Origin of the sequence: Phaeobacter piscinae (genome assembly GCF_002407245.1) — a bacterium.
Taxonomy (GTDB): domain Bacteria; phylum Pseudomonadota; class Alphaproteobacteria; order Rhodobacterales; family Rhodobacteraceae; genus Phaeobacter; species Phaeobacter piscinae.
Genome location: NZ_CP010681.1, coordinates 514,882 through 629,289, shown reverse-complemented (window position 1 = coordinate 629,289; position 114,408 = coordinate 514,882). Strand labels below are relative to the sequence as shown.

General features: G+C 62.5%; 108 protein-coding genes and 2 riboswitches (2 of these 110 cut by a window edge). Of the genes, 47 read left to right on the top strand and 61 right to left on the bottom strand.

Features of this window, described 5'->3' with window-relative positions; genetic code table 11:
* On the bottom strand, positions 1-225 hold the 5' portion of the coding sequence (locus tag phaeop14_RS02860; RefSeq protein WP_040172174.1) for a DUF6446 family protein. Its footprint begins 309 nt before the window's first position; 225 of the gene's 534 nt are visible here — the first part of the coding sequence; it begins with the start codon at positions 223-225; its stop codon lies off the left edge, out of view.
* A 33-nt stretch (positions 226-258) separates the two neighbouring features.
* Positions 259-1,188 (bottom strand): glycine--tRNA ligase subunit alpha, encoded by a 930-nt coding sequence (locus phaeop14_RS02855; RefSeq protein WP_096788702.1) that lies wholly within the window; start codon positions 1,186-1,188, stop codon positions 259-261.
* 291 nt (positions 1,189-1,479) lie between these two features.
* Between phaeop14_RS02855 and phaeop14_RS02850 the strand changes: the two genes are divergently transcribed.
* Positions 1,480-3,279: a serine protease gene (locus tag phaeop14_RS02850; RefSeq protein WP_096788701.1), complete on the top strand. Its 1,800-nt coding sequence runs from the start codon at positions 1,480-1,482 to the stop codon at positions 3,277-3,279.
* A 109-nt stretch (positions 3,280-3,388) separates the two neighbouring features.
* On the opposite strand, the gene phaeop14_RS02845 is transcribed toward phaeop14_RS02850, so the two are convergent.
* From phaeop14_RS02845 to phaeop14_RS02830, 4 genes are all read right to left on the bottom strand, one after another.
* The gene (locus phaeop14_RS02845) at positions 3,389-4,030 is read right to left on the bottom strand and encodes an SDR family oxidoreductase (protein ID WP_024098218.1); all 642 of its coding nucleotides are present in this window, start codon (positions 4,028-4,030) and stop codon (positions 3,389-3,391) included.
* 13 nt (positions 4,031-4,043) lie between these two features.
* On the bottom strand, positions 4,044-4,577 hold the full coding sequence (locus phaeop14_RS02840) for a DUF1178 family protein (RefSeq protein ID WP_096790209.1): 534 nt from the start codon (positions 4,575-4,577) through the stop codon (positions 4,044-4,046).
* Positions 4,578-4,699: 122 nt separating this feature from the next.
* Entirely contained in the window at positions 4,700-5,491 is a 792-nt protein-coding gene (locus phaeop14_RS02835) for an EcsC family protein (RefSeq protein WP_096788700.1), read from the bottom strand.
* Between the two features lie 83 nt (positions 5,492-5,574).
* Positions 5,575-6,084: a GNAT family N-acetyltransferase gene (locus tag phaeop14_RS02830; RefSeq protein ID WP_096788699.1), complete on the bottom strand. Its 510-nt coding sequence runs from the start codon at positions 6,082-6,084 to the stop codon at positions 5,575-5,577.
* Between the two features lie 210 nt (positions 6,085-6,294).
* Between phaeop14_RS02830 and phaeop14_RS02825 the strand changes: the two genes are divergently transcribed.
* Together phaeop14_RS02825 and phaeop14_RS02820 are read left to right on the top strand one after the other, a co-directional pair.
* Positions 6,295-6,900, top strand: coding sequence for a flavin reductase family protein (locus tag phaeop14_RS02825; RefSeq protein WP_096788698.1), 606 nt, complete (start codon positions 6,295-6,297; stop codon positions 6,898-6,900).
* Positions 6,901-6,909: 9 nt separating this feature from the next.
* Positions 6,910-7,551 (top strand): CatB-related O-acetyltransferase, encoded by a 642-nt coding sequence (locus phaeop14_RS02820; protein WP_096788697.1) that lies wholly within the window; start codon positions 6,910-6,912, stop codon positions 7,549-7,551.
* 108 nt (positions 7,552-7,659) lie between these two features.
* Here phaeop14_RS02820 and phaeop14_RS02815 read toward each other — a convergent pair whose 3' ends face one another.
* Positions 7,660-9,300, bottom strand: a complete 1,641-nt coding sequence (locus tag phaeop14_RS02815; RefSeq protein WP_040181941.1) for a SulP family inorganic anion transporter — start codon at positions 9,298-9,300, stop codon at positions 7,660-7,662.
* 271 nt (positions 9,301-9,571) lie between these two features.
* On the opposite strand from phaeop14_RS02815, the gene phaeop14_RS02810 reads away from it, so the two are divergent.
* The 5 genes from phaeop14_RS02810 (at position 9,572) to phaeop14_RS02790 (ending at position 15,235) form a co-directional block, all read left to right on the top strand.
* The gene (locus phaeop14_RS02810) at positions 9,572-11,236 is read left to right on the top strand and encodes a hypothetical protein (protein ID WP_096788696.1); all 1,665 of its coding nucleotides are present in this window, start codon (positions 9,572-9,574) and stop codon (positions 11,234-11,236) included.
* Between the two features lie 199 nt (positions 11,237-11,435).
* Entirely contained in the window at positions 11,436-12,296 is an 861-nt protein-coding gene (locus tag phaeop14_RS02805) for an S-methyl-5'-thioadenosine phosphorylase (RefSeq protein ID WP_416011540.1), read from the top strand.
* A gap of 198 nt (positions 12,297-12,494) precedes the next feature.
* Complete coding sequence (locus phaeop14_RS02800; protein WP_040172078.1) at positions 12,495-13,034, top strand: adenine phosphoribosyltransferase; 540 nt, start codon at positions 12,495-12,497, stop codon at positions 13,032-13,034.
* A gap of 262 nt (positions 13,035-13,296) precedes the next feature.
* Positions 13,297-13,773, top strand: a complete 477-nt coding sequence (locus phaeop14_RS02795) for a fasciclin domain-containing protein (protein ID WP_096788694.1) — start codon at positions 13,297-13,299, stop codon at positions 13,771-13,773.
* Between the two features lie 241 nt (positions 13,774-14,014).
* Entirely contained in the window at positions 14,015-15,235 is a 1,221-nt protein-coding gene (locus phaeop14_RS02790) for an MFS transporter (protein WP_040181933.1), read from the top strand.
* Positions 15,236-15,260: 25 nt separating this feature from the next.
* Here the strand turns inward: phaeop14_RS02790 and phaeop14_RS02785 are convergent, their stop codons facing one another.
* The 10 genes from phaeop14_RS02785 to coxB all read right to left on the bottom strand — a co-directional run bounded on the left by phaeop14_RS02785 (position 15,261) and on the right by coxB (position 24,284).
* Positions 15,261-16,685, bottom strand: coding sequence for an FAD-binding oxidoreductase (locus phaeop14_RS02785; protein ID WP_096788693.1), 1,425 nt, complete (start codon positions 16,683-16,685; stop codon positions 15,261-15,263).
* A gap of 49 nt (positions 16,686-16,734) precedes the next feature.
* On the bottom strand, positions 16,735-17,325 hold the full coding sequence (locus tag phaeop14_RS02780) for a GNAT family N-acetyltransferase (RefSeq protein WP_040172069.1): 591 nt from the start codon (positions 17,323-17,325) through the stop codon (positions 16,735-16,737).
* Positions 17,325-18,587 carry a M16 family metallopeptidase gene (locus phaeop14_RS02775; protein ID WP_096788692.1) on the bottom strand — a complete coding sequence of 421 codons (1,263 nt, stop codon included), beginning with the start codon at positions 18,585-18,587 and terminating at the stop codon, positions 17,325-17,327. The genes phaeop14_RS02780 and phaeop14_RS02775 overlap by 1 nt, the downstream gene beginning before the upstream one ends.
* Positions 18,584-19,972, bottom strand: coding sequence for a threonine synthase (gene thrC / locus phaeop14_RS02770; protein ID WP_096788691.1), 1,389 nt, complete (start codon positions 19,970-19,972; stop codon positions 18,584-18,586). The genes phaeop14_RS02775 and thrC overlap by 4 nt, the downstream gene beginning before the upstream one ends.
* Before the next feature lie 4 nt (positions 19,973-19,976).
* The gene (locus tag phaeop14_RS02765) at positions 19,977-20,651 is read right to left on the bottom strand and encodes an SURF1 family protein (RefSeq protein WP_096790208.1); all 675 of its coding nucleotides are present in this window, start codon (positions 20,649-20,651) and stop codon (positions 19,977-19,979) included.
* Between the two features lie 118 nt (positions 20,652-20,769).
* Positions 20,770-21,585, bottom strand: a complete 816-nt coding sequence (locus tag phaeop14_RS02760) for a cytochrome c oxidase subunit 3 (RefSeq protein ID WP_040172059.1) — start codon at positions 21,583-21,585, stop codon at positions 20,770-20,772.
* A gap of 24 nt (positions 21,586-21,609) precedes the next feature.
* Positions 21,610-22,197: a cytochrome c oxidase assembly protein gene (locus phaeop14_RS02755; RefSeq protein ID WP_040172055.1), complete on the bottom strand. Its 588-nt coding sequence runs from the start codon at positions 22,195-22,197 to the stop codon at positions 21,610-21,612.
* Positions 22,197-22,379: a hypothetical protein gene (locus phaeop14_RS02750; protein WP_024098237.1), complete on the bottom strand. Its 183-nt coding sequence runs from the start codon at positions 22,377-22,379 to the stop codon at positions 22,197-22,199. Before phaeop14_RS02750 ends, phaeop14_RS02755 begins: the two co-directional genes overlap by 1 nt.
* Before the next feature lies 1 nt (position 22,380).
* On the bottom strand, positions 22,381-23,322 hold the full coding sequence (gene cyoE / locus phaeop14_RS02745) for a heme o synthase (RefSeq protein WP_040172052.1): 942 nt from the start codon (positions 23,320-23,322) through the stop codon (positions 22,381-22,383).
* A 122-nt stretch (positions 23,323-23,444) separates the two neighbouring features.
* Positions 23,445-24,284 carry a cytochrome c oxidase subunit II gene (coxB, locus tag phaeop14_RS02740; RefSeq protein WP_040172049.1) on the bottom strand — a complete coding sequence of 280 codons (840 nt, stop codon included), beginning with the start codon at positions 24,282-24,284 and terminating at the stop codon, positions 23,445-23,447.
* A 199-nt stretch (positions 24,285-24,483) separates the two neighbouring features.
* Between coxB and tldD the strand changes: the two genes are divergently transcribed.
* From tldD to phaeop14_RS02715, 5 genes are all read left to right on the top strand, one after another.
* Positions 24,484-25,905 carry a metalloprotease TldD gene (tldD, locus tag phaeop14_RS02735; protein ID WP_040172045.1) on the top strand — a complete coding sequence of 474 codons (1,422 nt, stop codon included), beginning with the start codon at positions 24,484-24,486 and terminating at the stop codon, positions 25,903-25,905.
* Between the two features lie 295 nt (positions 25,906-26,200).
* Entirely contained in the window at positions 26,201-27,439 is a 1,239-nt protein-coding gene (gene dprA / locus phaeop14_RS02730) for a DNA-processing protein DprA (RefSeq protein ID WP_096788690.1), read from the top strand.
* A gap of 113 nt (positions 27,440-27,552) precedes the next feature.
* Positions 27,553-30,255 (top strand): type I DNA topoisomerase, encoded by a 2,703-nt coding sequence (topA, locus tag phaeop14_RS02725; protein ID WP_096788689.1) that lies wholly within the window; start codon positions 27,553-27,555, stop codon positions 30,253-30,255.
* A 259-nt stretch (positions 30,256-30,514) separates the two neighbouring features.
* Positions 30,515-31,234, top strand: coding sequence for a CoA transferase subunit A (locus tag phaeop14_RS02720; RefSeq protein WP_040172528.1), 720 nt, complete (start codon positions 30,515-30,517; stop codon positions 31,232-31,234).
* A 12-nt stretch (positions 31,235-31,246) separates the two neighbouring features.
* Complete coding sequence (locus phaeop14_RS02715) at positions 31,247-31,876, top strand: 3-oxoacid CoA-transferase subunit B (RefSeq protein ID WP_096788688.1); 630 nt, start codon at positions 31,247-31,249, stop codon at positions 31,874-31,876.
* A 62-nt stretch (positions 31,877-31,938) separates the two neighbouring features.
* On the opposite strand, the gene phaeop14_RS02710 is transcribed toward phaeop14_RS02715, so the two are convergent.
* Both phaeop14_RS02710 and phaeop14_RS02705 read right to left on the bottom strand, forming a co-directional pair.
* Positions 31,939-32,442 carry a hypothetical protein gene (locus tag phaeop14_RS02710; protein WP_096788687.1) on the bottom strand — a complete coding sequence of 168 codons (504 nt, stop codon included), beginning with the start codon at positions 32,440-32,442 and terminating at the stop codon, positions 31,939-31,941.
* 138 nt (positions 32,443-32,580) lie between these two features.
* Complete coding sequence (locus phaeop14_RS02705; protein ID WP_096788686.1) at positions 32,581-33,510, bottom strand: lytic transglycosylase domain-containing protein; 930 nt, start codon at positions 33,508-33,510, stop codon at positions 32,581-32,583.
* Between the two features lie 353 nt (positions 33,511-33,863).
* On the opposite strand from phaeop14_RS02705, the gene phaeop14_RS02700 reads away from it, so the two are divergent.
* From phaeop14_RS02700 to phaeop14_RS02630, 16 genes are all read left to right on the top strand, one after another.
* On the top strand, positions 33,864-34,049 hold the full coding sequence (locus tag phaeop14_RS02700) for a hypothetical protein (RefSeq protein WP_014873714.1): 186 nt from the start codon (positions 33,864-33,866) through the stop codon (positions 34,047-34,049).
* Positions 34,050-34,139: 90 nt separating this feature from the next.
* A complete protein-coding gene (locus phaeop14_RS19715) occupies positions 34,140-34,316 on the top strand; it encodes a hypothetical protein (RefSeq protein ID WP_014873713.1) in 177 nt (58 codons plus the stop codon).
* Positions 34,317-34,466: 150 nt separating this feature from the next.
* Positions 34,467-35,327: a Flp pilus assembly protein CpaB gene (cpaB, locus tag phaeop14_RS02695; RefSeq protein ID WP_096788685.1), complete on the top strand. Its 861-nt coding sequence runs from the start codon at positions 34,467-34,469 to the stop codon at positions 35,325-35,327.
* 227 nt (positions 35,328-35,554) lie between these two features.
* Positions 35,555-36,961: a type II and III secretion system protein family protein gene (locus phaeop14_RS02690; RefSeq protein WP_040172526.1), complete on the top strand. Its 1,407-nt coding sequence runs from the start codon at positions 35,555-35,557 to the stop codon at positions 36,959-36,961.
* Between the two features lie 19 nt (positions 36,962-36,980).
* Entirely contained in the window at positions 36,981-37,607 is a 627-nt protein-coding gene (locus phaeop14_RS02685) for an OmpA family protein (RefSeq protein WP_096790207.1), read from the top strand.
* 204 nt (positions 37,608-37,811) lie between these two features.
* On the top strand, positions 37,812-39,044 hold the full coding sequence (locus phaeop14_RS02680) for a CpaE/TadZ family protein (protein ID WP_040181912.1): 1,233 nt from the start codon (positions 37,812-37,814) through the stop codon (positions 39,042-39,044).
* Positions 39,045-39,073: 29 nt separating this feature from the next.
* Positions 39,074-40,519, top strand: a complete 1,446-nt coding sequence (locus tag phaeop14_RS02675; RefSeq protein WP_040181909.1) for a TadA family conjugal transfer-associated ATPase — start codon at positions 39,074-39,076, stop codon at positions 40,517-40,519.
* Positions 40,519-41,487: a type II secretion system F family protein gene (locus phaeop14_RS02670; RefSeq protein ID WP_014873707.1), complete on the top strand. Its 969-nt coding sequence runs from the start codon at positions 40,519-40,521 to the stop codon at positions 41,485-41,487. The genes phaeop14_RS02675 and phaeop14_RS02670 overlap by 1 nt, the downstream gene beginning before the upstream one ends.
* 10 nt (positions 41,488-41,497) lie before the next feature.
* Positions 41,498-42,478: a type II secretion system F family protein gene (locus phaeop14_RS02665; protein WP_072505509.1), complete on the top strand. Its 981-nt coding sequence runs from the start codon at positions 41,498-41,500 to the stop codon at positions 42,476-42,478.
* 3 nt (positions 42,479-42,481) lie between these two features.
* Positions 42,482-43,084 (top strand): tetratricopeptide repeat protein, encoded by a 603-nt coding sequence (locus tag phaeop14_RS02660; protein WP_040172024.1) that lies wholly within the window; start codon positions 42,482-42,484, stop codon positions 43,082-43,084.
* Between the two features lie 40 nt (positions 43,085-43,124).
* Entirely contained in the window at positions 43,125-43,973 is an 849-nt protein-coding gene (locus tag phaeop14_RS02655) for a tetratricopeptide repeat protein (RefSeq protein ID WP_040181906.1), read from the top strand.
* Between the two features lie 19 nt (positions 43,974-43,992).
* The gene (locus phaeop14_RS02650; RefSeq protein WP_096788684.1) at positions 43,993-44,499 is read left to right on the top strand and encodes an A24 family peptidase; all 507 of its coding nucleotides are present in this window, start codon (positions 43,993-43,995) and stop codon (positions 44,497-44,499) included.
* 173 nt (positions 44,500-44,672) lie between these two features.
* Positions 44,673-45,980 (top strand): ATPase, encoded by a 1,308-nt coding sequence (locus phaeop14_RS02645; RefSeq protein ID WP_040181904.1) that lies wholly within the window; start codon positions 44,673-44,675, stop codon positions 45,978-45,980.
* A gap of 75 nt (positions 45,981-46,055) precedes the next feature.
* Entirely contained in the window at positions 46,056-48,491 is a 2,436-nt protein-coding gene (locus tag phaeop14_RS02640; RefSeq protein WP_096788683.1) for a ligase-associated DNA damage response DEXH box helicase, read from the top strand.
* A 52-nt stretch (positions 48,492-48,543) separates the two neighbouring features.
* Positions 48,544-49,218, top strand: coding sequence for a ligase-associated DNA damage response endonuclease PdeM (gene pdeM / locus phaeop14_RS02635; protein ID WP_096788682.1), 675 nt, complete (start codon positions 48,544-48,546; stop codon positions 49,216-49,218).
* An 85-nt stretch (positions 49,219-49,303) separates the two neighbouring features.
* Positions 49,304-49,717, top strand: a complete 414-nt coding sequence (locus phaeop14_RS02630; RefSeq protein ID WP_096790206.1) for a PaaI family thioesterase — start codon at positions 49,304-49,306, stop codon at positions 49,715-49,717.
* Between the two features lie 131 nt (positions 49,718-49,848).
* On the opposite strand, the gene folD is transcribed toward phaeop14_RS02630, so the two are convergent.
* The 17 genes from folD to ruvC all read right to left on the bottom strand — a co-directional run bounded on the left by folD (position 49,849) and on the right by ruvC (position 66,136).
* A complete protein-coding gene (gene folD, locus phaeop14_RS02625; protein WP_040172009.1) occupies positions 49,849-50,751 on the bottom strand; it encodes a bifunctional methylenetetrahydrofolate dehydrogenase/methenyltetrahydrofolate cyclohydrolase FolD in 903 nt (300 codons plus the stop codon).
* A gap of 40 nt (positions 50,752-50,791) precedes the next feature.
* Positions 50,792-51,097: a chorismate mutase gene (locus phaeop14_RS02620; protein ID WP_040172007.1), complete on the bottom strand. Its 306-nt coding sequence runs from the start codon at positions 51,095-51,097 to the stop codon at positions 50,792-50,794.
* 60 nt (positions 51,098-51,157) lie between these two features.
* Positions 51,158-52,834: a formate--tetrahydrofolate ligase gene (locus tag phaeop14_RS02615; RefSeq protein WP_096788681.1), complete on the bottom strand. Its 1,677-nt coding sequence runs from the start codon at positions 52,832-52,834 to the stop codon at positions 51,158-51,160.
* Positions 52,835-53,101: 267 nt separating this feature from the next.
* Positions 53,102-53,680, bottom strand: a complete 579-nt coding sequence (locus phaeop14_RS02610; protein WP_096788680.1) for an MOSC domain-containing protein — start codon at positions 53,678-53,680, stop codon at positions 53,102-53,104.
* A 183-nt stretch (positions 53,681-53,863) separates the two neighbouring features.
* Positions 53,864-55,777, bottom strand: a complete 1,914-nt coding sequence (gene ftsH / locus phaeop14_RS02605) for an ATP-dependent zinc metalloprotease FtsH (protein ID WP_096788679.1) — start codon at positions 55,775-55,777, stop codon at positions 53,864-53,866.
* 77 nt (positions 55,778-55,854) lie between these two features.
* A complete protein-coding gene (gene tilS, locus phaeop14_RS02600) occupies positions 55,855-57,015 on the bottom strand; it encodes a tRNA lysidine(34) synthetase TilS (RefSeq protein ID WP_244905800.1) in 1,161 nt (386 codons plus the stop codon).
* A 98-nt stretch (positions 57,016-57,113) separates the two neighbouring features.
* Entirely contained in the window at positions 57,114-57,956 is an 843-nt protein-coding gene (gene ybgF, locus phaeop14_RS02595) for a tol-pal system protein YbgF (RefSeq protein ID WP_096788677.1), read from the bottom strand.
* Between the two features lie 6 nt (positions 57,957-57,962).
* Positions 57,963-58,472 (bottom strand): peptidoglycan-associated lipoprotein Pal, encoded by a 510-nt coding sequence (gene pal / locus phaeop14_RS02590; RefSeq protein WP_096788676.1) that lies wholly within the window; start codon positions 58,470-58,472, stop codon positions 57,963-57,965.
* A 121-nt stretch (positions 58,473-58,593) separates the two neighbouring features.
* Entirely contained in the window at positions 58,594-59,934 is a 1,341-nt protein-coding gene (tolB, locus tag phaeop14_RS02585) for a Tol-Pal system beta propeller repeat protein TolB (RefSeq protein ID WP_040171993.1), read from the bottom strand.
* Complete coding sequence (locus phaeop14_RS02580; protein ID WP_096788675.1) at positions 59,931-61,100, bottom strand: energy transducer TonB; 1,170 nt, start codon at positions 61,098-61,100, stop codon at positions 59,931-59,933. The genes tolB and phaeop14_RS02580 overlap by 4 nt, the downstream gene beginning before the upstream one ends.
* A 13-nt stretch (positions 61,101-61,113) precedes the next feature.
* Positions 61,114-61,602: a protein TolR gene (tolR, locus tag phaeop14_RS02575; RefSeq protein WP_040171989.1), complete on the bottom strand. Its 489-nt coding sequence runs from the start codon at positions 61,600-61,602 to the stop codon at positions 61,114-61,116.
* Between the two features lie 3 nt (positions 61,603-61,605).
* Complete coding sequence (gene tolQ, locus phaeop14_RS02570; protein ID WP_040171986.1) at positions 61,606-62,301, bottom strand: protein TolQ; 696 nt, start codon at positions 62,299-62,301, stop codon at positions 61,606-61,608.
* Between the two features lie 114 nt (positions 62,302-62,415).
* Positions 62,416-62,802, bottom strand: coding sequence for a tol-pal system-associated acyl-CoA thioesterase (gene ybgC / locus phaeop14_RS02565; RefSeq protein WP_040171983.1), 387 nt, complete (start codon positions 62,800-62,802; stop codon positions 62,416-62,418).
* A 25-nt stretch (positions 62,803-62,827) separates the two neighbouring features.
* Complete coding sequence (locus tag phaeop14_RS02560; protein WP_193438258.1) at positions 62,828-63,493, bottom strand: type 2 periplasmic-binding domain-containing protein; 666 nt, start codon at positions 63,491-63,493, stop codon at positions 62,828-62,830.
* Positions 63,494-63,803: 310 nt separating this feature from the next.
* Positions 63,804-64,835, bottom strand: a complete 1,032-nt coding sequence (gene ruvB, locus phaeop14_RS02555) for a Holliday junction branch migration DNA helicase RuvB (protein ID WP_040181958.1) — start codon at positions 64,833-64,835, stop codon at positions 63,804-63,806.
* A 117-nt stretch (positions 64,836-64,952) separates the two neighbouring features.
* Positions 64,953-65,642: a Holliday junction branch migration protein RuvA gene (ruvA, locus tag phaeop14_RS02550; RefSeq protein ID WP_096788674.1), complete on the bottom strand. Its 690-nt coding sequence runs from the start codon at positions 65,640-65,642 to the stop codon at positions 64,953-64,955.
* The gene (ruvC, locus tag phaeop14_RS02545; RefSeq protein WP_040172722.1) at positions 65,639-66,136 is read right to left on the bottom strand and encodes a crossover junction endodeoxyribonuclease RuvC; all 498 of its coding nucleotides are present in this window, start codon (positions 66,134-66,136) and stop codon (positions 65,639-65,641) included. The genes ruvA and ruvC overlap by 4 nt, the downstream gene beginning before the upstream one ends.
* A 383-nt stretch (positions 66,137-66,519) precedes the next feature.
* On the opposite strand from ruvC, the gene phaeop14_RS02540 reads away from it, so the two are divergent.
* On the top strand, positions 66,520-66,738 hold the full coding sequence (locus tag phaeop14_RS02540; RefSeq protein ID WP_024098276.1) for a DUF1127 domain-containing protein: 219 nt from the start codon (positions 66,520-66,522) through the stop codon (positions 66,736-66,738).
* 204 nt (positions 66,739-66,942) lie between these two features.
* Here the strand turns inward: phaeop14_RS02540 and phaeop14_RS02535 are convergent, their stop codons facing one another.
* The 3 genes from phaeop14_RS02535 to phaeop14_RS02525 all read right to left on the bottom strand — a co-directional run bounded on the left by phaeop14_RS02535 (position 66,943) and on the right by phaeop14_RS02525 (position 69,637).
* Positions 66,943-67,287, bottom strand: a complete 345-nt coding sequence (locus tag phaeop14_RS02535; protein WP_040181879.1) for a hypothetical protein — start codon at positions 67,285-67,287, stop codon at positions 66,943-66,945.
* A 105-nt stretch (positions 67,288-67,392) separates the two neighbouring features.
* The gene (locus phaeop14_RS02530) at positions 67,393-68,265 is read right to left on the bottom strand and encodes a 50S ribosomal protein L11 methyltransferase (protein ID WP_096788673.1); all 873 of its coding nucleotides are present in this window, start codon (positions 68,263-68,265) and stop codon (positions 67,393-67,395) included.
* 136 nt (positions 68,266-68,401) lie between these two features.
* Positions 68,402-69,637, bottom strand: a complete 1,236-nt coding sequence (locus phaeop14_RS02525) for an MFS transporter (protein WP_040172717.1) — start codon at positions 69,635-69,637, stop codon at positions 68,402-68,404.
* Between the two features lie 130 nt (positions 69,638-69,767).
* Here phaeop14_RS02525 and phaeop14_RS02520 point away from each other — a divergent pair, with 130 nt between their 5' ends.
* Positions 69,768-70,832 carry a YeeE/YedE family protein gene (locus tag phaeop14_RS02520; protein ID WP_096788672.1) on the top strand — a complete coding sequence of 355 codons (1,065 nt, stop codon included), beginning with the start codon at positions 69,768-69,770 and terminating at the stop codon, positions 70,830-70,832.
* Between the two features lie 52 nt (positions 70,833-70,884).
* Here the strand turns inward: phaeop14_RS02520 and phaeop14_RS02515 are convergent, their stop codons facing one another.
* Positions 70,885-73,080, bottom strand: a complete 2,196-nt coding sequence (locus tag phaeop14_RS02515; protein ID WP_096788671.1) for a primosomal protein N' — start codon at positions 73,078-73,080, stop codon at positions 70,885-70,887.
* Positions 73,081-73,227: 147 nt separating this feature from the next.
* On the opposite strand from phaeop14_RS02515, the gene fsa reads away from it, so the two are divergent.
* From fsa to phaeop14_RS02490, 5 genes are all read left to right on the top strand, one after another.
* Complete coding sequence (gene fsa / locus phaeop14_RS02510) at positions 73,228-73,881, top strand: fructose-6-phosphate aldolase (protein ID WP_024098282.1); 654 nt, start codon at positions 73,228-73,230, stop codon at positions 73,879-73,881.
* A gap of 182 nt (positions 73,882-74,063) precedes the next feature.
* Positions 74,064-74,771 (top strand): DUF484 family protein, encoded by a 708-nt coding sequence (locus tag phaeop14_RS02505; RefSeq protein ID WP_096788670.1) that lies wholly within the window; start codon positions 74,064-74,066, stop codon positions 74,769-74,771.
* Positions 74,768-75,703, top strand: a complete 936-nt coding sequence (locus phaeop14_RS02500; protein WP_096788669.1) for a tyrosine recombinase XerC — start codon at positions 74,768-74,770, stop codon at positions 75,701-75,703. Before phaeop14_RS02505 ends, phaeop14_RS02500 begins: the two co-directional genes overlap by 4 nt.
* Before the next feature lie 97 nt (positions 75,704-75,800).
* Positions 75,801-76,142, top strand: coding sequence for a hypothetical protein (locus phaeop14_RS02495; protein WP_096788668.1), 342 nt, complete (start codon positions 75,801-75,803; stop codon positions 76,140-76,142).
* Between the two features lie 160 nt (positions 76,143-76,302).
* Positions 76,303-76,998, top strand: coding sequence for a CDP-alcohol phosphatidyltransferase family protein (locus tag phaeop14_RS02490; RefSeq protein WP_014879222.1), 696 nt, complete (start codon positions 76,303-76,305; stop codon positions 76,996-76,998).
* 290 nt (positions 76,999-77,288) lie between these two features.
* Here the strand turns inward: phaeop14_RS02490 and phaeop14_RS02485 are convergent, their stop codons facing one another.
* Positions 77,289-77,747 (bottom strand): methylated-DNA--[protein]-cysteine S-methyltransferase, encoded by a 459-nt coding sequence (locus phaeop14_RS02485; RefSeq protein WP_040172701.1) that lies wholly within the window; start codon positions 77,745-77,747, stop codon positions 77,289-77,291.
* A gap of 245 nt (positions 77,748-77,992) precedes the next feature.
* On the opposite strand from phaeop14_RS02485, the gene phaeop14_RS02480 reads away from it, so the two are divergent.
* The gene (locus phaeop14_RS02480) at positions 77,993-78,340 is read left to right on the top strand and encodes a hypothetical protein (RefSeq protein WP_040181863.1); all 348 of its coding nucleotides are present in this window, start codon (positions 77,993-77,995) and stop codon (positions 78,338-78,340) included.
* Positions 78,341-78,534: 194 nt separating this feature from the next.
* Here the strand turns inward: phaeop14_RS02480 and ileS are convergent, their stop codons facing one another.
* The 3 genes from ileS to phaeop14_RS02465 all read right to left on the bottom strand — a co-directional run bounded on the left by ileS (position 78,535) and on the right by phaeop14_RS02465 (position 83,334).
* Positions 78,535-81,579 (bottom strand): isoleucine--tRNA ligase, encoded by a 3,045-nt coding sequence (gene ileS / locus phaeop14_RS02475; RefSeq protein WP_096788667.1) that lies wholly within the window; start codon positions 81,577-81,579, stop codon positions 78,535-78,537.
* Between the two features lie 242 nt (positions 81,580-81,821).
* A complete protein-coding gene (locus phaeop14_RS02470; protein WP_096788666.1) occupies positions 81,822-82,310 on the bottom strand; it encodes a DUF2269 family protein in 489 nt (162 codons plus the stop codon).
* 1 nt (position 82,311) lies between these two features.
* Positions 82,312-83,334 carry an SDR family oxidoreductase gene (locus tag phaeop14_RS02465; RefSeq protein WP_096788665.1) on the bottom strand — a complete coding sequence of 341 codons (1,023 nt, stop codon included), beginning with the start codon at positions 83,332-83,334 and terminating at the stop codon, positions 82,312-82,314.
* A 156-nt stretch (positions 83,335-83,490) separates the two neighbouring features.
* Between phaeop14_RS02465 and phaeop14_RS02460 the strand changes: the two genes are divergently transcribed.
* The gene (locus phaeop14_RS02460) at positions 83,491-83,901 is read left to right on the top strand and encodes a group III truncated hemoglobin (protein WP_096788664.1); all 411 of its coding nucleotides are present in this window, start codon (positions 83,491-83,493) and stop codon (positions 83,899-83,901) included.
* Positions 83,902-83,997: 96 nt separating this feature from the next.
* On the opposite strand, the gene phaeop14_RS02455 is transcribed toward phaeop14_RS02460, so the two are convergent.
* Genes phaeop14_RS02455 through phaeop14_RS02445 form a run of 3 tightly spaced genes read right to left on the bottom strand, consistent with a single transcriptional unit; the run spans position 83,998 to position 87,001 of the window.
* On the bottom strand, positions 83,998-85,053 hold the full coding sequence (locus phaeop14_RS02455; protein ID WP_096788663.1) for a YcjF family protein: 1,056 nt from the start codon (positions 85,051-85,053) through the stop codon (positions 83,998-84,000).
* Positions 85,050-85,589, bottom strand: a complete 540-nt coding sequence (locus phaeop14_RS02450; RefSeq protein WP_096788662.1) for a GNAT family N-acetyltransferase — start codon at positions 85,587-85,589, stop codon at positions 85,050-85,052. Before phaeop14_RS02450 ends, phaeop14_RS02455 begins: the two co-directional genes overlap by 4 nt.
* Positions 85,586-87,001: a YcjX family GTP-binding protein gene (locus phaeop14_RS02445; RefSeq protein WP_096788661.1), complete on the bottom strand. Its 1,416-nt coding sequence runs from the start codon at positions 86,999-87,001 to the stop codon at positions 85,586-85,588. The genes phaeop14_RS02450 and phaeop14_RS02445 overlap by 4 nt, the downstream gene beginning before the upstream one ends.
* Positions 87,002-87,146: 145 nt before the next feature.
* Between phaeop14_RS02445 and truA the strand changes: the two genes are divergently transcribed.
* Positions 87,147-87,923, top strand: coding sequence for a tRNA pseudouridine(38-40) synthase TruA (gene truA, locus phaeop14_RS02440; protein ID WP_096788660.1), 777 nt, complete (start codon positions 87,147-87,149; stop codon positions 87,921-87,923).
* Positions 87,924-88,392: 469 nt separating this feature from the next.
* Here truA and queF read toward each other — a convergent pair whose 3' ends face one another.
* The 9 genes from queF to phaeop14_RS02395 all read right to left on the bottom strand — a co-directional run bounded on the left by queF (position 88,393) and on the right by phaeop14_RS02395 (position 97,819).
* Positions 88,393-88,857: a preQ(1) synthase gene (gene queF / locus phaeop14_RS02435; protein ID WP_096788659.1), complete on the bottom strand. Its 465-nt coding sequence runs from the start codon at positions 88,855-88,857 to the stop codon at positions 88,393-88,395.
* Between the two features lie 25 nt (positions 88,858-88,882).
* Complete coding sequence (gene queE, locus phaeop14_RS02430) at positions 88,883-89,680, bottom strand: 7-carboxy-7-deazaguanine synthase QueE (RefSeq protein ID WP_244905799.1); 798 nt, start codon at positions 89,678-89,680, stop codon at positions 88,883-88,885.
* Complete coding sequence (queD, locus tag phaeop14_RS02425) at positions 89,677-90,030, bottom strand: 6-carboxytetrahydropterin synthase QueD (protein WP_040172681.1); 354 nt, start codon at positions 90,028-90,030, stop codon at positions 89,677-89,679. The genes queE and queD overlap by 4 nt, the downstream gene beginning before the upstream one ends.
* Positions 90,030-90,728, bottom strand: a complete 699-nt coding sequence (gene queC, locus phaeop14_RS02420; RefSeq protein WP_040180362.1) for a 7-cyano-7-deazaguanine synthase QueC — start codon at positions 90,726-90,728, stop codon at positions 90,030-90,032. The genes queD and queC overlap by 1 nt, the downstream gene beginning before the upstream one ends.
* A gap of 263 nt (positions 90,729-90,991) precedes the next feature.
* On the bottom strand, positions 90,992-92,230 hold the full coding sequence (locus phaeop14_RS02415; protein WP_096788658.1) for an acyl-CoA dehydrogenase family protein: 1,239 nt from the start codon (positions 92,228-92,230) through the stop codon (positions 90,992-90,994).
* Between the two features lie 145 nt (positions 92,231-92,375).
* On the bottom strand, positions 92,376-95,225 hold the full coding sequence (gcvP, locus tag phaeop14_RS02410) for an aminomethyl-transferring glycine dehydrogenase (protein ID WP_096788657.1): 2,850 nt from the start codon (positions 95,223-95,225) through the stop codon (positions 92,376-92,378).
* 141 nt (positions 95,226-95,366) lie between these two features.
* Positions 95,367-95,729, bottom strand: coding sequence for a glycine cleavage system protein GcvH (gene gcvH / locus phaeop14_RS02405; protein ID WP_024098303.1), 363 nt, complete (start codon positions 95,727-95,729; stop codon positions 95,367-95,369).
* Positions 95,730-95,759: 30 nt separating this feature from the next.
* A complete protein-coding gene (locus phaeop14_RS02400; RefSeq protein WP_145957389.1) occupies positions 95,760-95,966 on the bottom strand; it encodes a hypothetical protein in 207 nt (68 codons plus the stop codon).
* A 102-nt stretch (positions 95,967-96,068) separates the two neighbouring features.
* Positions 96,069-96,137: riboswitch (glycine riboswitch) on the bottom strand.
* A gap of 1 nt (position 96,138) precedes the next feature.
* Positions 96,139-96,244, bottom strand: a riboswitch (glycine riboswitch).
* Between the two features lie 123 nt (positions 96,245-96,367).
* The gene (locus phaeop14_RS02395; protein ID WP_096788655.1) at positions 96,368-97,819 is read right to left on the bottom strand and encodes a glutamine synthetase family protein; all 1,452 of its coding nucleotides are present in this window, start codon (positions 97,817-97,819) and stop codon (positions 96,368-96,370) included.
* A gap of 399 nt (positions 97,820-98,218) precedes the next feature.
* Between phaeop14_RS02395 and phaeop14_RS02390 the strand changes: the two genes are divergently transcribed.
* From phaeop14_RS02390 to phaeop14_RS02375, 4 genes are all read left to right on the top strand, one after another.
* Positions 98,219-98,989, top strand: coding sequence for an IclR family transcriptional regulator domain-containing protein (locus phaeop14_RS02390; RefSeq protein ID WP_096788654.1), 771 nt, complete (start codon positions 98,219-98,221; stop codon positions 98,987-98,989).
* Positions 98,990-99,169: 180 nt separating this feature from the next.
* Positions 99,170-100,000 (top strand): bifunctional allantoicase/(S)-ureidoglycine aminohydrolase, encoded by an 831-nt coding sequence (locus tag phaeop14_RS02385; RefSeq protein ID WP_193438257.1) that lies wholly within the window; start codon positions 99,170-99,172, stop codon positions 99,998-100,000.
* A gap of 115 nt (positions 100,001-100,115) precedes the next feature.
* Positions 100,116-100,628, top strand: a complete 513-nt coding sequence (locus tag phaeop14_RS02380) for a hypothetical protein (RefSeq protein WP_096788653.1) — start codon at positions 100,116-100,118, stop codon at positions 100,626-100,628.
* Between the two features lie 120 nt (positions 100,629-100,748).
* Positions 100,749-101,738 (top strand): type I glyceraldehyde-3-phosphate dehydrogenase, encoded by a 990-nt coding sequence (locus phaeop14_RS02375; protein ID WP_193438256.1) that lies wholly within the window; start codon positions 100,749-100,751, stop codon positions 101,736-101,738.
* A 105-nt stretch (positions 101,739-101,843) separates the two neighbouring features.
* Here phaeop14_RS02375 and phaeop14_RS02370 read toward each other — a convergent pair whose 3' ends face one another.
* The 3 genes from phaeop14_RS02370 to puuE all read right to left on the bottom strand — a co-directional run bounded on the left by phaeop14_RS02370 (position 101,844) and on the right by puuE (position 105,356).
* A complete protein-coding gene (locus phaeop14_RS02370; protein ID WP_040180380.1) occupies positions 101,844-103,271 on the bottom strand; it encodes a uracil-xanthine permease family protein in 1,428 nt (475 codons plus the stop codon).
* Between the two features lie 140 nt (positions 103,272-103,411).
* The gene (locus phaeop14_RS02365) at positions 103,412-103,897 is read right to left on the bottom strand and encodes an ureidoglycolate lyase (protein WP_096788651.1); all 486 of its coding nucleotides are present in this window, start codon (positions 103,895-103,897) and stop codon (positions 103,412-103,414) included.
* A 43-nt stretch (positions 103,898-103,940) separates the two neighbouring features.
* Entirely contained in the window at positions 103,941-105,356 is a 1,416-nt protein-coding gene (gene puuE / locus phaeop14_RS02360; protein ID WP_096788650.1) for an allantoinase PuuE, read from the bottom strand.
* A gap of 154 nt (positions 105,357-105,510) precedes the next feature.
* Between puuE and uraH the strand changes: the two genes are divergently transcribed.
* Entirely contained in the window at positions 105,511-105,882 is a 372-nt protein-coding gene (gene uraH / locus phaeop14_RS02355; protein ID WP_096788649.1) for a hydroxyisourate hydrolase, read from the top strand.
* An 84-nt stretch (positions 105,883-105,966) separates the two neighbouring features.
* On the opposite strand, the gene phaeop14_RS02350 is transcribed toward uraH, so the two are convergent.
* Positions 105,967-106,941 carry a LysR family transcriptional regulator gene (locus phaeop14_RS02350; RefSeq protein ID WP_040172652.1) on the bottom strand — a complete coding sequence of 325 codons (975 nt, stop codon included), beginning with the start codon at positions 106,939-106,941 and terminating at the stop codon, positions 105,967-105,969.
* Positions 106,942-107,122: 181 nt separating this feature from the next.
* Here phaeop14_RS02350 and phaeop14_RS02345 point away from each other — a divergent pair, with 181 nt between their 5' ends.
* The 3 genes from phaeop14_RS02345 (at position 107,123) to phaeop14_RS02335 (ending at position 114,120) form a co-directional block, all read left to right on the top strand.
* Positions 107,123-108,355 carry a urate hydroxylase PuuD gene (locus tag phaeop14_RS02345; RefSeq protein ID WP_096788648.1) on the top strand — a complete coding sequence of 411 codons (1,233 nt, stop codon included), beginning with the start codon at positions 107,123-107,125 and terminating at the stop codon, positions 108,353-108,355.
* A gap of 159 nt (positions 108,356-108,514) precedes the next feature.
* Positions 108,515-110,458: an autotransporter assembly complex protein TamA gene (locus phaeop14_RS02340; protein WP_096788647.1), complete on the top strand. Its 1,944-nt coding sequence runs from the start codon at positions 108,515-108,517 to the stop codon at positions 110,456-110,458.
* Positions 110,455-114,120, top strand: coding sequence for a translocation/assembly module TamB domain-containing protein (locus phaeop14_RS02335; protein WP_096788646.1), 3,666 nt, complete (start codon positions 110,455-110,457; stop codon positions 114,118-114,120). Before phaeop14_RS02340 ends, phaeop14_RS02335 begins: the two co-directional genes overlap by 4 nt.
* Before the next feature lie 26 nt (positions 114,121-114,146).
* On the opposite strand, the gene phaeop14_RS02330 is transcribed toward phaeop14_RS02335, so the two are convergent.
* Positions 114,147-114,408 carry the 3' end of a glucokinase gene (locus tag phaeop14_RS02330; RefSeq protein ID WP_096788645.1) on the bottom strand. 689 nt of this gene lie beyond the right edge of the window, so the window shows 262 of its 951 coding nt (coding positions 690-951); its start codon lies off the right edge, out of view — the gene reads right to left on this strand; the stop codon is at positions 114,147-114,149.

Genomic DNA, 114,408 nt, shown 5'->3' with positions numbered 1-114,408 from the left:
GGCAAAACAGGCGCGGTAACGAATGGGAGAGCTTTCGGCGTCAATCGCCTCAAACCCGCTGTAACGGATCGGCAACGGCTCTCCATCGCCAAGCGGCATCAACATCACATCGCGGCCCGGCTGCAGCGCGACGTCCTCGTAGAACCCATAGACCTGAAGGTAATACATCGCCGCCCCGGCCACGAGACCAGAGAGGATCAGGATCAGCGAAAGGAACTTGCCCATATCCGTGGACTCCTCGTGAAAGCGCGGCGCGGCTTACGCCGCGTGGCCGCCGGCTTCGGTCTGCACAAAGGCGTCGGCGCATTGTTTGGCCAGCGCCCGCACCCGACCGATATAGGCCTGACGTTCGGTCACCGAAATCACCCCGCGCGCATCCAGCAGGTTGAAGACATGGCTGGCCTTGATGCATTGGTCATACGCGGGATGCGCCATGACGATGCGTTTGCCGGTCTTGGGGTCGATATGCTCCTGCGCCAGTATGGCGGCGCATTCGGCTTCGGCCTCCTCAAAATGGCGCAGCAGGACTTCGGTGTTGGCCACGTCAAAGTTCCAGCGCGCATATTCTTCCTCGGTCTGCTTGAACACATCGCCATAGGACAGCGGGATCATCGCATCCGGGTCGTTGAACGGCATGTCCATCACGTGATCAACGCCGAGGATATACATCGCCAGACGTTCCAGACCATAGGTCAGCTCACCCGATACAGGATGGCAGTCGTGGCCGCCAACCTGCTGGAAATACGTGAACTGCGAAACTTCCATACCGTCGCACCAGACTTCCCAGCCCAGACCCCAGGCGCCCAGCGTCGGGCTTTCCCAGTCGTCCTCGACAAAACGGATGTCGTGCATGTCCATATCGACACCGATCGCTTCCAGCGAGCCGAGATACAGCTCCTGCAGGTTCGGCGGCGACGGTTTGATCAGCACCTGATACTGGTAATAGTGCTGCAACCGGTTGGGGTTTTCACCATAGCGCCCGTCCGTCGGGCGGCGCGAGGGCTGCACATAGGCCGCGGCCCAGGCCTTGGTGCCAAGCGCGCGCAGCGTTGTCGCCGGGTGAAAGGTACCGGCACCCACCTCCATGTCGTAGGGCTGCAGAATGGCGCAGCCTTTGGAAGCCCAGTAGGTCTGAAGCCTCAGGATGATCTCTTGGAATGAGCGCGGCGCGCCTTTGGTGTCGGTCATGTTTCTTCCCTATGGGGGCAGCAAATCCGGGGTTCTTCCTATGCAAGCCCCGGCCTAGGGTCAACGGCGCATCGCGGCACAGGCCCGTGCAACCGCCCCGAAGCGCCCCCACTGGCCCGCTTACTCCCGTCAGCGGCCAGTCAGACCATCGGCAAACGCCCGTCAGGCCAACGTCAAAGCCCGAATTTGGCATCAGCGCCCCGGTTTTCCCCCTGCGAAGAGGAGTTCCCTTCGCGCCGCGAAAGTGGTTATGTGCGCGCCAACGACCGATCACCCGATAGAGGCCTTTTGATGAAGACTTTGATTGCTACGCTGGCACTGTCCCTGATGGCGCTGGCATCCGCCTTTTCAGGCGTTGCCACCGCCCAGACCAGCCCCCAACAATCCGCACAGGACACCGTCTGGATCCAAATCGCCGCCCGCGCCTCGCTGCGCGAAGCCCAGGCCGAGGCGCAGGAGTTTGCCGCCCGCCTGCCCGATGTCTCCGGTTTCGCACTCGGCGGTGGCTGGTACGGTATCGTGCTTGGCCCTTATGCGCGCAACGATGCGGATCGGGTGTTGCAGGTCTACCGCGCCGAACGTCAGATCCCGCGCGACAGTTTCATCGCTTTTGGCCGCAACCTTGGCAATCAGTTCTACCCGACAGCCGCCAGCGCAAACACCGAAACGCAGCCCACCGTCGAAAGCCCGGTTCTGGAACCCATCGACCCCGCAGTGGTGACCGAGGCGCCGGCAGACCCGGCAGCCTCCGCCCAGACACTGCTGCCTGATGAAACCCCCGCCGAGGCCCGCCGCAGCGAATCCCGCCTCACCCGCGAAGAACGCAAAGATCTGCAGATCGCGCTGAAGGCGGCCGGGTTCTACACCTCCACCATCGACGGGGCCTTTGGTCGTGGCACCCGTGGGTCCATGTCGGACTGGCAGTCGGCGCGTGGCTATGCGCCCACCGGTGTGCTGACCACCGCCCAGCGTCAGGCCCTGATGGATGAATACAACGCGCCGCTGATCTCCGTCGGTATGGCCCCGCTTACGGATACAAAGGCCGGGATCGCGCTAAACATCCCCGCTGGTGAGGTCACCTTTGACCGTTATGAATCACCCTTCGCCCTGTTCAAGAGCAGCGGTGATCTCGGCGCGCAGGTCCTCCTGATCAGCCAGCCCGGCGACAAACGCACGCTCTATGGTCTTTATGACATCATGCAGACGCTGAAGATCGTGCCGCTGGACGGCCCGCGCCAGCGCAGCGGCAACAGCTTCACCCTTGAAGGGCGTGGCAATGGTATCGTCTCCTACACCGAGGCCCGGCTCGCCAACGGCGAGATCAAAGGCTTCACGCTGGTCTGGCCGATGGGCGATGATGATCGCCGCGCCCGTGTCCTGGCCGAGATGCAAAACAGCTTCGAACGTATTGATGGCGTACTTGACCCCGCCGCCGGGGCCGATGCACCGCAGAATGTCGATCTGGTCTCCGGTCTCGACGTGCGCAAACCGCGCCTGTCGCGCTCGGGCTTCTATGTCGATGCCAAGGGCAGCGTTGTGACCACCTCTGATGTGGTTGCGGGCTGCGCCCGGGTTACGCTGGATCACGAATATCAGGCCGAGGTTGTCTTCAACGACAGTGCCGCGGGGATTGCCGTGTTGCGCCCGGTTGAGCCGCTCGCTCCGATGGCCGTTGCCGCTCTCGCCAGCGCCTCCGCGCGCCTCCAGTCCGATATCGCCGTGTCCGGTTTCTCCTATGAGGGCGTTCTGGGCGCTCCCAGCCTCAGCTGGGGCAGCCTGCAGGATGTGAAAGACCTCAGCGGCAACACAGGTGTCGCGCGTCTGCAACTAACCAGCCAGCCAGGCGATGCAGGCGGTCCGGTGCTGACCACTGATGGCGCCGTCCAAGGCATGTTGCTGAGCCAGAGCAAAGGCGCCACGCAGCTGCCCGACGGCGTCAGCTTCGCCGCCAACGCCGATAGTCTGCGCAGCGCGCTGAGCAGCGCCGGGGTGACCGTCACAGACGCCAGCGCCGGGGCCGCGGCCCTGCCCGTTGGCGCCCTCACCCGTCAGGCCAGCGGTATGACCGTATTGGTCAGCTGCTGGGAGTGATCAGCCGCTGCTATGGCACTCCAAAAAATCAACAAAGGCCGGAGCACATCTGCTCCGGCCTTTTTTCATATATCCAGATAGGCCTGCGCAACGGCGTGTGCGGCGCGGATCAATAGGCGTGGATACGCCCGTCCCAGGTGTGAAAACAGCCGGTGGTTTCCGTGCTCAGCACATCAAATTCATGCATCAGCCCAGCCACGGATTCCTGCACCGAGATATCGCCCTCATCGCCGCCCATATCGGTGCGCACCCAGCCGGGATGATAAATCCCGACGGCAATTCCTTCGGGCAGCAGATCAGTGGCCAGATTGCGCCCGATGTTCAGCGCCGCCGCCTTTGAGGCGCGATAGGCATAGCTGCCGCCGGGCGCGCGGGCGTGGCTCGCCATCTGCGAGGAAATGATCGCGATCTTCGGATCCGCCGCCAACCGCAGGTTCGGTAACAGCGCCTGCACCGTCAGGAAGACACCGGTGACATTGGCCGCCAGCGTCTTGCCCCAAACCTCAGCCGAGTAATCCTCCAGCGCCATCGATTTATCGAGGTAGACCCCGGCATTGCAGACCAGAAGATCCACCGGACGCCCCTTCAGCTGCGCGGCAAACCGCGCCTGCTGACCGGGATCAGTCACATCCAGTCGCACACCAGAGGAATGATCGCGCGAGGTGCCGGTCACCTCGTGCCCCTCCTCCCGCAGCTTGGCCACCAATTCACGGCCAATGCCCCGGCTGGTTCCTGTCACGACGACATGCATAAACGGTCTTCCTTCAATTGGTTTTTCTATTGGGCAGGAAAGGCAGCGGCAGCACCGGCACGCCCTCCTCGATCAGCGCCTTTGCCTCTTCCGGCTTGGCCTCACCGTGGATCGCCCGCTCTGGTGTGTCGCCCAAATGCATGGCGCGCGCCTCACTGGCAAAATCCTTACCGACGTAATCTGAATTTGTCTCGACCTTGCGCCGCAGCTCGGCCACCGCCGCCTCCAACTCTCCCGACGGGGTGCTCAGCGCGCCTGCTCCAGGTGCCACCGCCGCCGGTGGGCGTGACGGCGCCGCGGTGGCTGGCGCAGCTGGCGACGTCTTGGCGGGCGTAGCCGCATTGCTCGGCTCGGCCTCCCCGACCGGGGACACGGCCTTGCGGCCGGGGCGCACCCGCGGCGCCATGATCGCCTTTTCAACCTGACTGGAGCCGCAATGCGCGCAGGACACCATCCCTGCCGCTGCCAACTTGTCAAAAGCGGCAGCCGACTGGAACCAGCTGTCAAAACGATGCCCTTCGGCGCATTTCAGAGCGTATTGTATCATCACCATCACTCTTATCAGGAGGGGATGATTAAATCTTCAATCCCCCGAAGTGCAAGGGCAGAAGCGCCCGCGCCACAGTTCACGTCACATCGGTGCCGCAGGTTCGGGCCGCGATGGACGATCTAACGCGGCGCCAACAGCCGGTCCTGCAACCGCGCAACCAGAACCTCATGCGGCTGATCCGCCGCAACAGCAAGCCGGCGCAACCCGAAATGCACCCGCGCCATTTCCTGATAGTAGCCCGCGTAGACAAAATTGGTCGTGGCCCCGGCAACAGCCCCCAACACCGGCACGGTCTGTGCCGCCAGCTTCTGGCCCAGCACCACACTGAGCCGGGGCGCCACCTGGGCAATCAGCTTTTGCACCGCGCCGCCGGTCAGCCCCAGCCGCAGCGACAGAAACCCCAGATCAGCGCCGTCATCCGCCGCCAGCGGCCCCGCTGAGGCAAACACCCGGATACAGTCAAAGCGCACGCCATCTGCCTCGGGATCAAAACCTTCTTCGGCGGCCACCCCCTGTATGCTGCGCAACAGGAACGCCGTTGTCGCAGGCAGCTCCACCAGCGCGCCCGGCAGACCGCCCATCCCCCCCGCAGCGCCCATCGCAGCACTCACCGCGCGATTGACACCGGAGGGCTGGTCCGGCAGCACCCGCCGAGACCCGCTGGCCCCCTGCATCGCCAATTGCAGCGCTTGCTCGGTGGCGCCATCCAACCGGCTCCGCACCGGGGCGGGCAGTTTGTCCAAAAGCCCGTCAACAGAGCCGCCCAGAAGGTTCAGGATCTGGATCCCAAGCCCACCGGCCGCGCGATAACGCTCCGCCAACGCCGTCAGCTCCGCCTCCACGGCGGCAGCGTCCAGCGGCTTGGTCAGGTCTGTATTTAGGGCCGTATCAGGGGTCAGGATCTCACTCATAGCGCACCTCTTGTTGCAGAAAATGTTTGTATTCCCGCCCCGTATTTCAAGATAGCAGCCGTTCGCCGCCGCCACCAAACACCTCAGCCCGGCGTCTGCGGCCCGCTCCAGCGCAGCACCTGACCGTGCACATTCGCCCAGCTTTCAGGCACCAGTTCCAGCCCCAGCACCCGGTCCGGGTTTGTCGGCGGCGGCATGTCGACCCCGCACAATGGGGTGAAGCCGAAGCGGACATAATACGGCGCGTCCCCGACCAGCAAGACCCGGCTCCAGCCACGCTCTGCCGCCTTGGCAAGGCTGTCGCGGATCAACGCACCGCCCAGCCCCTCCCCCTGATGGGTCGGGTGAACGGCCACCGGCCCCAGCAGCAGCGCAGGCCATGCCGCATCGCCGATCCGCACTGGCCAGAACCGGATCGCCCCGGCCAGAATGCCGCCCTCGTCCCGCGCCACCTGGCTCAACCCGTTGACCGGCGGCACGGCTTCGCGCAGGCGATAAGACGACAGCGCCTCGCGCCCCGGCGCAAAGCACAGATCATAAAGCGCCTCGACCTCCCACCGGTCCTCGGGCTGCTCTGCCTTCAATTCAATCACGCCGCCCTGCCTCCACGCCCGTCGCCGTCCCTGCCGACACGGATCGTGACTGTCGCACCTGCGGGCTTTGTCCCACAGCGCGCGGCAATCTCTCCCGGCAGGCTGGTCATCGGCCTAACACGGGCGTAAGCCTTGGGCAAACCCCGGCGACCGGATCCGCGAGCAAAACCAGCGCGCTACCGCCTTCGCCCAGTCATTGGAGACCCGCAGATGTTCTACCGCCCAGAAGATGGCCACGGCCTGCCGCACAACCCTTTCAACGCCATTGTAACCCCACGCCCCATCGGCTGGATCTCGTCACGCGGAGCGGACGGCGGCAACAATCTCGCGCCCTATTCCTTTTTCAACGCGGTCGCCTATGAACCGCCGCAGGTGATGTTCGCCTCCACCTCCGCCAAGGCAGATCGCGACGGCACCAAGGACAGCGTCGCCAATATCGAGGAGACCGGCGTGTTCTGCGTCAATGTGGTGTCTTATGCGCTGCGGGATGCGATGAACGCCAGTTCCGCACCGCTGCCAAAGGACATCAATGAGTTCGAACATGCAGGGCTTAAGATGGCCGATTGCGAGACCATCAGCTGTGGCCGCGTCGCCGCCGCCCCCGCCGCGCTGGAATGCAAACTGACGCAGATCGTGACCCTGCCCGGCGCTGCCAACAAGGTGGTCTTCGGCGAGGTGGTCGGCGTCCATCTGGATGACAGCTGTCTGAACGACGGCACCTTTGATGTCACCCGGTTCCAGCCGCTGGCACGCCTTGGCTATCGCGACTACTCTGTTGTCCGAGATCTCTTTTCCCTCACCCGCCCCGACCAATGAGGCCCTGCAATGCCCCTTCCCGACCCAAGGCGCCGCAATCCCATCACTCTGCCCGACGGTACCGCGCACGCAGGCACCGTGATGCTGGCCGAGGCGATTGACCACCCGAATTTCACCATCGGTGCCTATAGCTATGCCTCCGCCTTTGAGCCGCCATCGGACTGGGCCAGCCGCTTGGCTCCCTATCTTTTTGCCGGATCCCGCGAACGGGTGGTGATTGGCAAGTTCTGCCAGATCGCAGACAGCGTGCGCTTCATCACCGCCTCCGCCAATCACGCGCAGGATGGCCTCAGCTGCTATCCCTTTCCGGTGTTTGACCAGACCCAGATGGCGGGGTTTCAACCCGATACCCGCGACACTATCGTGGGCAATGACGTCTGGATCGGCTATGGCGCGATGATCCTGCCCGGTGCAAAAATCGGCGATGGGGCGATCATTGGCGCAGGCGCGGTGGTGCGCGGCTCCATCCCGCCCTATGCCATCGCCACCGGAAATCCCGCCGCCACCGTGAGGCACCGGTTTTCCAAGCCGCAGATTGCTCGGCTTCTGGCTTTGAAGTGGTGGGATTGGCCAGCCGATCTGATCAGCCGCGCAGAACCGGCCCTGCTGGCCGGGGATCTCGACATGCTGGAGGCTCTGGCCCCGGATTGAACCGGGGCCGATCGCGGATCAGCCACCCAGCCGGAACACCCCCCGAAAACGACAAAACCCGCGCCCCCCTTGGGGCCGCGGGTTTTGTTTTTGCCAATCCGGCGCGCGTCAGTGGCCGCCTAGGATCCCGGTCTTGACCGAGTAATCGACCGCAACCTGATAGTCCGGGTCGTCATCGCTATCGACCATCAGATGGCCCGCCCTGGTCAACAACTGATGACAGTCGCGGCTCAGGTGGCGCAGCACCACAGCCTTGCCCTCGGCCTCATACTTACCCGCCAGCGTCTCGATCGCCTGCAAGGCGGATTGGTCCACCACACGGCTGCGGGCAAAATCCACGATCACGTGATCCGGGTCATTCGCCACGTCAAACAGCTCAATGAACCCATCGGTGGAGCCAAAGAACAGCGGCCCTTCGATCTCGTAAACCTTGGCGCCCTTGTCGCTTTCGGACTCGCGGGTATAGGCGTGGATGCGGCGCGCATTGTTCCAGGCATAGGCCAGCGCCGAGACGATCACACCGACAACCACCGCAATCGCAAGGTCGGTCATCACCGTCACCACGGTCACCAGCACGATGACAAAGGCATCCATCAAGGGCACTTTGGTCATCACTTTGAAGCTGTTCCAGGCAAAGGTGCCGATCACCACCATGAACATCACGCCCACCAGTGCGGCCAGCGGGATCTGTTCAATCAGCGGTGAGGCCACAACGATGAACGCCAGCAGGAACAGCGCCGCGGCAATGCCCGCAATCCGCGTCCGGCCACCGGATTTCACATTGATCATCGACTGGCCGATCATCGCACAGCCGCCCATGCCGCCAAAGAAGCCTGTGACCACATTGGACGCGCCCTGCGCAATGCACTCTTGACTTGCCCCGCCGCGCTTGCCGGTGATCTCGCCCACCAGGTTCAGCGTCAGCAGGCTTTCGATCAGACCAATCGCCGCCAGAATGACCGCATAGGGCAGGATGATCCACAGCGTCTCCAGCGTGAAGGGCGCAAGGGCGGTGCCATAAAGCCCCTCACCCGTGCCAAACGGATTGTGGAAAGACGGGAAACCACCTTTGATGGACGCCATGTCGCCAACGGTCGGCACATTGATCCCAAAAGCAATCACCAGCGCCGCCACAATGCCAATCCCCGCCAGCGGTGCCGGGATGATTGCGGTGATCTTGGGCGTGCCCCAGATGATCAGCATGGTCAGCCCCACCAGCCCCAGCATCATCATCAGCTGCGGACCCGCCAGCCAGGCCTCAGTGTTGCTCGGATCCTTGAACTGCGTCAGCTGCGCCAGGAAGATCACAATCGCCAGACCGTTCACAAAGCCCAGCATCACCGGATGCGGCACCAGCCGGATGAACTTGCCCCAATGCATTACACCGGCGATGATCTGCAGGATCCCCATCAGCACCACGGTGGCAAAGAGGTATTCAACCCCGTGCTGCGCGACCAGCGCCACCATCACCACCGCCAAGGCGCCCGTCGCGCCGGAGATCATGCCCGGTCGGCCGCCGAACACAGCCGTGATCAACCCCACCATAAAGGCCGCATAGAGCCCCACCAGCGGATGCACCCCGGCGACAAAGGCAAAGGCCACCGCCTCGGGCACCAGCGCCAGCGCCACGGTCAGGCCGGACAGCAGCTCCGTGCGCACGCGGGAGACGGTAAAGCCCTCATCCTGCATGATGGAAAGATTGGGCGGTGAAATCTGCTTGGCGAGTGTCGCCATAATGCCGCGTGTCATGGGGTCACCTGTGATCGGGAAAGGGTCATGTTAGCGCCGCCCCTAGCGGAATTCCGCCATTGGGGCAAGGGCACGGCCCTTTGCGCCGCTTTCCATGAGGCCCAACCGCTGATTGGGTCACCCCTCCTGCCCAATTGTTTCGCACGCGAAACATTGCGGCAGCGCTGCTGACATTAAACTTAAGCGGTTGGTAACACTTAGCCACTCGCCCCGCCTTGATTTGCCGGTGTTTTCACGAAACTGTCGCGTCATTGCACCCAAAGGATTTGACATGCAGCGATTTCAGAGCTGGGAAGAGATTGAAAAGACCATCGAAGGTGGACCGACAGAGGCGGAGAGGAGGCTGAAGGCAGCAGTGGAGACCGGTAAACCCTGTCAATGTGGTCCGGAGGGTCAAACCCCGCCTGAACCGGAAGATTGGTCATCGCTGCCCACTGATCGCCACATCCGCGCCGATGTGCTGCGTTTTTTTCTGCTCGGCGGGGGTCAAGACAGCCCGGCTACGGAATCTGGTGTTGGACTGGCAGGCGCGCTTATCAATGGAGATTTAAACCTGACGGACTGCGAAATCACCGGCAACATGTTGCTGCACAATTGCCGGTTCAAGAATGGCATCTATGCCGCCCGCTGCACCGCATTGAAAAACGTCTCGCTGGACTCCTGCAAACTGCCGTTTCTTGCAGCCCACGGCCTCAAAACCGGCGGCCAGCTCGACTTCGAGGGTGCCGAGTTCCAGAACAAGGACGAGATCGCACTAAACCTCCAAAACGCTGATATTGGCCAGAGCCTGTTTCTCTCGTCTGCGAAAATCTTCGGCGCAGCGGATCTGAAAAGCCTCAAAACCAGCGGCCAGCTGTCCTGCATCGGCACAGAGTTCCAGAACGAGGGCGGAAAAGCACTAAACCTCCAAAACGCGGATATTGGCCAGAGCCTGTTTCTCTCCTCTGCAAAAATCTTCGGCGAAGCGGATCTGAATGGCCTCAATACCGGTGGCCAGCTGTCCTGCATCGGCGCCGAGTTCCAGAACAAGGACGGAAGGGCGCTGAACCTCCAAAACGCCAATATTGCAAAAGACTTTTTCTTTCGTGACCAGATCGCTGTCCAAGGCGTCGTAGATCTCAACGCAGCAAGATGCGGCGACCTTGTTGATGATCCCGACTGCTGGCCAGACGATGCGCAAAACGGTGAAAACCTCATCCTAGACGGCTTCACCTATCACCGCATCTTCGGCCCCACCGATGCCCGTACCCGGCTCAACTGGCTCGCGCAAGGGGACCGCTGGAACGGTGAATTCTTCCCCCAACCCTACAAACAGCTCGCCAAGGTTCTGCACGATATGGGGCATGAGGCGGATGCAACCAAGGTCCGCGTCGCACTCGGAAAAAAGCTGCGACACCACGCCTGCGAAGAGCGCATTGCAAACGCCAAACACCCCATTCAACGCCTGTGGGCCAAAGCAACAACGCCCGCCCTTTGGATCTGGCACAGCCTCTCCCTGCTCCTGACGGGCCATGGTTTTCGCCCAGAACGCAGCCTGATCGCCTTGGTGCTCCTGTGGGGCCTCGCCACCATACCCGCCCACCTCGCCTGGGAGGAAGGCAGCTTTGCCCCCAATTCGGCAGTTGCGCTACAATCAGAGAGCTGGGCGACATACAGCGCAGATCATAGCTATCCGCCTCATCCCAACCCAGCCAAAGACTGGAGCCTGACCTCCACCATTGGCCGCGACTGGGAAAGCTTCAATCGCTATGCCTATGCGGCAGATCTTGTCGTCCCCATCATCGACCTAGGCCAGACCGACGCCTGGGCACCTTCGACCGAACGGGGCTGGTGGGGCTGGCATCTCTGGTGGGCGCGCTGGGTGTTCACGCTCGCAGGCTGGATCGTCACCGCTCTTGGCGCGGCGGCTTTGACGGGGGTCATCCGGCGCGAATAATCGCCCGCCCGTCATCTTTCCCCAAATACTCTCGCCGAAGGTCTTGATGCCGCCCAATGGGCGGTATCAATCACATCATCGCGGTGCCGCCCAAGGGGCGGGATCAATCAATTTCCCCCCGGACGCTTGTCAAACCAGCCCCGCCTCAGGCACAACCAAGTGAGCAGCACAAGGGACAGATCACGTGACACAGGATACAATGATTGCGGTTATCGGCGGCTCGGGCCTCTATGACATCGACGGTCTCAATAGCGCCGAGTGGGTCACGGTGGAAACCCCCTGGGGGGCGCCCTCGGATCAGATCCTGACCGGGACCTTGGACGGCGTAAAAATGGCGTTTCTGCCCCGTCACGGGCGCGGCCATGTGCATTCCCCGACCGAAGTCCCCTATCGCGCCAATATCGACGCGCTGAAGCGGCTTGGGGTGACGGATGTGTTCTCTATCTCCGCCTGCGGCTCCTTCCGCGAGGAGATGGCGCCGGGGGATTTCGTCATCGTTGATCAGTTCATCGACCGGACCTTCGCGCGCGAGAAGAGCTTCTTTGGCACCGGCTGTGTCGCCCATGTCAGCGTGGCACATCCAACGTGCGAACGGCTCTCGGACGCGGCGGAGGCAGCGGGCAACGATGCTGGCATCAAGATCCATCGCGGCGGCACCTATCTCTGTATGGAGGGGCCGCAGTTCTCCTCCATGGCGGAAAGCATGATGTATCGCAGCTGGGGCTGTGACGTGATCGGTATGACCAACATGCCCGAGGCAAAACTCGCCCGCGAGGCGGAACTCTGCTATGCCTCCATCGCCATGGTAACGGATTTCGACAGCTGGCACCCTGAACATGGTGCGGTGGAAATCACCGACATTATCGCCACCCTCACCGGCAACTCCGCCAAGGGCCGCGCGCTGGTGCAGCGCCTGCCTGCGCTCTTGGGCCAGACCCGCGCCGCCTGCCCGCATGGCTGCGATACCGCGCTGGAATACGCCATCATGACCGCGCCGGAGAAACGCGACCCCGCCCTGCTTGCAAAGCTGGATGCCGTTGCAGGCCGCGTTCTGGGCTAAAACCCGGTCCCTGCCCTGACCCTGATTGGTTCTGAAAGGTCACAGCCGCAAAAGACAACGGACACGGGCGGAGCCTGCCCTTGTCTGCACCGCGCCCATCAGCGAAATATCTTTGGCCGCGCCGCTGCCTATGGGCTGCCGTGGCAAAGACACCGCCCAAAAGGCGATCCATAGAGACGACCAAAAAGGGGACACCCCATGGCCCGCAAAACCGCAGTCAAAGACTACATCCGTACCATCGTCGATTTCCCTCACGAGGGCATCATGTTCCGCGATGTCACCACGCTCTTTGCCGACCCGCGCGGGTTTCGCATGGCCATTGACCAGATGCTGCACCCCTATGCGGGCGAGCAGATCGACAAGGTTGTGGGGCTAGAGGCGCGCGGCTTCATCCTCGGCGGCGCCATTGCGCATCAGCTGAGCGTTGGCTTCGTGCCGATCCGCAAGAAGGGCAAACTGCCCGGCACCACCATCAGCCAGGAATACAAACTGGAGTATGGCGAGGCGATCATGGAAGTGCATGACGACGCCATCCAGCCCGGCGAGAAGATCCTGGTCGTGGACGACCTACTCGCCACCGGCGGCACGGCGGCGGCAGGCATCAAATTGATTGAGCGTCTGGGCGGCGAAATCGTCTCCTGCGCCTTTGTCATTGATCTGCCGGAACTCGGCGGGCGCAAGGTGCTTGAAGATCTTGGCATGGATGTCACCGTGCTCTGCGAATTCGAGGGCGCCTGATACCGCGCCCGCCCGCAGCAAACTGGCTATGATCCGTCCCTGACCACATTGGAAACAGGGGTGGATCACCTGAAAATTGCAGGCAAACCTATCTTCTCAATCACATAAATGTGAGTGGAAATCATAAGGGCGCGTGGCTTAGGCGGCGCGCCTTTTTTGTCAACTTGCGCCCGGCGAAAACCCGCCAGATCCAAACCGCAATCCTCCCCGTAACACCGTCAATGCCAGCTTGGGCATGCAACCAAAACAGAGGAATGTACTCATGATCCGCAAGACACTTCTGACCGCCGCCGCAACCATGGCGCTCGCCACCTCCGCTTTCGCCGGTGGCCATGCCAAGGACATTGTCGACACTGCCGCGGGTGCTGGGGATTTCTCAACACTGGTTGCTGCGGTGCAGGCCGCTGGTCTGGTTGACACGCTGAAGGGCGACGGGCCTTTCACCGTCTTTGCCCCGACCGATGCCGCCTTTGCCGCCCTGCCCGCAGGCACTGTAGAGGAGCTGCTGAAGCCGGAAAACAAGGACAAGCTGGTCGAGATCCTGACCTATCACGTGGTCCCCGGCAAGGTGATGTCCGGTGATCTGGTTGATGACATGAAGGCCGCAACCGTCCAGGGCAGCGAAGTCACCATTGATCTGGACAGCGGCGTGATGGTGGATGAGGCAACGGTCACAACAGCAGATATCGAGGCTGAAAACGGCGTGATCCACGTCATCGACACCGTGATCATGCCCTAAAATTCAGGCGGGATGGCCAGCGAAGCGGTTCGCGCGGCCCCCATCCCTGAGTGGCGCGCCTGCTCCTGCGGTCTTTTTCCTTTCGGACCACGGGATAGGGGCGCGGCCACAGTCGGCGGCGACGGCCCGAGATACCGCCGCCGACATAATCTGCGGTGATTGACACCCCTGCTGTCCCTCTCCCCTCTTGGAAGGGGTGATAATCATTGCAGCATGTCGGCGCGTCTCATAGCGTGCCGACATGTCCACCTCTGCTATCCTCGACAGTCGCTATTCCTGGGCCAGACTTCTGGTCACGCTGGCCATTGCCACGGTCGCGAACGTCGGCATGTGGGCGGTGATCGTGGTCATGCCCGCGGTCGAGGTCGAATTCGGCGCCGATCGCGCTGCGGCCTCGCTGCCTTATACATTGACGATGATCGGCTTTGCCGTGGGCAATCTGGTGATTGGCCGACTGGTTGACCGGTTCGGCATTACGCTGGCCCTTTGCGCGGCGGCGCTGCTCAGTGCTGTCAGCTACGGGTTGGCGATGCTGGCGCCGGATATGATCTGGCTGTCGGCAGCGCATCTGTTTCTGGGGCTGGGCACGGCGGCGGGTTTTGGACCGCTGATTGCCGATATCTCCCATTGGTTTCAACGACGGCGCGGCATTGCGGTGGCACTGGTCGCCAGCGGCAATTACCTCTCCGGTGCGATCTGGCCCACTGCTCTGGCCGGAATGCTGGCCGAAAGCGGGTGGCGCAGCGTCTATGCCACCCTTGCCGGGGTCACGCTGCTGGTGGTGATCCCGCTGTCGGTGGTCTTGCGACGCCGCATCGCACTCAGCGCGCAGGGCGACAGTGCCGCGACTTCTGCCAGCAATGCCGCACGGGTGGGGCTCTCCCCGCGTCAGCTGCAATGGATATTGGGGCTGGCAGGCATCGGCTGCTGCGTCGCCATGTCGATGCCGCAGGTTCATATCGTCGCCTATTGCGTTGGTCTTGGCTATGGCCCGACGGTGGGGGCTGAGATGCTGTCGCTGATGTTGCTGGGCGGCGTGGTCAGCCGGGTGATTTCCGGTCTGGTGGCGGATCGGTTCGGCGGCGTGCGGACACTGCTGGTGGGGTCCATCCTGCAATGTATCGCGCTGTTTCTGTACCTGCCGTACGACGGTATGGTCTCGCTCTATCTGGTCAGCGCCATCTTCGGACTGGCACAGGGCGGTATCGTGCCGAGCTATGCGTTGGTGGTGCGGGAGTACATGCCCCCGCAGGAGGCAGGCACCCGCGTGGGGTTCGTGATGATGATGACCATCCTTGGCATGGCGCTGGGGGGCTGGATGTCGGGCTGGATCTACGACGTCAGCGGATCCTATCAGCTGGCCTTTGTGAACGGGATCTTTTGGAACGGGCTCAATATCGCGATCATGGTGCTACTGCTGATGCGCAGCCGACCCGCCCGCCCCCGGATGCAGCCAGCCTGAGCCACCTTACCTGGCCTACCTGTGCTTAGTCGGCGGGTGGCACCACGGCACCGGGGTTCATGATACCGTGCGGATCCAGCGCCTGTTTGATCGCCCGCATCGCCGCCAGTTTCACCGGATCACCATAGCGCTGCAGATCCGCCACCTTCAGCCGTCCGATGCCATGTTCAGCACTGACCGAGCCGCCGTACTCATGGGTCAGATCATGCACGCAGCGCTTCACATCGCTGCGCAGATGCTCATAGGCGCTGCGATCCTGCCCCTGCGCAGGAAAGACGTTGTAGTGCAGGTTGCCATCGCCCAGATGACCAAAGCAATTGATCCGCATATCCCCCAGCGCTGCCAGACGCTTGCCGCCCTCGGCAATGAAATCGGGAATACTCGAAATCGGGACCGAGATGTCGTGGCTGGAGACCGACCCGATGCGGCGATTGCCCTCGGGGATATGCTCGCGCACCGACCACAGCGCCTGCCGCTGCGCCTCTGACTGGGCAATAACGCCATCGGCGCAAAGACCGGCCTCAAATGCGCTCTCGAACACTGCCGCCAGCGCCTCCGCCGGGCTGCGCCCGCTGGGCAGACCAAGATCAATCAGCACACACCATTCTGGCAAATCGTCAAACGGCAGGCGCAGATCCGGCAGCGTTTGGCGCAGGAACTCAAGCCCCTGCCGGTGGATCAGTTCAAAGGCGCTGATCGTCTCGCCCAGTTGATCACGCGCCAGCGCCAGCAAGTCAATTGCTGCGGCGGGCGAAGCAACCGTCAGGATCGCGGTGCCCTCTTCCGCCGGGATCGGCGAAAGCTTCAGCGAGGCGGCGGTAATAATGCCCAGCGTGCCCTCGGCCCCGATCAGAAGGTTGCGCAGGTCATAACCGGTGTTGTCCTTGCGCAGGCGGCTGAGGCCCTGCCAGATCTCACCATTGGGCAGCACCGCCTCCAGCCCCAGGCAGAGATCGCGCGCATTGCCATAACGCAGAACATTGACCCCGCCGGCATTGGTCGCAAGCGTGCCGCCAATTCGCGCCGTACCCTCTGCCGCCAGTGACAGCGGGAACAACCGACCCGCCGCCTGCGCGGCGGCCTGCACATCGGCCAGCACCATGCCCGCCTCAACCGCGATCACGTTCTCCTGCGGATAAACCCCGCGCAGGGCGGTCATGCGCTCCAGCGAGATCACCAGCGGTGCCGGCCCCTCCGCGCCCATGATCTGCCCGCCGACAAGCCCGGTGCCGCCGCCATAGGGCACCACAGGCACACGGGCGGCATGGGCGGCCCGCAGAAGTGTCGCGACCTCCTCAGTCCTGCGCGGCAAGGCCACAACACCCGCCTGCCCGTGATAGCGGCCACGCGGCTCTTCCAGATACCGGGGGTCCGCCGCGCGCAGGGTGTCCTCGGGCAGCAAAGCGCGCAGATGGTCGATAAAACCGGTGTCCGCAGGGTTCAGGGTCATGCGCGTCTCTCCTATTGCCGTGCTATGGTCGACCGCGCCCATCAGGGCGTCAGGCTTGTCCGACCTGCGTGCGTCCGCGCCGATCATGGCGCAACGAAGCATATAGGACATGTGTCCGCCAGCGCCCGTTGATTTGCAGATAAGATTGCGCCACGCCTTCATATTTGAAGCCGGCACTCTCCAACAGCCCGCGGGAGGCGGCGTTTTCCGGCAAACACGCCGCCTCGATCCGGCTCAGATCCAGCTTGGTAAAGGCGTGATGCACCACCGCCCCGATCGCCTCGCGCATATAGCCGTGGCGGGCGAAGGGCTGGCCGGTCCAATACCCCAGCGTGCCCGCCTGTGCAGGCCCGCGCCGGATATTGTCCAGCGTGATCGCCCCGACCAGAAGCTGATCACTGCGTCGGATCAGAAACAGCGGCAGTGCCGAGCCAGAGCTGACCGCGCGGCGCGCCCAGTAAACCCGGTTGGTGAAGCTTTTACGGCTCAGATGATCTGTCGCCCAGCTGGGCTCCCACGGGGTGAGATAGCCCTGGCTGTGCTGGCGCAGCGCGGCCCAGTCGCGAAAATCCGCATGGATCGGCGGCCTGAGTGTTAGGCGTTCGGTCTCAATGCGCACCTTGCGTCCGGTCAGCAGCATCAGGCGGCGCGCCTCTCCTGCAGGGCGGTCAGCGGGGCGGCATCGCCCACCGGACCATAGAGCGCCAGCGCCATGGACGCGCGGTGGGCCATATCCTCGGCCATGGCGCGCACATCGGCGGTGGTCACCGCATCAATCCGCGCCACGGTGTCCTCCAGTGGCGGCACCTCGTCCCAGATCTGCACCAGACGGGCCAGCCGTTCGGCACGGTTGGTCGGGCTTTCCAGCCCCATCAGCATCCCCGCCTTCATCTGCGCCCGCGCACGATCCACCTCGGCGTCGCTCATGTCGCTGGCAGCGCGCTTCATCTCGTCGATGGTGATGCCAGCCAATTCATCCAGCTGATCCCCGGATGTGCCCGCATAAAGCGTCAGCGTGCCGGTGTCGGCATAGGCACCGGTCTGGGCAAAAATCGTGTAGCACAGCCCGCGTTTTTCGCGCACCTCCTGGAACAGGCGGCTCGACATGCCGCCGCCCAGGGCGCTGGAGTAGATCTGCGCGGTGTAGATCGCATCGTCGCGATACCCCGGCCCCTCAAAGGCCAGCGCGATATGGGCCTGCTCCAGCGCCTTCTCCTGCCGCGCCTCACCGCCGGTGAAGGTTGCCGCCGCAGGCATAACCAGCGTCTTGGCGGCCATGCTGCCGAACAGCTCTTCGGCCAGTTTCACGATTGTGTCATGGTCCACCGCACCAGAGGCGGCGAGGATCATCTGACCCGGTCCGTAGTGTTCACCGACAAACCGCTCCAGATCCTCACGGTCAAAGGCACGCACCCGCTCAGCCGGACCAAGGATGGTCCGCCCGATGGGTTGGTCATGATAGCTTTCTTCCTGAAGCCAGTCGAAAATCACATCATCGGGCGTGTCCAACGCCTGACCAATTTCCTGCAGGATCACGCCGCGCTCAATCTCAATCTCGCGCGGGTCGAACACCGGGTTCAGCACGATATCGGCCACGACATCCAAGGCCAACGGCACATCTTCCTGCAAGACACGGGCATAATAGGCCGTCACCTCGCGGCTGGTGTAGGCGTTGATATAGCCGCCCACATCCTCAATCGCCTCAGCAATTTCCAGCGCGCTGCGCCGCTTGGTGCCTTTGAACGCCATATGCTCAAGAAAATGAGCAATCCCGTTCTGCTCAATCCGCTCGTTCCGCCCGCCTGCGGTCACCCAGACGCCGATGGCAGCAGATTGCAGCCCCGGCATGGTTTCGGTGACGATTCTGAACCCGTTGGCGAGTTGGTGTTGTTGAACTGTCAATGCGCGATGTGCTTTCTGATATGTGTCTCAAGAGTGGTCAGATCATTGGCGATCCGTGTCACCCGTTCCGATCTGTCATACAGATCTGCCATGCGCGGGGGAAGAGGCGGATGAATGCCGCTGGCCTCTTCTACAGCCGCCGGGAATTTCGCCGGATGCGCAGTGGCCAGCGTCACCATCGGGACCGCAGGGTTGCGCTGTTCATTGGCAACCTTCACGCCGATGGCGCTATGCGGACACAGCAGCTCGCCGGAGGCCGCGCGTTCCGATGTGATGGTGGCGGAGGTTTCCGCTTCCGAGCAGCGCCCGGAGACATAATGCTCCTGCAAGGCCTGCATGGCGCCCTGGCTGACTTCGAAACCACCCGACTTCAGCTCGTCCATCAGCTGGGCCACGGCGGCGCCGTCCTGCCCGTAGGCATAGAACAGCGCGCGTTCAAAGTTCGACGACACCTGAATATCCATCGACGGCGAGATTGACGGGATGGTCTCGCCCTTATGATAGCCCTGCCCGCTCAGACAGCGGTGCAGAATGTCGTTCTGATTGGTCGCCACCACCAGCTGGTCAATCGGCAGCCCCATCTGCTTGGCGATGAAGCCGGCGAAAATGTCACCGAAGTTGCCAGTCGGCACGGTAAAGCTCACCTTGCGCTCTGGCGCGCCCAGCGACACGGCAGAGGTGAAGTAATAGACCACCTGCGCCAGCACCCGGGCAAAGTTGATGGAGTTCACACCGGCCAGGCGGACCTCATCTCGGAACTCAAAGTCGTTGAACATATCCTTCAGCGCGGCCTGGCAGTCGTCAAAATCGCCATCCACGGCCAGCGCATGCACATTGGCATCGGCGGGCGTGGTCATCTGACGGCGCTGCACCTCCGACACCCGGCCATGGGGGTAGAGGATGAAGACATTGACCGCATCCAAACCACCAAAGGCCTGAATCGCCGCAGAGCCAGTATCGCCGGAGGTGGCCCCCACGATGGTCACGCTTTCGCCGCGCCGCTTCAGCGCGGTTTCAAACAGCTGACCGATCAGCTGCATGGCAAAATCCTTGAACGCCAGCGTCGGGCCGTGGAACAGCTCCAGCAGGAAATGGTTCGGCGCCAACTGCACCAGCGGCGCGCGCGCGGCATGGCCAAAGCCGTCATAGGCCCGGGCGATGAGGCCGCGAAATTCCTCATCGGTGAAGCAGTCGCCAAGGAACGGGCGCATCACACGAAACGCGACCTCCTCATAGGAGAGACCGGCGAGGGCCGCGATCTCCGCCTTGGACATGGTCGGGATTTCGGCCGGAACATAAAGCCCGCCGTCACGGGCAAGCCCAGTCAGCATGGCATCTTCAAAGGTCAGCTCGGGCGCCTGGCCCCGGGTCGAGATATATTTCATCGCTTCAGCCTTCGGATTTTGGGCGCGAGCGCCACAGGAAATAGGTGGTCATGGCGGCCCAGATCAAGGCCAGCGAAAACCAGGTGATCGCGTATTGCAAGTGATTGTTCTGGATGCCTGCTGTGGTCACCGGCTGCGGTGTTACATCCGCGTCGGCAGAGGCACTGCGGGCGACGATCAGCACCGGTTCGGTGCCCAGCCGTTCGGCCATATAAGCCACATCGCGCGCATAGAGGATATTGGTATCGACCTCGGGAGCCGGAGTGGTCCAGTCGCCCTCATCCGGCCACAGGAGGTTGCCGGTGATCGCGGCGGCGCCGGTGGCACGCGCGCGCTCCTTCGCGGCGGCGGGAACAAAACCCCGGTCCAACAGCACCCGCCGGCCATCTTCGGTCAGAAAGGGGGCGATGATGCGGTAGCCGGTCTCAGCCGTCTTGGTGACCCAGAACACATGCAGTTCCGCCGCTTCAACCTCGCCAGTGACCGACACCGCGCGGTAGCGATCCTGCGCCTGCGTCGGGGTCTCTGGCAGGGCAACCGGGGCCGCCGCGATCCGGGCGTCGATGGTGCGCAGCAGGTCTTCTTTCCAGGCCAGTCGCTGGATCTGCCAGATCCCCAGTGCCATCAGCGCCGCAAGGCCCAGACCGCCAACAAGGGATAGAAAGATCAACCGTCGCATCACGCTGTCCTTGCGAATGAGAAAGCGCGCGGAGCATGGCTCCGCGCGCTGCATGTCTTACGGGGTCAGGTCGGGATTCGAAACCACAAACCTGTACCCGTTACAATTCGGGATGCCCTTAGTGGGCCAGACCTGCGGTGCCCCAGACGTAAACCGCCACGAAGAGGAACAGCCAGACCACGTCAACGAAGTGCCAGTACCAGGCAGCGGCCTCAAAACCGACGTGCTGCTCGGGGGTGAAATCGCCTTTCATCGCGCGGATCAGGCAGACGGTCAGGAAGATGGTCCCGATGATCACGTGAAAACCGTGGAAACCCGTGGCCATGAAGAAGTTCGAGTAGAACTCATCGCCGCCAAATTCCCAGCCTTCGTGCAGCAGGTGAACATATTCATAGCCCTGCAGGAAGGTGAAGAAGACACCCAGCAAGATACCGATGGACAGGCCCTGGATCAGCGCCTTGCGGTCATTGTTGTGGACCAGCGCGTGGTGCGCCCAGGTGACAGCACAGCCAGACAGCAGCAACACCAGCGTGTTGATCAGCGGCAGGTGGAAGGCATCAACCGGATAGATGCTCGGCGCCACATATTCGGTGCCGACATAGGTCTCCATCGGGTAGATCGCGTGTTTGAAGAACGACCAGAACCAAGCGAAGAAGAACATCACTTCGGACATCACAAAGAGGATGAACCCATAGCGCAGACCGATGCGAACAACCGGGGTGTGATCGCCCTGACGCGCCTCGGCAACAACCTCTGCCCACCAGGCATAGGCGCTGTAGACCACCATGATGAGGCCGCCCCAGAACGCATAGGCTGTAACGCCATGCATCCACAGAACCGCGCCAAACAACATGATGAAGGTCCCGAGCGAGCTGAGCAGCGGCCAGATCGACGGCGGAAGAATATGATAGTCGTGATTTTTAGCGTGCGCCATTTAAGTGTCCCTCACCAAAGCGGCCTAGTTCGTGTTTGTGCCTGCCCCGGCTGTATCACCGGTTTCAAGGGCGGCATACCCTTCTGGCAGATCGATTTCATAGAATGTGTACGACAGCGTGATCGTATGCACGTATTTTCCGTCCCGATCCTCGACAATTTCAGGATCGACAAAGAAGGTCACAGGCATTTCCACCCGTTCCCCCGGTTGCAGCACCTGCTCTTCAAAGCAGAAACAGGCGATTTTCTCAAAGAAAGCGCCGGCCGAATAGGGCGTCACATTGTAAGACGCCTGCCCGGCAACGGGGCGGTCGGTCGGGTTGTAGGCCTCATAGAAGGCCAGCCCGGTTTCCCCGATCTTGATCTCCATCTCACGCTCAACCGGGGTGAATTGCCACGGCATATCGCGTTCCTTGGAGGCGTCAAAACGCACGGTGATGGTCTGATCCAGCACCGTATCAGAAGCCTGATCCGCAACGCCAGTGACGCCGCCAAAGCCGGTGACCCGGCAGAACCAATCATAAAACGGCACCGATGCCCAGGCGAGCCCACCCATCAGGACAACAACACCAACCAGCTGTACGACGGTTTTCTGTGGTCCCTGCAATGCCATCAGTTCTGCTCCTCGGTCTGTTCCACAGCGGCGGCAGTATTGGGGAATTTGAACCCTGCCGATGTGACCTTGACGATGGTCAGGGCCAAAACCAGCACCACGAAGGATCCCAGCAGAACCCCAACGCCAATGTTGCGGCCTTTCCGTCTCTGGTGCAGCTCATGCTCTTTGCGCAGGCTCATCTTACCAGCCTCCCAATCCGTAGGGTTTCAGCACAGCCTCAGCGAGGATCGCGCCGAAGTGCAGGAAGAGGTACAGCAGCGACAGTTTGAAGAAGCTGCGCTCGACTTTGAAGTTGTCCGCCTCGCTGTCGTCTTCGTCACGACGCGAGATCTTCCAGGCGCCTTGCAGGAACAGCGCGTTCAGCACCAGCGCCACCCCCAGATAGATTGGGCCACCCACGCCGGAGAAGGCCGTGCCAACCGCCAGCAGGGCCAGCAGGGCCGTGTAGATCAGAATATGTTTGCGGGTGGAGCGGCGGCCATGGGTCACAGTCAGCATCGGCACGCCCGCATCGTCGTAATCCGAGCGCATGAACAGCGCCAGCGCCCAGAAATGCGGCGGCGTCCACATAAAGGTCAGGGCGAACATCAGCCAGGGCTCAACTGCCATGGAGCCTGTGGCCGCAATCCAGCCAATGACCGGCGGGAAGGCGCCCGCAGCGCCACCAATGACGATGTTCTGCGGCGTCGCGCGCTTCAGCCACATGGTGTAAATCACCACGTAAAAGAAGATGGTGAAGGCCAGAAACGCCCCGGCAAACACATTGGTTGCCAGTGCCAGCATGATCACCGACAGACCGGACAGCGCCAGCCCCAGCGACAGCGCCTCACCCGGCTCTACCTTGCCTGCGGGGATCGGGCGGCTCTTGGTGCGTTTCATCACCTGATCAATATCGGCGTCCCACCACATGTTCAGCGCCCCGGAGGCGCCACCGCCGATGGCAATGAACAGGATAGCGCTGAAGCCGATGACAGGGTGCACGCCAACGGGCGCAGCCAGAAGCCCTACCAGCGCCGTGAACACCACAAGGGACATCACGCGCGGTTTGAGCAGGGCAAAATAATCCCCGAACTCCGCGTCCCCTTGCTGGACGGTGCTGGCGTTGATGCTTGCGTCAGTCATGGTGCTCTCTTCTGTCGTGATCTGTCTTAGCGAAAGCGGGCGCGCAGCGACTGCGCGGCCCGATCCGTTTTCACGTGATAGCTAGGTGGCACCCGCCCGGAGGCAAGCGCCAATCGTATCGCTCAGTTGGAGGCGACCTGATAGGACTGGGGCAGACCGGCGTATTCTTCGATCGCGCCTTCCAGCCAGGCGTCATAGGCCTCTTGGCTCACCACTTTTACAGTGATCGGCATATAGGCGTGGTCCTTGCCGCAAAGCTCGGAACACTGACCGAAGTAGATGCCTTCCTTGTCAGCCTTGAACCACAGCTCCGCCAGACGACCGGGAACCGCATCCTGCTTCACGCCAAACGCCGGGATGGTCCAGGAATGGATCACGTCTGCACCGGTCACCTGCATCACGACGGTTTTACCGACAGGCACGACAACGGCAGTGTCGGTGGCCAGCAGATACTCATCTTCGGCGTAGCCGTTGTCAGCCAGTTCTTCTTTGGCCAGCATGAAGCTTTCGAAACCGAACTCGTGGTCAACATACTCATAGCCCCAGTACCACTGGTAGCCGGTCACCTTGATGGTGATGTCGCCCTCGGGGATTTCCTGCTGACGGAACAGCTCCGGCAGCGAGAAGGAGCCGATAAACACCAGGATCAGGATCGGCACAACGGTCCATGCGATTTCAACCGGCGTATTGTGGGTGAACTGGGCCGCATTCGGGTTGGCGCGACGGTTAAACCGCACGATTGCATAGAGCAGCAGCCCCCCGACAAACACACAAACAGCGGTGATGATCACCAAAATCATGTAGTCCAGAGAATGGATGCCTTCGGCAAGCTCGGTCGCTGCCGGCTGAAAGCCAAGGCCGCCGTCAACCGGCTTGCCAATGGTTTCCAGACCTTCTTGCGCCATAGCTGGAAGGCTCGAGAGGCCCGAGAAAAGGCCTGAAAGCATCAAAGCGTTCTTCATGTCATGTCCTGATCAGTTGATCGGTTGATCGAGTTGTTCCTGCGCCGACGTCCTATGTCGGAACTTTGATTCCACAAAACGCGCCGGACCCGTTGTCTTTGACGCTGCTAAAAATCATATTCCATCGTGCAGTTAAAGAGGAATGCTCGCGTCAAAGCGTCGCTTTCTTGATTTAGATCAAAAAAACCGAGGTCAAACCATGGATACCGCAGCCTTCCGCCCGTTTGAAACAACCCTGCCCGAAGACGAGGCCCTGGGGGTCCTGCGTTCGGCCCTTGCGGGGGCTGATGATGGGGAGATCTTTGTCGAGCGGCGCAAGTCGGAGGCGCTGGTTTTTGATGATGGCCGGTTGCGCAATGCCAGCTATGATGCCGCCGAAGGGTTCGGCCTGCGGGCGGTCAATGGCGAGGTCGCTGGCTATGCCCATTCCACCGATGTCTCCATTGCCGGGCTGAAGCGCGCCGCCGAAACCGCGCGTCTTGCCGTGGGCGATGGCGGCGGCACCATGGCCCCGCCACCGCCGCGCACCAACACCCGTCTTTATACTGAGAATGATCCGATTGGCGCGATGCCCTTTGCCGTGAAGGTGGAGACCCTGCGCGAGATCGACGCCTTTGCCCGCGCACAGGACTCGCGGGTGGTGCAGGTCTCAGCAATGCTGGCGGCCTCCCTGCAGGAGGTTGAGATCCTGCGCGCAGATGGCACCCGCGTGCGTGATGTGCGCCCGATGACCCGGCTCAATGTCTCGGTGATTGTCGAACAGGACGGCCGCCGCGAAAGCGGCTCTGCCGGCGGCGGTGGGCGCGTGGGGCTGGACGGTCTGGTGGATCCCGCCGATTGGCAGAGCAAAGTCCGCGAGGCGCTGCGCATCGCCTGCGTCAACCTTGAGGCCGTTCCCGCCCCCGCCGGTGAGATGGACGTGGTGCTTGGCCCGGGCTGGCCCGGCATCCTGCTGCACGAGGCGATCGGCCATGGGCTGGAAGGGGATTTTAACCGCAAGGGGTCGTCCGCCTTTGCAGGCCTTATGGGTCAGCAGATCGCCGCCAAGGGGGTGACGGTGCTGGATGATGGCACTATCGCCGACCGGCGCGGCTCCATCACCGTCGATGACGAAGGCACGCCCAGCCAGAAAACCACCCTGATCGAGGATGGCAAGCTGGTGGGCTTCATGCAGGACCGCCAGAACGCGCGCCTGATGGGCGTGGAGAGCACCGGCAATGGCCGCCGCCAAAGCTACGCCCACGCGCCAATGCCACGGATGACCAATACCTATATGCTGGGCGGCGATGCCAACCCCGACGATCTGGTCGCCTCCATCAAGGATGGCATCTGGGCCGTCGGTTTTGGCGGTGGTCAGGTCGACATCACCAACGGCAAATTTGTGTTCTCCTGCACCGAGGCCTACCGGGTGAAGGATGGCAAGGTCGGCGCCCCGGTCAAAGGCGCAACCCTGATCGGTGATGGCGCCACCGCTCTGAACAAGATCCGCGCGCTTGGCAATGACATGGCGCTCGACCCCGGCATGGGCAATTGCGGCAAACAGGGCCAATGGGTGCCGGTGGGGGTTGGCCAGCCCACGGTGCTGATGGGCGGTCTTACAGTTGGCGGCTCCGCCACCTAAGCCTCTGTCAACGACGGCGGCGGTATCGCCGCCCGACTCGCCACAAGAATCGCCGCCATGTCGCTAAACGGCCGACTCGGTGGCGGTTTTCGATGATTTAACGGCTCTGGCAGCATCATTGACGGACGCCTAACCGGTCGTTGTTTCGCCTGTACTTTTAGCGATGGCAGTTTTTTGCTTTTATCAGAATGAGTTAGAATTCAGTTTGTTAAAATATTTCCCTTAATTCTTCATGTTCACCACCTGTTAACCACTCAAGAGCTAATCATAGTCTTGCAACAAGGCGGAGCGCAGGATGACCGAAGAAGCACATTCTTCCACTCACCCCCCACTCCCACCCACCACGGAAGATACTCGGATTTCCTGGCTCCGTCTTTTGCGCTCAAGACGTGTTGGCGCGGTGACGTTTCACCGTCTCCTCGCGAAATATGGATCAGCGCAGAACGCGCTGTCCGCGTTGCCTGAAATGGCACGCGCCGCTGGCGTTAAAGGGTATAAAATATGCTCTGCTGAGGCGGCACTGGCCGAAATCACGGCCGCAGAAGCCGCCAATGCGCGGCTTTTGTGCTTTGGGGAGGCCGATTACCCATCCCATCTGGCCGCGCTGCGCGATGCCCCGCCCCTGCTGTGGGCCATGGGGGACCCGGCGCATCTGAACCAGCCCACCATCGCCATTGTCGGCGCGCGCAATGCCTCCTCACTTGGCGTTCGCATGGCCCGCGCCCTAGCCCGGGAGTTGGGCGAGGCCGGGTATTGCGTCATCTCAGGACTGGCGCGCGGCATTGATACCGCCGCCCATATGGCCGCCCTGCGCACCGGAACCTGCGCCGTGATGGCGGGCGGTGTCGATGTGATCTACCCAACTGAAAACACCCGGTTGGCCGGGGATATCGCCGAACAAGGCGTGATGATTTCCGAACACCCAATGGGCATGTCCCCCCGCGCGCGGCATTTTCCGGCCCGCAACCGCATCATTGCCGGCGCTGCTCAGGCTGTGGTGGTGGTGGAAGGTGCCGCCAAATCCGGTTCGCTGATCACCGCACGCGACGCGCTGGACCTGGGCCGCGACGTGCTGGCAGTGCCCGGCCACCCGTTTGATGCGCGGGCTGCGGGCTGCAATATTCTGATCCGCGACGGCGCCCAGCTGGTGCGCAACGCGCAGGACGTGATCGAGGCGCTGCCGCCGATGGATCTGTCGCACCGCGTGGTGGCCGAACTCTCCGACCGGCCGGTGCCCCCGCCGGAGGCCGCGGCCAGCGCCCGCCTCACGGATTTGCCCCCTCCCCCGCCGCCGCAGCGCGATCTGCGCGAGACCGCAGCGCTGCACCAGCGGATCCTCGACCGTCTTGGCCCTGTTCCCACGGCAGAAGATCAGCTGGTCCGCGACCTGGCAGTCACGTCACGCGATCTGGCCCCGGCGCTCACCGAACTGGAACTCTCCGGCGACGTCGCCCGTGCGGCTGGCGGCCTCCTGATCCGGGGGGATTTCGACCGGGAGCCACAGGGCGCACCGGCCCCCAAATCCCAGCGCTGATTGACGCAACAGCCCATTGTCATTCGAAGCCGGATTGACAATCTCCCCTTGCACCCCACATGTTGCCCCGCCATAGAGCGCCCGCAGCCCGTCCCATAGAGGTTTACGAATTTATGCCCGTTGTCGTTGTAGAATCCCCAGCTAAAGCCAAGACAATCAACAAATATCTTGGCTCCGACTACACGGTTCTGGCCTCTTACGGACATGTGCGCGACCTGCCTGCCAAAAACGGGTCCGTCGAACCCGACGATGATTTTGCAATGACCTGGGAGGTCGGCGCCGACAGCCGCAAACATGTCAAGGCCATCGCCGATGCGCTGAAAGACGACAACGCCCTGATCCTCGCAACTGACCCTGACCGCGAAGGCGAGGCGATCAGCTGGCACCTGCAGGAAGCGCTGACCAAACGCCGTTCGATCAAGAAAGATACCCCGGTGAGCCGGGTGACCTTCAACGCCATCACCAAGGAAGCGGTGACCGAGGCGATGAAGAACCCGCGACAGGTCGATATGCCGCTGGTGGAGGCCTATCTGGCTCGCCGAGCGCTGGACTATCTGGTCGGCTTCAACCTCTCGCCGGTGCTCTGGCGCAAGCTGCCCGGCGCCCGATCTGCCGGGCGGGTGCAGTCGGTCTGCCTGCGCCTGATTGTTGAGCGTGAGATGGAGATCGAGGCGTTCAACCCACAGGAATATTGGTCCGTGAAGGCAAGCCTCGCGACACCGCGCGGACAGGAGTTCGAGGCCCGTTTGACGGTTCTCGGCGGTGACAAGTTGGACAAATATGCGCTGGCCAATTCCACCGCGGCCGAGTTGGCGGTGCAAGCCGTTGCCAGCCGGTCCCTGACCGTGCAATCGGTCGAGGCGAAACCCGCCTCCCGCAATCCATCAGCGCCCTTCATGACCTCCACCCTGCAGCAGGAAGCCAGCCGCAAATTCGGCATGGGCGCGAAACAGTGCATGAACGCCGCGCAGCGCCTCTATGAGGCAGGCTACATCACCTATATGCGGACCGATGGCATCGACATGGCGCCAGAGGCAGTGCAAGAGGCGCGCGCCGAAATCGCCAAGCGCTACGGCGCCGAATATGTGCCGGGATCACCCCGGATCTACAAGAACAAGGCCAAGAATGCGCAAGAGGCGCATGAATGTATCCGCCCCACCGACATGAGCCGCGACGCCAAGAGCTTGAAAGTCTCCGAGGATGACCAGCGCAAGCTTTATGATCTGATCTGGAAACGGACCCTCGCCTGCCAGATGGAAGGCGCCCGTTTGGAGCGAACGACGGTTGATATCGGCTCTGACGACCGTCAGGTGGTGCTGCGCGCCACCGGTCAGGTGATGTTGTTCGACGGCTTCCTGCGTGTCTACGAAGAAGGCCGCGATGATGTTGTTGACGATGACGACAAGCGCCTGCCGCAGATCATGCAGGGCGAGTCGCTGAAATTCGCGGCATCCCTGGCCGCGCAGGCGGAGAAAGCCGACGCAGGTGGCGCCATCCTGTCAGACGACAAGGCGGTTCTGGGCCTGCAGCACCACACCCAGCCGCCGCCCCGCTTTACCGAGGCGACATTGGTCAAACGCATGGAAGAGCTGGGCATCGGTCGCCCCTCCACCTATGCCTCTGTGATCACCACGATTCAGGACCGCGAATATGTCCGCAAGGACAAGAACCGCCTGTTCCCCGAGGATAAGGGCCGGATCGTCACCATCTTCCTGCTGAACTTCTTTCGCACCTACGTGGGGTATGAATTCACCGCCAATCTGGAAGGTGAGCTGGACGACGTCAGCGCCGGGGACCGCGACTACAAGGATCTGTTGAGCCGGTTCTGGCGCGATTTCTCCGCCGCAATCTCTGAGACCTCCGACCTGCGCATCACCGAAGTGCTGGATGTGCTGGATGACGCGCTGGCGCCGCAGCTGTATCCGCCGCGCGAAGATGGCGTGGATCCTCGCATCTGCCCCAAATGCGGCGCCGGTCAGCTGCATCTGAAAACCTCGCGCACCGGCGGGTTTGTCGGCTGTGGCAACTACCCGGAATGCAACTACACCCGCCCCATTTCCGGGGAGGGCGCGGAAGGCTACGAGCGTGTTCTGGGCGAGGACGATGGGGATGAGATCCACCTGAAATCCGGTCGCTTCGGGCCTTACGTGCAGCGCGGTGAAGCCACGCCCGAGAACAAGAAACCGCCACGCTCCTCTCTGCCCAAACAAGGCAAGGATTTCCTGCCGGGCTGGGGTCCGAATGAGGTCACGCTGGAACAGGCGGTCACCCTGCTGACCCTGCCCCGCGAGATTGGCCAGCACCCTGAGGGCGGCGCGATTCAGGCCAATCTGGGGCGCTTTGGTCCCTATATTGCGCATCAGAAACCCGACGAGGAAAAGCCGGTTTACGTGAACCTCAAGGAAACGCTCGACGTCTTTGAGATCGGCATGAACCGCGCGGTGGAAATGCTGGCGGAGAAACGCGCCAACCCCGGTCGCGGACGCCGCGCCGCGGCCAAGGCGCTGAAAGAGCTGGGCGATCACCCCGAAAGCGGCGGTGCCATCAGCATCATGGACGGGCGTTACGGGCCTTATGTCAAATGGGAGAAGGTGAACGCCACCCTGCCCAAGGACGTCGAGCCGAAGGATGTCACAGTCGAGATGGCCGTGCAGCTGATCACCGAGAAAGCTGGCAAATCCGGCGCCAAGAAGAAGGCTCAGGCAAAGAAGGCAGCCCCGAAAAAGGCCACCGCCAAAAAGACAGCGGCGAAGAAACCCGCCGCGAAAAAGCCCGCAGCGAAAAAGAAGGCCGAGACCAGCAGCGACGAGGGGTAACCCGCCCGCCGCTGGCCGACTCTCCCAAACTGCGCCGGCCCAACCGCTCCTGCCTAGTAAACTCCCGCTTGGTCAGCCCCGTCTTGCGACGGGTCTCGACCCGTTGGGCATGGCGCCGCTGACGCGTCGCGCTGTGCCGCCCCATCCGATGCTCTGCACCGCTGTCCGTAGAAATACGTGTCTTTCTCCGTATCGTTGACTCTGTCCCCGGCGGGCGTCAGAACTTTGCCAACCTGGCTGATGATCATGGGAGATGGATATGAAAAAGGTTTATTCCAACGCTGCCGAGGCGCTGGACGGTGTGCTGCACGATGGCATGTTCATCGCCGCAGGCGGGTTCGGGCTCTGCGGTATTCCGGAACTGCTGCTTGATGCGATCAAGGACGCAGGCACCAAGGATCTGACCTTCGCCTCCAACAACGCGGGCGTTGATGATTTCGGCATCGGTATCCTGCTGCAGACCAAGCAGGTGAAGAAGATGATCTCCTCCTACGTCGGCGAAAACGCGGAATTCATGCGCCAGTATCTCTCCGGTGAGTTGGAGCTGGAGTTCAACCCGCAAGGCACATTGGCGGAACGTATGCGCGCTGGTGGCGCAGGCATTCCCGGCTTCTTCACCAAGACTGGCGTGGGCACCGTCATTGCCGAGGGCAAGATGGAGAAACAGTTCCCCACCGGCGAAAATGGCGCCATGGAAGACTACATCATGGAAGAAGGCATCTTTGCCGACCTCGCCATCGTCAAGGCCTGGAAGGCCGATGAGACCGGCAATCTGGTGTTCCGCAAGACCGCCCGCAATTTCAACGTGCCTGCCGCCACCTGCGGCAAGATCTGCGTTGCGGAAGTTGAGGAAATCGTCCCCGTCGGCAGTCTTGACCCCGATGCGATCCACCTGCCCGGCATCTATGTGCATCGCATCATCCAAGGCGATCACGAGAAACGCATCGAACAGCGCACCACGCGCCCCGCAGCACAGTAAGGAGACCGCGATATGGCATGGGACCGCAATCAAATGGCCGCCCGCGCGGCACAGGAACTGCAGGACGGCTGGTATGTGAACCTCGGCATCGGCATTCCGACGCTGGTCAGCAACCACATCCCCGACGGCGTCAACGTGACCTTGCAGTCCGAAAACGGCATGCTGGGCATGGGCCCTTTCCCGATTGAGGGCGAAGAGGATGCCGACCTGATCAACGCCGGCAAGCAGACCATCACCGAACTGCCCCAGACCGCCTATTTCGACAGCGCGCAATCCTTCGCGATGATCCGCGGCGGCAAGATCGCCATGGCGATCCTCGGCGCGATGGAAGTCGCCGAAAACGGTGATCTGGCGAACTGGATGATCCCCGGCAAGCTGGTGAAGGGCATGGGCGGCGCGATGGATCTGGTCGCAGGCGTCGGCCGCGTGGTGGTGGTCATGGACCACACCAACAAACACGGCGACAGCAAGGTGCTGAAAGACTGCACCCTGCCCCTGACCGGCAAAGGCGTGGTGGATCGCATCATCACCAACCTTGGCGTGCTGGATGTGGTCGAGGGCGGTTTGAAGATCGTTGAGACCGCCGAGGGCGTCAGCGAGGATGAGCTGCGCGCCGCAACTCAGGCGACCATCGTCAACTGATCGCCGCAAGGCACCCTCAAAACGACGCGGCCCGCCAGATCATCTGACGGGCCGTTTTTCTGTCACGCACCTGCAAACTTGGCCGGTGGCGTCGCAGTCGGCCGCCCCCGTGGCCGCCCCTGTGGCCGCAAGGAGGACCACAACGGCAACTCCGCCGCATTCAGCAACTCATACATATGGACGCGTTTGTCGTACCAGTTGACGCTCATCTCCCGGTCCTGCTCGAACACGATAACACAGTAGTCATCACCATTCTGATCGCAGCTGTCGCGTCCCAACACGGTGACCAGTACCGGATCAACCAGATGGCGGTTGAACAGCACCTGCGCCTTCACCGTCTTGCCCGACAGATGCAGCGCACCGGCAAACAGCGCCACCGCCACCAGAATATGCCCATAGCCGGAAAAATTGCTGAGCGGGTTGGCACTCGCCAGCCCCGGCCCGAAGGCCACAAACAGCAAGCGCCCGAAAAAGCCAACAAATGCGATGGTGCCGAACATGATAATATTGTCAGTCGCCGCATGCGAACCTGCGGCCAAAGCCGACGGATCAATCCCTAAATCCAATGCCTGTCTCCACAATCACTTCAGGTAGAATATGTTCGCGATAAATCAGCCAAATCGGGCAGAAACATGATCCCGGCGGTGAAACCTTAACAATTTTTCGAAAAACAGCGGCGCCATGGGATTTGGCACCCTTCTGGTCTACTTCACCCGGCGAAACACACAACCATCGGTGATCAGCTCCGGCGGAGTCATACACAGGCTGCGCGCCACCTGAAACGCCGCCAGCACCTTGGGCACGTAATCACGCGTCTCGGCAAAGGGCGGCACGCCTGCATGGCTGCGCACAGAGCCCTCGCCAGCATTGTATCCCGCGAGCACCAGAACCGGATCACGGTTGAACTCTCCCATCAGCCAGTTGAGGTATTTCACCCCGCCCGCGATGTTCTCGCCACTGTCCAGGGCGTTACTGACCCCAAACCGCGCCGCAGTGTCCGGCATCAGCTGCATCAATCCTTGCGCGCCTGCACTGCTGACCGCCTCGGCCTTGCCTGCCGATTCCACGGCAATCACCGCCAGCACCAATGCCGGAGAGACATCAGTCCCCACACTGGCCGTCAGGATCTGCACGCCGCGTGCAGTGGCAATCTCCTGCATCAGTTGCAGCCGGGGCGCCGCCACCGGCGTGTCCCCATCCAGCGCCCGCAGCGCCTTGGCCAGGCGACCGGGACCGCCGTCTGCCAGACTGTCGGAGATCTCTGCCCAGAACCCGGTATAGCGCCCCTTATGCGGTGCGGCAGGCGCGACCGCCTCCGTGGCGGCGGGCGGCGCGGGGATATTGGCGGGCGTCTCGATCTGTATCTTGATCCGCTGTTTGGTGCCGGGCTTGGGCGGGCGTACGCGCTTCGCCTCAAACTTAGGGAAAGGCGCTGGTGCGGCTTTCTCAACCGTCTGCGCGCCGCTCTCGTCAGCGCTGGTGGTCGAGATCACAGCCGAGGCCGCAAGCGCTGCGGCAACCCTGCGCGACCAACAGTCCACATGCCCACCCGCGCAACCAACACTGGGAGGCTTGCGCCGACTCGCCGACGTAAAGGCCGCCAAACGGCCAGAAATGGATCGCCAAAGACTCATGGGGCTGCTCTGCCTCTGTTTTCGCCACCGAGACTCGCCGAAGCACCGGTAAAAATCCAGATTTGCGGCCCAGATTCTGGCGGATTTGCCATATTTACCAAGATCTGCCGCCCCAGAGCCACGGGTGTTGATAAGAAGTAAAAATAATAACGGTTCAAATTCAATGACTTAACTAGATCATTGGCAAAAAGTTAAAGTAGGGCAAATGAGTCCGCGTTTCAGCCCAAATCCTGCCACGCTCCGCTGGCTATATAGCTTCACACCAAGTCGAACAGAGCCGAGCAGGAGAGAGCAGGCTCACAAACGTACGGCAAGGTTGAAACACACTTTTAGATCCTTTGGAGGGACGAACCATGATCAAATTCATCAAAAACTTCCGTAAAGACGACTCTGGCGCCGTGACCGTTGACTGGGTTGTTCTGACCGCTGCTGTGGCCGCTCTGGCAGGTGTTGTTTACACCTCGATCGAAAACGGCGCGTCGAACCTGACATCCGCGACCGGCTCCTACCTGGGCACCAAAGGTCCGTCCGACTCCTAAGTCGCTTTTGACCTGACGAGTTTGAGGGCCGCGCCTTTTGCCTAAGGTGCGGCCCTTTGCCCAAGGAACCTTCGGTTAGCGAGGTCCAGTATGAACAGGTTCAAGCAATTCATTGCCAAAGACGACGGCGCAGTCACCGTTGACTGGGTGGTTCTGACCGCTGCGATCGTTGGGTTGGTTGTGCTCATCGCCGCCTCTATGGAGGATGGCGCATTGGGACTGGCCGACCTGTTGGCAGCCTATATGACCAATTGGTCGTTTAGCTGATCGGGGCGCGGCAACGCGTCCTGTCCGCCGGTGGCGAATGGCATCGGCGGCAGCACTGGGACAGAACGCCCGGTTCAGGCAACGGTTTGACCGACCCAGGCACCGGTGTTGCACCCGCAACGTCGGCAGCCCTTGATGAGAGGTACCACCATGCGTGCAGTATTCGGACTTGTCCTCATTGTCGGAGTCGCCCTTGCTGGGGGGGCTGTGATGATGGCCAAGAACTACATCACCGCTTACCAAAACGAACTCGCCCGCGAGCGCGCCTCACGGGGTGAGAGTATTCCGTTGGTCGATGTCTTTATCGCCAACACGCAACTGAAATACGGCGAACGGCTGACCAAAGAGCACATCCGCTCCGTCCGCTGGCCCGAGAATGCCATTCCCGAAGGCGCCTTCCTGACCATGGATGCGCTGTTCCCGCCGCAATACCCCGATGATCATCGCGTGGTGCTGCGCCGCATGGAAAAGGATGAGGCGATTCTGGCGGTCAAGGTCACCAAACCCGGTGAAGACGCGGGCATCACCTCCCGCCTGTCCAAAGGCATGCGCGCCTTTGCGATCCGGGTTGATGTCTCCTCCGGCGTGTCCGGTTTTCTGCGCCCCGGTGACCACGTAGACGTCTACTGGACCGGTTCGCTTAATGATCAGAACGGTGGCCGGAATGGCGAATTCACCCGTCTGATCCAGACCAATATCGAACTCATCGCCGTAGATCAGACCGCCGGCGGCGATCTGGATGGCGCCGTGATCGCGCGCACCGTGACTGCCGCCGTGCGCCCCGAACAGGTCGCCGCGCTGGCGCAGGCGCAATCCACCGGGCGGCTGTCACTGTCACTTGTGGGCGCGGGCGATGACACCGTGGCTTCGGTAATCGAGGTCGACCAGCGCAGCCTGCTGGGTCTCGGCGCGATCGAGACACCACAACAGGCCGAACAGGAAAAGGTCTGCACCATCCGCACCCGTCGGGGCGCTGAGGTGGTCGAGATCCCAATTCCCTGCACCAACTGAACCGCGACATCGCATTCTTGCAAAGGTTTCAGATGGATAACATATCAAACACCGCCCCTCCGTGGGCGGTGTTTTGTTGTGATTGTTGCTGCTTCCCCACAGGTGGACCCCAGTAGCTGCACCCCGGAAGTCATTGATTCTTGCAAAAATTCGCCGATGCGCGCAAAGTGGCGCGAACAATGGGCAAAAAGACCCTGTATCGAGGCGTGATCGGAAAGGCAGGTCACATGGCTTTTAGACGGTATATAGCGGCGGCCCTCACCGGGCTTTCGCTGGTGTGTTTCCCGGTTGCAGATGCGGCTTGGGCAAATGGGTTGCGGGTGGTCAAAAAGGGCACCGCTGCCAATCTTGATGTGCCAATGAACCGGGCGGTGGTTGTCGAAAGCGACGTGCCCTTCTCAGAACTCAGCATCGCCAATCCCAGCATCGCCGATATTTCTTCGCTGTCGGATCGCACGATCTACGTTCTGGGCAAGGCCCCGGGTCTCACCACGCTGACCCTGCTGGATGCCTCGGGTCGCCTGATCACCAACGTCGATGTCCGCGTGGCCGCCGATGTCAGCGAATTCAAGGAACGTCTGCGGCAGATCCTGCCCGGCGAGAAGATCGAAGTCCGCACTGCCAACGATGGCATCGTTCTCTCCGGTGTCGTGTCCAGCTCTGCCCGGTTGCAGCGGGCGCTGGATCTGGCCGAACGCTATGCGCCTGAGCGAGTTAGCAACCTGATGTCGGTCGGCGGCGTGCAGCAGGTCATGCTGAAAGTGCGTTTTGCCGAAATGCAGCGCACCGTCTCCAAATCCCTCAGCGCCTCGCTCGGCGTGAAGGGCGGCAACAGCGTTGGCGTCAACGGCGGTACCAGCACCCTCAACACCCAAGGCGCGCTGACCAACAGCCTGTCCGGCAATATTCCGGCCGCCAATGACAACACCGGCGCCTTTGTCTTCGGCTTCAATGCCGGTGCCTTCCAGGTCAATCTCCTGCTGGAGGCGCTGGAGCAGAAAGGCGTCGTCCGCACCCTGGCAGAGCCCAATCTCTCCGCCCTCTCGGGGCAGGAGGCCAAATTCCTCGCCGGCGGTGAATATCCCATTCCCGTCGCCCAGGAAGACGGCGTCATTACAATTGAGTTCAAACCCTTCGGGATTGAGCTGAACTTCATCCCTCGCGTGGTCGATGCGGATGTGATCAATCTGGAAATGAAGGCCGCTGTCTCCGCCATTGATCCGACCAATTCAATTGAACTGAACGGCCTCAGTATCGCAGCCTTCTCGCGCCGGGAAAGCGTGACGACGGTTGAAATGCGCGATGGTGAGAGCTTTGCCATTGCCGGTCTGATCCGCGATGAATTCCGCGACAACTCCTCGCAGCTGCCCTGGATCGGCGATGTGCCCGTCCTCGGCTCACTGTTCCGCAGCGCCAACTACCAGCGCGCGCAGACCGAACTGGTGATCATCGTCAGCGCCCATCTGGTAACCCCGACACGCGGCGAGGCGCTGAGCCTGCCGACCGATCGTATCCGCCCGCCAAGTGAGAGTGAATTGTTCCTGATGGGCCGGGTGGCCAAGGGCCAGAAAGGCCCCGCCAGCGAAGTGGCCAAGCAGGACTTCAATGGCTCTTACGGCTATGTGATGGATTAAGCAGAGGGATATGGGGCAGATGATCAGATATGCAGCACTCTTTGGCCTGTCCCTGACAGTGGCCGCCTGTGAATACGAGGCGGGCGAACCGCTGGACCGTTCGGTCTTTGGCAATGCCACCAATTCCAACGCCGCCGTGATGGCCGGAGAACGCGATTTCGCAATCCAGCTCGCCACCCGCTTTGCCGAAGAGGTGCCGACCACCATCACCTTCGCCTTTGACAGCGCCCAGCTTGATGGCAATGCCCGCGCGGTGCTGGATCAGCAGGCCCATTGGATCCGGCAATTCCCCGAGGTGCGATTCCGTGTCTTTGGTCATACCGATGCCGTCGGCTCCGCCAGCTACAACAAGGCCCTTGGCCTGCGTCGCGCGCGCGCAGCTGTGAACTACCTTGTCGGGCGCGGCATCAGCCGCAGCCGATTGCAGGCCGTGGTCTCCTTCGGCGAGACACAGCCTCTGATTCCGACCTCAGACCGCGAGCGTCGCAACCGCCGCACCGTCACTGAGGTCAGCGGTTTCCTGAAGCGCCATCCCACTGTTCTGGATGGGAAATACGCGCAGATTATCTACCGTGAGTACGTTGAAAGCGCGGTGCCACGGACCTCGCTCACCAGTGAGCGGTCGATCAAAACCACCCTGGAATAAACACGGCAAAACAGGGTTGCCTGCGGTTAACCCTGTTCAGGCTTTGTTAGGAATTCCCCACAAATGGGCGGCCTTGGCCCCAATCTCGCCCAGATCTTCCCCGACATTGTTCTCAAGAGGTAATGTGCGTCCATCAATCGGATGCACGTGCTAGCGTGCTCCGGCCAAGATGGCGCGACACGCCCCGAGAGAAGGATAACGGTGATGAGCAGCGGTATGCCGCAGACAGAATCGAATGCGATTGTTGCCTGTACGATCAGTCGGGACGTGCAGAACTTCGACCTGCTGATCGAAGACATGGAAGCAACCATGGGCGAATCCTGGGGCGACCTCGGCTTCACCGAGGCGCTGGCCTTCTTCAATCAAAGCGAAGCCGAAGCGCTGGAATTTGTCGCCCTTGCCCTGGACAGCGGCGACGAGGACAACCTGCCGCTGATGGGCACCATCATCACCGAGGCAAAGGCCCGCAATATCAAGGTGATCCTGATTGCCGAGGATGTGACCCCCGCCGCGCTGCACAACCTGCTGCGTCAGGGCGCCGATGAATTCATCCCCTACCCTCTGCCGGAAGGGGAGCTGCAAGCCGCGATTGAGCGCCTGCGCCTGGCCGATGCAGAGCGCACTGCCGAACCCCAGCACGTACTGAAGACCGGCAGTCAGCGCGATGGCGCCGTCATCGTCTGTCATGGTCTGGCCGGCGGCAGTGGCTCAACCACTTTGGCCGTCAACCTCGCCTGGGAGCTGGCGCAGCTGTCGACCAGCGAGACACCGCGCGTCTGCCTCCTCGACTTCGATCTTCAATATGGTTCAGTCGCGACCTACCTCGACCTGCCGCGCCGTGAAGTTGTGATGGAGATGCTCAGCGACACCGAAAACCTCGACGAAGATGTCTTTGGTCAGGCGCTGGTCACCTATGAGGACAAGCTGCAGGTGCTGACCGCACCGGTGGATATGATCCCGCTGGAATTCATCACCCCCGAAGATATCGAACGGGTGGTCACGCTGGCGCGCAGCCACTTCGATTTTGTGGTCATCGACATGCCCCACACGTTGGTGCAGTGGTCGGAGACCATACTCAATATGGCGCATGTCTATTTCTCCATGGTGGAGCTGGACATGCGGTCGGCGCAGAACGCGCTGCGCCTGAAACGGGCGCTGCAATCCGAGGACCTGCCGTTTGAAAAACTGCGGTTTGCGCTGAACCGGGCTCCGAAATTCACGGACCTGAGTGGCAAAAGCCGCGTGAAACGCATGGCGGAATCCTTGGGCATTTCCATCGACCTGCAACTGCCTGATGGCGGCAAGCAGGTGGCGCAGAGCTCTGATCATGGCAATCCGCTGGCCAGTTCAGCGGCCAAAAACCCACTGCGCAAGGAAATTCTGAAACTGGCCCAATCGCTGCATGACCTCGGTCAAAGCGACGCTGCGGCGGCCTGAACCCAGATTTAACCAGGGGCGTTCTTTCCATGTTCTCCAAGTACAAAAAACAGTCTGCCACGCCGCGCGCTGCCGCGCAGCCGGCCCCTGCGGCCGCACCCGCGCCGCAAAAGGCCCCCGCCCCGGCCGCCAACATGCGCAAACCCATGGCCCGCAAGGCGGCTGAGGCAACCCCGGCGGACAAGGAACGTAAACGCAAGGAGCGGATGGGCGAGATCAAGATCCAGCTGCACCGCGAACTGCTGGACAACCTCAACCTCGCCGCGCTGGAACGTGCCAGCGAGGCTGAGCTGCGCGCCGAAATCTCCTCTATCGCCACCGAGATCCTTGAGGAAAAAGGCATCGTTCTCAACCGTGAGGACCGCCAGACCCTGACCAAGGAACTCTATGACGAGGTCACCGGCCTTGGCCCACTGGAAACCCTGCTTCAGGACGACACCGTCAACGATATTCTGGTCAACGGCCCGCAGCAGGTCTTTGTCGAACGCGATGGCAAACTCCAGCTCAGCGATGTGACCTTCAAAGATGAAAAGCACCTGATGCGGATCATCGACAAGATCGTCTCCGCCGTGGGTCGCCGTGTCGATGAAAGCAACCCTTACGTGGACGCCCGTCTTGCCGACGGCTCGCGTTTCAACGCGATGGTGCCGCCGGTGGCCGTGGATGGCTCACTGGTCTCGATCCGTAAATTCAAGAAGGACAAGCTGGGCATTGACGATCTGGTCAACTTCGGCGCCTTCACCGAGGAAATGGCCGCCTATCTTCAGGCTGCGGTCTCCACCCGTCTGAATGTCATCGTCTCCGGCGGTACCGGCTCCGGTAAAACCACAACACTCAACGCGCTGTCATCCTTCATCGACAATGCCGAACGTATCCTCACCATCGAGGATACCGCGGAACTTCAGCTGCAACAGACCCATGTGGGCCGGATGGAAAGCCGCCCGCCCAACGTCGAGGGTCGCGGTGAGGTCTCGCCCCGCGACTGTCTCAAAAACGCCCTGCGGATGCGCCCGGACCGGATCATTGTGGGCGAAACCCGCGGCGAGGAAGTCATCGACATGTTGCAGGCGATGAACACCGGCCACGACGGGTCCATGACCACGATCCACGCCAACTCTGCCCGCGACGGCATCTCGCGTCTGGAAAACATGATCGCCATGGCCGGCATCGAAATGCCGATCAAGGCGGTGCGCAGCCAGATCGCCTCAGCGGTTAACATCATCGTGCAGGCCTCGCGTCTGCAGGACGGCTCCCGCCGCATGACCTCCATCACCGAAATCACAGGTATGGAAGGCGATGTGATCTCCATGCAGGAAATCTTCCGCTTCCAGCGCGTCGGCCTCACGCCGGAGAACAAGATCATCGGCCATTTCACCGCCACCGGCGTGCGCAGCCACTACTCCGAGCGGTTCCGCCTCTGGGGTTACGACCTGCCGTCGGCGATCTATGAACCCACCGTGATGGAGGCCCGCTGATGCAACTGAGTGCAGAACCAATCATCTATGGTCTGATCTTCATCGGCGTTCTGGTGCTGGTCGAAGGTCTCTATCTGGTGACATTTGGCAAATCCATCAGCCTCAACAGCCGCGTCAACCGCCGCCTGGAGATGATGGACAAGGGCGGCAACCGCGAACAGGTGCTGGAACAGCTGCGCAAGGAAATGCGCCAGCATATGAGCGCCAAGTCGATCCCGCTCTATTCGCTGCTGGCCGAACGCGCACAGAAGGCAGCCATCGCCTTCTCACCGCGCCAACTGATCCTGATCATGGGCGGCGTCGCGGCCATCGCCTTCGTTGGCCTCAGCGTCGGCACCAGCGCCGAACTGCCGCTGCGCCTGCTGGCCTCGGTCATCATCGGCGTCGGCGCCGTGTTCTTCTGGGTCAACAAAAAAGCTGCCAAACGCATGGCCATGATCGAAGAGCAGCTGCCCGATGCCGTCGAACTGATGGTGCGCTCCCTGCGCGTTGGTCATCCGTTTTCCTCCGCCGTGCAGATCGTCGCCAATGAGGTCGAGGACCCGCTGGCCACCGAATTTGGCGTCATCGCCGACGAAAGCGCCTATGGCCGCGATGTCGGCGAAGCGCTGAAGGAAATGGCCGAACGGTTGGACATGCAGGACATGCGCTTCCTCGCCGTGGCCGTGACCATCCAGCAGCAATCGGGCGGTAACCTCGCCGAGGTGCTGGCCGGTCTGGCCAAGGTGATCCGCGCCCGCTTCCGCCTGTTCCGCCGTGTAAAAGCCATCACCGCCGAGGCGCAGTGGTCCGGCAAATTCCTCTCTGGCTTCCCGCTGTTCTGTCTGGGCGGCATTCTGGCCAAGGATCCCGGGTACTACGACAGCGTGATCGACCATCCCTGGTTTATCCCCGCCTGTTTCGTCGTTGGCGCCATGCTGACCGTCAATCTCTTCGTTATGCGCATGCTGACGAACATCAAGGTGTGAGGCGAAATCCATGACATCTCTGAGCGATATCAACGACCTGCTGGTGACACACCTTGGCCCCTTCGGCCCGCTTCTGGTGGTTGGGCTGATCGGCCTTTTCATGATCCTGCTGGCGATCCCGCTGCTGCTGAACCAGCCCGAGGATCCGCTGAAAAAGCTGCAGAAAAGCATGTCGGCCAGCACCCAGACCAAACCCAAGAAGGAACGTCTGCGGCAGGCCGATCGCAACGAACAGTTGCAGAAATTCGCCTCCTTTCTGGAACCACAGGACGCCGCCGAACTCTCCAAGATGGAGCTGAAGCTGCGGCAGGCCGGTTACCAGTCCAAGGATTCGGTGCGTTTCTTCCACTTTGCGCAATTCGCCCTGGGGCTGATCGGCCTCGCGTTGGGCCTGTTCTATGTCTACGTGCTGAACGCCGATATGGAGTATGACAGCCAGCAGATGGTGATCCGCATCATCGGCCCCGGTGCTGCCGCCTATATGCTGCCGAAATACTGGATCACCCGCCGCATCGAAGAGCGCAAGCAGGAGATCACCTCCGGTTTCCCCGACGCGCTCGACATGATGCTGGTCTGTGTTGAGGCCGGCCAGTCGCTGGATCAGGCCATCGTGCGCGTCGCCAAGGAACTCCATGCCTCCTACCCTGCTCTGGCGGAGGAATTCGACGTCGTCGCCCAGGAGATGAAAGCCGGCAAGGACAAAGACAAGGTCATGCGCGACATGGGCACCCGTTGCGGCGTGCAGGATGTCTCCTCCTTTGTCACCGTGATGATCCAATCGGCCACCTTCGGCACCTCGATTGCCGAGGCACTGCGGGTCTATGCCGGGGAAATGCGGGACAAACGGGTGATGCGCGCCGAAGAGGCCGCAAACAAGTTGCCAACCAAAATGACCCTTGCCACAATGACCCTCACGGTGCCGCCGCTGCTGATCATTCTGGTCGGACCTTCGGCGCAGGGCATCGCCAATCTGGGCAATATGAGCAAGTAACACATGATGACACTGGGTTGGGCCACCCCCTCCCGTCTCTGTCGACTGATCCCCGCCACCCTCGCGCTTGCGTTGGTGGCGGCGTGCATGTCACCGGGCGGCAAATCGGATCCCGACGATCCCCTTGGCGCCCCGGCCCTGCCCGGCATTGATCCGCGTGGCACATCCGAAAGCGGCCTTATTGTCGGCCACCGGCTGATGGCGGCCGCGGAATATGAGCTGGCGTTGGACGCTTTCACCCGCGCTGCACTGGAGGACGGGCTGAGCGCTGAGGTGCTCTCCGGCCTTGGCACCGCCAATCTGGGACTGGGGCGTCTTGGGCAGGCCGAAACCCATCTGCGCCGCGCGGTGGAGCGTGATCCCGACTGGCCCGCCGCCATGAACAACCTCGGCGTGGTGCTGATGGAACGGCAAAAATATCCCGAGGCCGAGCAGATCCTGCGCCGCGCCTTCGCGCTTGATCATGGCGAAAGTGACGCAATCCGCGAAAATTTCCGCCTTGCCCTCGCAAAACTTGACCAGAGCACGCATAGTGATCCGCAACAAAAAGGCTACGCATTGGTGCAACGCGGCGGGGGCAGTTACCTGATTCGCACATCCCAGTGACGCAAGGCCTAGAGGCAGAGCAGCACAGAGGACGCAAAAAATGCGCCAGCAGATTTTCGTATCCGTATGTCTGGTCGGTGGGCTTGCCCTGTCGGCCTGCGCCAAGGACGACACCGAAGCCGTGGACCGCGCCTTTCAGGAGGTGAATGTGGTCGATGAAAGCAACCTCAACGATGTGATGTTGACGGTTGCCGACCCGAATGAGGCCGTCACATATTTTCAGCGCACCGTGAAATCCGCCCCCGAGCGGATCGACCTCAACCGGGGACTGGCGCTCTCGCTGATCCGCGCCAAGCGCAACACCGAGGCCGTCACCGCCTGGAAAAAAGTCGTCTCTCTCCCCGAGGCCACCGATGAGGACCGCGTCGAACTGGCCGACGCGCTGATCCGCACCAGCAATTGGGCCGAGGCCCGCACCACGCTCGACAAGGTGCCGCCCACCCATGAGACCTTCAAACGCTACCGGTTGGAGGCGATGGTGGCCGACTCCGAGCAGAACTGGAAACGCTCCGACAGTTTTTACCAGACCGCCGTTGGCCTCACCACGCAGCCCGCCCGCGTGATGAACAACTGGGGCTACTCCAAATTGACCCGTGGCGATTATGCCGAGGCCGAGCGCCTGTTTGGCGATGCCATCCGTCAGGATCAGTCGCTGTTCACCGCCAAGAACAATCTGGTGCTGGCCCGTGGCGCACAGCGCAACTACACCCTGCCGGTGATCCCGATGGATCAGACCGAACGCGCCCAGCTGCTGCACACGCTGGCGCTGTCGGCTGTGAAACAGGGCGACGTCCAGACCGGCGAAAGCCTGCTGCGTCAGGCGATCTCGACCCACCCGCAGCATTTCGACGCTGCCGCCCGCGCACTTGCTGCGCTGGAAAACGGCTAACCACCGGAGCCTGCGCCCCATGCTGATCTCGGCCCATGTCGCCCTATGGTTCCTGCCTTTTGTCGTGCCGCTCTGCTGCGTGGTCGCACTCAATGACCTGCGCCACATGCGGATCCCCAACTGGACGGTGGATCTTCTGGCCGCAATCTTTGTCATTGTCGGCCCCTTCCTGATGAGCTGGACAGACTATGGCTGGCAGCTTTTGCATCTGCCCATCGGCATCGGCCTGGGCTTCCTGTGCTACAGCGCCGGCATGGTCGGGGCGGGTGATGCCAAATTCGCCGGTGCCGCAGCCCCCTTTGTGGTCTTTGGTGATCTCTCCGTGGTGGTGATCATCTTCTCCGCCATGCTGCTGGCCGGGTTCCTGACGCATCGGATTGCCAAATACACCCCCCTGCGCCGTCTCGCGCCGGAGTGGAAAAGCTGGGATGTTGGCAGCAAATTCCCGATGGGCCTCTGCCTTGGCGGCACCTTGGTGTTCTATCTGGTCTTGGGCAGCCAGCTGGGCCAGAGCGCCCCCGTCTAGGCCCCTCCGGGTCTCCCCGCAGCTTTCCTAAAATGCGCCGCATCCTTGCCGCCGCTTCGCGGAAATGCACCAGCTTTGCCCCGCTTGTGCCACAGTGCTGAATAAACTCTTGTCTGGAACACCCGCGCGCCATCCGGCGTGCCCTTGTGCAACCGAAACAGGCAGACCGCAGCATGAATATGGAAACCTCCGCCGTCATGGCGCCCCCCTCCCCGCGTGGTCTGGAGCAGATGCAGCTCCCCATGGTGATGATGCGGGACATCCTGCTGAAGACGATCTTCCGCAAGACCTGCGAAAACGTCAGCGAAATCGCCGCCGCAATCTGCCTGCCAATCCCGGTGACACAGGAACTGGTGGATATTGCCCGCGAACAGAAACTGCTGGAGGCCACCGGCACGCTGAATGCGAACTCCGGCAACGAAATGGGGTATCAGCTGACCGAGGCAGGCAAGGCCCGCGCGCTGGATGCCCTCAGCCAGTCGGAATACTACGGCGCCATGCCGGTGCCGCTGGACATCTACCGCGAGCAGGTCAAACGCCAGTCGATCCGCAATATTCTGGTCACCCGTCAGCAGCTTCTAGGGGCGATGGGCCATCTGGTGCTGCCCGACAGCCTGCTGGACCACCTTGGCCCCGCCGTCAGCGCCGGCCGCTCCATCCTGATGTATGGCCCTCCCGGCAATGGCAAATCCTCCATCTCCAACGGGATCCGCGATGCCCTTGGCGACAATGTCTATGTGCCCCGCGCCATCGAATACGCCGGTCAGGTGATCACCGTTTATGACCCGATCGTACACACCGCCGTCCCCCTGCCGGAGGATGACCCCAACAGCCTGCGCCGCGCGCGCCGCTTTGACAGCCGCTATGTGATGTGTGAACGCCCCACGGTTGTTACCGGGGGTGAGCTGTCCCTGTCGATGCTGGATCTGGTCTACAACCCCACTGCGCGCACCTATCAGGCTCCGCTGCAGCTGAAATCCACCGGCGGCATTTTCATCGTCGATGACCTTGGCCGACAGGCGGAATCACCGCAGGCGCTGGTCAACCGCTGGATCGTGCCGCTGGAAGAGGGCCGCGATATCCTCTCCCTGCAATCAGGCGAAAAATTCGAGGTGCCGTTTGACACGCTGGTGATCTTCTCCACCAACTTTCACCCCAATGAGATCTTCGATCAGGCCGCCTTGCGCCGGATCTTCTTCAAGATCAAAATCGACGGCCCGGATCAGGAAAACTTCCTCAAGATCTTTGCCATGGTGGCGCAGAAAAAAGGCATCCCGCTGGATGAGGCCGCGCTGGTCCACCTGCTCAAGCACAAATACCCGACCATCGACAATATCTACGCCAACTACCAACCGGTGTTCCTGATCGACCAGATGAAGGCGATCTGCGATTTCGAAGGCATCCCCTATCAGATGTCTCCCGACCTCATCGACCGCGCCTGGGCCAATATGTTCGTGAAGGACGAACACATCGTCAAATAAGCCACCCCAAAGTTTTTTGAAAAACTTTGGCCAGAAGGTTTAGAAAAGTTCTGCCGACGCGCCTACATAAGTCGGATGAGCAGGCTTCCCGATGTTGTCACAGATTGGTTCAGCACCCGTGGCTGGACCATTCATCCCCATCAGCAGGAGATGCTGGACCGTGCCGAGGATCCGGCCACCCTGCTGATTGCCCCCACCGGCGGCGGCAAGACGATGGCCGGCTTCCTGCCGACGCTGGCTGATCTGGCAACCGGCGACCATCAGGGGCTCCACACGCTCTATGTCTCACCGCTGAAGGCGCTGGCGGCAGATATCAAACGCAACCTGCGCACCCCGGTTGACGACATCGGCCTGCCCATCCGCATTGATGATCGCACGGGTGACACGCCCGCCAGCCGCAAGCGCAGCCAGCGCGCCGATCCCCCCCATATCCTGCTCACCACACCGGAAAGCCTCGCCCTGCTCACCTCTTACGAGGACGCGCCGCGCATGTTTGCCGGGCTGAAACGGGTGGTGCTGGATGAAATCCACGCCCTCGCCGACAGCAAACGCGGTGACCAGCTGATGCTCGCCCTGACCCGGCTGCAAGCGATCTGCCCCGACATGCGCCGGGTCGGCCTTTCCGCCACCGTCGATGATCCCGCCGCCATCGCGCAGTACCTCGCGCGCCATCCCGACCCCTGTGATATCGTGCTGGCCGATCCCGGCCCCGCCCCCGACATCCGGATGCTGCACACAGACGCGGCCCCACCCTGGGCCGGTGGCGGTGCTGCCCATGCCATCCCCGCCGTGCTGGAGCAGATCAAGGCCCATAAGACCACGCTCATCTTCCACAACACCCGCGCCCAGGCCGAGATCTTCTTTCGCAACCTCTGGCTCGCCAATGACGACGGCCTGCCGATTGGTATCCACCACGGTTCGCTTGATCGGGTGCAACGCGACCGGGTGGAGGCGGCGATGGTCCGGGGAGAGCTGCGCGCCGTGGTCTGCACCGGCTCGCTTGATCTGGGCATCGACTGGGGCGACGTGGATCTGGTGATCCAGATCGGCGCGCCCAAAAACGTCAAGCGACTGGTGCAGCGCATCGGCCGCGCCAACCACCGCTACAACGCGCCGTCCAAGGCGCTACTGGTGCCCGCCAACCGGTTTGAGGTGGTGGAATGCCGTGCCGCCCTTGAGGCGGTTGAGGCTGGCACGCTGGACGGCACGCCACGCCATCCCGGCCCCCGCGACGTCCTCTGCCAACACATCCTGATCCGCGCCTGCGCCGGTCCCTTTGCTGCCGATGATCTGTTTGCTGAGGTCACCGGCGCTGGCGCCTATGCCAGCCTCACCCGCGCAGAGTTTGACGCCTGCCTCGACTTCTGCGCCACCGGCGGCTACGCGCTTCGGGTCTATGACCAATGGCAGCGGCTGCTGCAGCGCCCCGACGGGCTGTGGCAGCTGCGGGACCCCCGCGCCGCCCGTCGCATCCGCATGAATATCGGCACCATTCAGGACGCGGACCTCCTGAAGGTCAGGCTCAAACGCAGCCGTGGCGGCAAACCTCTGGGGGAGATTGAAGAAGCCTTTGCCGCGACCCTCACCCCCGGAGATACCTTTCTCATTGGCGGACAGGTTGTGCGCTATGAGGGGTTGCGCGAAATGACGGTTGAGGTCAGCCGCAACGCCAGCAAGACGCCCAAGGTCGCTGTCTTCTCCGGCACCAAATTTGCCACCTCAACCCAGCTCAGCACCCGCATTCTGGATATCCTGCAACGCGACAGCTGGCCGGATCTGCCGTCCCATACCGCCGACTGGCTGGCGTTGCAGCGTCAGGTCTCTGAGATGCCGCGCCGGGGCCAGCTGCTGCTGGAGAGTTTTCCCTTCCGGGGCCGCGAATATCTCTGCGTCTATGGCTTTGCCGGGCGCAACGCGATGCAGACCCTCGGTCTGTTGCTGACCAAGCGCATGGAAGAGCTGTCGCTTGATCCGCTGGGCTTTGTCGCCACGGATTATGCCACGCTGATCTGGGGTCTCAGCCCGGTTGACGACCCCGCCCCGCTGTTCGACCCGGACAAACTGCGCGCCGGTCTCGATGGCTGGCTGGCGGACAACGCGGTGATGAAACGCAGCTTTCGCGCGGTGGCCAATATCGCAGGCCTCATCGAACGCAACACCCCCGGCCAGCGCAAAAACGGCCGTCAGGCGACATTTTCCTCCGACATCCTCTACGACACCCTGCGCAAATATGATCCCGATCACCTGCTTCTGGACATCACACGGCAGGAGGCGCTTGGCGGTCTGGTGGACTTCGGCCGCATTGAGGAGATGCTGGCGCGCACCAAGGGCCGTATCACCCTCAACCGCCTGTCGCGGATCTCCCCCCTCGCAGCCCCCCTGTTGCTTGAGGTCGGCAAAGTCCCGGTAAAAGGCGCGGCACAGGAAAAACTACTGCAGCGCGAGACCGAGGAGCTGATGCGGAGTGCCGGGCTGGCCGAGCTGACGCCGCCGCAGGAACCAGGCCTCTGACAGCGGCAGGCGGGACTTGCACCCGCCCGCAAAACCAGCGATCAGACGCCTAATGACCGGCTATGATTTCTCCCTCGCAGGCGAGCGCCTGACAGCACTCGGATCCGGCGCGCTCTGGTGGCAGGCGCGCGGTCTGCTTTGCGTCGCCGATCTGCACCTGGGGAAATCCGAACGCCAGCTCAGGCGCGGTGGCACCGCCCTGCCCCCCTATGAGACCCGCGATACGCTGGACCGCCTTGCAGCGGTGATCGAGCAGACGCAGCCGGAGATGGTCGTCTGTCTGGGCGACAGTTTTGACGATGATGCCGCCGCTGCCGTGCTGTCGCCGACGGATCGCACGCACCTTGAACAGCTGATTGCCGCCACCCGCTGGGTCTGGATCACCGGCAATCATGATCCCGCCCCGACCGGGCTGGCAGGGGCCGCGCTGGACAGCCTGACCCTTGATCCGCTGCTGTTTCGCCATATCGCCGACCCGGCATTTACCAGCCAGCCCGATACCGGGATCGCCGCCGAACTCTCCGGCCACTACCACCCGAAGGCCCGCCTGCGCGGCAGCGCCCGACCGGCGTTTCTGGCCGATCACCAGCGGCTGATCCTGCCCGCCTTCGGCACCTATACCGGCGGCCTTTGCACCACCCATAGCGCGCTGCGGGATCTGATGTCACCGCGCGCCCTCGCGATCCTCACCGGGCCACGCGCCCTGCCGTGCCCGATGCCGCGCTGACCCTTTTCCTAGATCTGCGCGTAGCGTCACATCCCCAACCCAATACGCGTGGTCTATGCTGGCTGCACATGTGAAAGGGACCGCCATGATCAAACAGCGCATCCGCGACAGTTTTGCCAAACAGACCATGATGCAGACGCTGGGCGCGGAAATCGCAGAGGTCGGCGAAGGCACCGTCACCCTCACCGCGCCGATCCTGCCGGGCAGTCGCCAGCAGCACGGCGTCGCCCATGCCGCCCTCAGCTTTGCCACTGGGGACAGCGCCGCAGGTTATGCCGCCCTCACCCTGATGCCCGAAGACAGCGAAGTGATGACCGCCGAGATGAAGATCAACCTTCTGGCACCGGGCGCAGGTGACATGCTGCGCGCCACGGGCAAGGTGATCAAACCCGGCCGCCGTCTGGTGATTGTCACCGCCGAGGTCCATGCCATAACCGGCGATGAGGAAAAACTGATCGCCCTTCTGCAGGGCACAATGGTGCCGGTCGCTGCGGGCTGATCCGCGGGCGGTTCCCGCCTGTCACCTTTCCAAAAAACACTCCCGCCCAATGCCCGGCAGGCGGCTTTGCCGCTGAAAGGGGGGCACTCGACGGGAGTATCAAACGTTATCGTCGTGGTTTTACGCGGGATTTAAGCCGTCAGCCCTTCCGGCTCTGCCAGCCCATTGGCGCGGCAGCAGGCGGTCACGGTGTTGGCCAGAAGGCAGGCAATGGTCATCGGACCAACGCCGCCCGGCACCGGGGTGATCGCGCCTGCGCGCTCGGCGCAGCTGGCGTAGTCCACATCGCCCACCAGACGGGTCTTACCTTCGCCTTTTTCCGGGGCGTCGATCCGGTTGATGCCCACGTCGATCACGGTGGCGCCTTCCTTGATCCAGTCACCGGGTACCATTTCCGGGCGGCCAACGGCAGCAACCACGATATCGGCGCGGCGGACAACATCCGGCAGATCCTTGGTGCGGGAATGCGCGATGGTCACGGTGCAGCTGTCGCCCAAGAGCAGCTGCGCCATCGGCTTACCAACGATGTTCGACCGGCCAATCACAACCGCGTCCATGCCCGACAGCGAGCCGTGATAGTCGCGCAGCATCATCAGGCAGCCCAGCGGCGTGCAGGGCACCATCGACTTCTGACCGGTGCCCAACAGGCCCACATTGGAGATGTGGAACCCGTCCACGTCTTTCTCAGGCGCGATGGAGTTGATGATCAGATCTTCGTTCAGATGGCCGGGCAGCGGCAGCTGCACCAGAATACCATGCACAGCCGGGTCCTTGTTCAGCTGATCGACCACCGCCAGCAGATCTGCCTCAGACGTATCGGCATCCAGCTTATGCTCAAAGGAGTTCATGCCCGTTTCAACGGTCTGTTTGCCCTTGGAGCGCACATAGACTTGGCTTGCGGGATCTTCCCCCACCAGAACCACCGCCAGACCAGGGGTGATGTCATGCTCTTCCTTCAGCCGGGCCACGTGGCCTGCCACTTTCTCCCGTACGGTGGCGGCAAAGGCCTTCCCGTCGATGATATTCGCTGCCATTGCTTCTGTCCTCTTGCTGCGCGCCACATGCGGCTGCGCGTTACTCCTCGCGGATCACCCGTGCCTCACGGGCAATCGACCAGTCCACCAGCTGCCGCCACAGTGCTTCGATCAGATCCGGGTCGAGCCCCGTGGCCTCTGCCGTGGTCCGGGCATTCATGACCACCTCTTCGACACGGGCCGGAATACGCGCTGGCCAGCCGTTTTCCGTCTTCAGCTCGATCGCGCGGTCGATATAGCTGGCCCGCTCTGCCAGACGCGCGATCAAGTCACGATCCAGCCGGTCGATCTGCTGCCGCAGCATGGCCATATCGGCACAGTCCTGCGGCGGGTGTCGTTCAGTCATCGCTTCAAACTCCTGCGGCCCGGGGAGGCTCCCCGGGCCGCAGATTGCCTATTTCAGGCCTTAGAACAAGCCTTCGATCTGGCCTGCGTCATTCAGGCGGATCGATTCCGACGCGGGTTTGCGCGGCAGACCCGGCATGGTCATGATCTCACCGCAGACAACCACGATGAAACCAGCCCCCGCCGACAGGCGTACTTCGCGAACCGGGACCGAATGGCCGGTGGGCGCGCCGCGCAGGTTCGGATCGGTGGAGAAGGAATACTGGGTTTTCGCCATGCAGACCGGCAGGGTGCCATAACCCGCATCTTCCCATTCTTTCAGCTGGTTGCGGATCTTCTTGTCGGCCAGAACCTCGTCGGCGCGGTAGATGCGCTTGGCGATGGTTTCGATCTTCTCAAAGAGCGGCATCTCATCGGGGTAGATCGGCGAGAAGTTCGCAGAAGCGGCATCGACGATTTCGACAACTTTCTCAGCCAGCGGTGCGGAGCCCTCGGAGCCCAGCTCCCAGTGGCGCGACAGAACCGCTTCGACACCGTGGGTGGCGCAATAGGCTTTGACCGCGTCCACTTCGGCATCGGTGTCGGTGACAAAATGGTTGATCGCAACCACAACCGGCACGCCAAAGGATTTGACGTTCTCGATGTGACGGCCAAGGTTGGCACAGCCGGAGTTGACTGCATCGACGTTCTCAGCGCCCAGATCCGCCTTGGCCACGCCGCCGTTCATCTTCATCGCGCGCACGGTGGCAACCAGCACCACTGCGGACGGCGCAATGCCCGCCTTGCGGCATTTGATGTTCATGAACTTCTCGGCACCGAGGTCCGCACCAAAGCCTGCTTCGGTGACAACATAGTCAGCCACTTTCAGCGCGGTCTTGGTTGCGATGACGGAGTTACAGCCGTGTGCGATGTTCGCAAACGGGCCACCGTGGACAAACGCCGGGTTGTTTTCTAGGGTCTGCACCAGGTTCGGCTGCATCGCGTCTTTCAGCAGCACGGTCATTGCGCCTTCGGCCTTGATGTCGCGGCAGTAAACCGGGGTCTTGTCGCGGCGATAGGCCACGATGATGTCGCCCAGACGCTTTTCCAGATCCTTCAGGTCGTTGGCGAGGCAGAGGATCGCCATCACTTCCGACGCCACGGTGATGTCAAAACCGGTTTCACGCGGGAAACCGTTGGACACGCCACCCAGGGACGCCGTGATCTGACGCAGGGCGCGGTCGTTCATGTCGACCACACGACGCCATGCAACGCGACGGATGTCGATTTCGCACTCATTGCCCCAGTAGATGTGGTTGTCGATCATCGCCGACAGCAGCGAGTGGGCAGAGGTGATCGCGTGGAAGTCACCGGTGAAGTGGAGGTTCATTTCCTCCATCGGCACCACTTGCGCGTAACCACCACCTGCGGCGCCACCCTTCATGCCGAAGTTCGGGCCGAGGCTCGCTTCGCGGATACAGATCATCGCGTTTTTGCCGATGCGGTTCAGACCGTCACCCAGACCCACGGTGGTGGTGGTCTTACCTTCACCCGCAGGGGTCGGGTTGATCGCGGTCACCAGAATCAGCTTGCCGTCTTCTTTCGACTGCACCGAGTTGATGAAGTCCTGGCTCACCTTCGCCTTGTCGTGGCCATAGGGCAGCAGATCGTCGCTGGAGATGCCGATCTTTTCACCGATTTCCTGGATCGGACGCTTCTGCGCCTCGCGGGCGATTTCGATGTCACTCTTGTAGCTCATGGCCGGGTTCCTGAATTGTGAGGTCGCGAATGTACAGGCACAGCCGTGCCGGTTTCCCGCAAGACTTAGCCCTTCTGCGACATTCGATGCGCGTGATTTCCGACATGATCAGGCATTGAAACGGCGTTCACTCACCCTAGGGCAGCCAAAGATTGCCAATTGTGTCAGGCCGACGCCTATACGCAACCGCGAGGGGGAGATTGGCCCGACTCAAAGCCGGGCCTCAGGTGTGCCTCAGCCGGACTTCAAGCGAGTCTCAGTCAAGTTTCAGGGCGCCCAGGCTGGTTGATCCGGCACAAACAGGCGCAGGGGTTCGCCCGCTTTCAGCACGCCGGGCCGCTCCACCCAGGCCATCACCCCACGCCGCCCGGTGGCCGCCGGTTTGAACTTCGGACCAAAGCCTGCGTGATCCTTCTCGATCTCCTTGGCCGGGAAAATGCAGGGCCGGTTTTCGATATCCACCGTCAGCGTCACCCCGTCTGGCCCTTGCAAGCGGCTGGAGGGCGGCAGATGGCTGAGGTCGGGAATACCGCGCAGCACCAGTGTCGCCCCAAGGTGAACCGGGTCGATCCGCTCCATCCCCATATCCGCAGCGATCAGCGCCAGTTCTTCCTCCGAAAGGATGCTGATCTGGCGCAGATTGCGGATTTCCGTGCCCTCGGGATGCAGGTTGCGCACCCGCACACAGGACGCCCGCAAGGCGCCCTCGTGGCGCTCCCCCGCGATCCCGTCAAAGCTCAGCGTCAACTGATCCTGCTGCTCTGATCGCAGCCCCCCGGTGGCCGCCGGAACATAGCCGATCCAGGTCACCTCTCCCTGAAACTCGGTTTCGCGCATCACTGGCATGGGGCATCTCCACTGCAAAATAACCTGACAAATCAGCGTCACCATAGGCACGCGCCCGGTGTCTGACCAGCCCTGCAACAGCCCCTATGGCTCGCCGTCGGTGCATCACACCCAGCGCATCAAAAAACCCGGCCACCTGTTGGGGACCGGGTTTGGTTTTGCAGTATTCTGAATGCCTTACCGTCAGGAAGACGGCTCCGGCGCCAGGCCATCATCCGATGCGGACTTCTTCGGCTTGGCCTTCGGGATCGCGGTGACCGAGGCGCCGCCGGTGTCGGCATCGTCGCCCTCATCTTCGCCCGCCTGTGGCGGGTCGCCCTTCATCACGCGTTTGATCTCGTCACCGGTGAGGGTCTCATATTCCAAGAGCCCCTGCGCCAGCCGTTCCCATTCCTCATTCTTGTCTTTGAGGATCTGCAACGCCTGATCATAACCCTGCTGGATAAAGCGTTTCACCTCATCCTCGATCAGTTCCTTGGTGTTGGCAGAGACCGAGAAGCCAGCGGTGTTGCCGGAATAACCCTCATGCGCTTCGGCGTAGTCGATATTGCCGACCTTGTCCGACATACCCCAGCGCAGCACCATGGCCCGCGCCAGCTGGCTGGCCTGCTGGATGTCGCCCGCCGGACCGTTAGAGACATGATCCTCGCCGTATTTGATCACCTCAGCCGCCTTGCCGGCCATGGTCATCGCCAGTTTCTGCTGACATTCATCCCGGTGATAGTTCAGCCGGTCCATTTCGGGCAGCGACACCACCATCCCCAGCGCACCACCGCGCGGAATGATCGTTGCCTTATAGACCGGATCACACAGCGGCAATTCCAAACCGACAACCGCGTGGCCCGCTTCGTGGTAGGCGGTTTTTTCCTTCTGATCCTGCGTCAGCACCATGGACCGACGCTCCGCCCCCATCATCACCTTGTCCTTGGCCGATTCGAAATCTTCCATGGTGACAAAACGGCGTCCGACGCGGGCGGCCATCAGCGCGGCCTCATTCACCAGATTGGCCAGATCCGCGCCCGAGAAACCGGGGGTGCCGCGCGCGATGATGCGCAGATCCACATCCGGGCCCAGAGGCGTCTTGCGCGCATGCACGCCAAGGATTTTCTCACGGCCCTTGATGTCGGGGTTGCCGACGGTGACGTTGCGGTCAAACCGGCCCGGACGCAGCAGCGCAGGGTCCAGCACGTCCTTACGGTTGGTCGCGGCCAGGATGATCACGCCTTCGTTGGCTTCAAAGCCATCCATCTCAACCAGCAGCTGGTTCAGCGTCTGCTCGCGCTCATCATTGCCACCGCCGTAGCCGGCACCACGATGGCGACCCACAGCGTCGATTTCATCGATGAAAACAATACAGGGCGCGTTCTTCTTCGCCTGCTCGAACATGTCGCGCACACGGGAGGCACCGACGCCGACAAACATCTCGACGAAATCAGAGCCAGAGATGGTGAAGAACGGCACACCGGCCTCGCCGGCAATGGCCCGCGCCAGCAGCGTCTTACCAGTCCCCGGAGGGCCCACCAGCAGCGCGCCTTTGGGGATTTTGCCGCCCAGACGGGAGAATTTCTGCGGGTTGCGCAGGAATTCAACGATCTCTTCCAGCTCTTCCTTAGCCTCATCAATGCCCGCGACATCGTCAAAGGTCACGCGGCCATGCTTCTCGGTCAGCATCTTGGCTTTGGATTTGCCAAAGCCCATGGCGCCCCCTTTGCCGCCGCCCTGCATCCGGTTCATGAAATAGATCCAGACACCAATCAGCAGCAGGAAGGGCAACAGCGTCAGCAGGAACGACTGGAACCCGGACTGCTGCTGCTTTTCAGCGCGCACCGGGATGTTGTTGTCGATCAACAGCGTGGTCACCTCGGCATCGCCGGGTTTGATGGTCATGAAGTTCTGGCCGTCCGACGTGGTGTAGCGAACCTGTTCGCCATCCAGCGTCACAGTGCTGACATTGCCGTTTTCAACCGCGCTGACAAAGTCAGAAAAAGTCTTCTCTCGGCTCTGCATGGTGCTGCCGGAACCACTGAACAAGTTGAACAGCGCCAAGACGAGCACAAACAGAACAACCCAAAAGGCGATATTGCGTACGTTGCCCAAGGAAAGTCTCCCAATATGCGAGGCGCACCTGGCAGGCCGCCTTCGTTGCCTCTAAAATAGGGATACTTCACTGAGGTTCAATGCGATAAAAGAGCTGTGAAGAACTCTTCGCTGTTCTGGACCAGTTCTGCGGACCATCCGTTGCCATTTCCCGCCAATGGGGCGGCAATCAACTGATCCTGTTTCCACACCGCCGGCGTCGCCTGCAAAACCGCGCCCGGCACATCGGCCCGGCGCCAGTCAGGGCAATGCAGCAACCCCTCCGGCCCCAGCGCGCGCACCTCGTGATCCGTCACCTCTCCGCCAAAAACCCGCCAGCGCTGGTCCCAGATTTTGCCCGGCAGCGCCACCTCTTCGGCGACCGGTTTATATTCGCGGCAAATCCAGGTGCGCTGCCTGCGGGTGATCATCCGGCACCCCCCAAGGGTGAAGGACCCCCCGTGGCGCACCGCATCGCGCGCCTTGACCATAGGTTCCCGGCGTGGCGGATGCACCGCCCCGCTGACCCATTGCACCGACCGCACCAACAGCCGATGGGCGATTTCGTCCGGCAGGGTGCGAAACTGGCGCTGGTCGATCACAATCGCGCCATCGCGCACCTCCGCCATGTCCCGGGCAGCCAAAAACGTATACCAATCCAGCGCTTCACGGGCGGTGCCCATATTGCGCGCCACGGCGGCAAGCCGCTCCACCGTCAACCCCAGCGGTGCCAGCGCGTCCATTGCCTGACGCACCCTGACCCGTTCGAACCGGGCATCTTCATTGCTCGGATCCTCGACCCAGTGGCAATCACGGGCGCGCAGATATTCGCGCAGCTCTTCGCGTGTGACCTCCAGCAGCGGGCGCAGCAGCGTCACCCCCTCCATGGCCCGGCTGCGCGACATCGCCGACAGGCCAGAGACGCCCGACGACCGGCCCAGCCGCATCAGCAGCGTTTCGGCCTGATCATCCGCCGTATGCCCCAGCGCAACAGTGGAGATGTCATTCAACTGCGCCCAGGAGGTCAGCAGCGCATAGCGCGCAGTGCGGGCCTGTTCCTGCAGATTGCCCGCCTGCCCTGCCGTCGGGCGGTCACACCATTGCAGGATGTCATGAGCCATGCCCAGTTTGGCAGCGGCGCCCGCTACCATCTGCGCCTCCGCGCCGGAGGTCGGGCGCAACCCGTGGTCCACGGTCGCGACACAAATCTCAACACCAACATCGGAAAAACACTCATGCAGCAAATGCATGAGCGCCATCGAATCACCCCCTCCCGAAACCGCGACCCCCAACCTTGCGGGCAGGGCAGATCGGAACTGCTCCTGCACGATGGCCAGGATATCCCGGTCGGGGCGGGTCAATTGCAGGCCAGTTTGGCGCGCTCGGCCTCCGCTGCCGCGGTCTCAGCGGCGCCGGGGAACCGGCTGCCAACCTCAGCGAGGGTCACGCAGGCCTGGCTGGTCTGCCCCAGCCGCCCCAGTGCTGCCCCCAGTTCAAACAGGGCTTTTGGCGCGGTCTCGCCCGTCGCATTGCCAGAGAAGGACGCCAGATAGGCCCGTGCGGCCTCGCGGGTGTCGCCCAGGCCGTCCAGCGCCTTGCCACGGTTATATTCCACCGCAGCTGCCAGAGGGCTGCCGGGATATGCCTGTGTGAAGGCTGCGAATTTCTCTGCCGCCTCCTGATAGGCACCGCTGTCCAGCGCGGCCTTGGCGGCATCGAAATCCGCCTGTTCGCCAACCGCCAGCTCAGAGGTGGTATCAACTGCGGTGCCCGGCGTCGCGGGCAGGGCCGGTGCGCCACCTTCGGGCAAGTCCCCACCGCCAAGCGTGGTGGTCTCCCCCAGCTGCGAGATATCGCCGCCTTCCAGCTCCACCAGCCGGAACTCAAGATCACCGATCCGGTTGGTGCCATCCTGCACCACGCGATCCACCCGGTAAGACAGTTGTTCGGTCTGCGCGGTCAGCCGCTGCAGCTCCGCCTCAATGGCGCTGACACGGTCCAGCACGCTGTCCCCTGCGACATTGGTCTGCGGGCTGCCGGTGGTCGACATTTCTCGCTTCAATCGCTGAATCTCCACGTGCAGAACCGTCAGCTCCTGACGGATATCAGCAAGCGTTTGGTCATCCTGTGCCCGCGCCATCAACGGCGGCATGGCCAGCACCAGCGCAAGGGCGGCAATCGCTAAAGGACGCAGTTGCATGATCGTTTACCCCGTCAGGCCACCCGCCAGCACGGTGACCGCGCGACGGTTCTTGGTGTAGCAGGCCTCGTTCGAGCAGATCTCCAGCGGGCGTTCCTTGCCAAAGCTGACGACCTGCAGACGGTTGCCCGCCACCCCCTGCGACAGCAGATATTCCCGCGCGGCATTGGCGCGGCGCGCGCCGAGGGCGAGGTTATATTCCCGCGTGCCCTGCTCATCCGCGTGGCCTTCGATGGTGACCACATAATCCGGGTTCGCAGTGAGCCAGCGCGCCTGCCCCTGCAGGACGCTTTGTGCGGCGGGCGACAGCGTCGATTGGTCCACGGCAAACAACACCCGGTCGCCAACGGTTTGCTGGAAATAGGCCGGGCTCCTGGGGTCAAGCTGTCCCGCGGCGCCTGCCCCCGCTCCCGCAGCGGAGCCATTGCCCCCAGCCGTGTCGTCCCAGGGATTGCCTGCACAGGCACTCAGTCCCAATGCCGCTGCCACCAGCATTGCTTTTGTCAAACCACTCATGATGTCCGCCTCGTCCCGTTTCCATATCTTGCACCAGATTTATCACAGCGCTGATGCCGCTGCCACTTTGGTCTTTGGTTCTGGCGCGCGCGCCGGGCCGGCATGGCAGGCGCGCGACACCTCAGTTCTGTAGCGGTGACCATGCCGGGTCCGACGCGCCATCCGGCGTGCGCACCGGTTTCAGATTGCGCCCTGACACATCCACCGAGTAAAGCAGCGCCCGACCGCTGGCGCCCTGGGTCTCGCGGGTGAACATGATCACCCGACCGTTGGGCGACCAGGTTGGCCCCTCATCCAGGAAGGACGCCGTCAACAGACGTTCCTCGCTGCCATCCGTGCGCATGACACCAATGTGGAACCGCCCCTTGTTCTGTTTGGTAAAGGCAATCATGTCGCCGCGCGGCGACCACACCGGCGTTCCATAGCGCCCCGCGCCAAAGCTGATCCGCCGGGCCTCACCGCCGGTGGCCGCCATCACATAAAGCTGCGGCGCGCCGGAACGGTCGCTTTCAAAAACAATCTGACTGCCATCCGGCGAAAACGACGGGGCCGTTTCAATCGACGGCGCACTGGTCAGGCGGGTGCGGGCGCCGGTGTCGATATTCATGGTGAAGATATCAGTATTGCCGCCCTGTGACTGCGAATAGACCACCGTGCGCCCATCCGGGGCAAAGCGCGGCGCAAAACTCATGATGCCATTGTCCGCCGACAGAACCCGGCGTTGAACGCTGCCCACATCCAGCACGTGGATCTGGGGGAAGCCGCTCTCATAGCTGGTATAAAGCACCCGGTCACCGGTGGGGGAGAATCGCGGCGCCAGCACGATGGAGGCGCTGTTGGTCAGATACTGCACATTGGCGCCATCGTAATCCATGATCGCCAGCCGCTTGCGCCGGTCATTCTTCGGACCGCTTTCGGAGACAAACACCACACGGCTGTCGAAATAGCCGCTCTCGCCGGTGATGCGGCTGTAGATCACATCCGCCACCTTATGCGCCATGCGCCGCCAGCCATCGGTGGTGCCGGAGAATTGCAGCCCGGTGCCCAGTTCCTTCTCCGCAAAGACATCATAGCCCCGGAACCGCACTGTCAGACGGTTGCCATTGACGCTGAGCGCGCCGGTGATCAGCGCCTGCGCATTCACCGCCTTCCAGTCGGCATAGGACACGGCGGCGTCAAAATCGGTGACTTTGGAGATATGGGCCGAGGCCGGCACCTCGCGAAACAGGCCGGTGCCGCTCAGGTCCGCTGCAATCACCCGCGAGATATCGCGCGCCAGTTCCGCCGCAGCAGGGGTTTCGGGCACAAAGCCGGGCACCGCATAGGGCAAGGGTTCGATCACCCCGTCGGTGATTTCGATCCGCAAGGGGCCATCCTGTGCCTGCGCAGGCAGAGCAGACGTCATCACCGCCGCTCCCAGCAGGGTCGCGCCCATCACGAGCGTTGCCAGATATGTCCTCATTTGATCCGCATCCTTTCGGGATTGAAGGTCATTTCGATATTACGCCATTGCGCATATTTGTCAGACGGAAGTTGGAAGCCGCGCGCACCGCAGCGCAAAATCGCCCGTCGCGCCGCGCCGAAGGCCTGATTGGCCGCCGATCCTGATCCCCCGGTACTGGACAACATCCGAATGCTGCCCTCCTCAGGACGGCCATCCTGTGTCAGTGCGACGGAGACCACAACGGTGGTGCGCAGCGCCTCCGACGAGAGCGAGCCAACGTTCCAGCATTGCTGCACCGCAACCCGCAGCGCGTCCTTCTCGCCACTGGTCAGCGGCGGGCCAGAGGGTTCCGGCGCGTCTACTTCGCCGCCACCGGCGAGGGCGGCCGCGAGAGCATCCTCCACCGCATCAGAGCGATCCGGGGTTGGATCTGTTGCGGGGTCAGCAGGTTCCGGCTCTTGCCCAGTTTCAGGCTCAGATGCGGGCTCAGGTTCGGGCTGGGCCGCTGGCGTGGGCCGATCCGGGCGCCGCCGCGGGCGCAGGGACTGCGCGGGGGCGGCGCTGGCCACCTGCTCGGTCTCGGCCTCAACTTCCTCGGTCACGATCCGGTCGTTGGCCGCCGCCTCGGCGGTGGCCTGCTGGGCCTCCTGTGCCGGCTCGGTCCCGACCTCATCGGACACTTCGGGTTGTGCCACATCAGCAATCTGGGTGTCCGGTTCCGGTGGTGCTACAGGTGTTGGCGCAACCCGATCAACCGGGCGCAGCTGCGGGCGTTCGGTCAGCTGGGGCGTCACGCTGGTGCTATCCGGCACATCCGGTGGCGATGGCGCGGCCACCGGCGGCGTCGGCTCGACCGGCTGCGGTTCGGGTCGCTCCGTCAGTTCAGGATCTGGATCAGGCACAGTCACCGGTTCGGGCTGGGTGATCTGCGGCTCTGGCGCGGGCGGGGTTGGCGGGGTCACCTCCGGCGCGGGATCCGGGTCTGGCTGGCTCAGATCCCCTGCGGTATCCGTAACCACCGGTGCCGCGCGCTGCTGGCTCAGACGCGCGAACTCCTCGGTCGAGATGATCGCGACATCCTGCACCGCCAATGGCAGGGGTTCAGACGGAAACCAGGCGCCGAACACAACCCAGCCCGCCAGCAATCCGTGGCCTGCAAGAGAGATCTTGGTTCCGGTCTGCACACCCGTGCCCCGCCTATTGCCCGGTATCGTCGACGGCCCGCCCGTCAAGGCTCGGACCACCCACATCGGTCACCAGCCCAACGCTGGAGAACCCACCGGCGTTCAGCGCGCCCATCACCTGCATCACCGCCTCATAAGGGATTGCCCCGTCGGCACGCAGGAACACCTGATCGGAGGACCGCTCCGCCGCGATGGCGCGCAGTTTGGCGATCAACTCATCCGGGGCCACAGGCGTGGTCTGGATCTGGATTTCACCACCGGCGGTCATGGTCACGGTCAGCGGCTCTTCCTCATCCCCGGGCAAGGCCCCGGCGGCGGTTTTCGGCAACTCCACCGGCACACCCACGGTCATCAAAGGGGCGGCCACCATGAAGATGATCAGCAATACCAGCATCACATCAACAAAGGGCGTGACGTTGATTTCCGCCATCGGCCGCGCACGGCTGCGCCGCCGTCCCCGGCGTCGCCCGTTGGCGGCGGAAGGTTGAACCGAGGCCCCCATGGATCAGGAATCCAGCTGACGGCTGAGGATGGTGGCAAACTCATCAGCAAAGGCCTCATAGCTGCCGATGATCCGGTCGCTGTCCGCGCTCAGCTTGTTGTAGAAAATCACCGCCGGAATCGCCGCCAGCAGCCCCAGACCGGTCGCCATCAGCGCCTCGGCAATGCCCGGCGCCACAACGGCGAGGTTGGTGTTCTGCTGCTCCGCAATCTCGATAAAGGCGGTCATGATGCCCCAGACGGTGCCGAACAGCCCAACAAAAGGCGCGGTAGAGCCAACAGTGGCCAGGATCGACAGACCGCTCTGGACGTGTTCGCTTTCCTTGGCGATGGCGACATCCATCGACCGTTCGATCCGCGCCTGCGCGCCGGCAATCAACGCCCCGTCGGTGCGGTGACTGCGCCGCCATTCGGTCATGCCAGCGGCAAAGATCCGTTGCGACTGCCCCTTGGGCTGCGGACCGATCTGATCGAACAGACCATCCAGCGGCTCTCCCGACCAGAAGGCGCGATCAAACTCCGCCGCCTCGCGCCGGGCAAGGCGATAATTGATCAGTTTCTGCAGGATAATGGCCCAGGACCAGATCGACGAGCCAACCAGCATCAGCATCACCAGTTTGACCGTCAGGGTCGCCCGTTCAAATAGCCCCCACATGGAGAAATCAATCTCCTGCGCCAACGCCAGAGTTTCTGCTTCCATGGACCTGCTCTATGTTTTTGGCCGTCTTTCAGCCGTTTTCCGGCTTTCATTTGGCAAAAGGCTATCGCAGTTCAAGGCCAAAAGCCAATGAAACAGCTGTGAGAGCAGCAATTGTTACAGCAATGCGCGAATCTCTGCCGGAAGGCGGATCGGCGCACCGCTCTCGGCATTGACGCAAACCACGGTGACAATCGCGCGAAACAGCTCGGTCTCACCACGGAACACCTGCTGCGACATGGTGAGCCGCGCTGGTGTCACCTTCTGCACTTCGGTCTCGATCCGCAGCGCCTCGTCGAATTTAGCAGGTGCTAGGTAATCCGCCTCAATCCGGCGCACCACCCAGATAAGCCCGGCGTCGCGCATGGCATTCTGATCATTGCCAAGGTTGCGCACCCAATCGCTGCGCGCTCGTTCTATGAAGCGCAGATAATTGGCGTGATAGACGATCCCGCCCATGTCGGTGTCTTCGTAATATACCCGAACCGGGAAGCGGTGGATCATCTGTCTGGGCCTCTCTGGCGACGGCTCAGTGCCGGGTCGGGTTGGCGTCATCTGCGGGCGGCGTTACCGGCGCTTGCAGCCGCGCAAACAGGCGCAGCGCATGGGAGCGGTCGGCGGCAGCAACCGGCATCATCCGATCATAGGCAGCCGCAATCACCCCGGCAATCTCGGGCCGCAGAATGGTGGCGCCGGTGTCCGGCAGCACCGCCAGCGGCGAGGTCTCGGCAAAGGCGCTGTCACCCCAGGTCAGCATCATCTGCACCGCCTGCGTCAGCGCCAGGGTTTCGGCCGGCAGTTTTGCCATAGCACCGGCCATGCGCAGGAACACGAAACAGGCCTGAATGCCGCCCTGATCGTCAAACCGAAACGCGCGGTACTGGCTGGCATCTGCCTGTTTCAGACGCGCCACCAGCGGGGCCAGATCCGGGATCAGCCGGTCCAGATCCGGCACGCCTGTCAACTCGTCCCAGTCGCGGAAGAAAAACACCATCAGGTTCGATCCCAGCTCGGGATCAGTCTCCGCCATCTGATGCCCGGCAAGGGTCACCACCGCCTCGATCGCGCCCTTGACGGTGGCCAGCGTGCTGTCCTCCACCCCAAAGACAATCGGTGCAATCGGTCGCCCCCAGCGGGCAAAGGCATAAGCGCCATCGGTGCGGGTAAACAGGGCTTCGATCTCGGCTGGGGTCATTATACGGCTCTCCACTCGGACTGCGGTCTTATGGGGGCTTAATGCCCGCTTGCGAGATCAACGACAAGGGTTGCGACCGGCCCCTGCCCTGCATCTGCTGGCCTGAAATATCCCCGCCGGAGGCCGCGACGCGTGGGGCGCGGCGCGTCCATCAGGGTTTGCCACGTAGGTCAGCAGCCGTGACCAAATGTTTCGCGTGCGAAACATACGCTAAAATTGAATCCAATTCTTCAAAGCCACCTTAACCCTTTGCGGCGGATTTGACGCCAACCCGCGCGCATGCTGACGCTGGGCCACATCAGGTGGCGCCCTATAGCAACAGGTCGCCCTGCCCCCGCGGTGGCGTCAATCCAAGGTGGGTCCAGGCCTTATGCGCCAGCATTCGGCCGCGCGGCGTGCGCTGAATCAGCCCCTGTTGCAGCAGGTAAGGTTCGATCACCTCCTCCAGCGCGTCGCGGCTTTCGCTCAGCGCAGCGGACATGGTTTCGATCCCGACAGGTCCACCGCCATAGTTCTCTGCCACCATCCGCAGATAGCGCCGGTCGGCGCCGTCCAGACCCAGCTGATCCACCCCGAGCCGCGTCAGAGCGCCATCGGCCAGCTCCCGGGTGATGGTGCCATCGCCCTCGACAACCGCGAAGTCCACGACGCGGCGCAGGAGCCGTCCGGCGATCCTGGGTGTGCCGCGGGCGCGCCGCGCGATCTCGCGGGCGCCGTCATCATCGGCGGGGGCCCCCAGCTTACGGGCATTGCGGCTGACAATCTCAAACAGCTCATCAATGGTGTAGAACTGCAGCCGCGTCGGGATGCCGAAACGGTCGCGCAGCGGTGTTGTCAAAAGACCCATGCGGGTGGTGGCTCCCACCAGCGTGAAGGGCTGCAACTCGATCCGCACAGTGCGCGCGGCCGGCCCCTCGCCGATCACCAGATCCAGCTCAAAATCCTCCATCGCCGGATAGAGCACCTCCTCCACCGCCGGGTTCAGCCGGTGGATTTCGTCGATGAACAACACATCACGCGCCTCAAGATTGGTGAGGATCGCCGCCAGATCGCCGGCCTTGGCCAGCACAGGGCCGGAGGTCATGCGGAAGTTCACGCCGAGTTCACGGGCGACGATCTGCGCCAGCGTGGTTTTGCCCAAACCGGGGGGACCATGAAACAGCGTGTGGTCCATCGCCTCGCCCCGGCGGCGGGCGGATTCGATAAAGACGCGCAGATTGGCACGAGCCTCGGCCTGACCAATGAACTCGCCCAGCCCCTGCGGACGCAAAGCGCGGTCGGTGTCGCCTGCGCTGTCTTCCGGCAGCGGTGTGGGGCGCAGGGTGGGGTCGGCGTCAATCATGGTCCCGCTTTCTGGCATATGCTTTGTCCGGCTGAAGGCCGGGCAGCGCCCGACCCTCCCCACGGGAGGGCGCTTCGCACCGACCCAGGCTCAGGCGCTGCTCTTTCCGTGTCATCATCACCCTTTCGGCGCCAGAAGACGCAAGGCGGCGCGGATCAGCTCGGCCTCATTGGCGTCGGGATAGGTTGCAGCGGCTTCGGCTACGGCGGCGGCGGCATCCGATGGGCCATAGCCCAGATTGCCAAGCGCGGAGAGCGCCCCCGCAGAGGCGGCAGCGGCACCGGAGGGGGCCTTTGGCGGTGCCTTGCGGGGCGTCTTGCCGGTCTCCACCGGCGCGACGGATTCAACGACATCCAGACCGGGACCGTCCATGGCATCGGCGATGGTGCCGCCCATGGCCATCACACCCGGCGCCTTGTCCTTCAGATCCAACACGATGCGCTGCGCCGTTTTTGGACCAACGCCCTTGGCCGCCTTCACCGCTGCCCAGTCGCCCAGAGCAATGGCGCGGCTGACGCCATCGGGGCCAAGCGCGCCCAAGATCGCCAGCGAGACCTTGGCCCCCACCCCCTGCACCGAGGTCAGCAGGCGGTGCCATTCTTTTTCAACCAGCGAGGGGAAGCCGTAGAGCTGCATCAGATCCTCGCGCACCACCATATCGGTATAAAGCGCCACCGCCTCTCCCGCGCCGGGAAGCGTGGCGAGAGTGCGGTCAGAGCAAAAGACGATGTAGCCGACACCGCGCACGTCGATCAGCACATGGTCAGTGCCGCGGTATTCCAGTCGTCCAGTCAGTTTTCCGATCACGCGCGCTTCTCCTTCAGCTGGCGGGCCTGCGTACCCCCATAAAACGCATGACAGATGGCAATGGCCAGAGCATCTGCCGCATCGGCGTTTTTGGGCAGGCATCCGGGCAGCTGCAGTTTCACCATGTGCAGGATCTGTTCCTTGGCCGCGTGGCCGACGCCGACGACGGTTTTCTTCACTCGGTTCGGGGCGTATTCGCCCACTGGCAGACCGGCCTGTGCCAGCGTCATCAGCGCGACACCGCGGGCCTGACCCAGTTTCAGCGTGCCGGCGCCGTCTTTGTTCACGAAGGTCTGTTCAATGGCCGCCTGATCGGGGCGGTAGGCCGCGATCACCTCGATCACCTGATTGTGGAGGGACAGCAGCCGCTCCCCCAGATCATCGCCATCGGAGGTGCAGACGCCGTTTGCGACATGGCTCAGACGGGTGCCCTGTGATTCGATCACACCCCAACCGAGGTTCCGCAACCCCGGGTCGATGCCCAGTATCCGCATGTCTGCCCTATCCCTGCCTGCCCCGGCAGATGGCCGAGTGGTCATTATTGTCGCAGGATTAGCACAAAACGCGAACATATCCAACCGCTTTCCCCTTGGATCAGGCACCAAATATCCGGCTTGAGACCGCGTGCGGATTGCCGGTTTTCGGCGGAATGCCTCAATCCTGTTCTGAAAACGACCACCCATATTATTGAAACCGACATTCCCGCTCTGCGCATGAAAAATCCGCAGAATTCCCTTGTTTTTATAGGCAATAAGCCATGCGTTTTGCGCATGGGACACATGCAATTTCGGCGATTGTCAGCGGCTTTTCTCCTCACTAAGTGCCGTCCATCGCCCCATGGCGAAGAGATTCATTCAACCTCCGAAAGGACGAGGACATGGCTGCATTTGACACCACCCGCACCACCTATGGCACCAGCAGCCTGTTTGGCCGCTTGAGCGCCAAGACCGCCAGCCTGCTGGCAGCGTTTGTCGACTGGAACGACGCCCGCACCACCCGCCAGACTCTGGGTCAGCTGAACGACCGCGAACTGGCCGACATCGGTCTGTGCCGCGCCGACATCGACCGCATTGCCGAGGGCAAGCCGGTCTTCTGAGGTCTGATCCCGCTCCGGTGCTGCCGAGCGGTCGATCATTCGGAATATGAAAAACGCCGCCTCCTGACGGAGCGCGGCGTTTTCTATAGGTCTGGTTTGCAGATCTGCGCCTCGGCGACACCCTGCTGCGTCGGACATGACTGCGCGACCGTTTTATGTCGGATGCCCCCCAGCGCCCGACACTTGGCCCGCCAGCCTGCCCCTCTACCGCAGCACAGGCCCGATCTTCTCGGCCAGGAACTGCGACACGGGATCCCGCTGCATAACAAATGCACCGGCTTTCTCCAGCCCGGTTCCTGCCCGCAGCTGATCGACACGGTGGTCGTAGCTGCCAAATCCCAGCGCTGCCATCAAGAACCCCTTGAACAGCAGAAACGCCGCGACAAACAAGATCACCGACCGGCCGGAAATCCGCGACTGTACCCGTCGCGGCGCCACCACGATCAACCCATCCGCGCGCACCTTAGCGGTGTAGCCGCGCGCCATGGCCCCGTGTTTGCGCTCCAGTCGGTCAAGCCGAGCGTAGAAATTGTTACTCTGTTCACCCATAACCAAAACCCTGCAATGGCTCCCACCATCCACATGTTAATGCCTAGGTAGGTAATGAGACCATTTTGGGGCGGGTCGTTAAAATGCTCAACAAACTTGAATGATTCAGCCTGTTTTCTGCAAAAGCAGCGTCGTCCAGTCACCAATCTCACTGCGCTGGACCAGATTGATGCCATTTTGTGCATAAACGCCCTGCACCTCATCTGCCTGCTCATTAAGAAGACCGGAGAGAATCGCATAGCCATCGCTGCGCAGATGCGCCGCCACATCCGGTGCCAATGCAACCAGAGGGCCCTTCAGGATATTGGCGAAGATCAGATCGAAGGGCGCGGCATCAGCCAGGGCCGGAGCGTCAAAGCCCGCGGCCTCAAGACAGTGAACACGGCCTTCCATGTCGTTGGCCTTCAGATTGGCCTCAGCCACATCCACAGCGACCTGATCAATATCGCTGGCCAGAATCTGCCCGTCCCAGACACGCGCGGCCGCCATCGCCAGCACAGCTGTGCCACAGCCGATATCAGCCACTTTGTCACCGACGAAGCCATCCTCGATCAGCGTGTCCAGCGCCTTCAGACAGCCCAATGTGGTGCCGTGGTGGCCGGTGCCGAAGGCCATCGCCGCCTCAATCAGCAGCGGGATGCGATCAGTCGGCACCTTATCGGCATCGTGGCTGCCGTAGACAAAGAACCGGCCCGCCTCAACCGGGGCCAGTTCGCGGCGCACATGGGCCACCCAGTCGGTTTCCGGCAGTTCGGAGATCACAAAAGGCTGGGCGTCGAACATGGTCGCCAGCAGCGCCAGACCGGCCTCATCCGGGGTCTCGGTGAAATAGCCGCCAACCTCCCAAAGGCCGGAGCCATCCTCAACCTCAAACACGCCAAGGCCGGTGGGCTCAGGCGTCAGACGCTCCATCGCCTCGCCGAGCGCTTCGGCGGGGGCTTTTCCGGTCAGGGTGGTGAGGGCGGTGAAGGTGGGCATGGCGGTCTCCGGGCAATGGTTGCACAGCGCCTAGGCCCGTCGGCGGCGCAGGTCAAGAGCTGGCGGCGCAGGTCTGCCGGGGCCAACCGGGGGCAGCGCCCGCGATGATGCAGGGTCAGATCTGGCGCGCGTCGGATTACTCCGCCGGGGCGGCGCTGCGCCATTTCACAAAGATCGTCTCATTGCCCGGCTCCGGATGGCGCGGGATCAGCAGCGATAGGGTGAGCGAGATCAGCGCCATACAGGCCGCCAGCGCAAAGACCGCAGCCGGAGAAACCACCCACAGCAGACCCAGCGTGACAGGCAAAACCACCGCAGCGATATGGTTGATGGTAAAGGCCACGGCAGCTGTCGGCGCAATATCAGACGGGTCGGCGATTTTCTGGAAATAGGTCTTCAGCGCCAGCGCCAGCCCAAACAAGATATGGTCCACCACATAAAGCACCCCGGCCAGCACCACGCCCCAGCTGAACCAGTAGAGCCCGCCATAAGCGGCAAAGACCAGCGCCAGCCCGGTGTATTCAAAAATCAGCGTCCGGCGTTCACCAAAGCGGGCGACGGCACGGCCCAACAGTGGTGCCGCGATCATATTGATCATCAGGTTGATCAGATAGAGGCTGGTCAGCTCATGCACCGCAAAGCCGAATTTCTCCACCATCATAAAGCCGGCAAAGACAACAAAGATCTGCCGCCGCGCGCCGGCCATGAACTGCAGCGCATAATAGAGCCAGTAGCGGCGCCGCAGGATCAGGCGTTTGGTCTGCGGATGCGGGGCGTCGAATTGCGGATAGGCCAGCAGGCAGAAGATCGCCAGAACCGTGGTGGTGCCTCCGGCCAGCAGAAAGACGATATTATAGGTGAGGCCCAGCGGTTCCCACAGCAGCGCGATCAGGCTGTAGACCACCAGCGTCGCCGCCGATCCCGCCGCCACCAGCCAGCCCAGGATCTGCGGCGCGCGGGTCTTTGGCAGCCATTGCAGCTGCAGCGACTGGTTCACCGTTTCATAGTAATGAAACCCGATGGAGCTGAGCAGCGTGATCGTGAGCAGCCCGCCAAGGCTGGGAAACCAGGCGGTGACTGCCGTCGCCACGCCCAGCATCATCAAGGAAACCAGCCCCAGCACCTGTTCCCGCACAAACAGGATCACCGCGATGACGCCAATGGCGAGAAAACCCGGAATCTCCCGCACCGTATGCAGCAGGCCAATGTCTGCCCCGTCGAAATTCGCAGCCTCAATGACGAAGTTGTTGAGCAGCGCGCTCCAGGTGTTGAAGGCAATCGGCATGGTCAGCGCCATCACAAACAGCAGAGTTGTGGGGCGGCGCCAGAGCGGCATGGATGCGGCAGCTTCGGTGGGGACAGGTTTGAACATGCTCCAGCAGATACGCCTATCCGCCCCATCAGGCGAGGGAAAAAGCGCCGTGCACATCTGATCTGCATCAATGCACGGAGTAGCTCGGCCTCATATTCAGGTTTTCGAATAGTAATGAGAGGCTGATGTGATGCCAGAACTGGTTGAGATCATGGACTGGGCAGGCGAGCCGGTGACAGCGGCGCTGCTAGGCCTGCTGACCGGGGGGATCTTCGGCATCGCGGCGCAGCGGTCGCGGTTTTGTCTGCGCGCGGCCACCGTGGAATTTGCCCGCGGCCGTCTGGGGGACCGGGTGGCGGTCTGGCTCCTGACCTTCTCCACCGCGCTGGTCTGGGTCCAGGCTGGGCACTTGCTGGGCTGGATCGATACCGATGAGGCGCGGATGATGGCAGTGCCCGGCAGCTGGTCCGGGGCCATCTTCGGCGGGGTGATCTTTGGCATTGGCATGGTACTGGCGCGGGGCTGTTCCGGGCGGCTGTTGGTGCTGGCGGCGACCGGCAATCTGCGCAGTGTGGTCTCCGGGCTGATTTTTGCGGTGGTCGCACAGATGAGCCTCGCCGGGTATCTGGCACCGCTGCGGGACTATCTGGCCGGTCTCTGGATCACCTCGGGCGGGCGCAATCTGGATCTGCTGGCGGCCTTTGGCCTGCCGGATTGGTCCGGGTTGGCGTTGGGGCTGGGCATGGCGGCTCTCGCCCTTGGGGTCGCGTTGCAAAACCGCATCGGCGCGGCGCGTCTGATCTTTGCCTCTGGCGTTGGCTTTTCGGTGGCGCTTGGCTGGGGGCTGACATCGGGGTTGGCGCAGGTGGCGTTTGATCCGGTGCAGATCGAAAGCGTGACCTTTACTGGCCCATCGGCACGGATGCTGATGTTCTTTCTGGATCGCGCCTCGGTGCTGGAATTTGATATCGGGCTGGTCGCCGGGGTGTTTGGTGGCGCGATGCTCGCAGCCGCATTGGCGGGCGAGATGCGAATTCAGGCCTTTGATGGGGCGGTCACCATGCGCAAGGCCATGATTGGCGCGGCGCTGATGGGGTTTGGCGGCATGCTGGCCGGGGGCTGCGCAATCGGCGCCGGTGTCACCGGTGGGTCGATCTTTGCGGGCACCGCCTGGCTGGCGCTGTTTTCGATGTGGGTCGGGGCCGTGCTGACGGATCTGCTGGTGGATCAGCGCGGCGTGGCGGCCTCCGCCTAGACAGGGTACGAGGCGCGGCCCTGATTCATCTGCCCTGTTTTTCGACCGGACTTCAGAAGAAATTCTGCGGATCAATATCGACCGACAGACGCAGATCCCCCTTGAGGCGCGCCGGTTTGATCCAGCGGGCGATGGCGTCCTGCAGGGGGGTGCCCTTGCTGGCCTTGATCAGCAGGCGCACTCGGTGGCGACCGCGAATGCGGGCAATTGGCGCCGGGGCCGGGCCAAAGACCTGCGCGCCGATCTGGCGCAGCGGCCCATCATTGCGCGCGAGGGCCATCCCCAGATCCATAACGGCAGGCAGCTCCGGCCCGGAAAGGACGATGCCGGCCATGCGGCCATAGGGCGGCACGCCTGCGGCCTGGCGTTCGGCGGCTTCGGCTTTCCAGAAGGCTTCTTCATCACCGGAGAGGATCGCCCGGATCACCGGGTGTTCGGGTTGGAAGGTCTGCAACAGGGCTTCGCCCGGTTTGTCGGCGCGCCCGGCCCGGCCTGCAACCTGCCGCATCAACTGAAAAGTGCGCTCCGCCGCGCGCAGGTCAGAGCCTTGCAGGCCCAGATCGGCATCAATCACGCCAACCAATGTGAGCAGCGGGAAGTTATGCCCCTTGGCCACCAGCTGGGTGCCGAGGATGATGTCGGCCTCGCCTGCGGCGATCTCCTCGATCCGTTGTTTCAGGGCGCGGGCAGACCCAAAGAGGTCAGACGACAGCACCGCAATTCGCGCCTCCGGGAACAGCGCGGCGGTTTCCTCACCCAACCGCTCGATGCCGGGGCCGACAGGGGCCATCTTGCCCTCGACCTGACAGGTCGGGCAGGCGTCCGGTACCGGTTTGGTCTCACCGCATTGGTGGCACATCAGGCGCTTCATGAAGCGGTGTTCGACCATGCGGGAATCACAGTGGTCGCAGGTCACATGGCCGCCGCAGGCGCGGCAGATGGTGACGGGCGCAAAGCCCCGGCGATTGAGAAACAGCAGCGATTGCTCACCCCGTTCGATCCGCGCAGTCATCGCCTGCTTCAGCGTCGGTGAGATCCAGGTCGAGGCGGGAAGTTTTTCCGCCCGCATATCAATCGCGCGCATCTCTGGCAGAACGGCTGAGCCAAAGCGCGCCGCGAGATCAAGCCTTTTGTATTTGCCCGCCTCGGCGTTGGCCCAGGTTTCCAAGCTGGGCGTGGCGGAGGCCAGCACCACCTGCGCCGAACACATGGCCGCACGCAGCACCGCCATGTCGCGGGCATTATAACAGACGCCTTCGTCCTGTTTGTAAGAGGTGTCATGTTCCTCATCCACGATGATGAGGCCGAGATTCTGGTAGGGCAAAAACAGGGCCGAGCGTGCGCCGATTACCAGCTGCGCCTTGCCCTGCCCCACCATGCGCCAGACCCGGCGGCGTTCGGTCATCGTCGCGCCGGAGTGCCATTCCGCGGGCGTCGCGCCAAAACGCTGTTCCACCCGCTTGAGAAATTCTGCCGTCAGCGCGATTTCCGGCAACAGCACCAGCGCTTGGCGGCCTGCACGCAGGGTGGCGGCGACCGCCTCCAGATAGACCTCGGTCTTACCCGACCCCGTGACGCCCTTCAGGAGGGTGGTGCCGTAGCGGCCACTGGCAACGCCCTCGCCCAGGGTGGTGGCGGCGGCAGCCTGATCTTCGGTCAGGGTCTTGCCGGGTAGATCCGGGTCCAGACGGGGATAGGGCAGATCGCGGGGCGCGTCCTCCTCGCGCAGGGCGCCCTGTTTCACCAGCCCTTTGATCACCGAGGTTGTGACCCCGGCCAGATCCGCAAGTTCTTTCGCCGTGAACGCCAGCCCGCGATATTCATCCGCCGCCGCAAGCACCCGTTCGCGGGGGTCTGTCATGCGGTCGGGCATCTGGCCTGTCGGACGCAGTACCTTGCGCATGGACACAGGGTCAGAAAGGCCGGGCGCACGGGTGGCCAGCCGCAGCATCGCCGGCAAAGGGGTCAGTGTGTAGTCGGCGGATTTGCTCAGGAACTGGCGCATCTCGTCGCGCATCGGGGCCACGTCCAGCACCCGGTTCACCGGGCGCAGCTTGGCCGAATCGAAATCCCCGGCCCCCGGCCCCCAGATCACCCCAAGAACGCGGCGCGGGCCCAGCGGCACCTCGACATAGGCGCCCAGATGGCAGCCGCCTTCGGGGGCGCGGTAGTCAAGAACGCGGTCCAACGGCTGTGTTGTCAGCACGCCAACCCGCTCGCCCTCGTTGAAAAATGCCTGCTCCTGCACGCTGCTTGCCTCTTTTGCCCGGTGGGGATGATGACCCCAAAGCGATGCCCGGCAATCGACGCCGGGCGCACGGGGGGTTTTTAAAGCCTCCGCCATCAGGTAAAGGCTAGCGCAATCAAGGCCAACCCATCCAGAGGACCCTAGCCGATGAAATTCTTCGTAGACACCGCTGAAATCGACGCCATTGCCGAGCTGAACGCATTGGGCATGGTGGACGGCGTGACCACCAACCCGTCGCTGATCAAGAAGTCCGGCCGCGACATCATCGAAGTCACCAAGGAGATCTGTGATCTGGTGGATGGTCCGGTGTCTGCCGAAGTGACCGCAACCGATGCTGACACGATGATTGCCGAAGGCCGCAAGCTGGTCGAGATCGCCGAAAACATCGCCGTCAAAGTGCCGCTGACCTGGGACGGTCTGAAGGCCTGCAAGACCCTGACCGACGATGGTCATATGGTGAATGTGACGCTGTGCTTCTCTGCCAATCAGGCGCTGTTGGCGGCCAAGGCCGGCGCGACCTTCATCTCGCCCTTCATCGGTCGTCTGGACGATATCAACCTCGATGGTATGGATCTGATCGAAGACATCCGCACTGTCTATGACAACTACGGGTTCGGCACCGAGATCCTTGCCGCCTCCATCCGCAGCGCCAACCACGTGCTGGAAAGCGCGCGCATCGGTGCCGACGTGATCACCGCGCCGCCCGCCGTGATCAAGGGCATGATCAACCACCCGCTGACCGACAAGGGTCTGGATGCCTTCCTCGCCGACATCAAGGCCGCGAACATCAAGATCCTGTAAGCCGCAGGGCACCGGACAGGTTTCAGGAGGGGCGGCCCGGTGGGCGGCCCTTTTTCATTGGCGGATGCCCCTCCCCCGGTGCCGGCGGCGGTGCGCCGGTGGCAGGGAATTTTTTACCACGCTTGCGCGAAACCCGTGTTATAACTCCGGCAAAACCCATCAGAGGTCACAAAGAGCAGAACATGAGCACGACGGCAGAACTGGAAGACACTCTGCGCCAGGCGATCCTGGCCAAACCCGACGCCCTGTTGGAAGATCAAAGCGTGATGAACGCGCTGGTCAGCGCCAATGAGCGCGCAATGGGGTCCAATATCGTGGACCTGCGCGGCATCGCGATGGAGCGGATGGAGGCCCGGCTGGATCGGCTGGAGGACACCCATCGGTCCGTGATTGCGGCGGCTTATGAGAACCTTGCCGGGACCAACCAGATCCACCGCGCGGTGCTGCGGCTGCTGGATCCGATGGATTTTGAGAGCTATCTTGGCAATCTTGGCGGTGAGCTGGCGGAAATCCTGCGGGTGGACGCGGTGACGCTGGTGCTGGAAACCGCCCATCCCGAACAGGACGCCGCCGTGCAGCGCATGGATCAGGTGCTGAAAGTGGTCGAGCCGGGATTCGTGGATCAATACATCAATCCCCAGCGCAATGGCCCCGACCGTCAGGTCACCCTGCGCCAGATGCAGTCCGGCCACGCCCGCACACATGGCGCCAAGGCGGATTTCATCCGCTCCGAGGCCTGTCTGAAACTGGAATTGGGCGAAGGCCGCCTGCCCGGTCTGTTGGTTCTGGGATCCGAGGATCCGCATCAGTTCACCCCGCAACATGGCACCGATCTGCTGGCGTTTTTTGCCGGCGTTTTTGAACGGTCGATGCGCCACTGGCTGTCGTGACGCCGCCGTCACCTCTGTTGATCTCCACGGCCTGCCGGGACGCGCTGGAGCAGTGGCTGGCCGGGCTGGCCGCGCTTCAGGGGGCGGCTGAGAACACCGTCACCGCCTATCGCGGCGATGTGGTGGAGTTTCTCGCATTTATGACCCAACATTTTGGCGGCCCGCAGGGGCTGGGGGCGCTGGCGGAGATTTCCACCGGTGATATGCGCGCCTGGATGGCAGCCACCCGCGCCACAGGCACCGGGGCGCGCTCATTGGCGCGCAAGCTGTCGGCGGTCAAAAGCTTCTACACCTGGCTGGCCGAGCGGCAGGGGTTTGAGCCCACCGCCGTCTTGTCGGCGCGCAGTCCCAAGTTCCAGAAAAAACTCCCTCGCCCGCTGGCCGAGGATGCGGCACGGGCGGTGATCGAAACGGTGGAGTTTCAGTCCACCACCGATTGGGTGGCGGCGCGTGATGTGGCGGTGGTGACGCTGCTTTATGGCTGTGGGCTGCGGATCTCCGAGGCCCTGGGGCTGACCGGAGCAGACGCGCCACTGCCGGCGGTTCTGCGGATCACAGGTAAGGGCGGCAAAGAACGGGTCGTGCCGGTGCTGCCTGCCGCGCGTCAGGCGGTGGACCGGTATCTGCGGCTCTGCCCGCATCCGCAGGAGCGAGACGCACCGTTGTTTCGCGGTGTTCGTGGCGGGGCGCTGAATGCGCGGCTTATTCGCAGCGCCATGGCGCAGGCGCGCGCGCAGCTGGGCCTGCCTACCAGCGCCACGCCACATGCGCTGCGGCACAGCTTTGCCACCCATTTGTTGGAGGCCGGCGGCGACCTGCGCGCCATTCAGGAGCTGTTGGGTCATGCCTCGCTGTCGACAACGCAGGCCTATACCGCGGTCGATACGGCGCATCTGATGGATGTCTACAACCGCGCCCATCCAAAAGCGTAAGGCCTGCGCAAAACATGCCATTAAAGGGCTGGATTTAACCCGGCAGTAAGGGGGCTGCGCCAGATTGCTGGCGTCAAATCCAGAAGGAGCCCCCGTGATGAGTATCGTTGCCCAAAGCCAGACCACCGACACCGCGCCGCTTGGCGCGCCGTATAATCCCGCCAATCGCAGTGCTGCAAATGCCAGCACATCCGATATCGGCGATGTGGATTTCAGCCAGTTTTATGAGCAACTTCTGGCGGATCTGGACAGCGATGGCGACCGTGAGATTTCTGATCAGGAATGGGCGGCCTATCGCGCGGGCAAGGCCGCACGCGGTGAATTTGTCGCCGCACAAGGGCCATCTGAAACCGGTGAGGCGCCGCAGATCGTGGACAGCCGCAGCCTGACCGAGACGCTGTTTCGCAAGGCGCTGATGGAGGATCCTGCCAACCCGTAGAATGGTGACCCGATGTCGCTGTGGCAGGTGATCCGCGACCAAGCGTGTGCTTTCACGCCGGTGACGTGACCACCCCCAAAGACCCAAATTTCCGCGCATGGGCGAGACGTTTTTCCATTGACCACTTGCGAGGGTGCGGGAAATTCGCCATCAGGGGCGTATGACACCTCAGTATCGTGCCCTCTCCGTTCATCTGCTGACCGCCACCGGCGCGGTTTTTGCAATCCTTGCCATGTTGGCTGCGGCTGATGCCAAGTGGAGCCTGATGTTTGTCTGGCTTGTCGTGGCCTTTGCCGTGGATGGGGTGGATGGGCCGCTGGCGCGGCATTATGAGGTGAAGCGCTACGCACCGGAGTTCGACGGTGTGCTGCTGGATCTGATCATTGATTACCTCACCTATGTGTTCATCCCGGCCTTTGCGCTGTTCAAATCCGGGTTGATGGCAGGGTGGACCGGTTGGGTGGCGCTGATTGTGATCACCTTTGCCAGTGCCTTGTATTTTGCCGACACGCGGATGAAGACGAAGGATAATTCCTTCTCCGGGTTTCCCGGATGCTGGAATATGCTGGTTCTGGTGATCTTTGCGCTGGAGCCGAGCCATTGGACCAGTCTGACGCTGGTCACCCTGCTGGCGATTGCGATGTTCCTGCCGCTGAAGTTCATTCACCCGGTGCGTACCGAACGCTGGCGCAAGGTGTCGCTGCCAATGGCGCTGGCCTGGACATTTTTTGCCGGCTGGGCAGCCTGGGTCGATTTCCACCCGGCAAGCTGGGCGCATTGGGGGCTGGTGCTGACCTCGGTCTATCTGATTTTTGTCGGCATCGCGCAGCAGATCATCCCCGAGAGCAAGGGCTGAGCGGGCCGTCTCAGGCCGATATCGCCAGACTGCGGGTCTCTCTGTGAGACCCGAAACCGGGCTGCGGGCCTGTCGCGTGATGGCGCGATATGCCGCCACCTAAAGTGACCGTTTCCAATGGCGGGCCTGCTCAGGCGGACCGGTTGAGACCGCGCTGTGGCAGCCTGCGACGGATCAGCGGCTTAACCGGGTGAGGACAGCCACCCGCACGGTCGGATCAGACAGATCTCATGCGGCGGACCCCGTGGTCCACCTTCCCCCAACAAGATACCCCCTTCGCAAGACGCCGATCAGATCAACAGTCCCGCTGCCCCTTCGTGACGCAAAAGAGCGACCTTGGTCTCAACCCCGCCCGCGCCGGAAAATCCCCCAAGACCTGAGGCGCCAAGCACCCGGTGGCAGGGGATGATCACCGGGATCGGATTGGCGCCGCAGGCATTGCCAACGGGCTGGGCTGCCGCGCCCAGATCCTTTGCGATCTCGCCATAGGTGCGGGTTTCGCCCAGCGGGATCGCCGACATGGCGGCACAGACCGCACGCTGAAAATCGCTGCCTGCCACCGCCAGCGGCAGGTCGAATGCGGTCAGTTCATGGGCGAAATAGGCGCGCAGCTGGGCCAGAGCCTCAGCCGTCAGGGCCGAGCCTGCGACACCCGCGGGCGCTGCTTGCCACGTCAGGCGAACGATCGCGCCATCCTGCTCCCCCACGCACAGCGTGCCGACAGGTGTTTCAAGGCTGGCCTCTGCCATCTGCTGGGTCGCGGTTTCAGGGGGCTGCACGGGTCCGGTGGTCCTTACGCTTGATGCTTGCACACCTTTGGCAGCGTCTGCGGGATCCTGCTCAGCGTCAAGGCGGAACCTCAATCCCGCCGCTGGACCTAACCTTTGGGATAGGAGGCTATGCCTTCGGCAGGGTCGGCTAACCTCAGGTGCCCATGCAATTGCACTCAATTTTAGTAAAACTGGGTCTCAAGTTATGAAGAAGGTCAGTCGCCATGCATATCACCACCCAAGGAAATATCAGCGTTTACCGCATGCTGAATGGCCACATGAGTGGGCAGGCGGCGACGAAACAGGCGCAGGCCCAGCAGACCGGACAACTGCCGGGCGGGCTGGAAACTGCCGCCTCCCTGGCGAAGACGGCCAATGCCGTGTCCCAGCAGGCAGCCCTGACCGGACCCAGCGAAGGCGGAAGCCTGATGGCCGTCGGCACCCAGCATCTGCGCACTGTGGTGCAACAGACTCTGCAGGATCTGCAATCGGGTTGCCACGCCGGGCCACTTCCGACCAGCGAAGTGATCGCCCAGAACAAATATCGCGCGGCGCTGCGGGCGATGGGCTGATCCGGCCCGGATTGCCTGCCTTGCGCTGACGAGAAAACCCCCGGCGTTCTTTGACACCATACCCCCGTCAAAGACGTCAAAAGAAGCGCGCCGCCCGCCCCATCGAGGGGTGGGCGGCGCGCAGATCCCGTTGGGGATCTGAGATCACCGCTGTCTGGGGCAGCACCGGCTACCCACCTGGACGGATCGCTCTCTTAGCTCAGCGCCGCATCGCAGCGCCCGCAGACGCCCGCGTGGCTGTGGTTGCCAACATCGGGCAGGATCTTCCAGCAGCGCTGACATTTGTCGCCATCGGCCTTCTCAAACACCACCGACACGCCGTCCACCTCGGGCATGCGGAAGGCTTCTGCCGGGGCCGGATCGCCGCTGAGGGCGATATCGGAGGTGATGCAGACATCGGCAAAATTCACCGATTTCAGCGCCTCCAGCACCTCCGGATCGCGCACATGCACCACCGGCGCGGCCTCCAGCGAGGCACCGATCACCTTGTCCACGCGCTGCACCTCAAGGGCGGCGGTGACCACACGGCGGGCCTGACGGACCTTGGCCCATTTCGCGGCCAGCGGCTCATTCAGCCAATCCGCCGGGGTCTCGGGAATGTCCTGCAAATGCAGCGAGCTATCCTCACCGGGGAAGCGTTCCAGCCAGACCTCTTCCATGGTGAAGACCAGGATCGGCGCCAGCCAGGTTGTCAGGCGGTGGAACAGAATGTCCAGCACGGTGCGGGCCGCACGCGCGTTCAGCGTATCGCCATCGCAGTAGAGCGCATCCTTGCGGACATCGAAATAGAAGGCCGACAGATCCACGGTGGCAAAGTTGAACACCGCCGAGAAGACGCCCTGGAAATCAAAGGCCTGATAGCCGGTGCGGACCTTGTGATCCAGCTCCGCCAGACGGTGCAGGACCCATTGTTCCAGCTCCGGCATATCCGCAGGCGCGACCCGCTGATCTTCGGAGAAATCCGCCAGGCTGCCGAGCATATAGCGCATGGTATTGCGCAGGCGGCGGTAGCCATCGGCGACGCCTTTCAGGATCTCCGGCCCGATGCGCTGGTCGGCGGTGTAATCGGTCTGCGCCACCCAGAGACGCAGGATATCCGCGCCATACTGCTGGACGATTTTCTCGGGCACGATGGTGTTGCCGAGCGATTTGGACATCTTGTTGCCCTTCTCGTCCAGCGTGAAGCCATGGGTGACCACATTGCGATAGGGCGCGCGCCCCTTGGTGCCACAGGCCTGCAACAGCGAGGAGTGGAACCAGCCGCGGTGCTGGTCGGTGCCTTCCATATAGACGTCGGCGATGCCGTCCTCGGTCCCGTCTTCGCGGTCGCGCAGCACAAAGGCGTGGGTGGAGCCACTATCGAACCACACGTCGAGCACGTCGAACACCTGATCGTACTCCTCAGGGTTCACGATGCCGTCCAGCATCTTGTCCTTGAAGCCATCGGTGTACCAGACATCGGCGCCGTGCTCCTCGAACTCAGCCACGATGCGGGCGTTCAACTCCTCGTTGCGCAGGAGGAAATCGGGATCAGTCGGCAGCACACCCTTCTTGGTGAAGCAGGTGAGCGGCACGCCCCAGGCGCGCTGGCGCGACAGCACCCAGTCCGGGCGGCTTTCGATCATGGAATAGAGACGGTTCCGACCGGTCTGCGGGGTCCACTGCACCAGCTGATCGATGGAATTGAGCGCGCGGGTGCGGATGGTGTCGCCCATCTCGCCCATGCCGTCGTCCAACTCGCGGTCGACGGAGGCAAACCACTGCGGCGTGTTGCGGAACACGATTGGCGCCTTGGAGCGCCAGGAATGCGGGTAGCTGTGGGTGACGCGGCCCCGGGCGATGATGCCACCGGCCTCAACCAGCTTGGCAATCACGGCGGTGTTGGCTTTGCCTTCCTTGCCCTTCTTGTCAAAGACCTGAAGCCCGGCAAAGAACGGCACATGCGGCAGAAACTCGGATTCTTCGCCCACATTGTGGGTCATGCGGTCAATCCAGTTGCGCGCCACGAAACACTCGTAGTCATCGGCACCATGGCTGGGCGCGGTGTGCACAAAACCGGTGCCCGCATCATCGGTGACATGATCGCCATCGATCATCGGCACGTCATAATCCCAGAAGCCCGGACTATCGGAAACCCCTTCTTCGCGCATGTAGGGGTTCAGCGCGAGGAATACTTCTTTGGAGATCTCGGAACCCTCAAGGCCTGCGAGGGGATGCTTCAGGGTCAGGCCATCGAGTTCGGAGGCCTCGACATCGCGAACCTTGGTGAATTCGGTGACGCGGGACTTCGCCAGCGCGTCTGCGGCCAGCGCATCGGCAAAGAGATACAGCTCACCCGGTTTGGTCCAGCTCTCTTCCTGCGTGGCGTCGACGCGGTAGAGGCCATAGGCGACCTTCGGGTTATAGGCGACAGCCTTGTTCGAGGGGATGGTCCAGGGGGTGGTGGTCCAGATGACAACGCGGGCTTTCGCAAGTTCTGCAAACGATTTCTGCTGTTGTTCGCTCTCGACCAAGCTGTTCGCGCCAAACGATCCCTTATGGATGCCAAACGGCACCCAGATGGTGTGGGATTTGTGGTCGTGATATTCGATCTCGGCCTCAGCCAGGGCGGTTTTCTCAACCGGGGACCACATCACGGGTTTGGAGCCCTGATAGAGCGTGCCGTTCATCAGGAATTTCTGGAATTCCCCCGCGATCACCGCCTCGGCGTGGTAGTTCATGGTCAGATAGGGATCATCCCAATTGCCGGTGATGCCGAGACGCTTGAACTCCTCGCGCTGGATACCGACCCATTCATCGGCAAAGGCGCGGCATTCCTGACGGAAGTCGACAACCGGCACCTCGTCCTTGTTCTTGCCCTTCTTGCGGTACTGCTCTTCGATTTTCCATTCGATCGGCAGGCCATGGCAGTCCCAACCCGGCACGTAGCGCGCATCAAAGCCCATCATCTGGTGCGAACGCACGATCATGTCCTTGATCGTTTTGTTCAGCGCGTGGCCGATGTGCAGGTGACCGTTGGCGTAAGGAGGGCCATCGTGCAAGGTGAAGGGCTTGCGTTCCGCGTCCGTGCCCTTGGCGGCGGCGGCCTTTTCGCGGAGTTTGTCATAGACGCCAATCTGGGCCCAACGCTCCAGCCAGCCCGGCTCCCGCTTGGGCAGGCCCGCGCGCATCGGGAAATCGGTTTTGGGCAGATTGAGGGTGTCTTTGTACTCAGGCGTCTGAGGCGTGTCGGCACACATGTGCAGCGTCCTTTGGATGATCTGGTCGTGTTTTGGGATATTCGGTTCGGTGCGATGGCTCAAGCACCTTTGCCCGGCGGCTCACGTGGTCAGAGCGCCGGGGATATAATTCGAATAATGATGGCCGCAACATGGGACATGGAGGCCTTATAGGGCGGCACGGCAGGAGGGTAAAGCGGCAGATGTGCTACGGTGGGCAGAACCACGGCTGCGGCCAACCTCACAATAATCGGCGTTGCGCGTCATCCAAGCCATTTGATCGTCAGGTCAGGCCGGGCCAGCATCAACCAGACAATGGTCAAAACGGCGGCAAAGGCCGGGATCCCGCAGGCAAACCAGATTGCGAAGAGGCGATGATACCGCGCCGGTAATTCTGTGCTATTGGTAACGGCCTCGCGTGCGAGATTGCGCAGTCGCAATTGGATCCAGACCACAGGCAGCCAGAACGCGCCGGTGACGATATAAAGCGCGAGCGAGAGAGCTATCCACCCCTCGCTCAGCGGCCAGCCCAACCGCCAAGCCAGCAGCCCGCCCGTGATGGGCTGTATCACCACTGCGCTGGTTGTGAACAGCAGGTCAGCAAGTACGACCACACCGGCAGTATGCGCAATGAGCCGCGCATCACTCGTTCGATGGGCCATCAGCATGAAAAACGCGATGCCCGCACCTGTCCCCAGCAGAACACAAGCGCCAAGCACATGCAGCCAGCGCAGGATCAGATCCGGATCCATATCACCGTGCCTCCAGCATCTGATGCGCAATCAAGGCAAGCGTTACTCCCGGTATCACCTTCACCATCGGCCCAAGCGGATCCGCCCAAAGCCCCGGCGTTACGATGGTTGCTGAAATCAGATAGATCAGTGACACTGCAACCATGGCCAGACACGCCCGCCCTGCCCAAGGCCGGTAGAGGATTGCAACTGCAAGTGCGATATCAACAAAGGACCAGAACACCACAGTGGCCTTTGACAACGGCGCGCTCCACCCTGCAACCTGTAGGAGTTTTGCAGCGCTTTCGACCTGCCACACCCCAATAAGACCTGATGCCAACCAGAAAAGGCAAAGCGTCGCGATGACAACCGGCATCATCAGGGCCATCCTCGCATCAAGCCGGTGTTCCCGCCCGACCGAGATGCTACGCAATGCCTGATCCAAGGGCGGAATGCTCCGCCCGGTGGCGGTTCGGTAAGCCAACGGGTTGCCCGTCACACCATCCTTCAAAACGGCGATTGCAGTGCTGCGCAGCGGGGAGCGCCAGCCAAGATGCCCTGCCACATCGGCCAGTCGGGCCGCGACAGGCAGGATCCAGTCCGGCACTCTCAAGATCAGGCGCGGCGGCCGAAAGCCGAGCCAGCGCCGTGTCGCCGACACCACATCTTCCAGCGAGTGGGGCGTGTCTTCGACCAGATCATAAACACCCGTCGGCAGTCTGCCGATCGCCGCAGCAACTACTGCATCTGTCACATCGTCAATCATCACCGACTGCACCGGTGTTTTTGGCAGTGCGACTGGTTGAATGACCGGTACCGCAGCCAGCATGCGAAGCAAAAGCGTGCCGCCAAATGCTCCCTGCCCAATCACCAGCCCCGGTCGTAGAATGGTGACACGCGCGCCACTCGCAAGAAGGGCAGCATCGCCGCGCGCCTTGCTCCGCATGAACTCCGTTGACGCCTCCTGCCGCAGCGCCCGGACCACCTGGGCGCCGATAAAGCCGTAAGCCCCCAAGACAAGCACATGCCTCGCTTGCTGTGACATTGCCCTACCCTCATTCCATTATGGGGCGACCCTACCGTGTCCAAGATCGAGATCCAGTCAAAAGCGCCGCACAATTGGTCGCAGGGATTGCCCCGCACGGCGGGTGTACCGGCGGGGCGCTCTGGTGTAGCGACGGGGTGGAAAGGTGGAGTTCACATGGTCCAGACGTCCCTCGCGCGGTTTGACATTACGGCAGAGCAGATCGCCTATGTGGTGGATATATTCTATGCGCGGGTGCGCGGCGATGCGGTGCTGGGGCCGGTGTTTTCGGCGCATGTGGAGGATTGGCCGGAGCATGAGGCGCTGATCACCCGGTTCTGGCGCAATGCCATCCTGCGGGAGAAATGTTACAGCGGCAATCCGATGCGGGTGCATGTCAGTAGACCCGATGTAAAGCCCGAGCATTTTGCGATCTGGTTGGGCCTGTTTCACGAGGTCTTGCAGGCGGAGCTGCCGGAACGAACCGCGCTGCAATGGGGCGCTCTGGCGGACCGGATCGGCGAAGGGTTCCGCACCGGAATCGTCGCCATGCGCCAGCCAAAAGACGCACCGCCAAAGCTGTTCTGATCGTCTGATCCGCGCGGGCACAGGAGTTTCCGCGGCCGCAGATGCCTGGCAGGGCCAGCGCTTCCTCGCGGCCTTGGGCGTGGCTCATGCGGGTGGCTAGGTGTCTTTGGTGAAGAGGCCAGTGAGGGCGCGCTGGATAACCTTGCGGGTCCGGGGTTTCTGCGCCTTGGAGAAGGTCATCGGACGGCAGACTTCCATGGCGGCGATGCCAACGCGGGCGGAGAGCGCACCATTCACCAGACCTTCGCCGAAACGGCGGGAGAGTTTGGACAGGATCGATCCGCCCAGCACCGGTTCCAGCAGGTCATCGCCAACAGCGACAGCGCCAGTGGTCACCAGATGGGCGAGCACCGCGCGGGTAAGCCGCCAGGAGCTGAAGAAGCCGGAGCGCCCGCCGTAGATATCGGCGATGCGGCGGATCATCCGCAGCGAGGTCACCAGCGCCGTCACCACATCGGCCAACGCCAAGGGCACCAGCGCGGTAACGGTTGCGACCTGTCGGGCGCCGCCCTCAACCACGCGCAGGGCGCGGGCATCCAGCGGCGCGAGCAGCTCTGCCTCGGCGAGATGCAGCAGCGCGTCGGCGTCCATGATGTCGCTCTTGCGCTCGTCCAGTCGGGCCAACCCCCATGTGAGATCCTTGCGCCCGCGGTAAAACCGTTCCAGTCCCGCGACATAGCTGCGGGCGGCCTTCAGATCAGCGGTGGCATCAGCGGCCTGACCCCCGGCGGGGTCGGTCGGGTCCGCTGAAAGCAGCGGTTGCGCGTTGCGCAGGCTCTCGACCCGGCGCAGGCGGGAGAGGGCTGCGAGTTCACGCAGGCCCATCAGGAGGGCCAGAAGGACGGCCACGGCAAAGCCTGCGGTGATCGCCCAGCCCAGGAGCGGCACGCGGTCAATCAGCCCGGTGACAAACTCCCAGGCCGCGACCGAGATGACCGCCCCGATCAGCGCCGTCAGACAGGCCCAGAACCAGCGCGCCAGACGCGAGGGGCGACGGCTGGCCAGTACGGCGGCCTGCGCCAGCGCGGGCTGCGGCAGGTCGCTGCTGGCGCCGTCCAAATCCGGGACCGGCGGCGCGCTGGCCACATCCGGGGTTTCGTCTGCGGTGGCGCTGTCTGTGAGGTCGAAGAGGACGGCATCCTTGCGGCTCATGGCGTGTCCTTCTTCGGGCGATCCGGTTTGCCGGCTGAGGGCTTTGTCACTGCGGCGGCGCGGGGTTTGAGTTCAGGCTTCGACGAGGGTGCGGGCCAGATGTATTGAATATCCGGCAACCCTTCGTCGTTGCGCGCGCCATCGGTGCGGGTCTGTTCGACGAAGCCTTCGCGCAGGTAGAACCGCTGCGCGCCTTCGTTGGCCTGAAACGTCCAGAGCTGGAGCGGCGACTGCACCGATTTGGCATAATCCAGCAGCAAGCGGCCAAGCCCCTGCCCGCGCGCCGTGTCGCGCACATAAAGCGCGCAGATCTCCGCACCGTCGCGGGCCAGAAACCCCTCTACCCGTCCGTCGATCTGCGCGATGGTGACCCAGCCGCGATCAATCATGGTGCCGCAAAAGCTAATCGCCTCGGCCCCGGTGTGCTGCTTGGGCATCCAGGGGGTATCAACCTCGAAGCGGTGCAGGATCTCGGCGATCTTGCCGGCATCGGTGCTGCGCGCAACACGCAGGATGGGCGGGGATGAGGCTGTCATAGGCGATCTCCAATCAGGAATTCCGCCGCCCGGTCCAGGCGGATGTGGGGCGGGCCATCGCCGGGGCGCAGGGTGAGTGGGGCCGGTGCAAAGGCCATGGCCTGATAATCCCCATCGAGCCAGCTTTCGGCGCCCTGACGGGCCGGGGTCAGCAGGTGCGAGGGATCTTGCGGCAGGGCACCGGGATAAAACGCGGCCGGTTTGCCGCTGTCCAGAAGGGTGCCGCGCACACAAGGCAGATCGCTGCCATTGTGGCTGCGCAGCTCCTCCGTCGTGGCGCGCAGCGCGGCGAGCGACAGGGCCGCCGTCTCCGCCCCGGCAAAGCGGGCGCGATCCCGCGCGTCGCGGGTCAGCGCCTCGATGATGGCGGTCAGCTGGGGGTGCTGCTGGTGATGCAGGTGATCAGCCTTGGTCGCCGCAAACAGGATTTTCTCCACCCGTTTGCCGCGCAGGATCTGGCGCAGAAAGCCGTTTCGGCCCGGACGGAAGGCCGCAAGAATATCGGTCATCGCGTGGCGCAGATCCTCCACAGCGCGGGGGCCGGAATGGATGGCGCTCAGGGCATCAACCAGCACCACCTGCCGGTCAATGCGGGCAAAGTGATCGCGAAAGAAGGGTTTGACGACCTTGGATTTATAGGCCTCAAATCGGCGCTCCATCTCGCGGTGCAGGGACCGGCGGGGGGCGGTATCCGACAGCGGGATTGGCGCGAAGGTCAGCACCGGGGAGCCCGCCAGATCGCCGGGCAGCAGGAAGCGCCCCGGTGTGCAATCATAGTAGCCAGCGGCTCGGGCGGCCTGCAGATAGGCCGCAAATGCCCCGGCCAAATCTTGCGCCAGCGGCTCATCATGCGGAGCGGTGGCGTCGGCCTTTTGCGCCAGATCCAGAAACGTCTGCGCCTGCGCGCGACCGCGGATACGGGTCAGCACCTCATCGCACCATTGAGTATAGGATTTGTCGAGAAGCGCCAGATCCAGCAGCCATTCGCCGGGGTAATCCACGATATCCAGATGCAGCGTGCGCGGCCCCTGCAAGCCCGACAGCAGCCCGTTGGGCTGGACCCTGAGGCTGAGCCGCAGCTCAGACACGGCCCGAGTGCTGTCGGGCCAATAGGGACGCGGCCCCGTGAGGGCGCCAAGGTGATTTTCATAGTCAAAGCGGGGCACGGTGTCGTCCGGCTGGGGTTGCAGAAACGCCGTCTCAATCCGTCCTTCGCGCGCGGCAGACAGCTGCACCATACGGCCCCGGTTCATCAGATTGGCCACCAGCGAGGTGATGAACACCGTTTTGCCCGCGCGGGCCAGACCGGTGACGCCAAGGCGGATCGAGGGTTCAAACAGGCTCTCCGATAGGGAGGCGCCCGCCCCCTCGACGCTGCGCAAAACCCCGTCTGCCAGTGATGATAGTCCCAAAGGTTTGCCCCGCCTTGCGGCCCCTGCGTTGGACCGGATCCTTGTTCAATCCGACCAAGATAGGCGTTGGCGGGGCGTGATACCACCCCGGCGCAGTAGTGGCAGGGACTTGTGCCGCAGCTCCGGCCGCGTTACTTGCCCGCCCATGCCGCGTTTTGCTCTGAAAGTCGAATATCACGGCGCGCCCTTCGCCGGGTGGCAGCGCCAGAAGGATCAGCCCTCCGTACAGGGGGCGATCGAGGATGCGCTTGCGCGGCTGGAACCCGGCCCGCATACGATTGCAGCGGCGGGGCGCACGGACACCGGCGTGCATGGTCTGGGTCAAGTTGCGCATTGCGACATGGTGAAGGATTGGGATCCGTTCCGCCTGTCCGAGGCGCTGAATTTCCACCTGAAGCCAGCGCCCGTGGCGATTGTCGATTGCGCCCGTGTGGAGGGAGACTGGCACGCGCGATTTTCTGCGGTTGAGCGGCAGTATCTGTTTCGCATCCTGATCCGGCGCGCCCCGGCAACCCATGAGGCCGGACAGGTCTGGCAGCTCAATCACGATCTGGACGCCGACGCGATGCAGGAGGCGGCCAATCATCTGATTGGTCAGCATGATTTCACCACCTTCCGGTCGTCGATCTGTCAGGCGGCAAGCCCGCTGAAGACACTGGACGAATTGCGGGTTGAGCGGGTTCAGGGTTTTTCAGGGCCGGAGATTCATTTTCATGTGCGCGCGCGGTCCTTCCTGCACAATCAGGTGCGCAGCTTTGTCGGCACGCTGGAGCGGGTCGGCGCGGGAGCCTGGGCGCCCGAGGATGTGAAAACCGCGCTAGAGGCCGAGGATCGCGCCGCCTGCGGGCCGGTCTGCCCCGGTCACGGGCTCTATCTGGCGCGCGTCGGATACCCTGACGATCCCTTTGAGATTGCGGAATAGTTTTCCAAGTGAGCCGTATCCGACTGCGCGGTTCATCGCAGAAAAGCGTGCCAAGATTTGCGCCTAGAACTGAGAGATGGCGGCAGAGCCGGGGTCGTGATGGGCAGCCGTGGCCGTCGTCTCTAACGACCAGCTGCCGGGCGCAGGGCCAGCAGCAAAAGACGTTACACGGAATTACCACTGGATGTGCCGTCCACCCCTGCCGGCTTTGATGTCTACGGTCACCCGATCAAACGACAATCAGCGTCGGCCAGATTGTCGCCACTTCGGGCTGAAACGCATTGCGGAGCAGATACGCACCCCTCTTCCCGGCGCTGCCATCACACCACCGTAGAGCCCCTCACAACTTGGGTCCGCTGCGGTTGGATGAACGCCAAGAGGTTTGGAAGTTTACGAGCCGGAGCGCGCTGCAGAAATACGTGACCAAGAGCGCCAGAAGGATGCGTAGCGGAGTTCCGATGGCACCGGGTCAGCCGCGACCGCGGTATGGGGGCACCCCTTGGTCTGGGATCCATACCCCTTCGGGCAGCGGGCCGGTCTGCCAGAACACATCAATCGGGATGCCACCACGCGGGTACCAATAGCCGCCGATGCGCAACCACTGTGGTGCAAGAAAATCGGCCAGACGGCGCGCAATCGACACCGTGCAATCCTCGTGGAATGCTCCGTGGTTGCGGAATGACCCCAGGAACAGCTTCAGCGATTTGCTCTCCACCAGCCATTTGCCCGGCACGTAGTCGATCACCAGATGGGCAAAATCGGGCTGGCCCGTCATCGGGCAGAGCGATGTGAACTCCGGCGCCGTGAAGCGTATGTTGTAAGCCACATCAGCCTGCGGATTGGGCACCCGCTCCAGCTCGGCGTCTTCGGGGCTTGCGGGCATCACCGTGGCCCCACCCAGTTGTTTCAGGTCTTTGTAGATATCATCAGTCATTTTGTTGTCTCCTCACTCCACGCGTTCAGACGCCACGTTTGTTGCCCCAGACCAGCACATGCAGCTGCGGCAGCACACGGGGGGCGAACCAGCGGTCGGCGGTTACTTTTTCAATCAGCCAATGCAGCCGTTCGGTGGCAGCGGTCAGATCCACCGGTGTTTCGGGATCAACCTCCGGGTTGCCCGGCTGCAGGTAAAGCGGCAGGTCAGGTCGGCGATGAGCCACCGCCTTGGCCCAATCGTAATCGCAGTCATCGAAGATCACGATTTTCAGCACGATCTGAGCGCAGCCCCTGGCAGCCAACAGACAGTGGTCGAATTTCTGCCAGTCCACGCGGTGACCGCTGGAGGGGGGTTTTGGGCTGAGCACAAGGGTATCGAGGGCCGCAAACCAAGGCTGGCTGATCGAGCCTTGTGTCTCGCAGGCGAAGCGATAGCCTGCCTCCTTGCCCATAGCGATCAGCGGCGCGAAGTTCTGGATTGCCGGGTTGCCACCTGAGAGCGAGACCGTCAGTGGCTGGCCACCGCTGAGGCGGGTCACCTCCTGCCAGACCTCATCTGTGGCCATCGGTGCCCAGGTGTCGCGGAAGCGGCTGTCCACCGCATGCAGGCTGTCGCACCAGCTGCAGCGATAGTCACAGCCCCCCGCGCGGACAAATACGGTGGGTTCACCGATCAGCGCCCCTTCGCCCTGGATTGTCGGACCAAAGATCTCCGCGATACGCAGCGTCGTCGGCGCCGAACGGCTGGCCCCTTGCCTATGCGCAGGGGAGGGTGTGTCACCGGTCGCGCGCACGGCGCGCGGTATCAGAACCTCGGTCATGGTCGGTATTCCGCCCAGGTCTTGGGCGTCTCAGATACCCGCACCGCGGCGGTTTCCGGCCAGCGGGCAGCACACCAGTCATAGAAATGGCGCGCCATGTTTTCTGCGGTGGAGGGGCCCTCCATCACATCATTCAGATGGCGGTGATCAAAGCTGCCGTCGATGTAAGTCTTCAGCGGTGCCAGCTCGTGATAATCCCGCACAAACCCATCGCTGTTCAGTTCAGCGCCCGCCAGTTCGACCACCACGATGTAGTTGTGCCCATGCAGCCGGGCACATTGGTGATCTGCTGGCAGATGCGTCAGCTGATGCGATGCGGAGAAGTGAAATTCCTTGGTGATCCGGAACATTATGCGCCCCCCTCTTTGATGGCGGTGCGCCAGAAATCCGGGTCAGCGTAGACTGTGGGATCCACGACCCCCGCCAGATCGAAGGCCTCACGGCGTTCGACGCAGGTGCCACAGCGCCCGCAGTGATGTTCACCGCCTTTGTAGCAGGACCATGTCTCGGCAAAGGGGGTGTTCACCGCCGCGCCTTCGGCAACGATATCCCCTTTGGAGCGATGCACAAAAGGCGTCACCAGCGACACATCGGCATAGCCATCCAGCGCCATGCGTTGCATCGCGTCGAAGGCATCGGTGAACGCCGGGCGACAGTCCGGGTAGATAAAGTGATCGCCGCCATGCACCGCCGTTGCCACGGCCGTATCGCCCTTGGCGGCGGCAATCCCATAGGCAATGGTCAGCATGATGGCATTGCGGTTTGGCACAACCGTGACCTTCATGGTCTCTTCGGCGTAATGCCCGTCCGGCACATCGATATCATCGGTCAATGCAGAACCGCTGAGCGCGGCGCCGATCGAACGCATGTCGATGATCTCATGCGGAACCCCAAGCCGTTGCCCACAGGCGGCGGCGTAATCGAGTTCCTTGCGATGACGCTGTCCATAGTCGAACGACACCAAACGCGAGAGCTGCCCTTGGGCAGCAAGAATATGGGCAAGGGACACGGAATCGAGCCCGCCCGAGCAGATGACAAGTGTTTTCAAGTTTTCAGTCCTTGTTTTGATATCCGGGTAGGCTGCGACCGGAAGGCGTGCGTATAGCGACTGCCGTTAACCACGGCAAGATATCCACAGAAAATTTCCGCCACGTCAGGATCTGCGGTGATCGACTTTGGCGTGACGTATTTTTTGGTTTCTTTTCAGATCATTAGCCCAAACACAAAAAGCGCCCTCCTAGTGGAGAGCGCCTGAGAGTGGTTTTTGGACGTCCGTTTTCCCAGCACTCCGCAAGGGGCCGGGGCAGACCGTTAACCGAGATTTTCCTGACTGTAGGCTTTCAACTCAGCCCGCGCGACCTGCCTGCGGTGGACGGCGTCCGGACCATCGGCAAGGCGCAGGGTCCGCACATGGGTCCAGGCCTGGGCCAGCGGCGTGTCCTGGCTGATGCCCTGCCCGCCGTGCATCTGCACCGCCTCGTCGATCACCTTCAGCGCGACGCGGGGGGCGACCACCTTGATCTGGCTGATCCAGGGGGCAGCAGCGCGGGCGTCCCCCTGATCCATGTACCACGCCGCCTTGAGGCAGAGGAGACGGGCCATTTCGATCTCCATCCGGCATTCGGCGATGATATCGTAGTTGGCGCCCAGCTGGGCCAGCGGCTTGCCGAAGGCCTCGCGGCGCAGTGAGCGGCGGCAGAGCTGCTCCAGCGCGCTTTCGGCCTGACCAATGGCGCGCATACAGTGGTGAATGCGGCCCGGCCCAAGGCGGCCCTGCGCGATCTCGAACCCGCGCCCCTCCCCCAGCAGCATGTGATCTGCCGGAATGCGCACGTCCGAAAAGCGGATATGCATATGCCCGTGGGGAGCGTCATCATGGCCGTAGACCTCCATCGGGCGCAGCACCTCGATCCCCGGCGCATCCGCAGGCACCACAACCATCGACTGGCGCTTATGTTTGGGCAGGTCGTCGCCGCCAGTACGCACCATGACGATATAGACCTTGCAGCGCGGATCCCCAGCGCCAGAGGCCCACCATTTTTCGCCATTCAGCACATAATCATCACCGTCACGTACGCAGGACATGGAGATATTGGTGGCGTCAGAGCTGGCGACATCCGGCTCCGTCATCAGATAGGCCGAGCGGATCTCTCCCTGCAGGAGCGGCGCCAGCCATTGCTGTTTCATCGCCTCGGTGCCGTAACGCTCAAACACCTCCATATTGCCGGTATCCGGCGCGGAGCAGTTGAAGACCTCTGCCCCCAGCGGCGTTTTACCCATTTCCTCAGCGAAATAGGCGTATTCCACGGTGGAGAGGCCAAAGCCCTTGTCGCTGTCGGTGAGCCAGAAATTCCACAGACCCTGCGCCTTCGCCTTGGCTTTCAGGCCTTCAAGGATTTCGGCCTGCCGGTCAGTGTATTGCCAGCGGTCGCCCTTGCCGATTTCGGCGTGATACGCGGCCTCCATCGGCATGATCTCGTCGCGGATCATCGCCGCCACCCGGTCCAGAAGCGCGCGGTTTTCGCTCCGCATTCCCAAGTTCATATCCATCCCGGCGCCTCATTTGATTGTTTCGTTTGACTGCAGCATGGCGCGCGGATTGCGGCGCTGTCCAGCCGCGTGACGGGACGTCACGGGCGGATCACCGCAGCTAGGCAAAAGAAAACGGGCCCCGAAGGGCCCGTCTGCAAGCGGTTTATTCTGCCGCCTCTGCGTAGTCCTCCATGGGGGGGCAGGTGCAGACCAGATGGCGGTCGCCGTAGGCGTTGTCGACACGGTTCACCGGCGGCCAGTATTTGTCGACCCGGAACGCCCCCGGAGGGAAGCAGCCCTGTTCGCGGGAATAGGGGCGATCCCAGTCTTTCACGAGGTCTTCCATCGTGTGGGGGGCGTTTTTCAGCGCGTTATTGTCCGCATCCAACTCGCCCGCCTCTACTGCGCGGATTTCCTCGCGGATCGACAGCATGGCCTCACAAAACCGGTCCAACTCGGCCTTGGTTTCGGACTCGGTGGGTTCCACCATCAGGGTACCAGCAACGGGCCAGGACATGGTTGGTGCGTGAAAACCGCTGTCGATCAGACGTTTGGCCACATCATCCACGGTGACATTGGCGCTGGCCTCAAACGGGCGCGTGTCCAAGATGCACTCATGCGCGACGCGGCCCGTGGGCCCCTTATAGAGCACATCATATGCCCCTTCGAGACGCTTGGCGATGTAGTTGGCATTGAGGATCGCCACCTTCGTCGCCTGGGTCAGACCCGCACCGCCCATCATCAGGCAATAGGCCCAGCTGATGGTCAGGATGGAGGCAGAGCCGAAGGGCGCGGCCGAGACCGGGCCTTCCTCCCCGCCGGTTTCGGGGTGACCGGGCAGATGTGGCTGCAAATGCGCCTTCACCCCAATCGGACCCATGCCGGGGCCGCCACCACCATGCGGGATGGCAAAGGTTTTATGCAGGTTCAGGTGGCTCACATCGCCGCCCAGATCACCGGGACGCGACAGGCCCACCATCGCGTTCATATTGGCCCCGTCGATGTAGACCTGACCGCCGTGATCATGGGTGATCTGGCAGACCTCATGCACGGTTTCCTCAAACACGCCATGGGTCGAGGGGTAGGTGATCATGCAGCCTGCGAGGTTTTCGGCGTGTTTCTCCGCCTTTTCACGAAAATCATCGAGGTCGATATCGCCGTTTTCGGCGGATTTCACCACCACAACTTTCCACCCCACCATCTGGGCAGAGGCCGGGTTAGTACCATGAGCGGACATCGGGATCAGACAGATGTTGCGATGGCCCTGCCCGTTGGCGCGGTGATAGGCCGCGATGGACAGAAGGCCCGCATATTCGCCCTGCGCGCCAGAGTTCGGCTGCATGGAAATCGCGTCATAGCCGGTGATCTGGCACAGTTTCTCTGACAGGTCGCTGACCATCTCGGCGTAGCCCTGCATCTGATCAGCAGGCGCAAAGGGGTGGATATTGGCAAATTCCGGCCAGCTGAGCGGCATCATTTCTGCCGCGGCGTTGAGCTTCATCGTGCAGGAGCCCAGCGGGATCATCGCGCGGTCCAGCGCCAGATCGCGGTCGGCCAGACGGCGCATATAGCGCATCATCTCGGTCTCGGCCCGGTTCATGTGGAAAATCGGATGCGTCAGGTAATCGGATGTGCGGTGCATGTTCTCTGGCACGCGATACTCAGGCGTGAAATCATCGTCGCCGCGGCGGATGCCGAAGGCGCGCCAGACCGCTTCGATGGTCTCTGAGCGAGTCACCTCATCCAGGGTGATACCAACGCGGGTTTCGCCAACCCGGCGCAGGTTCAGCCCTTCGTCCACGGCGGATTTCAACACCGCCTTCTGCAAGGGGCCAACATCCACGGTGATCGTATCGAAGAAGGATCTGGGATCCACCCTGAAGCCTGCCTCCTCCAGCCCCTTGGCCAGACGGACAGTTTTGCGGTGGATGCGCTGCGCGATGGCTTTCAGACCTTTGGGGCCATGGAAGACCGCATACATAGAGGCCATCACCGCCAGCAGGGCCTGCGCGGTACAGACGTTGGAGGTCGCCTTCTCGCGGCGGATGTGCTGTTCGCGGGTTTGCAGCGACAGGCGATAGGCGCGGTTGCCATGGGCATCGACCGACACGCCGACGATGCGGCCCGGGATCGCGCGTTTATAGGCATCCTTGGTGGCCATATAGGCCGCATGCGGACCACCGGCGCCAACCGGCACGCCAAAGCGCTGGGTCGAGCCGACAGCGATGTCGGCGCCCATCGCGCCCGGCTCCTTCAGCAGGGTCAGCGACAGCGGATCTGCCGCGACAACGCCGATGGCCTTATGCGCGTGCAGCTGGGCGATGTGATCGGTGAAATCGCGCACATGGCCATAGGTGCCGGGATATTGGAACAGCGCGCCAAAGACCGCCGAGGCATCCAGCCTATCCGGGTTGCCGACAATCACCTCAATCCCCAGCGGCGCGGCGCGGGTCTGGATCACCGCGATGTTCTGCGGGTGGCAGTCGCGATCGACAAAAAACGCCTTGGCCTTTGATTTGGAGACCCGCTGCGCCACAGTCATCGCCTCGGCGCAGGCGGTCGCCTCATCCAGAAGCGAGGCATTGGCGATTTCCAGACCGGTGAGGTCTGAAATCATGGTCTGGAAATTCAGCAGCGCCTCAAGACGGCCCTGCGAGATTTCGGGCTGATAGGGCGTGTAGGCCGTGTACCATGCCGGGTTTTCCAGAATGTTGCGCTGGATCGCGGGCGGGGTCACGGTGCCATGGTAGCCCTGACCAATAAGCGAGGTCTTCAGAACGTTCTTGCCCGCGACCTCACGCATGTGATGCAGCAGCTCACGTTCGGACAACGGGCGGCCAAACTCCAGCGCGGCGGCCTGACGGATGGTGGCGGGCACGGTGTCGTCGATCAGCGCGTCCAGGCTCTTGGCGCCGACCACGGCAAGCATGTCATCCATTTCCTCGGGTGACGGGCCGATGTGGCGGCGGTTGGCAAAGTCGTAAGGCAGATAATCCGTGGGTTCAAAAGACATATGTCGCCCTCTTCAGTAACAGGAGGTTAAGGCAGCAGGAGGCTGCGGGCAGGCCCGATCTTGCGGCTGGTTGCCGCGATCTATGCGGGAACAGCGATCAAAAAACCCCGCCGCGCAAGAGGCGCAGGCGGGGTGGAAGGATCAACCGATGAAGTCCTTATACCCGGCTTCATCCATGTAATCGTCCATCGGCGACAGATCGGAGGGTTTGATCTTGAAGAACCAGGCATCGCCCTGCGGATCCTCATTGATCTTGCCGGGATTGTCGGCCAGCGCCTCATTCACCTCGACGATCTCACCGTCCAGCGGCGCCAGAATATCGGAGGCGGCTTTGACGGATTCGATCACGACGATCTCATCATCTTTGGACACTTCGGTGCCGACCTCGGGCAGTTCCACAAACACGACATCACCCAGCTGCTCGGCCGCGTGGCTGGTGATGCCCACTGTGATCAGATCGTCGCCTTCCGGCAGCAGCCATTCGTGTTCTTCGGTAAATTTCATCGGTCTCTTCCTTTGGAGGTGGCGCTGGCGTCAGCGTCTGCGGCGGCCCGCCCGGTTGGACGGTCGTGGTTTGGTGGTGGTGATCTGCGACATCATGGGGGTGATAACGGCGGCCTCTGCCCGGTCCCGACCGAACAGGTCGACGCAGGGTAGGTCGACGCAAGGCTGGCCAGCGCCGGGGACCCCGCGCACATCGGCGCGGGAGAAGTCTGGTTGTCCCGAAGTCTCAGCAGCCATGCCGATCCATCCCATGTGTTTCAGGGCCGGTCCGATCCGCTGTGGTGGCATGGTCCCGGCATCAAATCGTACGCGCAGGCCATGCCTGCACGATGTGATGCCCCCTCTGTCCCTTTGCCTGAGATCGTTATCCCTTCGGCGCCCCGATTTGATCAGGGTCTCTCCAGAGTGTGTTGCGCCTGCGGTCCCTGTGGCCTGAGAGTTTCCGGGGCGGTTGCTCCTTCGGCACCAAAGTCGGCGGTCAATTGCCACCGCGCTGGTTCTCCCGCATACGCCTGTATACGCTAGCAATAATATCGTTTCTCTTCAAGCTGCAATGCCGCCGTCTGGTGGCATTTCCGACAGGTGGCATCGCCGAATCCGACAGCCGTCAAGTGATGGGCTGTGATGGCGCATAACCATCAGTAAAGATTAAAATATTCGGCCTGCTCCCATTCGCTGACAGTATCCAGATAGCGGGACCACTCGACCTCCTTCAGATGGGTGAGATAGTCGACCACATCCTCCCCCAGCGCGCTGCGAAACAGCTCCGATGAGGAGAAGGCCTGCAAGGCCTGACCCAGCGAGCGCGGCAGCTTCTCCGCGTCATCAGAATAGGGCGACGCAGTCGGGGCCGGCGCCTGCCTTCCCGCCATCAGCCCCTCACTGCCCGCGATAATCTGGGCAGCCAGTGCAAAATACGGGTTGGCGGTGCTGTCTGGCGCGCGGTTTTCGATCCGGCTGGTGGGATCACCGGGCCGCATAAGTCCCCGCAGCATCGCGCCACGGTTGTCTTCCCCCCATTGCACCCGATTGGGGGCCAATTGATAGGGCAGATAGCGTTTGTAGCTGTTCACGGTTGGCGCCACCAGAACCGAGGCGGCCTCCGCATGGGTGAGCAAACCCGCAATCCAACCGCTGGCTTCAGCGGTCAGCGTGCCCGCGACCTCCGGCATGAAGAGGTTACGCCCGCTCTGGGTGTCGATCAGCGATTGATGGATATGCCAGCCATTGGCCATGGCATGATCCTGCCGGGGCTTGGCCATGAAACTGGCGTGCAACCCGTTGGCAGCGCAGACCTCCTTGGCCATGGTGCGAAACATCACCATGGCGTCGGCCTGCGTCATCGGGTCAGCGGGGTCAAAAGTGAACTCGAACTGGCTCGGCCCCATCTCGATTTCCACGGTGCGCACCGGCAGGCCCAGCGCCTGCGCATGACGCCGCAGGGCATCCAGAATGCCCTCGGCCTCAGCGTAGCGGGTTTCGGTCAGATACTGATACCCCTGGATGAGGTTGCGCGTCTCAACAGGTGCCCCTGGCATGCCCTGCTGGGCGTGGCCCAGCGCAGGGTCGACCCGCTCAAAAATCTGAAACTCAACCTCCAGCCCGACCACCGTCTGAAGCCCCTGCTCCGCCAGCGTTGCCACCGCATGCTCCAACACATGGGCTGAGCCGAAGGGCACGGTTGCGCCGTCGTGAAAGGCCACATGACAGAAGATCCAGGCCGAATGCGGCGACCAGGGCAGCACCCTAAAGGTCTCAGGACGCGGCACCAGCAGAACGTCACTGGCACCCTGCATTGGTGTGACCACCTCCTCCGGGTTTTCGCTCCACACCGGGAAGACAGTGCGATGCGCGGTGTCTTTCAGCAGCAGCGTTGAGGGCACCGCGATCCCCTGCTCGAACAGCGACCGCAGACCGGCAGCAACCAAGGTCTTGCCACGCAGAATGCCATGTTGATCGGCAAACAGCACCCGCACAGTTTCCACCCGCGCGGCCTCGCATTGCGCCAGCACCGCCTCTGCGTTGTGACAAGCCTGCTCCGAAAGCAGCCCCTTGCGCGCCAGCGCGCCCTTGTTGAGCGATGTTGTCATCTTGTGATCCGGCCTTCTTCCTGTACGCACCCCCGGACACCGTCACGTAACCGCCCCCAATTTGTGACGTTGCGTCCGGTAACCTCTATGCCCACCTGCTGCACCGCTTTTGTTATGCAACTGGATAATTTAAGCTTGAACTAAAAAACTAGTTCAGGTCCAGTCTCTTATCAGGAGCCAAACGGAAAAACTGCAAATTTGGCAAGGATTTCCGCATCTAGCTGAAGACCGAAAACAACATACCACTCAAGGTGGCAAAATGGGGACATCTAGGAACTCGCCAATCATGAACCAGGTCCATGGAAGTCGCACCATGGAGCCACAGACAGGATGGTAAGCCTGATTGATTGCATGTTTCGGTGACCGGAGGGACGCTGACGCGTATTTGTGGATTAGACAATGAGTGAACAAGACCGAAATATTTCCTCCAGCTTTGCCAAGGGGCTGGCTGTTCTCGCTGCATTTGATGCTGCAACCCCGACACTGACGCTGGCCGATATTGCCCGGCGCACCGGCCAGGACCGCGCCACCGCGCGGCGCGGGGCGCTGACGCTTGTGCAGGCGGGGTATCTGCGCCAGCAGGGCCGTGTCCTGTCGCTGACGCCACAGGTGCTGGCGCTGTCGGGCGGGTTTCTTCAGGCCAATCAATTTGGCCGCAAGGTACAGCCGGTGCTCAACCGTCATGCGCGCAGTCTGGGTGCGGAGATTACCCTTGCAACGCTGGATCAAGGGCGTGTGCTGCTGCTGGCGCAGTCCACAGTTGAACATGCGCCGGTCACTTACGGATTCACGGCCGGGGCCCATATCCCGCTGGTTCACACCAGTCTGGGCCGGATGCTGCTGGGCTGTTTGTCGGCAGACGCCGCCGCTGAAACACTGGCAACAGCGGATATGCCCCGCCACACCGAACAATCGCTGACCGAACCGGGGCAGATCCTTGAGCGGGTCACGACGGCGCGACAGCGGGGCTATGCGGTGACTGACAGCGAGTTTGAGACCGGCATTATCGGCTATGCGGTGCCGGTGTCGCGCCCGGAGCAGCGGCCGATTGTTGTTGGCAGCTCCTCCCCGCGCGGGGTGAACCCGGCGCAGGATACAGAACTGTCGTTGCGGGCATTGCAACTTTGCGCCGCTGAACTGCGCCAGAGCCAAGCCTTGGCTGATCTCTAAGCAGATATGCGGCGGATGGGGGCAGATGCCCCCCTGCCCTATATGCGCCATCACTGCTACCGGCCGCCGCCTCGCCGCCCGATATTCAAAATTTCGCGAAGGATGTTATCCGCAGCGCCCCCCTTGGAGCGCCGCCTGCGAGTCCGCATAAATGCAGCAAGCATCACGAAAGGACCGCCGATGACCGCGCCGCACTATTACACCCCTCAGGGAGGCCATCCCGGTCAGGAACAGTTGCTGACCGACCGCGCCATGTTCACCGATGCCTATGCAGTCATCCCCAAGGGCACGATGCGCGATATCACCACCTCCTATCTGCCGGGTTGGCAGGGCATGCGGATGTGGGTCATTGCCCGCCCGCTGAGCGGCTTTGCCGAGACGTTCTCGCAATATATTGTCGAACTGCAACCCGGTGGCGGCTCCGACGCGCCCGAACATGACAGCGCCGCACAATCCGTGCTGTTCGTGACGGAGGGCGAGGTTTGTCTGACCCTTGACGGGGCGCAGCATATTCTGACGCCGGGCGGCTATGCCTATATTCCGGCGGGTGCGGGCTGGACCCTGCACAACAGCAGCAACAGCGTGGCCGGGTTTCACTGGATCCGCAAACGCTGGGAGGCGGCGCCGGGGCTCGAGAAGCCCGCACCACTGATCACCAATGAGCGCGACATTGCCCCAACAGTGATGCCGGACACCGAAGGCCGCTGGGCCACCACCCGCTTTGTCGATCCGGCAGACATGTCCCATGATATGCATGTCACCATCGTCACCTTCGAACCCGGTGGCGTCATTCCGTTCCCAGAGACCCATGTGATGGAACACGGGCTGTATGTGCTGGAGGGCAAGGCTGTCTATCGCCTTAACCAAGATTGGGTCGAGGTGGAGGCCGGTGACTTCATGTGGCTGCGCGCCTTCTGCCCGCAAGCCTGCTATGCGGGTGGGCCGGGGCGCTTCCGCTATCTGCTCTACAAAGACGTCAACCGGCATATGCCACTGAGCCCCCCGCGCTAACCAAGGGCACGCGTGGCCATTGCCAGAACGCGCAGCACCGTTAAGGTGTCAGGAGTAGCCAACCCCCTGCACGCGGGCCGACCTCGGCCCGCCCGCCCTGACGGAGCCTGCGCCCATGTCAATCATATCTGCCGCGTTCACAGTTGCGTTCACTACCTTGGCTCTGGGGTTAATGACCCTGCTGGCGTATTCGGGCAGTCATCGCAGAGCATCGGTGCCGCGTGTCGCGCCTGCCCAAACAAGGCCCGGATGCCTGCGCACACATACCGCCCGGCGCGTGTGTGGTCTCGCGCTGGCAGCCGCCCTTGGCCCTGCCTTGCTGACCCTGCCGACCGCAGCCGGTGCCGGATCAGACCCCGCGGCGCAGGTAAGCGTGGTTCAGGTTCTGGGCCGCAGCTGGCATGTTGCCCCGGTGGCTGAACGGCAAAGCGAAAGCGGTCGTCTCAGCTCTGGGCGTTACATGGCGCAGCGCCAGAATGCAGAGCTTGACCCGTTGCGCCCACCTGCGGTTCTGAGCGCCAAACAAGCCGTCCGTGCGTTTTACGCAGCCACCGGATGCCGCGCGCGGATCGACAGCATGGTGCGTTCGATCAACGGAGCATATTTCGCGGATCTGGTCTGTCGTTAAGCCGCGATCAGACAGACAGCAGCCCATTGAAACACCGCGCGGGAAAATGTGACCGAAACGGAGGGCCGATTGCCGCTGTTGCGGATTGAGCCGGATGCCGCGCCCTGTCATAGCTTGGCCATGAAACTTGCAATCAACGGATTCGGCCGTATCGGCCGCGCTATTCTGCGCCAGATCCTGACCACGCCGCGCGGCGCCGGGATTGAGCTGGTTTGCATTAACGATATCGCGCCTTTGGACATGTGCGCCTATCTGTTTCAATACGACAGCACCTTTGGGCCCTACCCCGATCCGGTGGTGATCGACGGCGACAGTCTGCGCATCGCCGACCGCGTGATCCGCTTTCACCAGAGCGCGGATCTCAGCACGCTGGACCTGTCGGGTGTTGATGTGGTGCTGGAATGCACCGGCATCGCACGGACCTCGGATGTGGCGGGGCGTGGCCTGTCTGCCGGGGGGCGCAAGGTGCTGATCTCCGGCCCCTCCCCCGCAGCTGAACGCACGGTTGTTCTGGGCGCAAATGAGGCGGAGCTGGGGGATGGAAGGATCATCTCCAACGCCTCCTGCACCACCAATGGACTGGCCCCGCTGGTCAAACTGCTGGACGCGGAGCTGGGCATCAACAGCGCCCATATGACCACGATCCACTGCTATACGAATTCCCAACCGATGGTCGATGCGCCGCGAGGGGATTTTGCCCGCTCGCGAGGTGGCGCGCTCTCGATGGTGCCGACCACGACCTCCGCGACCCATCTGATTGACGAGGTTCTGCCGCATCTGGCGGGGCGGATCAGCGGCGCTGCGGTACGGGTCCCGACCGCCAGCGTCTCCGCCGTGGATCTGGTGGTGCAGACAGAGCGCCCGATGCAGGGCGATCAGATTGCCGACATGTTGCGCGCCGCCGTCGAGGCCGCGCCAGTGCTGGGCTGGACCGATCAACCGTTGGTCTCCTCCGATCTGCGGGCGCGCCCGGAATCGCTGGTCATCGCCGGACCGGAAACACGGGTGACGGGCGCCCATCAGCTGCGAATGTTTGGCTGGTACGACAATGAATGGGGCTTTTCCGCGCGAATGCTGGATATGGCGCGCCTGATGGCCGAGGGCGCATAACACGCCAAGCCTCCCCCGACCGGATTTGGCATATTCTTCGCAAAAATGGGGGCCGCGCAAATCTGCTGCGGCCCCTATTTTCTGTTCTGACTTAGGCCGGTAGCGTTATTCCCCCGGCAGGCTGCCCCGGCCCTGACCGGAAAGGCCGCCGGAAACCTCTTCCGTGGATTCGCTGGCAAGCTCATGTGGCAGCACCAGGTTCAGGACAATGGCGATCAGCGCCGCTGGCAGCAGGCCAGAGGTCATCAGGATCCGCAGCGTGTCCGGCAGATGCTGCACCGCGCCCGGCTCCAGCTGCAGCCCCAGCCCGATGGAGAGTGAGATCGCAAAGATCACCATGTTGCGGCGGTTCCAGTCCACATCCGACAGCATCGAAATCCCGGCGGCCACCACCATGCCGAACATGACAATGACGCCGCCGCCCAGCACCTCAATCGGAATGGTGCGAATGATCGCGCCGACTTTGGGCACCAGCCCGCAGAGGATCAGGAACAGCGCGCCAATTGTCACGACATGGCGGCTCATCACGCCGGTCATGGCGATCAGGCCAACGTTCTGGCTGAAGGAGGTATTGGGCAGGCCGCCAAACACACCCGCCAGCGCAGAGCCGAAACCATCGGCATAGGTCGCCCCGGCGATTTCCTTATCCGTGGCTTCCCGGCCTGCACCCCCACGGGCGATGCCGCTGACGTCCCCGACGGTTTCCACCGCCGAGACCAGCGCCATGAGACAAAAGCCGAGGATCGCCGCTGCGGAGAACTCGATCCCGTATTTGAATGGCACCGGCAGGGCAAAGGCACTGGCGCGCGACCAGCTGTTACCGATCGCCTCAACCGTGACCATCCCCATCATCATCGCATAGAGGTAGCCCACGATCAGCCCCAGCAACACCGCCGAGATCGACAGCATCCCACGGGCGAAGAATTTCAGCCCCAAGGTGACGATGATCACCACCAGCGCCGCTGACCAGTTGAGCAGAGATCCATATTCCGGGGTGCCAATCGCAGGCACGCCGCCGGCCGCGTATTGGATACCCACCTTGACCAGCGCGAGACCGATCATCGTGACCACCAGCCCGGTGACCAGCGGCGGCAGGGCAAAGCGGATGCGCCCGATGAAAAGGCCCAATACCGCATGGAACAGCCCCCCGATCAGCACGCCGCCAAACAGGGCGGCCAGCGCGTCAACTCCCTTGCCCGCAACCAGCGGGATCATGATCGGCAGAAAGGCAAAGCTGGTGCCCTGCACAATTGGCAGCGCCGCGCCAACCGGCCCGAGGGTCAGCGTCTGCAGCAGCGTCGCCACCCCGGCAAACAGCATCGACATCTGGATCAAATACAACAGCTCGGGAAAATCCGGAGAGTTCGAGCCAAATCCAAATCCCGCCGCACCGGCGACGATAATGGCAGGGGTCACGTTTGATACGAACATTGCCAGCACGTGCTGGATGCCCAGAGGCACCGCCTTTGCCAGCGGTGGAGTGTAGTTGGGATCGCGCAGCTGGGCTGGCGTTCCGATTGAGCCGTCGGCCATGGATTTGTCCCTCTCTGTTGATATGCGGTCTGTTGGTCCGTCTTGGTTTGCGGTGTGTCAGCACTCTCGTTCGGCGGAGTGCTTTATGGGAAAGAAAAAGGCGCAAGACCCGGTGGGGCGCTGCGCCTTTGTTTGTGCGGTTACGGTCGGATCACCTGATAGGGGGTGTCGAACCAATGCTCTTCCAGATTGGCCCCGTCGCCGATCCGGTCCACCACGGCAAACAGCCCCGGTGCGGTCAGCGGCGTCAACACCCCGTGCCAAGTGCCCCGATGGAAGTTGATGACCTGGCCAGGCCGCGTTTCAAAGGCCAGCGGCTCCCCCGGTGCGCCGGCTGTGTCCGGCGCGACGATGACCAGAAATCCGGTCTCGCTCATCGGAATGAAGGCCTGACTGCCCTCCGGGTGACGTTCTACCATCAACAAAGGCATCGGCAGCGCGCGCGGTTCAGCGTTGAACAGGCTCAGCCCCGCGCGGCCAGTGCTGAAGTCCAGTTGTGCGCGGTCGTGGTATCGCCCACAGAGCCCCTGATTGATGATCTTGTCCGGTGCTCCGCTGCTATCGACAAGATCCCCGAAGGGGGCAAACCCCTCAGCGCTGATGGGTTGTATTGCAACGGTTTTCATCGCGGGTCCCCGTATATTGGGCACCCAAAGGACGATGGGCGGGTCATGGCAGCAGATCCTTCAGCCGGAATTCCGCGATACGTTCGACCTGTCGGCAGGCTTCGGCAAATTCGCAGGCCCTATCATGGCTGATACGCCGCTCAAAGGCGGCCAAAATCGACGCCTTATCATGGTCGCGCACTGCAATAATGAAGGGAAAGCCGTGTTTTTCCACATAGGCCGTGTTCAGTTGCGTAAACCGTGTGCGCTCCGCGTCCGTCAGCGCATCCAGCCCGGCGGAGGCCTGTTCATTCGTGCTTTCGGCGGTGAGGCGCTTGGCAGCGGCCAGTTTGCCCGCCAGATCCGGGTGCGCGGTCAGCACGCCCAGCCGCTCCTCCTCGCTGGCGGAGCGGAACATCCGACAGAGCGCATTATGCAGCCCTATCGCACGATCATGCGCGGGCCCCAGCTCCAGATCATGGGCCCGTTCGGCAATCCACGGCGAATGTTCGAAAATACCGCCATACGCCTCGACAAATCGTGCGCGGGTCATCTGGCTGGGTCGCTCGCGACGCTGATGCGGATGGGTTTTGGCCCAGTGGTCGGCGATATCGATGCGGCGCGGACACCACACGCCGTCAAATCCCTGGATATAGTCGATAAACCGCTTCAGCCCCGCCGCTTTGCCCGGGCGGCCGATGAGACGGCAATGCAGCCCGACCGACATCATCTTGGGCGCGCCCGCTTCGCCCTCGGCGTAGAGCAGGTCAAAGGCGTCCTTCAGATACTGATAGAACTGCTCCCCCGTGATGTAACCCGGCGCCGTGGCGAAGCGCATATCGTTGGCTTCCAGCGTGTAGGGGATGATCAGCTGATCCCGCGCGCCCACTTCCAGCCAGTAAGGCAGATCGTCGTCATAGGTGTCGGACACGTAGTCAAAGCCACCCTCTTCAGCCACCAGACGCACGGTATTTTCACTGCAGCGCCCGGTGTACCAGCCGCGCGGGCGCGTGCCGACAACCTCCGTATGCAGGCGGATTGCCTCGGCGATGGCGGCGCGCTCCTCCTCTTCGGCCATGTCCTTGTGTTCGACCCATTTCAACCCGTGGGAGGCGATTTCCCAATCGGCGGCCTTCATCGCGGCGACCTGTTCAGGTGCCCGCGCCAGGGCGCTGGCCACGCCGTAGATGGTGACGGGAATATCCGCAGCAGTGAACATGCGGTGCAGCCGCCAGAACCCGGCCCGCGCACCATAGTCGTAGATCGATTCCATGTTCCAGTGTCGTTGTCCCGGCCAGGGCGCCACGCCGGCGATATCGGACAGAAACGCTTCTGATCCCGCATCGCCGTGCAGGATATTGTTCTCGCCGCCCTCCTCAAAGTTCAGCACGAACTGCACCGCGACCTTGGCCTTACCCGGCCAGGCTGCATCGGGCGGCGTCGCACCATAACCGATCATGTTGCGGGGATATCTGTTCATTGCCGGGGGCCTCTTTGCAAACGACTGTCAGTCATTACTATGGCAGAAGATCTACGCGATTTTTCAAATATTCCCGAATACACTATCAGATCTCACAGGTTTGCGGCCTCTGGCCCTATCGGGCAGAGGTAGCGCGACAGCAGGAGGATACAGAATGACCACACGGACCGAGCCCGGCTATCTCACCACACATGTGCTGGACACCGCCCGGGGCTGCCCGGCGGCGCGGCTGCCGATCCGGCTCTATCGGCTGGACGGGCGCGGACGCGCGGAGATAGCCAGCATGTCAACCAATGCTGACGGGCGTACCGACAGTCCGATCTTGCCAAAGGAAGATTTTGTGACCGGCAGCTATGAGCTGGTGTTTGAGGCCGGCGAGTATTTGCGGGCCAGCGGGCAGGCCTCAGGTGAGGTGCTGTTTCTGGATGAAGTTCCCATTCGTTTTGGCATCACGGATGACAGCGCGCATTACCACGTGCCTCTGCTGCTGTCGCCATTTGGATATTCCACATACCGCGGAAGCTGAACGCCGCCGCGCCCTTGCGCGGCCATGCCCAACGGCAGCGGCCCTCCGGCAGGAGGGTTGCAGCGGGCGGGAGGGGCTGTTGCCCTAGGCGGATGGCGTCTCCGCCTGATCAGCCCCGGAACCGTCATCCAGGTTGCGATCCGACTGAGCCCCATCGGCGCGCAGTGCCGCAGCCAGCCGCGCGGTCATATACTCCATGAACAGGCGCGTCTTGGGGTCCTGATGGCGGCGGTGCGTATAAAGACAGGCCAACTGCACCGGCACCGGCGGTGTTGCCTCGGCAACCGGAACCAACCGCCCAGCCGCCAGATGTTCGGCCACCTCGAACAGCGGTTTCAGCACCACGCCCTCCCCTGCCAGCGCCCAATCGGTCAACACATCGCCGTCGTCGCATTCATAGCGACCGCTCACCGCAAAGCGGCGCGGACCCTCGCTGGTCTGCAGCAGCCATTGAAACTCACTCGCCCCCGGATAGCGCAGGTTCAGACAGTCGTGGCCATCGCGCAACAAGGCTGTCCCATCGGCAGGCAGCCCCCGTCGCGCCACATAGGCAGGCGACGCGCACAGCACCCGTTGGCAGTCTGCAATCTTGCGGATACGCAGGTTGCTGTCCTCTGGCTGACCAAGGAAAAACGCCAGATCCAGCCCCTCGCTGGTCAGATCCACGGCCCGATCAGACAGGCGCAGGCGCAGGTTGATTTCGGGATATGTCGCCAGAAACTCCGGCGTCTGTGGCGCCAGCAGCCGTCGCCCAAGCCCCAGAGGCGCCGCCACAAACAGGGTGCCACGTGGCGTATCGGTCAGGTGCATCACCTTGGCCTCAGCCACATCCACCGCATCCAGCACCGCAACCGCCCCGTCATAAAACGCGCGCCCCTGCTCGGTTGCGGTCAGATTGCGGGTGGTGCGCTGAAACAGGCGCACGCCGAGATACTCCTCCAGCTGCGAGATCCGCGCTGAGGTCACAGCCGGCGACACCCTGAGGTCACGCCCTGCGGCTGACATCGACCCCAGTTCATAGACCCGGACAAAGGTGCGGATATTGTCGAGATAAGACATGACAGAGGCCTGCGATTGTTCCAGAATTTTTGATACAGTTTGGCAGTATATGGGAATACCGAAGAAACCCGGCTTTGCCTAGGGTGACTGAGCTGCGTTACGGGGCTGTCCCGCCGCGCAGGATGAGATGTAACCAAGCCTGCGGTCACGGACCCCAAGGGCGACAAAGGACCGGATTTGAATGTTTGAGCTGTTGATGATGTGGGATTGGCTGGGCTTTGCCATCCGTTGGCTGCATGTGATCACCGCCATCGCCTGGATCGGATCCTCGTTCTATTTCATCGCGCTCGATTTGGGGCTGCGCAAAGCGCCGGACCTGCCGGTGGGCGCCCATGGCGAGGAATGGCAGGTCCATGGCGGCGGCTTTTACCACATCCGCAAGTATCTGGTGGCCCCTGCCGAGATGCCCGATCACCTGACCTGGTTCAAATGGGAGAGCTATATGACATGGCTCTCGGGGTTTGCCCTGTTGATGGTGGTCTATTGGGTCGGTGGCGAGCTGTATCTGATTGATCAGTCCAAGGCAGATCTCGCGCTGTGGCAGGGGATCCTGATTTCGGCGGCGACGCTGTCTGTGGGCTGGCTGGTCTATGACCGGCTGTGCAAATCGGGCCTTGCTGAGCGTCCTACCCTGTTGATGGTGCTGCTGTTCCTGATGCTGGTGGCCATGGGCTGGGGGCTCAATCAGGTGTTCACAGGCCGTGCCATGATGCTGCATCTCGGCGCTTTCACCGCCACCATCATGACCGCAAATGTATTCTTCATCATCATGCCGAACCAGCGCATTGTGGTGAAGGATCTGCAGGAGGGCCGCGCGCCGGATGCCAAATATGGCAAGATTGCCAAGCTGCGCTCAACCCACAACAACTATCTGACGCTGCCGGTTGTTTTCCTGATGCTGTCGAACCACTACCCGCTGGCGTTTGCCAGTGAATACAACTGGCTGATTGCGGCGCTGGTGTTTTTGATGGGCGTGACCATCCGGCATTACTTCAACACGCGCCATGCTCGCGCCGGGAACCCCACCTGGACCTGGCTGGCGACAGCGCTGTTGTTCCTTGGCGTGATCATCCTCTCCTCACTCGGGCTTGAGCATGAGGGAGACGATGCGCGGGAAGAAGCGGCGCTGAGCGGCACCGCGCTGGCCATGGCCAACACCGAGGGCTTTGAGCAGGTGCATGAGATCGTGATGGGGCGGTGCAGCATGTGCCACGCGCGAGAGCCATTTTGGGACGGCATCCGCACCGCACCCAAGGGTGTACTGCTGGAAACCGAAGCGGATGTGGCGCGCCGTGCGGGCGAGATCTACCTACAGGCCGGGGTGACCCACGCGATGCCGCCGGCCAATATCACCTATATGGAACCAGAAGACCGCGCCGCAATCCGGGCCTGGTTCCGCGCAGCACAGATGTAAACTGCGCCTTGGCAGCGCCTGATCCGGATCGGTGATCCGGGCCATTGATCCTGCGCTCACATCCACAGGCCGGAACACATTGCCCGCTTTCAGAGAGTTGAACGGAAAATAACCGGGAACTCTTCATGCTCCATTGACGTTACACTCCGGGTTTGCCCTATGCTAAGTGTGATCCCGGTCCCCATGCTTGCCAACGGCACCAGTTATCCGGCGGTGGCTCAGGGCCGATTTTGTCTGTTCGGAGCCTTTATGTTCTACTGCCGCGCCCTCCTCCGCTCCGTTCTTGATATACCCCGCCGTGGCCATTTGGGCCGGTTTGGTCGCGGCGTGATCTGCGCTGCGAGCCTGAGCCTTGGCAGCGCTGCGGCACTGTCGGCAGCGGAGACGCGGCTGGTGGCCCCCGGATCAGACGGTGATTTGCGTGATCTTTTGCAGGATGCCTCCGCGACGCTGGCCACCAGCGCCCGGGGAGAGACCGGCGTTCAACCCTTGATGGCCGCAGCGCTGTCGGATTACCGGACGCTGGTTCAGGTGCTTTACGATCAGGGGTACTTCTCGCCGGTGGTGCAGATCCGCGTCGACGGACGCGAGGCGGCAAGGATCCAGCCGCTGAACCTGCCGCGCGAGATCAAATCCATTGAGATCACAGTGAAAGCAGGGCAGAAATTTACCTTCGGCACCGCCGAGATCACCCCCCTGCCGCAAAAACGCACTGTCGATATTCCCAAAGATTTTGCCACCGGGCGCACCGCAACCACTGCAGTGCTGCGCGATGCGGCCAACGCAGGGGTTGAGAACTGGCGCTACGCCGGGCACCCGCAGGCAGAGATCGGCGGCCAATCAATCACCGCCAACCATGTTGCGGCGCGGCTTGACGCCCGTTTGCGACTGGCGCCGGGACCGCAACTGCGCTTTGGCCGCTTGCAACTGGCCAACCCCTCCGCCGTGCAGGCTGAAGCGATCCAGCGGATCGCTGGCTTCCCGACCGGTGAGGTGTTTCACCCCAATCTTCTGTCCAGATCCGCTACCCGGCTGCGCCGCACGGGCGCGTTTTCCGCTGTCACCATTCGCCCTGCTGAACGCGCCAATCCTGACGGCACCCTCGACTACGTCGCCCGGATCGAAGATCAACCGCCTCGGCGCTTCACCTTCGGCGCGGAGCTGAGTTCCTCCGACGGGCTGGAGGTGAGCGGCTCCTGGATGCACCGCAATCTCTTTGGTGGCGCAGAGCGGCTGAGGTTTGAAGCCCGGCTGTCCGGGATTGGCAGCGCCAATGACCTCGACGGGCGTGTCGCGGTGCGCCTGGATCGGCCTGCCGCCTTTGGTCCCGATGACAGCCAGTTCTACCTGCTTGAGGCGGAGAAGCTGGACGAAGAGCATTACACCGCCACGCGTGGGCTGGGCGCCGTGGGGGTCCGGCGGGTCTATTCCGATCAACTCTTTGCCGAGGCGGCCCTGGGGTTTGAGAGCGTCCTGGCCGAAGATGTCTTTGGCAAGCGCCGGTTCAAATATCTGGTCGGGCAGTTACGAGCAGAATATGACGGGCGCGACAGCAGCCTGAGCGCCACCAGCGGCTATTATCTTGATGCCCGCGCCGTCCCCTTCATCGGGATTGATGGCAGCAAGTCCGGCCTGCAGCTGAAATTCGACGCCCGCGCCTACAAGGGGTTTGGCAGTGATGACCGTATCGTGCTGGCGGGACGGCTGCAGATGGGATCGGTGATCGGCCCGTCGCTCTCCGAGGTGTCGCCCACCCTGCTATTTTACTCAGGCGGTGCGGGCTCCGTGCGCGGGCAGGAGTTCCAATCACTGGGTGTGCCTGCGGGGGGCGGCACCTCAGGCGGGCGCGGGTATCTGGCCCTGTCAGGCGAAATACGGGGCCGTATCGGTGAGAAATTCACTCTTGTGGGGTTCTATGACGTCGGCTTGGTGGACGCGGATAGTTTTGTCTCCTCGGACTCGGCCCGCCATGCCGGGGCCGGTGTTGGCTTGCGCTACGACGTGGCCGGGATTGGCGCCATTCGTCTGGACCTTGCCTATCCGGTGGACGGTGGCAGCGACGACGGTTTGCAATTCTATATCGGCATAGGACAGGCATTTTGAAACATCTCCTCGCAGCCCTTCGCCCTGCCGTCCTGCTGTCGCCACTGCTGTTTGCGACCACGCTGACCCTCGCCCCGACGCCGCCCCTGGCGCAGGAGCGTGAAGACTCCGGCGGCTTGCTGGTCGATTTTCTGGAAGACACGCTCTCTGGTGAGAGCCGCGCCATCCGCGTTACCGGACTGGAGGGGGCGCTGTCCTCACAGGCCACGCTCGAAAAGCTGACGGTGGCTGATAGTGAAGGCATCTGGCTGACCATCGAAGGCGCTGAGCTGGATTGGAACCGGCTGGGCCTGCTGCGCGGTGATTTCTCCGTCAATACGCTGAAGGCGGATCGCATCCATGTTGCGCGCGCCCCGGCGGCACCGCTGGAAGACCCCGATCTGCCAACCCCCGAAGCGGCGCCATTCCAACTGCCCGAGCTGCCGGTGTCGATCAATATCGGCGAAATCAAGGTGGGGCGTCTCACCCTTGGGCAGGATCTGATCGGGGTGGCAGCTGTGCTGAGCCTTGATGGATCCATGAGCCTGGCCGATGGCACGCTCGACAGCGCCTTGCAGATTGCCCGCCTTGATCGTGACAGCGACCGGCTCGACCTCAAGGCGGGGTTTGCCAATGAGACCGGCACCATCACCGTTGATATGATCCTGGAGGAGGACGATGGCGGGCTGGTCTCCACCGCATTGGCCCTGCCCGGCGGCCCCGACATCCGTCTTGCCCTGCAAGGCAGCGGCCCGGTTGAGGATTTCAGCGCCGATCTGACGCTGGACACCGATGGGACACGCCGCATCGGCGGCACAGTGGTGCTTGCGGCGGCGGGCGATGCCCCTGCGGACCCAACCCAAGGCAGCCGCCCGATCGGATTTCGCGCCGACCTGAGCGGCGATATCACAGAACTGGTTGATCCGGTTTATCAACCCTTTTTCGGCCCCGATATGCGGGCCCGGCTGCGCGGTCAGACCCGTGCCATGGGCGGTGTCATGATCGATGATCTGGCCCTCACGACGCAGGCACTGGACATCTCAGGCTTTGTAGAGGTTGCCGCCGGCGGGGCGTTGGAAAGCGCCGATTTGCGCGCCGATGTGACCCCACCGCCCGGACAGGAAGCCGTAGTATTGCCGGTGGCGGGCGGCTCCACCACCGTCACGGACCTGTCCCTGCGCGCGGAAAAACCGGCGGGGCGCGATTGGACCGTGGCCGCACAAATGGAACGGCTCAACAATCCGAGCCTACGTCTTGCCCGCGCTGAACTGGAGATGACCGGCACTCTGGATCAAAGTCAGGGCCTGTCACTGGATGGGCAGATCGCAGCTGCCCTGACCGGACTGGTGCCCACAGATCCCGCGCTGGCTGAGGCTCTTGGCAGCGCGCTGACCTTTGACGGGCGGGTGACCACGGATGGCCCGGGGGCGCTGCGCATCACCGATATGCTGCTTTTGGGCACAGACTATGGTGCCACCGGCGCGGTGACCCTCGACGGGCTGGAAAGCGGGCTGCGGATTGCGGCCGATATCGAAGCCAACGCTCAGAACCTCGCCCGGTTCTCAGACCTCGCTGGGCAATCGCTGAACGGGCGGATGACAGCCAAAGCTGTTGGCTCTGCCACCCCGCTGTCAGGCGCGTTTGACATTGATCTGTCGGTGCTGGGGCAGGATCTCTCCGCCGGGCTGAAACCGGTTGACGACCTGATCGGCGGCACCACCACAATCGCCCTGAAGGCTGCGCGCGATGAGGCTGGGCTGCGGATTGATCGGTTTGATCTAGACGCAAAGGCGCTGACCGCACAAGCCAACGGGCAATTGGGCAGTACTTCTGGCCAGCTCTCCCTGGGGGCAACGTTGAAACAGCTGGAGAAACTCCTGCCACAGGCCCCCGGCCCCTTAGCGTTCAGCGCCGAGATTACCCGTGACAACAAGACATTTTCTGGCGTTGCAGAGCTGCGGGGGCCCAAATCCTCCCGGGCAGAACTAACCGGTCAGATGACGACCAACGGCGATGGCGATCTTCAGTTCGATGCGGCAATCAATGCGCTGGAACGCTTTGTGCCCACCCTTGCAGGCACCCTCAGCGCCAAGGGCACCGCCAGCCGTCGCGCCGGGGTCTGGACATTTGACGGCGCCGCTGAGGGGCCGGCGGGTTTATCTGCGGATCTTGATGGCACGGTCTCCGAGAACAAGGGCGACGCCGATATCACATTTGACGCGCTGGTGGCCGAAGTGCAGCGGTTTGTGCCCGGACTGCCGGGACGGTTGACCGCCGAGGGCACCGCGCGCCGCCGAGACGGGGTCTGGCAGATCAATAGCCGCGCCATTGGCCCTGCAGGTGTCACCAGCACCGTCGCAGGCAGCTGGGACGAGGTGCAAGGTCGCGCTGATATCGATGCCAAGGGGCAGTTGCGCTTGGAAGGGTTGAACCCGTTCATTTCCCCCAATCTGATCCGTGGCCCGGCACAATTTGATCTGTCGCTGAAGGGCGAGCCATCGCTGGCAAATCTGAGAGGTCAGATCCGCACCAGCGGTACCTCACTGGCCATTCCAGCCGCGGCGCAGCGGATCGATGCCATCAACGCAACAGTCTCTATCGCGCGGTCCAGAGCCAATATTCAGCTGACAGCTGCGCCCCGTGATGGTGGCCAGCTGCGTGTTAGCGGACCGGTCGGATTGATCGCGCCCTTTGATGCGCAGTTGCAGATCGCCCTGGCCAATATCGGGCTGAGCGATCAACTCTCCTATGAAACCGAGCTGTCCGGTGCGCTGACGCTCTCCGGTGGTCTGATCGGCACCAACCGCCTGTCCGGGCGGATCGATGTGGGCGAGACCAATATCAACCTGGCCACCGCTGGCGGGTCTGTGACCGCCGCCCCAATCCCCGACATACGGCATCAGGGCGAACCCGCCGAGGTGCGCCGCACCCGTGCCCGGGCCGGTCTGATCGACAGCGGCAGTGGTGGCAGCGGCGGGTCCGGCCGCACTTTGCTGGATGTGCTAATCAGCGCGCCAAATCGCATCAATGCCCGTGGGCGCGGTGTGCGCGCCGAACTGGGTGGCCAGATCCAGCTGCGTGGCAGCACCGCCAATCTGGCGCCCGCTGGCCAGATCAGCCTGATCCGGGGCACCTTCGATATTCTGGGACGGCGGTTGGCGCTGGATGAGGGGCAAATCACTCTGCAGGGCGATTTGCGCCCCTATCTGCTGCTGCGCTCCTCCGCCGCGACCTCCGAGGGCATCGCAACGCTGGAACTTTCCGGCCTGATTGACAGCCCCTCGATCAAGGTGACCTCTGACCCGGAACGTCCCAGCGAGGAGGCGTTGGCGCTGTTGCTGTTCGGGGATAATATTCAGGATCTGTCCCCCTTGGCCTTGGCCCGTCTGGCCGGATCGGTCGCCACTCTCAGCGGACGAGGTGGCAGCAACCGCGCCGAGGGCAAGCTGCGGGACGAGACCGGGGCCAGCAATGTGGAACTCGGGCTCGACAACCTTGGCGCGGGACTTCTAGATATCGGCGGCTACGTGTCCGAGAACGTCTACACCGATTTCAACGTTAACACCCGTGGCGACAGCGAGCTGAGCATCAACCTGGATGTCAGCAAAAGCCTGACCGTCACAGGCAAGGTTGATGGCGAGGGCGAAACCGGCGTTGGTCTGTTCTTCAAGCGCGATTACTGACGCGCGCCCTCACCCGCTGAGGTGCGTCAGCTGCCGCGACCGGCTCTTTCAATCGCGAAACGTGCTGCACCGCTAACCCCGGCGGCATCATCGGTGATCAACCAGAGCGGCGTGGTTTCACAGCGGCTCTGCACGCCGGTGGCAGGTTGCAGGAAACTGTTGAGGAACACCTCACAGGCAGGGGTGCCAAGAATGCCGCGCGCCACGCTGCCCGCAAAGAAGATCCCCTGCCCCGGCATATAAGTCGGCACCAGCTCGCGGGCAAAATCCCCCAAGAGCCGCGCCCAA

Bases quoted from the DNA above. Each gene is read 5' to 3' on its own strand.
- phaeop14_RS02520 (WP_096788672.1), top strand. From the start codon at position 69,768: ATGCCAGAACTGGTTGAGATCATGGACTGGGCAGGCGAGCCGGTGACA.
- phaeop14_RS02340 (WP_096788647.1), top strand. From the start codon at position 108,515: ATGCTAAGTGTGATCCCGGTCCCCATGCTTGCCAACGGCACCAGTTAT.
- phaeop14_RS02370 (WP_040180380.1), bottom strand. From the start codon at position 103,271: ATGGCCGACGGCTCAATCGGAACGCCAGCCCAGCTGCGCGATCCCAAC.
- thrC (WP_096788691.1), bottom strand. From the start codon at position 19,972: ATGAAATATATCTCGACCCGGGGCCAGGCGCCCGAGCTGACCTTTGAA.
- uraH (WP_096788649.1), top strand. From the start codon at position 105,511: ATGACCACACGGACCGAGCCCGGCTATCTCACCACACATGTGCTGGAC.
- phaeop14_RS02760 (WP_040172059.1), bottom strand. From the start codon at position 21,585: ATGGCGCACGCTAAAAATCACGACTATCATATTCTTCCGCCGTCGATC.
- phaeop14_RS02395 (WP_096788655.1), bottom strand. From the start codon at position 97,819: ATGACAACATCGCTCAACAAGGGCGCGCTGGCGCGCAAGGGGCTGCTT.
- phaeop14_RS02620 (WP_040172007.1), bottom strand. From the start codon at position 51,097: ATGACTGAACGACACCCGCCGCAGGACTGTGCCGATATGGCCATGCTG.
- phaeop14_RS02560 (WP_193438258.1), bottom strand. From the start codon at position 63,493: ATGACCCCAGCCGAGATCGAAGCCCTGTTTACCCGCACCGATGGCGCT.
- phaeop14_RS02390 (WP_096788654.1), top strand. From the start codon at position 98,219: ATGAGTGAACAAGACCGAAATATTTCCTCCAGCTTTGCCAAGGGGCTG.
- phaeop14_RS02530 (WP_096788673.1), bottom strand. From the start codon at position 68,265: ATGCCCACCTTCACCGCCCTCACCACCCTGACCGGAAAAGCCCCCGCC.
- phaeop14_RS02815 (WP_040181941.1), bottom strand. From the start codon at position 9,300: ATGACACGCGGCATTATGGCGACACTCGCCAAGCAGATTTCACCGCCC.
- phaeop14_RS02450 (WP_096788662.1), bottom strand. From the start codon at position 85,589: ATGACAGCCTCATCCCCGCCCATCCTGCGTGTTGCGCGCAGCACCGAT.
- pal (WP_096788676.1), bottom strand. From the start codon at position 58,472: ATGAGTGGTTTGACAAAAGCAATGCTGGTGGCAGCGGCATTGGGACTG.
- ruvC (WP_040172722.1), bottom strand. From the start codon at position 66,136: ATGCGGATACTGGGCATCGACCCGGGGTTGCGGAACCTCGGTTGGGGT.
- phaeop14_RS02705 (WP_096788686.1), bottom strand. From the start codon at position 33,510: ATGAGTCTTTGGCGATCCATTTCTGGCCGTTTGGCGGCCTTTACGTCG.
- phaeop14_RS02640 (WP_096788683.1), top strand. From the start codon at position 46,056: ATGAGCAGGCTTCCCGATGTTGTCACAGATTGGTTCAGCACCCGTGGC.
- phaeop14_RS02655 (WP_040181906.1), top strand. From the start codon at position 43,125: ATGCGCCAGCAGATTTTCGTATCCGTATGTCTGGTCGGTGGGCTTGCC.
- phaeop14_RS02820 (WP_096788697.1), top strand. From the start codon at position 6,910: ATGCCCCTTCCCGACCCAAGGCGCCGCAATCCCATCACTCTGCCCGAC.
- phaeop14_RS02795 (WP_096788694.1), top strand. From the start codon at position 13,297: ATGATCCGCAAGACACTTCTGACCGCCGCCGCAACCATGGCGCTCGCC.
- phaeop14_RS02680 (WP_040181912.1), top strand. From the start codon at position 37,812: ATGAGCAGCGGTATGCCGCAGACAGAATCGAATGCGATTGTTGCCTGT.
- phaeop14_RS02540 (WP_024098276.1), top strand. From the start codon at position 66,520: ATGGCTGCATTTGACACCACCCGCACCACCTATGGCACCAGCAGCCTG.
- phaeop14_RS02615 (WP_096788681.1), bottom strand. From the start codon at position 52,834: ATGAGCTACAAGAGTGACATCGAAATCGCCCGCGAGGCGCAGAAGCGT.
- phaeop14_RS02755 (WP_040172055.1), bottom strand. From the start codon at position 22,197: ATGGCATTGCAGGGACCACAGAAAACCGTCGTACAGCTGGTTGGTGTT.
- phaeop14_RS02465 (WP_096788665.1), bottom strand. From the start codon at position 83,334: ATGTCACAGCAAGCGAGGCATGTGCTTGTCTTGGGGGCTTACGGCTTT.
- phaeop14_RS02840 (WP_096790209.1), bottom strand. From the start codon at position 4,577: ATGATACAATACGCTCTGAAATGCGCCGAAGGGCATCGTTTTGACAGC.
- phaeop14_RS02810 (WP_096788696.1), top strand. From the start codon at position 9,572: ATGCAGCGATTTCAGAGCTGGGAAGAGATTGAAAAGACCATCGAAGGT.
- tolB (WP_040171993.1), bottom strand. From the start codon at position 59,934: ATGAGGACATATCTGGCAACGCTCGTGATGGGCGCGACCCTGCTGGGA.
- tolQ (WP_040171986.1), bottom strand. From the start codon at position 62,301: ATGGAAGCAGAAACTCTGGCGTTGGCGCAGGAGATTGATTTCTCCATG.
- phaeop14_RS02825 (WP_096788698.1), top strand. From the start codon at position 6,295: ATGTTCTACCGCCCAGAAGATGGCCACGGCCTGCCGCACAACCCTTTC.
- gcvH (WP_024098303.1), bottom strand. From the start codon at position 95,729: ATGAAATTTACCGAAGAACACGAATGGCTGCTGCCGGAAGGCGACGAT.
- truA (WP_096788660.1), top strand. From the start codon at position 87,147: ATGCCGCGTTTTGCTCTGAAAGTCGAATATCACGGCGCGCCCTTCGCC.
- phaeop14_RS19715 (WP_014873713.1), top strand. From the start codon at position 34,140: ATGAACAGGTTCAAGCAATTCATTGCCAAAGACGACGGCGCAGTCACC.
- phaeop14_RS02345 (WP_096788648.1), top strand. From the start codon at position 107,123: ATGTTTGAGCTGTTGATGATGTGGGATTGGCTGGGCTTTGCCATCCGT.
- phaeop14_RS02385 (WP_193438257.1), top strand. From the start codon at position 99,170: ATGACCGCGCCGCACTATTACACCCCTCAGGGAGGCCATCCCGGTCAG.
- cpaB (WP_096788685.1), top strand. From the start codon at position 34,467: ATGCGTGCAGTATTCGGACTTGTCCTCATTGTCGGAGTCGCCCTTGCT.
- phaeop14_RS02850 (WP_096788701.1), top strand. From the start codon at position 1,480: ATGAAGACTTTGATTGCTACGCTGGCACTGTCCCTGATGGCGCTGGCA.
- phaeop14_RS02480 (WP_040181863.1), top strand. From the start codon at position 77,993: ATGCATATCACCACCCAAGGAAATATCAGCGTTTACCGCATGCTGAAT.
- phaeop14_RS02670 (WP_014873707.1), top strand. From the start codon at position 40,519: ATGCAACTGAGTGCAGAACCAATCATCTATGGTCTGATCTTCATCGGC.
- phaeop14_RS02780 (WP_040172069.1), bottom strand. From the start codon at position 17,325: ATGCTGCTGACCGGACGCAAGGTGCGCATTGAGACCGAACGCCTAACA.
- phaeop14_RS02365 (WP_096788651.1), bottom strand. From the start codon at position 103,897: ATGAAAACCGTTGCAATACAACCCATCAGCGCTGAGGGGTTTGCCCCC.
- tolR (WP_040171989.1), bottom strand. From the start codon at position 61,602: ATGGGGGCCTCGGTTCAACCTTCCGCCGCCAACGGGCGACGCCGGGGA.
- phaeop14_RS02800 (WP_040172078.1), top strand. From the start codon at position 12,495: ATGGCCCGCAAAACCGCAGTCAAAGACTACATCCGTACCATCGTCGAT.
- queF (WP_096788659.1), bottom strand. From the start codon at position 88,857: ATGACTGATGATATCTACAAAGACCTGAAACAACTGGGTGGGGCCACG.
- phaeop14_RS02765 (WP_096790208.1), bottom strand. From the start codon at position 20,651: ATGCGACGGTTGATCTTTCTATCCCTTGTTGGCGGTCTGGGCCTTGCG.
- phaeop14_RS02460 (WP_096788664.1), top strand. From the start codon at position 83,491: ATGGTCCAGACGTCCCTCGCGCGGTTTGACATTACGGCAGAGCAGATC.
- phaeop14_RS02685 (WP_096790207.1), top strand. From the start codon at position 36,981: ATGATCAGATATGCAGCACTCTTTGGCCTGTCCCTGACAGTGGCCGCC.
- phaeop14_RS02835 (WP_096788700.1), bottom strand. From the start codon at position 5,491: ATGAGTGAGATCCTGACCCCTGATACGGCCCTAAATACAGACCTGACC.
- gcvP (WP_096788657.1), bottom strand. From the start codon at position 95,225: ATGTCTTTTGAACCCACGGATTATCTGCCTTACGACTTTGCCAACCGC.
- phaeop14_RS02495 (WP_096788668.1), top strand. From the start codon at position 75,801: ATGAGTATCGTTGCCCAAAGCCAGACCACCGACACCGCGCCGCTTGGC.
- phaeop14_RS02660 (WP_040172024.1), top strand. From the start codon at position 42,482: ATGATGACACTGGGTTGGGCCACCCCCTCCCGTCTCTGTCGACTGATC.
- fsa (WP_024098282.1), top strand. From the start codon at position 73,228: ATGAAATTCTTCGTAGACACCGCTGAAATCGACGCCATTGCCGAGCTG.
- phaeop14_RS02650 (WP_096788684.1), top strand. From the start codon at position 43,993: ATGCTGATCTCGGCCCATGTCGCCCTATGGTTCCTGCCTTTTGTCGTG.
- phaeop14_RS02375 (WP_193438256.1), top strand. From the start codon at position 100,749: ATGAAACTTGCAATCAACGGATTCGGCCGTATCGGCCGCGCTATTCTG.
- phaeop14_RS02785 (WP_096788693.1), bottom strand. From the start codon at position 16,685: ATGACCCTGAACCCTGCGGACACCGGTTTTATCGACCATCTGCGCGCT.
- phaeop14_RS02845 (WP_024098218.1), bottom strand. From the start codon at position 4,030: ATGCATGTCGTCGTGACAGGAACCAGCCGGGGCATTGGCCGTGAATTG.
- queD (WP_040172681.1), bottom strand. From the start codon at position 90,030: ATGTTCCGGATCACCAAGGAATTTCACTTCTCCGCATCGCATCAGCTG.
- ileS (WP_096788667.1), bottom strand. From the start codon at position 81,579: ATGTGTGCCGACACGCCTCAGACGCCTGAGTACAAAGACACCCTCAAT.
- phaeop14_RS02645 (WP_040181904.1), top strand. From the start codon at position 44,673: ATGAATATGGAAACCTCCGCCGTCATGGCGCCCCCCTCCCCGCGTGGT.
- puuE (WP_096788650.1), bottom strand. From the start codon at position 105,356: ATGAACAGATATCCCCGCAACATGATCGGTTATGGTGCGACGCCGCCC.
- phaeop14_RS02535 (WP_040181879.1), bottom strand. From the start codon at position 67,287: ATGGGTGAACAGAGTAACAATTTCTACGCTCGGCTTGACCGACTGGAG.
- phaeop14_RS02455 (WP_096788663.1), bottom strand. From the start codon at position 85,053: ATGAGCCGCAAGGATGCCGTCCTCTTCGACCTCACAGACAGCGCCACC.
- phaeop14_RS02675 (WP_040181909.1), top strand. From the start codon at position 39,074: ATGTTCTCCAAGTACAAAAAACAGTCTGCCACGCCGCGCGCTGCCGCG.
- phaeop14_RS02610 (WP_096788680.1), bottom strand. From the start codon at position 53,680: ATGCCAGTGATGCGCGAAACCGAGTTTCAGGGAGAGGTGACCTGGATC.
- tldD (WP_040172045.1), top strand. From the start codon at position 24,484: ATGGATACCGCAGCCTTCCGCCCGTTTGAAACAACCCTGCCCGAAGAC.
- phaeop14_RS02700 (WP_014873714.1), top strand. From the start codon at position 33,864: ATGATCAAATTCATCAAAAACTTCCGTAAAGACGACTCTGGCGCCGTG.
- phaeop14_RS02470 (WP_096788666.1), bottom strand. From the start codon at position 82,310: ATGGATCCGGATCTGATCCTGCGCTGGCTGCATGTGCTTGGCGCTTGT.
- pdeM (WP_096788682.1), top strand. From the start codon at position 48,544: ATGACCGGCTATGATTTCTCCCTCGCAGGCGAGCGCCTGACAGCACTC.
- phaeop14_RS02750 (WP_024098237.1), bottom strand. From the start codon at position 22,379: ATGAGCCTGCGCAAAGAGCATGAGCTGCACCAGAGACGGAAAGGCCGC.
- cyoE (WP_040172052.1), bottom strand. From the start codon at position 23,322: ATGACTGACGCAAGCATCAACGCCAGCACCGTCCAGCAAGGGGACGCG.
- coxB (WP_040172049.1), bottom strand. From the start codon at position 24,284: ATGAAGAACGCTTTGATGCTTTCAGGCCTTTTCTCGGGCCTCTCGAGC.
- topA (WP_096788689.1), top strand. From the start codon at position 27,553: ATGCCCGTTGTCGTTGTAGAATCCCCAGCTAAAGCCAAGACAATCAAC.
- phaeop14_RS02485 (WP_040172701.1), bottom strand. From the start codon at position 77,747: ATGGCAGAGGCCAGCCTTGAAACACCTGTCGGCACGCTGTGCGTGGGG.
- tilS (WP_244905800.1), bottom strand. From the start codon at position 57,015: ATGGCGCTCATGCATTTGCTGCATGAGTGTTTTTCCGATGTTGGTGTT.
- phaeop14_RS02855 (WP_096788702.1), bottom strand. From the start codon at position 1,188: ATGACCGACACCAAAGGCGCGCCGCGCTCATTCCAAGAGATCATCCTG.
- phaeop14_RS02715 (WP_096788688.1), top strand. From the start codon at position 31,247: ATGGCATGGGACCGCAATCAAATGGCCGCCCGCGCGGCACAGGAACTG.
- queE (WP_244905799.1), bottom strand. From the start codon at position 89,680: ATGACCGAGGTTCTGATACCGCGCGCCGTGCGCGCGACCGGTGACACA.
- phaeop14_RS02380 (WP_096788653.1), top strand. From the start codon at position 100,116: ATGTCAATCATATCTGCCGCGTTCACAGTTGCGTTCACTACCTTGGCT.
- phaeop14_RS02490 (WP_014879222.1), top strand. From the start codon at position 76,303: ATGACACCTCAGTATCGTGCCCTCTCCGTTCATCTGCTGACCGCCACC.
- phaeop14_RS02665 (WP_072505509.1), top strand. From the start codon at position 41,498: ATGACATCTCTGAGCGATATCAACGACCTGCTGGTGACACACCTTGGC.
- phaeop14_RS02525 (WP_040172717.1), bottom strand. From the start codon at position 69,637: ATGTTCAAACCTGTCCCCACCGAAGCTGCCGCATCCATGCCGCTCTGG.
- phaeop14_RS02350 (WP_040172652.1), bottom strand. From the start codon at position 106,941: ATGTCTTATCTCGACAATATCCGCACCTTTGTCCGGGTCTATGAACTG.
- ruvB (WP_040181958.1), bottom strand. From the start codon at position 64,835: ATGATTGACGCCGACCCCACCCTGCGCCCCACACCGCTGCCGGAAGAC.
- ybgC (WP_040171983.1), bottom strand. From the start codon at position 62,802: ATGATCCACCGCTTCCCGGTTCGGGTATATTACGAAGACACCGACATG.
- phaeop14_RS02720 (WP_040172528.1), top strand. From the start codon at position 30,515: ATGAAAAAGGTTTATTCCAACGCTGCCGAGGCGCTGGACGGTGTGCTG.
- ybgF (WP_096788677.1), bottom strand. From the start codon at position 57,956: ATGCAACTGCGTCCTTTAGCGATTGCCGCCCTTGCGCTGGTGCTGGCC.
- phaeop14_RS02505 (WP_096788670.1), top strand. From the start codon at position 74,064: ATGAGCACGACGGCAGAACTGGAAGACACTCTGCGCCAGGCGATCCTG.
- phaeop14_RS02400 (WP_145957389.1), bottom strand. From the start codon at position 95,966: ATGGCTGCTGAGACTTCGGGACAACCAGACTTCTCCCGCGCCGATGTG.
- phaeop14_RS02415 (WP_096788658.1), bottom strand. From the start codon at position 92,230: ATGGATATGAACTTGGGAATGCGGAGCGAAAACCGCGCGCTTCTGGAC.
- phaeop14_RS02805 (WP_416011540.1), top strand. From the start codon at position 11,436: ATGATTGCGGTTATCGGCGGCTCGGGCCTCTATGACATCGACGGTCTC.
- phaeop14_RS02630 (WP_096790206.1), top strand. From the start codon at position 49,304: ATGATCAAACAGCGCATCCGCGACAGTTTTGCCAAACAGACCATGATG.
- folD (WP_040172009.1), bottom strand. From the start codon at position 50,751: ATGGCAGCGAATATCATCGACGGGAAGGCCTTTGCCGCCACCGTACGG.
- phaeop14_RS02690 (WP_040172526.1), top strand. From the start codon at position 35,555: ATGGCTTTTAGACGGTATATAGCGGCGGCCCTCACCGGGCTTTCGCTG.
- dprA (WP_096788690.1), top strand. From the start codon at position 26,201: ATGACCGAAGAAGCACATTCTTCCACTCACCCCCCACTCCCACCCACC.
- phaeop14_RS02790 (WP_040181933.1), top strand. From the start codon at position 14,015: ATGTCCACCTCTGCTATCCTCGACAGTCGCTATTCCTGGGCCAGACTT.